This is a genomic window from Gordonia oleivorans, assembly GCF_040044975.1.
Taxonomy (GTDB): Bacteria; Actinomycetota; Actinomycetes; order Mycobacteriales; family Mycobacteriaceae; genus Gordonia; species Gordonia oleivorans.
Genome location: NZ_JBDZDI010000001.1, coordinates 1 through 115,343, shown reverse-complemented (window position 1 = coordinate 115,343; position 115,343 = coordinate 1). Strand labels below are relative to the sequence as shown.

The window sequence follows — 115,343 nt, the reverse complement described above, 5'->3', positions numbered from 1 at the left end:
GTCGGCATCGGCATCAACACCAACATGAGCGAGTCGGATCTTCCGGTCCCCACCGCCACCAGCCTGCAGGTGGCGACCGGCGCGCCGGTCGACGCCGCAGCCGTCGCCATCGAATACCTGCGTGCGCTCGCCGCGGTGGGATGGCCCGATGGCATCGACGACCTCGCGCGGCAGTACCGGCAGCGGTGCGACACGATCGGCCGGGCGGTGCGCCTGGAACTGCCCGATGGTGAGGTCACCGGCACCGCCCGAGACGTCGACCGGGAAGGCCGGATCGTGATCGAGGCGGCCGACGGGCGCACGGTCACCGCGGCCGCGGGGGACGTGGTGCATCTGCGCGCGCACTGACCCGACCCCGAGCGGCAGTGACCCGACCCCGGGCGAATGCGTTCAGCGTGCCGTGCTGCGGCTCTTGTGACCCATCGCCGGGATCAGGGACAGGACGGGCAGTCCGATCATCAGGTGCATGATCGCGGTACCGAGGCCGACGGAGAACTGTGCCGACAGCACCAGCGGGACCACGACCGCGGCGGCGATGAGCAGACCCACCACCCAGCGATAGAACTGGTCAGGTGATGGCGTGATGATCTGCAGGACATACCAGAGTGCACCGCCGGCCAGGGCCACCAGGAATCCGACGACCGCAAACCACAGCGGATCCTGGGCCACCGGGTTCCACACGCCGAACTGGCCGGCCGCGTTCACCCGGTCGACGATCGCCCGGATGATCCACGCGACCAGCCATGCGGCGAGTCCGGTCACCACGCCGGTCATCACCACACCACCGACGAACATGCCGGGCGAGATATCCGGGCCGACCTTCTTCCGTGGCCGCGCGGGAGCCGGTTGCTGGTATCCGCCCTGGTCGTAGCGGGTCTGGTCGTAAGGGGACGGCTCGCCGCCGGAGGTCGGGTGGTACGACGGATCCTGCTGACTGTAGGCGCGCGACTGGGGTGCGTACCCGGGCTCGTACTTCGCGGTGCGGGGATCGCGGGGATCGCGGTAGGTCATGAGTGCTCCTGCGCCGGTGGTCGCTGTGGTCTGCGTCATTCTACCGGCTGCGCCGGCGGGTCCCGGTGGGTCGACGGTCGCCGGGTGAGAGCGTCCGCGCCACGCCTATGCTTGCTGCCATGGCCTACCCGCGGGAAAACCTGGCCCCCGGTGAGCGGATCGTGCTGCATCGACATCCCCACTGGAAGTGCCTGCTGGGACCGTTTCTGCTGTTCATCCTCGCCACGGCCGTCGCCGGGGTGCTGGCCGGTCTCATCGAGGCGTCGTCATTGGCGTCCATCGGTGCGTTGATCGCCTACCTGGTGGTGGCGGTGCTGTGGGCGGCCGCGGCGATCTGGTTCTTCCTACGCCCGCTGATCTCCTGGAAGACCACGCATTTCGTGCTGACCGATCGTCGGGTGATCTTCCGCAACGGCGTCCTGACCCGCTCCGGCATCGACATCCCGATCCGACGGATCAACACCGTCGAGTTCCGTCACGGTCCGATCGACCGGATACTGCGCACCGGCACCCTCGTCATCGAATCGGCGTCGGACGATCCGCTGTCGTTCGACGACATCCCGCAGGTCGAGAAGGTGCACGCGCTGCTCTACCACGAGGTCCTCGACGTGGCCGATCACGCCGACGACGATTACGACGACGGAGGCGACATGGACGACGACGGAGGAGCCGACGGGGCGGATGTGCGCACTCGAGGGGGACGCCGATGACCGACGTACTGCTCGCCGAGGACGACACCGCGATCGCCGAACCGCTGGCCCGGGCGCTGGCGCGGGAGGGCTACGGATGTGAGGTCGTCGGCACCGGCACGGCGGCCCTGGAACGCGTCGACGAGGGATCGTTCGAGTTGCTGATCCTCGATCTCGGGCTGCCGGAGATGGACGGTCTGGAGGTGTGCCGTCAGGTTCGGGTGCGCCGACCGGAATTGGCGGTCCTGATGCTCACCGCCCGCACCGACGAGGTGGACTTCGTCGTCGGGCTCGACGCCGGCGCCGACGACTACGTCGGTAAACCCTTCCGGCTCGCCGAACTGCTCGCGCGTGTCCGGGCCCTGCTGCGTCGCCGTCAGACCACCGATGACGTCGTCCTCGAGGGTGGGGACCTGCGTCTGGATGCGCGTGCCCGCCGCGTGACGCTGGACGGCACCGACCTGATCCTGGCCAACCGTGAGTTCGACCTGTTGCGATTCTTGATGGAGCGGTCCGGGCAGGTCATCGGGCGTGACGAGATCCTCACCGAGGTGTGGGGTTCGGCGGATCTGCGGTCGTCGAAGACGCTCGACATGCACATCTCCTGGTTGCGCCGCAAGATCGGCGACGACCGCCGCGATCGCCCACGCCACATCGTCACCGTGCGCGGTGTCGGATTCCGGTTCGATCCGTAGCCGTCGTCGGGGTCTGACATGCGTCGCCGGATTCTCTACACCATGGTCGCCATGTTGCTGGCGGTCGGTGCCGCCCTGGGCATCCCGCTGTCGGTGATCGCGTGGTGGTGGGTTGCCGACAACGCCCATCAGACGCTGGACTCCCGGCTGAAATCCATCTCCGATCAGCTCATCCGCACCGACGACGGCCGGGACGCCACCCTCGATCCCCAGCTGCTCGATTCGCCGGCCCTGCGAGCACTGATCCCCGAGGGCGGGCACCTGAAGCTGACGTATGTGACCGCCGACGGTTCCACCGAGGACCGGACGGTCGGGGCGACCTTCGACGGTCCCGCGCTCTCGGACTCGATCGGGCTCGGCGACGCGGGATCCTTGCTGCTGGAGATCCCCGCCGACGACGTCCGCAAGGATCAGCTCGCGGCGGTGGGCATCGTCACCATCGTCGTTGCGTCGTCGCTGGCGGCCGGAACCCTGGTGGCCGCGGTGACCGCCGGGCGCATCGCCGACCCGGTGATCGATCTCGCGGACCGGGCCGCGGCGATGGCACGCGGCGACTTCCGGTCGGCATGGCCGACCTACGGGATCTCCGAACTCGACCGGGTGTCACGCGCCCTCGGCGATGCCAACGCCGAGATCGCGGTGCGACTCGAGCGTGAGGGGGAGATTGTCGGCGACGTCTCGCATCAGTTGCGCAGCCGGCTCACCGCGATCCAGCTCCGTCTCGACGAGCTGTCCCTGCACGACGATCCGGCGGTGGTCAGCGAGGCCGAGGCCGGTCTGGACCAGATCGAACGGCTCTCCGCCGAACTCGATGAGATGGTGGCCGCCTCCCGCGACGATCCCGGCGATCCGCAGGCGGTCGACGTGGGTGAACTGGTGACGACACTGGTCGGCGACTTCCGGGCGGCGTTCGGTGCGGCCGGACGTGAGATCCGGACGGACTTCGACGGGTCCGGTGCGGCACTGAGCGCCCGCCCCGGACGGTTGCGGGAGGCCATCAGTGTGCTCGTCGACAACGCACTCCAGCACGGTGGTGGCACCTGTGAGATCGCCGTCGACGACCTCGCCGGCGACATGATCCGCATCTCCGTCACCGATGAGGGTGCCGGCGTTCCCGACGATCTCTCACAGCTGATCTTCCGTCGGGGATTCTCCGGCGGTAGCGGCAACGGGGTCGGATTGTCACTGGCCCGCGCGCTGGTCGAGGCCGATGGTGGTCGGCTCGAATTGGCGCATCGTCGGCCGCCGGTGTTCCGCATCGTGGTGCCCGCGGCGTCGGGGTGGCACATCGGTGATCCGCGCGTGTCGGCCGATCCCGCATCGTCGGGGTCCGACGGCGCCGAACCGGCTCCCGCGCCCCGCTCACCGATCAGGCGTGACCGAGTTCCTCATCGTTGAGTTCGGCGAGGCTGGGGTGCAGATCGGTGGACCCGGCGTCGCCGCCGCGCAGATTCTCCTCCGGGAAGGCGAACTTGCGCAGTGCCCAGAACCGGAACGCCATCTGCAGCACGTTGCCGATGACGAAGCCGAGGATGAAGTCGACGACGGCCAATTCCAGCGACCCCAGGTTGGATCGCAGGTCGAAGACGTTGTTGGCCAGCCACAACGGTGCCGCCGCCAGGATCACGCCGACGCCGCTGATGATGAAGAACAACAGGGCCTCGTGCGAGCGTTCCCGCCCGCCGCGATTCTTGAAGGCCCATTCGCGGTTGAGGATGTAACTCAGGATGGTCGCCAGAGTTCCGGAGATGATACGGGCGACGACCGGTTTGGGACCGAGCACGGTGAACGTCAGCGTGTAGAAGATCGCGAGGTCGAACACGAACGTGGTGCCACCGACGAGTGCGAACTTGATGAGTTCGTGGTGCTGCATCACCATCCGGCGAACCGGTTCGGGTAGGCGGGCTACCACCTCGTCGATGAAAGGCACAAGACACGAGTGTAAGGCCCCCGTCGATGCCCGCCGCACCGCGGTCGGTCATGCGTCCGACATGCCCGTCATGCCACGATGGTTCGCGTGAGCTCTTCGAAGGACGACCCGACCCCACCGGCGCCGGGCGCCGACCGTGCCGGCCCGAATCCGTCGGGATCGAGCGTCGGGATGCCGACGGTCACCATGATCGGCGGAGGGCAGTTGGCCCGGATGACTCATCAGGCCGCGATCGCGCTCGGCCAGTGCCTGCGGGTTCTGGCCGGCAGCATCGCCGACCCGGCCGCCCAGGTGAGCGCGAATGTGGTGCTCGGTTCCCACGACGACCTCGGCGATCTGCGCCGCGCCGCCGCCGGGGCCGCGGCGGTGACCTTCGATCACGAAGGGGTTCCACTGCAGCATCTGCAGGCGCTCGAAGCCGATGGGATCGCGGTGTTGCCGCCGTCGAAGGCGTTGCGCTTCGCTCAGGACAAGCAGGCGATGCGGGTGCGGCTCTCGCAGCTTGGCCTGCCGGTTCCCGACTTCGCCGACCTGACCGGTGACCCCGACGCGGCACGCGCACTGCTGATCGATTTCGGGGAGCGGCACCGCTGGGCGGTCGTCCTCAAGGCGATCCGCGGCGGATACGACGGTCGTGGCGTGTGGATTCTCGACGACCGCGAGGAGGCGTTGGCGGTGTTCGACGAGCAGGTCGGCGCCGGAGCCGAGCTGATCGTCGAGCAGAAGGTGGCGATGCGCCGGGAATTGTCGGCGATGATCGCCCGATCGCCGTTCGGCCAGGGTGGTGCGTGGCCGGTGGTGGAGACCATTCAGCGCAGGGGCCAATGTGCGGTCGTGCTCGCGCCGGCGCCCGGCCTCGATCCCGACGTCGCCACGGCGGCCCAGCAGATGGCCCTTGGTCTGGCCGATGAGCTCGGCGTCGTCGGCGTGATGGCGATGGAACTGTTCGAGACCGTCGACGGCGGGCTGCTCGTCAACGAGTTGGCGATGCGCCCCCACAACAGCGGTCACTGGACCATGGACGGCGCGGTCACCTCGCAGTTCGAACAGCATCTGCGCGCGGTGCTCGACTATCCGCTGGGGGCGACGACACCACGGGCGCCGATCACCGTGATGGCCAACATCCTCGGCGCCGACGATGCACCGACCATGTCGATGGACGAGCGGCTGCACCACCTGATGGCGCGGATGCCAGACGCCAAGGTGCACTTGTACGGCAAGGGGGAGCGGCCCGACCGCAAGATCGGGCATGTCAATATCGTCGGGGTCGGCGACGAGGATCTCGCATCGGTGCGTGAGCGTGCCGAACGCGCCGCACAGTGGATGTCCACGGCGGTGTGGACCGACGGATGGGAAGGGCACTGATGACCGAGGTGAGCGACACCGACAACCGCGACCAGGCTCCGGCACGGGCGCGGGTCGGCCTGATCATGGGAAGCGATTCCGATTGGCCGACAATGCAACTCGCCGCCGAGGCGCTCGCCGAGTTCGACGTACCGTTTGAGGTCGGGGTGATCTCGGCGCACCGTACGCCCCAGCGCATGCTCGACTACGCGACCGGCGCCGCCGAGGCCGGGATCGAGGTCATCATCGCCGGTGCCGGTGGTGCCGCCCACCTGCCGGGCATGGTGGCGTCGGCGACACCACTGCCGGTGATCGGGGTGCCGGTGCCGTTGCGCACCCTCGACGGACTCGACTCGCTGCTGTCGATCGTGCAGATGCCCGCCGGGGTGCCGGTGGCGACGGTGTCGATCGGCGGCGCACGCAACGCCGGCCTGCTCGCGGTGCGGATCCTGGGCGCGGCGGATCCGGATCTGCGGGCCCGGATGGAGACCTTCCAGCGCAACCTCGAGCAGCTCGTGCTCGACAAGGACACCGCCCTGCGGCAGCAACTGCTCGGCGACTGACCGCCTGCGGAGTTTTCTCCCCGGCTACTGCGCGCCGGTGTCGGCGACGAGGGTGCCGTTCAGTACCCACTCGAAGCCGCGGGCGAACAGCCGGGCACCGCGCGCCACATCCGGCGAATCCGCCGGGATGATCCCGGGTCGGACGAGGCGAAAATGCTTGTCGCGCCGAATGATCGAACATCCCGGGGCGGCCAGGACGTTGCGCACCCAGTCGGTGTCGCGGCCGTAGGCGAGGACGATGGAGATCGTCTCGCCGTCGACCCACGCCAGCACCGGGGTCTCATACCGGCGTCCGGATCGGCGGCCGGTGTGGACGACGACCGCCCACGGGGCCAGGTGCGGCGCCCACCGGCGCTGAATCGGATTGGTGACGTGCTTGTTGATCGTGGCCACGATGGCGGGGACCTGCATGCCACCACTGTGCCGCATCGGGTGGCCGTGGGCGGCGTGACCGGGGATTCGGGGTGCTCGCCGAAGCGCGGCGTGGCCTGCGGACTGGGGCGAGACGCGAAGTCACCGTCCGTCGAGAACCACGGTGGCGTGTTCGGTGCGGATACGCGTGGACTGATCGTTGTCGGGGTGTGCCACCCACACCAGTCCGGCGCCGACCACCAGCGGCGCAAGGAAATTGGCGATGACGCCGTCGGCGGTGTGCCATTCGCGGGTGGACAACACCCGCGATCCGGCGGTGATCCCGGCCGCGCGGGCGGCCGCGGCCGCCGACGCGAGCACCGTCTCGGTGTCGCGGTCGTCGAGGGCGGGCCCCCGGTGGACGGGTCCTGCCATGTGATCGCCGTGGATGCGCACCCGGCTGCCGTAGTCGCCTACCCCGGGCGGCAGTCCGGGAATCGGCAGCGCGAACGGATCGAGTGGCGCGACGATCAGTTCGTCGGCGTCGGGATACCGGTCGATGCGGGCGCGATCGGTGAAGACCGCACGCGGGTCGTCGGCCGCGTCGTCGGACAGGTGCACATGCGCGCCTGCCCACCAGGCGCCGAGCAGGATGCCCGCGGTCTGCCAATGCTCGGGAAGGTCCACCACGATGTCATCCCCGGGGGCCACGCCGATCTCGTCGACGAGAAGGTTGGCGGTCTTGGCCGCCCAGTTTCCCAGTGTCGCCCAACTCAATTCGGTGCGTTCACCGGTGGCGTCATCGTAGAACGTCAACGCGGGACGGCTGTGATCGGCGATCGAGCCGAAAATCGCGGCGGTGATGGTGGTCGTGTCGGTCATCGGTGCACTCGGCTCAGTTCACACAGGTCGGGCCGTCGGTACCGGCGGTGATCGCCTTGTTGGTACCGGCTGCGTCGGCGGTGGGGGCGGTGGAGGCGGTGCCGACGTCGGACACCGAGCCCACGCCGCCGTAGGTGTTGGTGAGGTCGGCACGCAGTTCGTGGTCACCGAGCGAGGCGTCGACCTTCACCGGCAGTCCGCCGAGGTCCTTGGCGAGCAGCAGGGCGCCGGCGTCGTCGGCGGCCTTCGCATAGACCGCCGAATCGCGTTCGTCGGTGGGTGTGCTCGACACCTTTCCGGCCTGATAGCCCTTGCCGGTCAGGATGCCCGACACGTTGGCGCCGAGACCGTCGACGGTGCCGGCATTGTTCACATCGACGGTGTACTCGCCGCGGCCGGTGTTGCGTGACGGATCGAGCAGCGAGCTGGTGAACGTGCGCACCTTGGCCGGGTCGACGGTGACGACGCTCTGCTGTCCGTCGTCGCTCCAGCCGTGATCGTCGAGGACCGGGATCGTCGCGAACTTCACGCGACCGCCGGAGAGGTCCTTGAGCTGTTCGGCGAAGGTCAGCACATCCCAGTCGTCGTCGATGATCACCGATCGGGAGACCGCGTTCTGCAGTTCGGTGAGTTTGGTGGGGTCGGCGAGGGTGCCCGCGGACAGGATCTTCTGGGTCAGCGACGCCATGTAGGCCTGCTGCCGGGTGATGCGGTCGAGATCGCCACGCGGCAGATCGTGACGCTGACGCACGAAGCTCAGTGCCTGCGGCCCGTTGAGGGTCTGACGGCCGGCCCGGAACCGGGCACCGGAGAAGGGTTCGTTCACCGCGTCCTTGAGGCACACGTCGACGCCGCCGACGGCCTTGGTGAGCAGCACGAATCCGAGCAGTCCGACCTCGGCGTAGTGGTCGACCTGGACGCCGGTCAGGTTGGCGACGGTGTCGATGAGGGCCTTGCGTCCGGCCTGGGTGCCCTCCTTCTCCGCCTGCGCCTCGGGGGTACCGGCCTCGACCGCGCGGCGCCGGACACCCTCACGGGTGGTGCCGTAGGCGGCGTTGATCTTGCTCATCCCGATGCCGGGGACATCGACGTAGGAGTCGCGCGGAATCGAGATGGCGGTCGCCGACGAACCGTCGTTGGGCACCCGGATCAGCAGGATGGTGTCGGTGTTGGTGGCCACGTCGTCACCGGAGCGCAACCAGCGCAGTTCCTCGGCCGAGAGCGGATTGCCCTTCGCGTCGGTGCGGGAGTCGGTGCCCACCAGCAGGATGTCGGTGGCCCCGTCGTCGGGGCCACCGAGCTGCAGACCGCCGAGGCGGGTGATGTCGGAGTCCAGCGAGTTGATGCTGTTCCACGCGTACCCGGTGCACAGCAGGACCGTGACCGACAGCAGGGCGATCAGACCGCGGGCGGCCGCGCGGCCACCGCGGAAACCCGAGAGGCGAGCCCACCCGCGCGGCGGCGTGGGGGGCGGTCCGGCGGGGGAGTCGGTGTCGGGGTCGGCGGGCGGCGTCTCCGGGTCGATCAGAGCGGTCGCGGTGGTAGGTTCGTCGACGCCGGATTGCGCTTCGGAGTTCCTGTGCGGCTTGGCCTTTCGAGGTCGTACAGGCGCCTGATCGGCCCGGTTGGGGCGCGGGTGTGCCGGCTTCTTCCGTGGTCGGGTACCCGCGTCTCGGCCGCCCGGAAAGGCCTCGGTGGTGGCCGTCGGGTCGTCGCCGGCGGGCCGCGGCGGTCGTCGCTTGCGTGGGCGGGGCGACTCGGGGGTCGCCGCGCGGGTGTGGATCTCACCCGAGGTGCGCTGTCGGGGGCCGCGTTCGGTGTCGGTGGGGGCCGGTCGGCGCCGACGGCGGGCATCGGGTTCGCCGGGCCGTCGGTCGGGGCGGTCGCCGTCGGGCCTGCCCGCCGCCTCGGGCGGGCGGGGTCGTCGACGCCGCGCACCGTCGGTGCGGTCGGCGGGTTCGGCCCGGTGGGTCGGGTCGGGCCCTCCGGTCGCCTCCGGCGCGGGTCGGCGGGGTGACTCACCGGCGCGGCGTGGGCGGGCGGCCGTCGCGTCTGCCGAGGCCGTCCGCGAGCGTCGGGGACGGGCCGCGTCACCGCGTGGGGCGGCGTCGGGCCGTCGACGGACGTCGTCGGGGCGGGAGTCCACGTGTGGGCGGTCCTTTTCGTTCGCGGTGACCACAGTCGGCATCGGCTGAGACGCATGCGCACTGTCGTTACTCGAGTGTCTGACGGTTCTGGTGTGGTTTGCCTTCGCCGAGACTACTGAAGATGACCGCGAAGTCGACGGTGCAACGCCGACGCGTCGTGAGAGGTATGACCCCGGGCGAGGTGCGGACCCCAGCGGTGGCCGCCGGTGGCCGCTGCGGGCAGACTGTCCGCGTGCACGATGACGCCGCCGCGACACCAACGGGAACGATCTGGATCCTCGGGGCCGCCGGGCAACTCGGGACCGCGTTGCGCAGTCGTGCGCCCGACGGTGTCGAGATCCGCGCCCTGAGCTCGGCCGACATCGACCTGGCCGATGCGGACTCGGTGGCCTCGGCGCTCGCGACGCTGCGGGCCGGCGACGTCGTGCTGAACACGGCCGCCTACACCGCCGTCGATGCGGCCGAATCCGACGCCGACGCGGCGTGGGCGGTCAATGCGGTGGCACCCGGCCTGCTCGCGGACGCCACCGCAGCGGCGAACGCGTGGCTGATCCACGTGTCCACCGACTATGTGTTCGGCGACGCGGTGGCCGGCACCGCCGCACCCGGGGCCGTGCAGCGCCCGATGCGCACCACGCCCTACGAACCCGGCGACGACGCGGACTCGCTGCCACCGGCCACCGTCTACGGCGCGAGCAAACTCGCCGGTGAACGGGCCGCCCTGGCCGCCGACCCGACCGCGACGATCGTCCGCACCGCCTGGGTGTACACCGGGGGTCCCGACAGCCCCGATTTCGTCGGGACGATGCGCAGGCTCGAGCGGTCCCGCGACACGATCACCGTCGTCGACGACCAGACAGGGTCGCCCACCTATGCCGTCGACCTTGCCGACGGGCTGTGGGAACTCGTTGCCGGCGGTCGCCGGCCGCCGGTGGCCGGGAAGATCCTGCATGCCACCAACACCGGTGCGGCCACCTGGTACGACGTCGCGCGGGAGGTGTTCACCCTGGTGGGTGCCGACCCGGACCGGGTGCGGCCCTGCAGCACCGACGACTTCCCGCGCCCGGCGCCCCGGCCGGCGTATTCGGTGCTGTCCGCCCGGGCGTGGGAACGCGCGGGTCTGACACCGCTGCGCGAGTGGTCCGCGGCGGTGAGGGCCGCGGTGACCTCTACCACAGGTTCCGGGTAACCCGCGCAGCCGGTGTGACGTGCGGCGGCCGCCCGCTACGCTGACCCGGTGACGTCGAAGCTGGCCGTGGTGACCGTGACCTATTGGTCCGGTGATCACCTGCACGCCTTTCTCAAGAGCCTCACCCATGCGACGTCCACGCTGCCGCCGGTGATCATCGCCGACAACGGATCGGGCGACGGGGCACCCGAGGCCGCCGAACGCGAACACGCCAACGTCACCCTGATCCACACCGGCGGCAACATTGGCTACGGCGGGGCGATCAACCGGGCAGTGGCCGCGATCGACGACGACGTCGAGTTCATCGTCATCGCCAACCCCGACGTGGAATGGTCGCCGGGGGCGATCGACGAACTCGTCGCGGCGGCCGCGCGCTGGCCACGGGCGGGTTCGCTCGGGCCGCTGATCCGCGACCCGGATGGCTCGGTCTACCCGTCGGCCCGCCGCGTTCCCGACCTGGTGTCGGGCACCGGACACGCCCTGCTGGGCGGGATCTGGAAGTCCAATCCGTGGACCGCCGCCTACCGGGCCGATGACATCGAACCCGGCGAGCGTCCCGTCGGCTGGCTCTCCGGATCGTGTCTGTTGGTGCGGCGCAACGCTTTTGATGCGATCTCCGGATTCGATGAGCGCTACTTCATGTACATGGAGGACGTCGATCTCGGTGACCGGCTGGGCCGAGCCGGGTGGCTCAACGTCTACGTCCCCGGCGCCGAGGTCGTCCACGCCAAGGGGCACAGCGCCGACAAACGCCCCGAGACGATGCTGCCCGCGCACCATCGCAGTGCCTACCGTTTTCAGGCCGACCGCCACCCCGGCGTGTGGCGTGCGCCGCTCCGCTGGGGGCTGCGAGCGGGCCTGGCCGTCCGATCGGCGCTCGCCGTGCGGGCGGCACGCTCCGACTCCACCCGTGTTCCACCCCCTGCCGACCAACCCCCTGCGGAGAGGAAATCCCCATGACGTATTTCGCGGTCAACAACCCGACGCCGGTGCCGAATGCGGTACCCGATGTCGACATGTCCGACGTCCAGGCGGTCATCCTGGTGGGCGGCAAGGGCACCCGGCTGCGTCCGCTGACGCTCTCGGCACCCAAACCGATGCTGCCGGTGGCCGGTCTGCCGTTCCTGACGCACATGCTCTCCCGCATCCGGGCCGCCGGTATCCGCGACGTCATCCTGGGGACCTCGTTCAAGGCGGAGACCTTCTCCGAGTACTACGGGGACGGATCGAAACTGGACCTGCAGATCCGCTACGTCACCGAGGAGGAACCGCTCGGTACCGGTGGTGGTATCCGTAACGTCCTCGACGAGCTCACCGCGTCGACCATCGTGGTGTTCAACGGTGATGTCCTCGGCGGCACCGACATCCGCCACGTCGTGGCCACCCATCGTGAGGCGCAGGCCGACGTCACCCTGCATCTGGTGCGGGTCTCCGACCCCCGTGCCTTCGGCTCGGTCCCCACCGACGACACCGGGCGGGTCACGGCGTTCCTGGAGAAGACCCAGGACCCGCCGACCGACCAGATCAACGCCGGAACCTACGTGTTCAGCCGCTCGGTGATCGAGGAGATCCCGGCCGGCCGCGAGGTCTCGGTGGAACGCGAGGTGTTTCCGTCGCTGCTCGCCGAGGGCCGCCACATCCACGCCTACGTCGACAACAGCTACTGGCGCGACATGGGTACGCCGGAGGACTTCGTCCGCGGATCGGCCGACCTCGTCCGCGGCATCGCCCCGTCGCCGGCACTCGGCGATCGGCACGGCGAATCGCTGGTGCACGAGGGGGCCGGCATCGCCCCGGGAGCACTCCTGATCGGCGGGAGCGTAGTGGGCCGCGGGGCGGAGATCGGGCCGCGGGCACGTCTGGACGGCGCGGTGATCTTCGACGGCGCGGTCATCGAGGCCGGCGCGGTCGTCGAACGCAGCATCGTCGGGTTCGGCGCACGGATCGGTCCGCGGGCCCTGGTCCGGGACACGGTGATCGGTGACGGCGCCGACGTCGGCGCCCGCTGTGAACTGCTCCGCGGTGCGCGGGTCTGGCCCGGGGTGCAACTGCCCGACGGTGGGGTCCGTTTCTCGACCGACGTCTGAGCGGTCGATTTCCCGAGATCCCGATGTTCCGGGATCGGGCGTCGTCCTCAGCGGGCCTTGGCCGCGGCCAGCACGCCCGGACCGAGCGGGATCACCACCGGCAGGAGGCGGTCGTCGTCGGCGACCAGCAGAGCGGCCTCGCGGGCGGCGCTGGTCATCGGATCGGTTCGGGCCGGGTCGGCGACCGCCCCGCCGGCGGCGGCGTCGTGGATCACCAGGGCCCCGCCCGGGCGCAGCATCCTGATCGACTCGCCGACGAAACGTGGCAGGTCGAGGCGCGGTCCGTCGATGAAGACCAGGTCGTAGGAGTTGTCGGACAGGCGGGGCAACACCTCACGCGGTGTGCCGTTGATCAGTCGGGTACGTCCGGGCGCGATGTCGCCGCCGGCAAACGATGCGCGTGCCGCACGGTGATGTTCGAGTTCCGGATCGATGGTGGTGAGCACGCCGTCGGCGGCCATCCCGGCCAACAGCCACAGGCCGCTCACCCCGGTCCCGGTGCCGATCTCGGCGACCGCGCGGGCGTCGACGAGACGCGCCAGCATCGCCAGGAGCGCTCCGACCGCCGGACTGACCGGTTCGGTGCCGAGTTCGGCCGCACGAAGGCGGGCCGCGGCGAGGGCGTCGTCCTCGACGATGGCCGACTCGGCGTAGTCGATGAGTGCCATCCGCGGGTCGCTCGGCTGTGTACCGGTCATTCTCCCCAGGTTAGACACGCCCCGCCGGACCGGCGCCGGGGCACGCCCGAATGTGGGGGACTTGCGCCGAATGTGGGGGACTCGCGGGTGGGACCATCCGAAAGACCGTCCGCTCCGACTTCCTCAGTGAACACTCAGCCGCATCATACGACGACCACACTGCGGTAGGAGAGGGTGAGATCACCGCGCCGGACGCTGCGGGAATAAGGTGGGCGTCGCAACGGTTCGGGATGATGAATATCACCCACGAGTGCCACTGGTGTTGCGAGAAGGGGACCGGCCACACACGATGACCACATTCCAGGCGACCGACCATGAGGACTCCTCGGCCGCGGCCGGAGGATCGGATGCCGATGTGCCCGGTGGAACCGCGGGATTCGACGCCACCGGAAATGACATGTTCATGCCGTCCTGGGATGAACTGGTCCGCGAGCACGCCGATCGCGTGTACCGGCTGGCCTACCGGCTGTCGGGAAACCAGCACGACGCCGAGGACCTCACCCAGGAGACCTTCATCCGGGTGTTCCGCTCGTTGTCGAACTATCGACCCGGCACGTTCGAGGGCTGGTTGCACCGCATCACCACCAACCTGTTCCTGGACATGGTCCGGCGTCGCAGCAAGATCCGCATGGAAGCCCTGCCCGAGGAGTACGACCGGGTACCCGCCGACACGCCCGATCCGCAGCAGGTCTACGCCGATGCCTACCTCGACGCCGATCTGCAGGCGGCACTCGATTCGCTGAGCCCCGAGTTCCGGGCCGCGGTGGTGCTGTGTGACATCGAGGGACTGTCCTATGAGGAGATCGCCGCCACCCTGGGCGTCAAGCTGGGGACGGTGCGCAGTCGAATCCACCGCGGCAGACAGACGATTCGTGATCACCTCCTCGCCAACGGTCACGCCGACCGGCGGTCGGTCGCCGTCGGCAACCCGGCTCACTGACCCATGTCGGGATTGCCGGATCGGGAACCCCACGCTCTCCTGAATCGTTGGCGAATTCGGTAGGCTGGGTGACCGCCAGGCCCTTCGGGGGCGCGGCACCACGCAGACCTGAGAGCAACAGACCTGACGGGAAGGGGTGAAAGAGGGCGATGATGGACGGCCAGCGACGGCAACCCGGCCCGGGTGAACGGTCCGGCGGCGACGGATCCGGAACCGGACAGCCCGACCTTCCCGCGAATCTGCGTCGTCGGCGGTCCTGGGGGCCGTCCGCGTGGGCTCCGGCGGCGTCGTCGTTCGCTCCCGTGCGTCGTCCCGCCGCACCCCGAGAGCGCCGTTTCGCTCCCACCCAGCACCTCGCCCCCGAGGCCGTCGCGGCATTCGTCGACGGCGAGCTCGGGATGACCGCCCAGATGCGGGCGACCCACCATCTGGCCATGTGCCACGAATGCGTCGCCGCCGTCGACGCACAGGCCGCCGCCCGCACCCGGTTGCGGTCGTCGGGGACCATGGCGATCCCGTCGGGCCTGCTCGGGCAACTGAGCCAGATCCCGACCCGGGAGTTCGACATGAGCGCCGAGGGCGCCCCCGCACTCGACGAGCGCCGCCCCGGCCGGCCGGATGCGGCCCACAATCCCGGGGCGCACAATCCTGGGGCGCACAATCCCTCGACCGGCCACCGTGGCGGGCCGCCGATGTCACCGTCCGGCGAGGCGGTGTCGGTTCCCGCGCCGCCGATGACCCGTGGTCGAATCCAGCGTTGGCGGAGCCGCTGACACGTGGCCTCTGATCAACACGGTCCGGGTGAGGACACCCGGACGGGCGTCCCTGCCGGTGACCATTCCCCCGGTGACCGATCCGACCTCTCACCCGTCGCCGAGACACCGAATTCGGCAAGCGATCCCGGACGTCCGGCCGACTCTACGGCTGCGGGATCCGAGCGCTCTGTGGCAGCGACATCCGGGCCCAGTCCGTGGTCGGAGCCGAACTCCGCCGATGCGAGCGGGCCTCGCCCCGCCGCTGCGACGCAGCCGCCGCGACACGCCCCGGTATCACCGGCCACTGCCGCGATCTTCGGCCGCCCGAACGGCGTCGCGGGATCGTTCGCGGCCGGCCGGGACCGCGACCGGAAGCCACAGCCGCAGGTCGCCGCACCCGATCCGGTGCTGGCCGAGGCCTTCGGCCGACCGGACGGCAGCGCCGAGACGCTCCAACGTGACCCACTCGCCTCCTTCGGGGAGCCCGCCGAGCCGGAGTCGCCGCCGGACCCGTGGCGCAATCCCGACAGTCCCGTCGTCCTCGACGGACCCGCGGTCGCCGCCGCCACGTCGCCGACGCCGACCGTGGCCGGCCCCACACTGGGCCTCCGCGACGTGCTGTTCGGGCGCCGGGTGGCGTGGCATGCACTCGCCACCCTTGCGGTGATCGCCGTGCTCATCGGCGTCGTCGGTGGCCTGATGGGTCGCTTCACCGCCGAGGTCGCCGCACCGCTGAACAGCGACACCGTCGAATTGTCCACCGGCGACGACGGCGGCCAGGCCCCGCGGTCGGATGTCGCCGCGGTCGCGCAGTCGGTGGAGAAGTCGGTGGTCGCCATCGACGTGCGACTCAGCGACGGCTCGGCAACCGGCTCTGGATTCGTGATCGACCGGGAGGGCTACATCCTCACCAACAATCACGTGGTGTCACTGGCCGCATCGGATCGCAACGCGAAACTCGAGGTGGTGTTCTTCGACCGCAATCGGGTTCCCGCCCGCATCGCCGGCCGGGATCCCCGCACCGATCTCGCGGTCCTCAAGGTGGACAACGTCGCGAACCTGACCGTCGCGCAGCTCGGGAACTCCGACGACCTGCAGATCGGTGAGGGCGTCGTCGCCTTCGGGTCGCCGCTGGGACTGGACCGCACGGTCACCACCGGCATCGTGAGCGCATTGCACCGCGCGGTGCCCTTGCGTCCGGATGCCGAATCCGACACCGACGCGGTGATCGACGCCATCCAGACCGACGCCGCGATCAACCCGGGCAACTCGGGTGGCCCGCTGGTGAACATGCGCTCCCAGGTGGTCGGGATCAACACCGCGATCCGATCCGGCAGTGGCGGTTCGGTGGGACTCGGATTCGCGATCCCCATCGACGACGCCGTCCCGATCGCGCAGGCACTGATCCGCGACGGCAAGGTGAACCACCCGCAGATCGGGGTCAACGCGAGTTCGGTACGCAACGATCGCGTCCTGGGCGCGGAGGTCCGCAACGTCGTCGCCGGCGGCCCCGCCGACCGCGCCGGGGTCCGCGAGAACGACGTCATCGTGTCGTTCAACGGTCGGTCCATCGAGAGCGCCGATGAATTGACGGTCGCGGTGCGAACGGCGAAGATCGGTGAACCGGTGAAGTTCACCTACTGGCGGGACGGGCGCACGTTCGACGGCACCATCACGCCCGGCAGCGACTGACAGCTCGCGGGATCGGAGAAGCGTCATGTTCGACAGCGTGGGCTGGGGAGAGATCTTCATCCTCATCGCGGCTGCGCTGGTGATCCTCGGCCCCGAACGGCTGCCCGGCGCCATCAGCTGGACGATGCAGTCGGTCCGCAAGGCGCGCGACTACGCCACCGGCGCCACCGACAGCCTCAAGAACGAACTCGGCACCGACTTCGACGACCTGCGCAAGCCCCTCGCCGATCTGAACGAGCTGCGCGGGATGACACCCCGATCACTGGTCACCAAACACCTCTTGAACGGCGACGAGTCGGTGTTCTCCACATTCGACAGCGTCGGGTCGACCCTGCGTTCGGCGACCGAACCGCCCACCATCAAGCCGGTGTCCAAGGCGATGCCGGCGGGGCCGGAACCCGTCACGCCGACTGCGCCCTCATTGGACAAGGGCACCCCGGCATCGGATTCCGGTCATGCGACGGCGCGGGGCAATCGCAGCGTCACCGATTGGGACGCAACCTGATTCGTCGGCCGAGAGGACCTTCGGGCGAGGGCGATCAGGCGTGACGGGTGCTGTCGATCCCGAGACTCATCCCGGCCAGGCCCCGGCGACGGACCGCCAGTTTATCGGCGATGGCGCGCAGGGCCGAACCCGACGCCGACTCGGGAGCCGAGAGCACCACCGGGGCGCCGGTGTCGCCGCCTTCACGCAGGGCGGTCTCGAGCGGGATCTGTCCGAGTAGTTGCACTTCTGCGCCCACCATGCGGGTGAGCCGGTCGGCGACCGTTTGCCCGCCGCCGGAGCCGAAGGGCTCGATCCGGGTGCCGTCGGGCAACTCCATCCAGGACATGTTCTCGACGACGCCGAGGATCTTCTGGCGGGTCTGCAGTGCGATCGCACCGGCCCGTTCGGCGACCTCGGCGGCCGCCTGCTGCGGGGTGGTGACCACCAGGATCTCCGCGCCCGGGATGAGTTGCGCGATCGAGATCGCGACGTCGCCGGTACCCGGCGGCAGATCGAGCAGGAGCACGTCGAGGTCGCCCCAGTAGACGTCGGCGAGGAACTGCTGCAGCGCCCGGTGCAGCATCGGTCCACGCCAGGTGACCGGGGTGTTGTCGTTGGTGAACTGGCCGATCGAGATGAACTTCACGTCGTGGCTGATCGGCGGCATGATCATCTTCTCGACCTGGGTCGGTTTGGCGTCGCTGCCGAGCATCCGGGGCACCGAATGGCCGTAGATGTCCGCGTCGAGCACGCCGACCGACAATCCCCGCTCGGCGAGTGCACACGCCAGGTTCACCGTCACCGACGACTTACCCACCCCGCCCTTGCCGGAGGCGACCGCGTAGACCCGGGTCAGCGAGCCGGGCTGGGCGAACGGGATCACCGGTTCGGCGGAGTCGCCGCGGAGCTTCTTGCGGAGTTCGGACCGTTGTTCGTCGTCCATCACATCGAGATCGACGCGGACCGCGCCGACTCCCGGCACGTCGGCGACGGCGGTCTCGACGCGTCCGCTGATCTCGGTACGCATCGGGCAGCCGGAGGTGGTGAGGTACACCGTGATGTCGACGCTGGCATCGTCGTTGACCGTCACCGACTTGACCATGCCCAGGTCGGTGAGCGGTTTGCCGATCTCCGGATCGCGGACCTTCGACAGGGCCGCACGGATCGCGGATTCGGTGGGGGACACTCCAGTAGTCATCCCAGCCAGCTTAACCAGTGGTGGCGACGACGGGCCCGGAGCCCTGTGGTCACCGTGGGCGGAGCCCTGTGGTCACCGTGGGCGGAGCCCCTGTGTCACCGTGCCGGGGTGGTGCGCGGCGTCGGGGCCTGCGTGGTTCGCGGGGCGGGCTGTCCCGGGATGGTGATCCCGGGCGGCAGGCACAGCATGCCGAGGCACTGCTGGGTCGGCGTGGTGGTACTCGGTGCCGACGGGGACGACGGCCCGCTCGGTGATCCCGGTGACGGTCGTGACGCCGAACTCGAACTCGACGACGAGGACGAGGAGGCGGGCCGACGCATCTCGGGAATGGGGTTGGTCGGCATGACGCCGGTGGCGTATGCCGCAGCCCAGGCCAGGACGTTCTCGGCGTACTCGACCGAGTGGTTGTAGCGCATCACCGCGGCCACCTTGTGGCCGTCGGCCATGATGTCGGTGACGCCGGAGCACAGGTAACGGCCCGCGGAGTAGGTGGCGTCGAAGACGTTGTTCGGATCGGCCTTGCCGTCGCCGTTGGCGTCACTGCCCCAGGCGGCCCAGGTGCTCGGGATGAACTGCATGGGGCCCATCGCACGGTCATGGCTCGCGTCGCCGTCGACCCGGCCGCCGTCGGTGTCGCGGATGACCTGATTGCCGGCGAGCGAACCGTCGAGGACCGGTCCGGCGATCGGGTTGATCGTCGTGCCGTACTGGTCGACCGAACCGTTGCTCGCATGATTGGACTCGATGCGCCCGATGCCGGCGAGGAGGAACCACGGCAGTTTGCAGGCGCCGCTCTCGGATGCCACGCGGTTGGCGGCGAGTTTGTAGGCCTGCAGGACGACGCCGGGGATTCCGAGCGGACCGGACGGGAGGTCGGCGGCGATACGGAACTGCGGGGCCACCGACGGGGCGGCGGTCTGCGCGGCGGGGGGAGCGAAACCCAGCAGGGCCACCGGCTGACCCGCGGCCACCGCGGCGACCTCGACGGGCGCCTCGGGCGCGGCTGCCACCGGGATCGCACCGTCATGTGCGCTGGAGGTCGCGGCTCCGAGGATCATCGCACCGACCAGCGCGGCGCCGACGCCGACCGAGGCGGTGCGGCGGGTGACGACGGTACGGCCTCGCGGTCCTCGGCGTAGCCGTAGGGGCCGTGGTGCCATCATCGCCGTCCACCCCGGGAGGAAGTCGCAGCGTGGGTCGGCACACCCGGTGGCGTTGCCCGCTGCGGTTTCGGCGCAATCCCCGATCTCGTCGGCAGCCCTGTCACGTCGTTCACTCCGTTGTCACTTCACGCACTATCGCCCCCCGTGGAGCACCAACTCGCGCGGCGGCCGACCACCGATCGAGAATCGGTGACGAATCATCAACCCGCCCTGCACTGTGGTCCACCATACATTTGGGTCGGGTGTCCCAGTCGGCGAACCCCGGAATCGGGCCTCGAGACGAACATCGGCGACGGTCGATGCCGCGTTACCGCCGGTCGGTCACCGCTCAGCGCCGATGCTCGCGCGCGGGATTCGTCGGTTTCGTCGGTGTCCGCCGGCTCGGATGTGTTGCCGACCGGGCCTCGGTATCGGGATCGGTATGCCGACGCGGACCGTCGGCAGGCGTGTCGAGGTCGCGGGCGGCGAGCCGATCGACGAGGTCATCGAGCAGGTCGTCGAGCTCTTTGCGCAGGTAGTCACGGGTCACGGTGTCGCCGACGGCCAGCCGGACGGCGGCGAGCTCACGCGCGAGGAACTCGGTGTCGGCCTTGGTCTGTGCGGCCCGCGTGCGGTCCTCGTCGAGGGCGACCTTGTCGCGGTTCTCCTGGCGGTTCTGCGCGAGCAGGATCAGCGGCGCCGCGTAGGCGGCCTGGGTGGAGAACGCCAGATTCAGCAGGATGAACGGGTACGGATCCCATCGCAACGACACCGCGAACAGGTTGATGAGCACCCACACGATGACGATGACGGTCTGGATGGCCAGGTATCTGCCGGTGCCGAGGAAGCGTGCGATGCGTTCGCTGTAGACGCCGACGATGTCGGAATCGAGGTTGAAACGCGGTCGGCGATTCTCGCGGGGGGTGTCGAGGCGCCGTCCCCGCGGTTCACTCATGAGGACACCTCATCGCTGACGTCGTCGTCGGCCGGCTCGGTCTCACGCCAGTCGCGGGGCAGCAGTTCGTCGAGCAGGTCGTCGACGCTGACGGCACCGAGCAGGTGGCCCTGGTCGTCGACGACGGGCCCGCAGACCAGGTTGTAGGTCGCGAAGTAGCGGGTGACGGTCTCCAGGGAGTCCTCGGGTCGCAGGTGGGCCAGGTCGGTGTCGAGGATGCCGCCGACGATGTTGGCCGGCGGCTCCCGCAGCAGCGCCTGCACGTGCACACAGCCGAGATACTTGCCGGTGGGGGTGGAGGTGGGCGGGCGGACCACGAAGACGATGCTGGCCGCCGCCGGGTTGATGTCGGGGTCACGGACCCGGGCCAGGGCCTCGGCGACGGTCGTCGCCGCGGTCACGATGATCGGTTCGGAGGTCATCAGGCCGCCCGCGGTGTCCGGGGAGTGCGTCAGCAGGCGCCGGACCGGCTCGGATTCCTCCGGGTCCATCCGGGTCAGGAAGGCCTCCGCCTCCACGTCGGACATCTCGCCGAGCAGGTCGGCGGCGTCGTCGGGGTCCATCGCCTCGAGGACGTCGGCGGCTCGCTCGATCTCCAGGTGCGAGAGCAGATCGGTCTGGTCGTCGGGTGGGAGTTCCTGCAGCACATCGGCGAGGCGCTCGTCGTCGAGTGCGGTGGCGATCTCGTCACGCCGCTTCGCGGGCAGTTCGCGCAGGGCGTTGGCGACGTCGGCGGCGCGCATGCCCTCGAACTGCAGCAGCGCCTGCGCGACGCCCTGGCCGGGCAGGTCCAGGGTGCTCTGGGTCAGGCCCTGCACGCTCGACCACTCCACCACGTGGGTCTGCATGCGTCGCAGTCCGCGGCGACCGGCGCGGACGGCGACGCGGGAGACCACCCAGTCGCGGGTGCGGGTGCGTTCGATCCCGAGGTCGACGACGACGACCTCCTGACCACCGAGTTCGGGCAGGTCGGGATCGTCCACCCGCACGCGGGTGTCCAGGATCTGTCCGATGGCGAGTGCCTCGCCGGGCCGCAGGTGCAGGCGTCGCAGGCTCACCGTGCCGGTGTTGAGGGTCACCGCATCCGGTTCGATCGCGGTGACGCGCAGCATCGGGACGAAAATTCTTCGGCGGGTGGTCAATTCGACGGCCAGGCCCAGGGCGCGGGGCTGCTGGCCGGGTAACCGGACGGAGATGACGGCATCGCGCACACGCCCGATGGATTCACCGTCCGGACCCAGGACGGCCAATCCGACTAACCTGGCCACGAACACCTTGCTCACCGCCGACATGGGAGTAAGGGTAATTGCATCGCACCCCGCGGCGTGGCCACGCCACCAGTGGGTGCGACCACAGCGACCATGTCGGACGTGAACGCACCTGATGACCGAGGAGCCCGGAGATGACCAATCCCATGCAGCCGTCGCGCCAGACACCGGGACTGCCCACCCCGCCGAAGGGCTGGCCGATCGGCTCGTACTCCACCTACGCCGAGGCGCAACGGGCCGTGGACTATCTGTCCGACGAGCACTTCACCGTCGAGGACGTCACCATCGTCGGCGTCGACCTGATGCAGGTCGAGCGGGTGATCGGGCGGCTCACCTGGGGCAAGGTGATCGGCGGCGGCATCGTGTCGGGTGCCTGGCTGGGTCTGTTCTTCGGTCTGCTGGTGTCGCTGGTGGTCACCGGGAATCCGTTGGTGCCCATCCTTGTCGGCATCGTCGGCGGCATCATCTTCGGGCTGATCTCGGCGACCATTCCCTACGCCGCCACCCGCGGACAACGGGATTTCGCGTCGACCATGCAACTCGTCGCCGGCCGCTACGACGTGCTGTGTGATCCGAAGAGCGCGGAGAAGGCGCGCGACATGCTCGCCAAACTCAACCCCTGACGTTTCGGCTCTCTTTCGACGCCGGCTCTCGGTGGGCGGCGGCGCCGCGGGTGTGGGTGCATGCGACACGCCCGGGCGCACACACGTTCTCGGATCGCCGATGCACGTCGGCACATGCGGTGACACGGTCAGATCACGATTCTCGATGAACTGGGACGAGCGCACCCATTGTGTTGATCGTCACAGGCGTGGCGGGATAGCGTAGCGTCCAGATGACGGTGGTGCTCACCGTCGTGCCCACGACATCGAGGAGGCTGCGTGCGGCGAAGAATTGGCGGCGTGCGACGCGATTCCGCGGACGGTGAGCGTAACCGCAAGTCGTCCTTGGGGATCCGTGGAAAGGCGGTGATCGCGGGCGCCGCCCTCGCGACGGTGCTGCCGATCATGACCGCGTGCGGGTCCGGATACGAAGAGGGCGTGCTCAACCTGTATCCGCCTGCCGATGGTGCGGATTCGATCAAGATCCAGGCCGATCGGTGCTCGCAGGAGTCCGGCGGTCGGTACCGGATCGTCACGACGCCACTGCCCAAGGGCGCCGACGATCAGCGCCTGCAACTCGCGCGGCGTCTGGCGGGCAACGACCACACCCTCGACCTGATGGGCATGGACGTGGTGTGGACGGCCGAATTCGCCGATGCGGGTTGGCTGGTCCCGGTTCCGTCGGAGTACATCGGTGAGGTCACCGCGTCGACGCTCGGTGGTCCATTGGAGACCGCGCTGTGGCGCACGCCCGACGATGATCGCGAACAGCTGTACGCGGTCCCGATCTGGACCAACACCCAGCTGCTCTGGTACCGCAAGGACACGTTGCGGTCCCTGGGCCAGAACGCCCCCGCGACGACGTGGGAGGGCATGATCGCCGACGCCCAGAAGAGTCTCGCCGACGGCGGGCCCAGCCAGATCATGGTGCAGGGGCGTCAGTACGAGGGCCTGATGGTGTGGTTCAACTCCGTCCTGGCCAGCGCGGGCGGCTCGGTCGTCGATCCCGACGACCCGAACAAGGTCACCCTCAACGACTCCCCGGAACACCGCGCGGCAACCGTGCGGGCGTTGCGCATCATGAAGGCCGTCGCCACCGCACCCGGACACGATCCGTCACTGACCAACTCCGACGAGGCGGCCGCCCGACTGGGGATGGAGAGCGGTGATGCGATCTATGAGGTCAACTGGCCGTTCGTGTTCAGCGGCATCCGCGAGAACTCCGCGGCTGGCTCGGTGCCCTTCCTTCCGGACATGACACGCCACAACGACTTCCTGACCAACCTGGCCGACCCGCCGACCACCGAACAACTCCAGCAGTTGGTGCCGATCAACGACGAGATCCGGCAGAAGTTCGACTTCGCCGCGTATCCCGGTGCCGGAGAGGGCCTTCGGGCCCGCAGCACCCTCGGTGGTCTGAACATCGCGGTGGCCTCCACCTCGCAGCAGCGCGATCTGGCGTTCCAGGCGGCGATGTGCCTCACCAGCGAGCAGGCGCAGAAGTTCTACTCGATCAACGCCGGGACCCCGCCGGTCAACCGCGCGCTCTACGACGACGACGAATTCCGCAAGACCTACCCGATGGGTGATCTGATCAAGAAGCAGCTGGAGGCCGAGAACGCCGCGCTCCGGCCGAAGTCGCCCGATTACCAGGCGATCTCGACCCTGGTGCAGGCGAAACTGTCTCCGGTGGGGGCCTGGGACCCCGAGGTACTGGTCGATCAGCTCGCCGATGCGGTCACCAAGGCGATCAACGGGGAGGGGCTCATCCCATGACCACCGGCGACGACAACGATTCCGGACGCCGCGGGCGTCACGCCATGCCCGAGGATTCCGTGCCCGAGAACTCACCGACATCGGGTCCCGAACAACCCGGTCTGGACGTGACCGCGCCGCACTCCTTCGGCAAGGCCGTGCATTCGGAGGTGTGGAAGGCACCTGAGGGGCCTTCGGCAGCCACATCGGATGCGGGTTCCGGTGCGACACAATCCGGTCCGGCCGACCGGCCCGGGCGCTCGACGGCGGGCACGGGTGCGCTTCCGGCGGCGGCCGCCGCGACCGCGGTGGCGACGCGGCCCACCGGCCCGGCACGCGTGGCGGCTCCCGGCGGCAAGAAACTCAGTGAGGGCAAGAAAGCCGAACGGCGACTGGCGTTCTGGCTGGTGCTGCCGTCGATCATCATGATGGCGCTGGTGACCGGATACCCGATCATCTATGCGGTGTGGCTCTCGCTCAACAAGGCGAGTCTGTCGGCGCCGGGGGAGCGGGAGTTCGTCTGGTTCGGCAACTACGCCACGGTGCTCACCGACAGCTACTGGTGGACGGCCTTCGGGGTGACCCTGGGCATCACGGTGGTGTCGGTGATCATCGAGTTCGTCCTCGGTATGGCGATCGCCCTGGTGATGCACCGAACCCTGTTCGGACGCGGCACCATTCGCACGGTGGTCCTGATCCCGTACGGCATCGTGACCGTGGCCGCGGCGTTCTCCTGGTACTACGCGTGGACCCCGGGCACCGGCTATCTGGCGAACCTGCTGCCCGACGGCACGGCGCCGCTGACCGAGCAATGGCCGTCGCTGGCGATCATCGTTCTGGCCGAGGTGTGGAAGACCACCCCGTTCATGGCCCTGCTGTTGCTCGCCGGGCTGGCGTTGGTGCCCGACGATCTGCTCAAGGCCGCCCAGGTCGACGGTGCCGGGGCGTGGACTCGCCTGTGGCGCATCATCCTTCCGCTGATGAAGCCGGCGATCCTGGTGGCGTTGCTGTTCCGCACCCTGGACGCCTTCCGCATCTTCGACAACATCTACGTCCTCACCCGGGGATCGAACAGTACCTACTCGGTGTCGATGCTCGGTTACGACAACCTGTTCAAGGCGTTCAATCTGGGTGTCGGATCAGCCATCTCGATTCTCATCTTCATCTGCGTGGCGATCATCGCATTCATCTTCATCAAGGTATTCGGTGCCGCGGCACCGGGTTCCGATACCGAGGGGAGGTAGGTCGCATGAGTACCGGTGCGAAACCGAAGATCTGGTGGGCGATCGCCAACATCCTGGTGATCCTCTATGCGATCATCCCGTTGCTGTGGATCGTCAGCCTGTCGTTCAAACCGGCGTCGAGCGTCACCGACGGTAATTTCATCCCGCGCGAATTCACCTGGGACAACTACTCGTCGATCTTCTCGACGAGCGCATTCACCAGTGCGCTGATCAACTCGATCGGTATCGGGTTGATCACCACCGTGATCGCGGTCGTGCTCGGCACGATGGCCGCCTATGCGGTGGCGCGCCTGGACTTTCCGGGTAAGCGGCTGCTGATCGGTGCGGCGCTGTTGATCGCGATGTTCCCGCAGATCTCGCTGGTCACCCCGCTGTTCAACATCGAGCGCCGACTGGGGCTGTTCGACACCTGGCCCGGCCTGATCCTGCCGTACATCACGTTCGCGTTGCCGCTGGCGATCTACACCCTCTCGGCCTTCTTCCGGGAGATCCCGTGGGAGTTGGAGAAGGCCGCCAAGATGGACGGTGCCACCCCGTGGCAGGCCTTCCGCAAGGTGATCGCGCCGTTGGCCGCGCCCGGCGTCGTCACCGCGGCCATCCTGGTCTTCATCTTCGCCTGGAACGATCTGCTGCTGGCCCTGTCGCTGACCTCGACCGAGCGGGCCATCACCGCACCGGTGGCGATCGCGAACTTCACCGGCAGTTCGCAATTCGAGGAACCGACGGGTTCCATCGCGGCGGCCGCCGTCGTGATCACCATTCCGATCATCATCTTCGTGCTCTTCTTCCAACGTCGAATCGTGGCCGGGTTGACCTCCGGTGCCGTGAAGGGATAAGCCATGGCAGAAATCGTCCTGGACAACGTCACCAAGCAGTATCCCGATGGCTCCGTCGCGGTCCACTCGGTGAACATCGACATCGCCGACGGGGAGTTCATCATCCTGGTCGGACCGTCCGGCTGCGGAAAGTCGACGACGCTCAACATGATTGCCGGTCTGGAGGACATCACCGACGGCGAGTTGCGGATCGGCGGTGAACGCATGAACGAGCGGGCACCGAAGGATCGTGACATCGCGATGGTGTTCCAGAGTTACGCGCTCTATCCGCACATGTCGGTGCGCGAGAACATCGCGTTTCCGCTGACCCTGGCCAAGCTGCCCAAGGCGGAGGTTGCGGCGAAGGTCGACGAGGCCGCGAAGATCCTCGACCTCGGGCCGTACCTGGATCGCAAGCCGGCAAACCTGTCTGGTGGACAGCGGCAACGCGTGGCGATGGGCCGGGCGATCGTGCGCTCGCCCAAGGCATTCCTGATGGATGAGCCGCTGTCCAATCTCGACGCCAAGTTGCGCGTGCAGATGCGTGCGGAGATCTCGCGGCTGCAGCAGCGACTGGGCACCACCACCGTGTACGTGACCCACGATCAGACCGAGGCGATGACGCTCGGCGACCGCGTGGTGGTGATGCGTTCGGGTTATGTGCAGCAGATCGGTTCTCCGCAAGACCTGTACAACAATCCGGTCAACGTGTTCGTGGCGGGATTCATCGGGTCGCCGGCGATGAACTTCATTCCCGGTCGGCTGGGCAGCGACGGCATCTCGACCCCGTTGGGAACCATTGCGCTGCACGATCAGAGTGAGGTCACCGCGGCGGCGTCGCAGGCCAAGGGCAACGGGGATGTGCTCGTCGGGATCCGGCCCGAACACCTCGAGGACGCGCAGCTGTTGGATGCCGATACCCGTTCGCGTGGTGTGACCTTCACCGCCGACATCGATGTGCTCGAATCGATGGGCTCGGACAATTACGCGTACTTCTCCCTCGGTGGGAGCTCCGCGACCAACGACGCGCTCGAGGAGTTGTCGGCGGACTCGGGTGCGGTTCTCGGTGGGGGACAGTTGATTGCGCGGCTGTCGCCGGAGTCGCAGGTGCGACGCGGAACGAGCGCCGAACTGTACTTCGATCCGGCGCGGGTGTCGGTCTTCGACCAGCAGTCGGGTGCGAGCCTGCGGCACGTGACGAGCGCCGGTGACCGGGCCGGCGGAAGCGGTGGGGGGCTGCTCACCAAGCGCTGAGGCGCTCGCCCCGACACCGCTGCGACTCCATCGCCTCACCGTCTCCGTCGGTGCGGCTGGTCGCGGAGTTCGTCGATGATCTCGTCGTCCCAGATGTGCTTGCGTACCAGTCGATATCGTTCACACGCCAGCCACAGGTACAGTTCGGCGTCGCTGTCCAGGTCGGGTCGGACGTCGGCGCGACGGGCCATGCGCACGACCGGCAGGAACTCCTCGCCGAACCACCGACGGGCCACGTCAGGCCGGCTGATGAACTCGCCGATCTCCTGGCCGAGGCGAAATCCCCACGCCTCCACAGATTCTGCGAGTTCGGCGTAGTCGAAGGGGTCGGCGAGGCGGATGGCCTCGGCCTGCGCGCCGCTCAGTGGGACGCGGGCGAGGAAGAGTCGGCGATGATCCTTCAGGATGAGATCCGCGGGTACGTTGATGCCCTCGGGTGAGATCCGGGTGTGGATCTCGGTGACGTAGGCGTCGATCGTGTGCAGGTGCCGGGCGATGGCGATGGATACCCGATGGTGGCCGTCGATCACGAAATGCAGTGAACCGATCCGGTACAACCGCACCGGCGGCACCGATTCGCCGCGTCGCTGGGCCGCCGCCAGACGCTGCCAGCGTTCCCGGATCCGGGCCGAGGTGGGACGGAAGTACCGGTCGAAGTCCTTGGTGCGATCCACGCTGCCGACGATGGACGAGACCTCCACCACCTGCAGGCCCAGATATGTCTCGCCGGTGCGGCCGAGTGCGGCGACCACCTCGTCGAACGGCAGGATGGTGTTGACATCGGCCGGTTGGCGGGTGAACCACTGTGTGAGACGGGCGAGTTCGGCCGACCGCCGCATCCGTGCGAAGTCGTTCTCGGCATCGGCGTCGGGAAATCCGGTGTCACGCGCCATATCTCCTCCTCGCGATCGTGTGATCGCCGGTCGCCGGATCGAAATCGAACCGGCAGTATCCGACGACGTTCATCGAGATGGTGTCGGCGCCGATGACGAGGTCGCGGGGATGCGTGCCGTGCGGGTGAATGTGACCGTGCACCATCATCTTCGGGCGCAGGTGCTCGACCAGCGGGTGAAAGCACGCGAAGCCACGGTGGGCGCGGTCGTCGGCGTCACCGACACCTCGGGCCGGTGAATGGGTGAGCAGGATGTCGGGGCGGATGCGGGGCCGGCGGGCCCGCAACGACAGGCATCGCAGTCGCTGCTGCGTCTCGGTGTACTGGTTGGGTCCGCCGTTGTACCGCACGCTGCCGCCGAGGCCGCAGATCCGGACCCCGGCCACCGTCACCGTGCGTCCGTCGGCGTTGATGGCGCCCACCGGACCGGGATCGGCGCTGGGCAGGCCCGCGCGTGTCCATCCCGATCGGCCCCGGCGGTATCCACGCAGATCGCGGTCGTGGTTGCCGGGAACGTAGACGCAGGGCGCATCGCACAGGTCGGAGAGGAGCTCGAGGTAGTCGAACGGCAGGTCGCCGGCGCCGAGGATGAGGTCTGGGCGCACGTCGATGCCGACGCCGAAGGTCAGGGACTCCACGACCTCGTCGGCGACCGCCAGGATGCGTACCACGACCTCAGCGTAGTGTGCCGACGGCTCACATTGTGGCGGGCGAGCGCCCGGGGTCGTCAAGATCAATGGCGGCCTCCGCCCATGCCTCGCGCAGTGCATCGACGCCTTTGAGGCGCATCCAGGCCGCCTCGTTGGCGGTGATCGGGACGGCCCGGAGAAATCGCACCGGATCCATCGGGGCGGGAAGGGCAACCTCACCGAGTTCGGCATCGACGGCGGTGACCAGTGCGGTGAACGGGGCGCCGTCCCACAGTGGTTCACCCAGGTCGACCAAGGCGTCGGCGCCCAGGACGAGGCCTTCGACGGCGGGTGCTGCGGCGATCGTGGCCAACCGGCGATGCAGCCCGGGAAGTGGGCGCGAGGCATGCATGCGGACAACGATCTCCACGCGGGGGCCGCGAACCGGGTCCGGGTTGAGCTCATTCGGGTCGGCCATCGGGTGCCGCGCACAACCCACGGTCACGTATGCGGCGTCCTCTCCGACGACGAATCGTTCGATGTCGATGGGTTCGACGCCGAGGAAGGTCACCGACGCGCGTTGCGGCCGGGTGCCGAAGGCTGCCTGCAGATGCTTCTCGATCAGGTCGGTGACGGACTCGCTCACCCCGCCCACGGTAGTGCCGTGTGTGCCGGTGCCCGCGGTGCGGGTGTCAGATCCCCGGCAGGGTGTCATGTCACAACGGTGCGGCGATCACAACCAATGATGTCGCCGGAAGACGACCCACAGTCCGGTACAGGCGATGATCAGTCCGACCACCACGGTCATGAAGCCGGCGTGATCGGATAATCCGGGCATGTATTCGAAGTTCATGCCGTAGAGGCCCGCGACCATGGTCGGGACGGCGCCGATCGCGACCCAGGCCGAGATCTTGCGCATGTCGCCGTTCTGCTGGATGCTCACCTTCGTCGCGGCCGCGTCGAGCAGCGAGCTGAGCAGTTCGTCGTATTCGACGACCCGCTCGATGACGGTGGAGAGGTGATCGGCGACATCGCGCAGATGGCGACGAACCTCCTTGGGCACCAACGGATTACTGCCGGCGGTCAGTCGTGACATCGGCCCGGACAGCGGGGTGACCGCGCGGCGCAGTTCGAGGACCTCACGCTTGAGCAGGTACACGGTGTCGATGTTGAGCCAGTTCTTCTGCGCGCCGAAGACCACGCTTTCGATGGCGACGATGTCGACGTCCATCTTCTCGGTCACCGCGAGGTAACTGTCGATGACGAGGTCGCTGATCGCGTGCATCACCGCCGTCGGTCCGAGTTGCAGACGTTCGGGACGGTCCTCGAGGCGGCGTCGGAGGCCGGAGAGGTGGGTGTGATCGCCGTGGCGGACGGTGATGACGAAGTCGGGTCCGACGAACACCATGATCTCGCCGGTCTCGACGACCTCGCTGGCCTTCTCGATGGTCTCGTGCTCGACGTACTTCACGGTGCGCAGCACCAGGAACTGCATGTCGTCGTAGATCTCGAGTTTCGGTCGCTGATGGGCGTGCACCGCGTCCTCGACGACGAGTTCGTGCAGTCCGAACACGTCGGCGACGCCGGCCATCTGATCGTCGTCGGGTGCGTGCAGGCCGAGCCAGACGAATCCTTCGCCGGTGGTGCGGACCTGGGTGAAGGCCTCTTTGTACGTGATGTGTCCGGGTTGCCGGATTCCGTCGATGTAGACGGCACAGTCGACGACCGCGCGGGCGACGGGCACGGGAATCCGCGGGAGGGGACGGCGATCCCGGCGGCCCGGCACGATCCCGCGATTCCCGGGGCGCAAGTTGGGCATCGACGGCATTCCTGGGATGCTACGCCCCCGCAGGCGGTCGGCCCGGGTATCGGTCCGCGCTGACGCGGGCGGCGTCCCGGACCCCCGACGGGCATCGGCCGTAGGATCGGCGGATGTCCTTTGACGTGACGGTGTACACGACGACGCTGATCACGCTGTTGGTGATCATGGATCCGCCCGGCCAGATCCCGCTGTTCCTGTCGCTGGTGGGGCATCGCTCACCGGAGTATCGGCGCCGGGCGGCGTGGCAGGCCCCGCTGGTGAGTCTGTTGGTGATCAGTATCTTCGCGATCGGCGGCAAGGCGATCCTCACGTATCTGCACATCGGCATCCCGGCACTGCAGGGCGCCGGTGGTCTGCTGTTGCTGTTGGTGGCGCTGCAACTGCTGACCGGGCTGGGCAATGCGGGAACCCCGACCGCCTCCGACGACGTCAATGTCGCGTTGGTGCCGTTGGGGACCCCGCTGTTGGCCGGTCCCGGCGCCATCGCGGCGGTGATCGTCGGGGTGAGCGGGGTCTCCGGCGACGTCGGCGGTTACCTGGCGATCGCCGCGGCGATCGTCAGCGTCCACATCGTCGTCGCGATCGTGTTGCGCTACTCCACGGTGCTGATCCGGGTGCTCGGCGTCGGCGGTATCACCCTGCTCGCGAAGATCGCCGGCCTGCTGCTGGCGGCCATCGCGGTGCAGCTGATCGCCGATTCGATCGCCGGGTTCATCGCGGCCGGCGGCTGAGACGGTGGGTGGCCGCGGACGACGGTCGCCGAGCGCTACGGTGATCATCGTGCGATGTCGAGTGGTCCTTGCCGCGGTGGCCGCCGCGGTCGTCGGAATCGGGGTGCTGAGCGGATGCGGCGGCGAGTCCGATGCGCCGCGCGCGCTCGTCATGGGGTCGGCGGACACCCCGGAGATGACGGTGATGGCGCAGGTGTATGCGACGGTGCTGCGCGGTGCCGGCGCATCGGTGTCGTCGCACCTCGACACCGGAGACGACGCCGCCCTGATGGCGCAGATGCAGCAGGCCGACGTCGACCTGTTCCCGGCGTTCATCTCCGCGCTGCTCTCGCAGCTCGCGCCCGCACTGGAGTCGACCGCCCCCGCGCCCACGAGCGGCGCACCCGCCACCGACGACGGCGTCGACCCGCTGTATCGGGATCTGAGTCGTTCTCTGCCGCAAGGTGTTTCGGTCGGTGATGCAACTCCGGTGACCGCCACAGCGCAACTGTTCGTGGCCACCACCCTGGCGGCGGGAGCCGGCGTCGACGATCTGTCCCAGTGTGCGCGCCTGCCCGCGGACCTGCCCGTCGTCGTCACCGCCGAGCCCGACGCGGCCACCGTGGCGGCCTTCACCGACGCCGGCTGCCGGCTGGGCCCGGTCGAGGTGGTCGCCGACGCGACGGCGGCACTCGCCCGCGCCGGCACCGGCACGGCGGTCGCGTTGCTCACCCCGCTGCAGGTGGCCGGTGACACCGCCTCGGGACCCGCGGGCGATGTCACGGCGCTGGCGGCGACCGACAGCGCGCCGGGACCGCGCGCCGAGGTTCTGGTACCCGTCTACCGCACCGCCTCGCTGACCGAGGATCAGGTCAAGGCGGTCAACCGGGTGGCAGGCGAGATCACCACTGCCGATCTCGCGACGATGGCCGATGCGGTCCGGGGCGGCGCGTCACCGGCGGTCGTCGCCGGTGACTGGGTCAACGAACACGGGGTGTGACACCCGAGGGGCTGGACAGCCCGGGCGACACCGAACGATCAGCGCCGGACGGTCAGCGCCGAAAACCCGGCAGCCGAGCCAGGAACGTCGCCTCGCGCGGGCCGTCATCACACGGGCCTGCATTCCACGATGCCCGCTCGTCCATGGTGCGCAGGTCGACATAGCCCGGTAGGCGGCGAAGACGTGCGGCGAGGTTGTCGCGGAGGGTGACCTCGGCCGCCGCGCAGCCGTGACACCGGCCGGTGAGCGCGACGGTGACGACGCCCTGCGACACCCCGACCAGCTCGACGTGACCGCCGTGGGAGGCGGTGTAGATCCCGAACTCGCCGTCGAGGACCTCGCGGACGCCGGCCTCGAGTTCGCGGTCGGCGCCGCTGCGGACCAACGCCGCAGGGTCCGCGGCGTCGTCGGACCGGGAGGTGTGGTGCGCATCGTCGGCGCTCGGCCAGCCGCCCGGACGGGACAGCACCTCGAAGAGTGCCGCGCGGATGGCGGGGCCGGCCGACGCGACATCGGTTCGGGCACCCACCCGGGTCTCGATGCGGCCCGGCCGCACATGCACCGACCGCAGGACTCCACGCTCGAGGAGATCGTGGAGTTCGGCGGGCAGTTCGGCATCCTCGGGACGGTCGTCGACGCGGACCAGTCCCGGACCGACCCGCCAGCCGATCACATCGGGCGCGGCGGGATCGATCGGAGTGGGCAACAACATGATCGGCACGGCGACCTCACCCGCTGATCGCCGCGGCGATCTGATATCCGATGAAGCCGGTGACCCATGCGAGGGCGAACATGTACCCCCAGGCGATCAGCGGCCACCGCCACGAATTGGTCTCGCGGCGAATGGTTCCCACCGTCGACATGCATTGCAGCGCGTACACGTAGAACAGCAGTAGTGCCACCACCGTCGGCGCGCCGAACAATTTATCGCCCTGGTGCGGACCGCTGGTGTAGGTCATCTGGGACAGCGCCGCACTCGGGTCGTCGGGATCCTCGGCCGCGCCGATCTGTCCCAGCGTCGAGACCGCCACCTCACGGGCCGAGAACGATCCCAGGATGGCGATGTTGATGCGCCAGTCGAAACCGAGGGGAGCGAACACCGGCTCGACGAACTTGCCGACCGAGGCGGCGTAACTGTTCTCCATCACATACGAGCGGGATTCGGCATCACCGATGGCGTCGGCCTCGTCCGGCGTGGAGCCCTGCGCGATTGCGGTGGCCACCGCGTCGGTACGGATCTGCTCGGCCTCCTCGGTGTGCGCGGGCAGTGACAGCAGAACCCACAACACGATGGAGGTGGCGAGGATGATCTTGCCGACCTTCTGCAGGAACATCCGGGTGGAGTCCCACATCATCAGCAGCACCGATTTCACGGTCGGAACGCGGTAGGGCGGCATCTCCATGTAGAAGGGCATCAGGCCGCTGCGCAGCTTTCGGGTGCGCTTGAAGACCGCCGACGCCGCCATCGCGGACAGCGCGCCGAGCAGGTACAGGCCGAACATGACCAGACCCTGGGTGTGCACCGGACCGAACCGCGAATCCGACGGGATGAGCAATCCGGTGAGCAGCACGAAGACCGGCAGCCGGGCCGAGCAGGTCACCAGCGGCGCCGACATCGCGACGGCGATGCGGTCCTTGGACGACGGCAGGGTGCGCGTCGCCATGATGCCGGGGACGGCGCAGGCGAACGAGGAGAGCATCGCGACGAACGCTCGTCCCTCCAGGCCGGCGCGGCTCATCACCCGATCGGTGAGGAATGCCGCGCGCGACATGTACCCGATGTTCTCCATGATCGCGATCAGCAAGAACATCAGCACGATCTGCGGGACGAAGACCAGGACACCGCCGACACCGCCGATCAGTGCCGTCGAGAGGAAATCGGCGAGGATCGGTTGTGTCACATGGTCGGTGACCAACGTGCCCAGCCACCCGAAGAACGTCTCTATCCAGTCCTGGAACGGCGCCGCAACGGTGAACACGACCTGGAAGAACGCGAACATCACGGCCAAAAAGACCAGGGTGCCGAACACCGGATGCAGCAACACCCGGTCGATGCGGTTGGTGCTGCCGGGTTCCCGCGGGGGCCGATAATCGGCGAGGGTCAGGGCCGAATCGGTCCAGTCGGCCAGCAGCGGTCCCGCGTCGGTTGGCGGCGCAACCGCCGGGCGGCTCCACGAGTCCGGGTCACCGAGCATCTTCCGCACCGGCTCGAGGGTGGACTTCCTGGTGCCCACCACGGCGCGGACGGGAACCCCGAGGGCCTCGGACAGGCCGGCCGGGTCGACGTGTCCGCCGCGGCGCTCCATCTCGTCGGTCATGGTCAGGATGATCGCCACCGGGATGTCGAGGTTGAGTGCCTCGGCGACCAGCGTCAGCGACCGTTGCAGGACGGTGGAGTCGACGACGACCATGGCGGCGTCCGGTCGGCGGGCACCGTCGAGCTCGCCGGCGAAGAGATCGGTGACCACCTTCTCATCGGGTGAGATCGGATCGAGACTGTAGGCGCCCGGCAGGTCTTCCAGATTGATGGTCGTGGTCGTCTCGGCGGTCGTCGCGGCGCCGGGGCCGTCGGGGTGGATCTTGTTGGCGGGCAACGGAACCTTGAGCGATCCGACGGATCGGCTCACCGTCACGCCCGGATAGTTGGCGGTCTTGAGCCGCAGGCCGGTGAGGCCGTTGAAGACCGAGGTCTTGCCGGCGTTGGGGCTCCCGATGAGGGCGATGCTCTCCAGCGGCTTGCCGTCGGCATCGACGCCGCCCCCGCTGCGGCCCGTGCCCGGGTCATGGCAATCGCTCATCGGTCCGTCTCGCATTCGATGTAGTCGGCCTCACGAGCGCGCAGGCACATCTGGTAATCCATCACCCGGTACACGCACGGATCACCGAGCGGGGCGCGTCGGATCTTGGCGACGGTGGCACCGGGGACGAATCCGAGGCTGACCATCCGCTTGCGTACGGCGGGGGGACACGAGTCGCTGTAACCGGTCACCGTGGCGAAGTCGTGCAAGGACAACGACGTGAGTGCGATCCTCGGTCGGGCTGGCGTGGACATGAACTGCCTTCCTCTGCAACGGGGGGCGGCATGTAATTGGCCGGCATGCCACACCCATGACACCATGTTAGGTACGGCTGGCCTTGTCCGTGAGGGTCATTGGTCATGACTTCGGCATCGAAGAAGGGCCCTTCGCAACGCGAAGGGCCCTTTTCGCCGTACTCTCGTCCCGGAATCGTTACTTCGGCGCCGCCTTGGACAGTGCGGCGGCGGTCACCTTGGCGGTGATCCACTGATACTTCGACGCGACGATGCGAACCCAGATGTCGAGGAGTTTCGCGTCGGTGCCGACGAGGATGCGCGCCTTGTTCTTCTGCACGCCCTTGATGATGGTGTCGGCCGCGTCCTCCGAGGTGGTGCGGGCCAGGTATCGATCGAAGAAGGCGGCGTTGCTCTGCGCATCGTGGTTACCGGATGCGGTGGCGTTGCGCGCGATCGCCGTCTTGATGCCGCCGGGATGCACACACGACACCTTGACCGGGTGCTTGGCGACGATCATCTCCTGGTTCAGCGACTCGGTGAAGCCGCGTACGGCGAACTTGGCGGCGTTGTAGGCGGCCTGCCCGGGCTCGGAGAGAAGCCCGAACAACGACGAGGTGTTGACGATGTGGCCGTCGCCGGAGGCGATGATGTGCGGCAGGAATGCCTTGGTGCCGTTGACAACCCCCCAGAAGTCGACGTCGACGACGCGCTCGATGTCCTTGAACTCGGTGCGTTCGATCTCGCCGTGGTGGGCGATGCCGGCGTTGTTGAAGATGACGTTGACCGTGCCGTAGTGGGCCACCACGGTCTCGGCGTACTCGAGGACCGATTCGCGTTCGGCGACGTTGAGGATCTGGGTGTGCACCTGCGCCCCGGTCTCGCGGACGAGGCGTTCGGTTTCGGCGAGGCCGTCGGGGTTGAGGTCGGAGATGGCCAGCTTGGCGCCCATGCGGCCGAGTTTGACGGCGAGGTCGCGGCCCATGCCCGATCCGGCTCCGGTGATGACGACGACCTTGTCGTGGAAGTCCTTCATGGTGTCTGCTTTCTCCTGCTGTGGGGTCGGTGTGGACTGCGTGCGCGATATCAGGCGCCGGCGGTGACGGGCGTGGGGTCCACGGTGGTCGCCGCGTCGGCGGCGGTCCTGACGTCGTAGGCGACGACGTCGAATGTCCTTGTCTCCCGCCGGAAATCGAAGGTGAAGCCCGGCCACAGGGTGGTGATGTTGCCGTTGGCGTCCTTGTACCACGACGCGCAGCCGCCGTTGACCCAGACGCTGTTGCGCAGCTTGTGCTGGATGCCGGCGTTATAGCGACGCTGGGCGGCCTCGGTCACGTCGATCCGCACGGCGTCACGGCGCCGGGCGGTGGCGATGTAGTCGGCGAGGTAGTTGAGCTGCGATTCGATCATGTAGACCATCGAGGTGTGGCCGAGGCCGGTGGACGGCCCGATCATCAGCATCATGTTGGGGAACCCGTGGACGAAGGACCCCTTGTATCCCTGCATGCCGATCTCGTCCCACACCTGTGCCAGGCTGCGTCCGTCGGCGCCGATGATGCTGCCGAAGACGGGGGAGTCGGTGACGTGGAAGCCGGTGGCCACCACCAGGATGTCGATGTCACGGGTGGTGCCGTCGGCGGTCACCACACCGGTGGGGGTGATCCGCTCGATGGGATCGGTGACGAGGTCGACGTTGTCGCGGTCGAGTGCCGGGTACCAGGCGTTCGAGCGCAGGATGCGCTTGCAGCCGATCTGGAATTTCGGGGTGGCCTTGGCGCGGAGCTCCGGGTCGCGGATTCCGCGGAAGATGTTCGCGCGGGCCAGGATCTCCACCGGCTTGAGCGCGGCGGGGGAGTAGGTCATGCCGAAGGCGACGAACTCGTTGAAGGCGTAGATGCCGGCCCGGCTCGCGGTCTGGACCGCGGGCAGGTGCTTGAAGGCCCAGTGTTCGACCGGGGTGTAGGGCCGTTCGGTGCGCGGCACGATCCACGGCGCGGTGCGCTGGTAGACGTCGAGCCGGCCGGCCACCTTTGCCAGCTCCGGCACGATCTGGATGGCCGACGCGCCGGTGCCGATCACCGCGACCCGCTTGCCGGTGAAGTCGACGTCGGAATCCCAACGCGCCGAATGCATCACGGTGCCGGCGAAGGATTCGATGCCCTCGATGTCGGGAAGGTTCGGTTCACACAGGGGGCCGACCGCACCGATGAGGTGCCGGGCCTGGTAGGTGTTCTCGACTCCGTCGGTGGTGGTCGAGATCAGCCAGTGCGCGCTGTCCTCGTCCCACGCGGCCCGGGTGACCTCGGTGCCGAAGCGGGCCCGCTCCCGGACGCCGTGGTCATCGGCGACGGAGTTGATGTAGCGATGGATCTCGGGCTGATGCGAGTACGAGCGCGACCAGTCGGGGTTCGGCGCGAAGGAGTAGGAGTACAGGTTCGACGCGACGTCGCACGCGGCGCCCGGGTAGGTGTTGTCGCGCCAGGTGCCGCCGAAGTCGGCACCGCGATCGAGGATCACGTAATCGTCGACGCCCGCGCGGCTGAGGGTGATGGCGGCCCCGAGTCCGGAGAAGCCGGCTCCGACGATCGCGATCTCTACATCATGCGTTGTCATGGTGACCCACCATAGAGGCTTATTGAATACCCGTCAATAGTTATTGAACATGAGTCAGTAGGCTACGATGGCGGCCATGGCCTCGTCGAACCCCGTCCGATCCGGCACTGTCCGATCCGGTGCCCCGGCCGGGGCACGCCGCACCCGGATGAGCCCGCAGGAGCGCCGCGATCAGCTGATCTCCCTCGGCCTGCAGATGGTCTCCGAGCGCCCCCTCGAACAGGTGACGATCGACGCGATCGCCGGCGTGGCCGGGGTGTCGCGGGCACTGCTGTTCCACTACTTCGAATCCAAGCAGGACTTCCATGTGGCCATCGCACGGGCGCAATCGCAGGAGATGCTCGACTGCACCCGCCCCGACGAGTCGCTCGGCGATCCGCTGAGCGTGCTGGCCGGGTCGATGTCGGCGTTCGTCGAGTACGTGAGCACCAACCGCACCGCGTACATGGCCTTCATCCGCGGCTCGGCCAGCGCCGACCCGGCGATGCGGGAGGTGTTCGATCACACCCGATCGGCGATGGCCGACCGGGTGCTCGAGCACGCGCCGGCCCTCGGCGTGGCGCTCACCCCCCTCGTCGAGATGACGGTGCACGGCTGGATCGCGTTCGTCGAGCAGACCACGATCTCGTGGCTGACCGACCCGGTCATCGGCCGCGAGGAACTGCTCGCCGTGATCACCGCGTCACTGCCCGCGCTCGTGGCCGCCTCCGGCACCGTCGTCGATCTCCCCGGCTGACCCGCCCACGACGAGACCGGCCGCGACATCCCCAGGGGGACGTCGCGGCCGGAACCGTCAGATGCGGTGTTCGTGTCAGCCGAAGGCCTCGTCGAGGATCTCCTGCTGTTCCACGGCGTGGACCTTGCTCGATCCGGACGACGGCGCCGACATCGGGCGCCGCGACACCCGACGCAGCCCCTTCAGCAGGTCCGGGAGCAGTTCGGGCAGCCACAATCCGAGGAACGGCCACGGACCCTGGTTGGCGGGCTCCTCCTGGACCCAGAAGAACTCGTCGGCGTTCGGGTAACGCTCGAGGGTCTGCTGCAGGCGGCGATGCGGCACCGGGTACAGCTGTTCGATGCGCACCACGGCGATGTCCTCGCGGTTCTCCTTGTCGCGGCGGGCGGCCAGCTCGTAATAGAGCTTGCCGCTCACCAGCAGCACCCGCTTGACCTTGTTGCGTTCGGCATCGTCGGTTTTGAAGTGCGGATCGTCGATCACCGAACGGAACTTGTCCTCGGTGAAGTCCGACAGTGGCGACACCGCGGCCTTGTTGCGCAGCATCGACTTCGGGGTGAAGACGATCAGAGGGCGGCTGATGCCGTCGAGGACGTGGCGACGCAGCAGATGGAAGTAGCTGGCCGGCGTCGACGGCAGCGCCACCGTCATCGACCCCTCGGCGCACAGCTGCAGGAACCGCTCGATACGACCCGAGGTGTGGTCGGGACCCTGACCCTCATGGCCGTGGGGGAGCAGCAGGACCACGTCGGAACGCTGACCCCACTTCGCCTCGCCGGAGCTGATGAACTCGTCGATCACCGACTGCGCGCCGTTGACGAAGTCACCGAACTGCGCCTCCCACAGCACCAGCGCGTCGGGGTTGCCCACGGAGTAGCCGTATTCGAAGCCGACCACCGCGAACTCGCTCAGCGGTGAGTCGTACACCAGGAAGCGGCCCAGCGAATCGGCGTCACCGTCGATCGGCTGCAGGTGGTTGAGCGGGGTGTACTCCGAGCCGTTGTCCCGGTCGATGAGCACCGAATGCCGCTGGGTGAAGGTGCCGCGTCGGGAGTCCTGACCGGACAGGCGCACGGTACGTCCCTCGACCACCAGCGACCCGAAGGCCAGCAACTCGGCGAAGGCCCAGTCCACGCCACCCTCGGTGGACATCTCGTGACGGCGCTTGAGGACCGGCTTCACGCGCGGATGCGGGGTGAAACCCTCGGGGGTGTTGAAGAACGCGTTGCCGATGTCGGCGAGCACGTCCTTGTCGACCGCGGTCACCAGCTTCTGCGGCAGCGGCTGATCGGCCTCGACCGACTCGCTGGGCTCCGGGGTGAACTTCTCGAGTTCCTTGACCTCGTTGAAGACCCGTTCGAGCTGCCCCTGGTAGTCGCGCAGGGCGTCCTCGGCCTCCTTGGTGGAGATGTCACCGCGGCCGATGAGGGCTTCGGTGTAGGACTTGCGGACACCGCGCTTGGTGTCGATGACGTCGTACATCGCCGGCTGGGTCATCGACGGGTCGTCGCCCTCGTTGTGTCCGCGGCGGCGGAAGCAGACGAGGTCGATGACGACGTCCTTGCGGAAGGCCTCGCGGTAGTCGACGGCCAGCTTGGCCGCCCACACACATGCCTCCGGGTCGTCGCCGTTGACGTGGAAGATCGGCGCGCCGATCATCTTCGCGACGTCGGTGCAGTACTCGGTCGAGCGGGAATGCTCCGGTGCGGTGGTGAAGCCGACCTGGTTGTTGACCACGATGTGCACGGTGCCGCCGGTGCGGTAGCCGGGCAACATGGCCAGGTTCAGGGTCTCGGGCACCACGCCCTGCCCGGCGAAGGCGGCGTCGCCGTGCAGCATCAGCGGCAGGATGGAGAACTGCTGCTCCTCGTCGAGGAGGTCCTGCTTGGCGCGGACGAGACCTTCGAGGACGGGGTCGACGGCCTCGAGGTGGCTCGGGTTGGCGGTCAGCGAGACGTTGATCTCGTTGTCGCCGAACATCTGGTAGTACTTGCCCTCGGCGCCGAGGTGGTACTTCACGTCGCCGGAACCGTGTGCCTGCGACGGATTCAGGTTGCCCTCGAACTCGGTGAAGATCTTCGAGTACGGCTTGCCGACGATGTTGGCGAGCACGTTGAGGCGGCCGCGGTGCGGCATGCCGATGACGACCTCGCCGAGGCCGTGCTCGGCGCTCTGGTCGATGACGCCGTCCATCATCGGGATCACCGACTCGGCGCCCTCGAGCGAGAAGCGCTTCTGACCGACGTACTTGGTCTGCAGGAAGGTCTCGAAGGCCTCGGCGGCGTTGAGCTTGCTCAGGATGTACTTCTGCTCGGCGACCGGCGGCTTGACGTGCTTGATCTCGACACGTTCCTGCACCCATTTCTGCTGCTCGGGTTCGAGGATGTGGGTGTACTCCACGCCGACGTGACGGCAGTAGGCGTCACGCAGGATCGACAGCACATCGCGCAGCTTCATCTTGTCCTGGCCGTGGAAGCCGCCGACGTTGAAGCTGCGGTCGAGATCCCACAGGGTCAGCCCGTAGGTCAGGATGTCGAGGTCGGGATGGCTGGCGCGCGCATCGCTGTCCATCATCAGCGGATCGATGTCGGCCATCAGGTGACCGCGGTTGCGGTAGGCGGCGATCAGCTCGAGGACACGGGTGTTCTTGTCGACGAGCCCGGCGGGGATGTCGCGACGCCAGCGGACCGGCTCGTACGGAATGTGGAACGCGGTGAAGATCTCGTCGTAGAAGGCGTCGTCGAGCAGCAGCTCATGCACCTTGCGCAGGAAGTCGCCGGACTCGGCGCCCTGGATGATGCGGTGATCGTAGGTCGAGGTCAGCGTCATCAGCTTGCCGACGCCGAGCTCGGCGATCTGCTCGTCGCTGGCGCCCTGGAACTCGGCCGGGTATTCCATCGCGCCGGCACCGATGATGGCGCCCTGGCCCTTCATCAGGCGCGGCACCGAATGCACGGTACCGATGGTGCCCGGGTTGGTGAGCGACATGGTCACCCCGGCGAAGTCCTCGGCGCCGAGCTTGCCGTCGCGTGCACGTCGCACGATGTCCTGGTACGCGCCGTAGAACTCCGCGAAGCCCATCGTCTCGCACTTCTTGATGGCGGCGACGACGAGTGTGCGGTTGCCGTCCTTGCCGACGAGGTCGATCGCGAGCCCGAGGTTCGTGTGGGCGGGGGTGACGACGTTGGGCTTGCCGTCGACCTCGGCGAAGTGCCGGTTCATGTTCGGGAACGACTTGATCGCCTGGACGAGGGCGTAGCCGAGGATGTGGGTGAAGCTGATCTTGCCGCCGCGGGTCCGGGCGAGGTGATTGTTGACGACGATGCGGTTGTCGATCATCAGCTTCGCGGGGACGGCACGCACGCTGGTGGCCGTCGGGATCTGCAGCGATGCCGACATGTTCTTGGCGATGGCGGCGGCCGGACCGCGCAACACCTTGGTCTCGTCCTCGGATGTCGACGCGGCGGACGCCGGGGACTTGGCGGTCGACTTGTTCTGGGAACGCGCGGAGCCGTCGCGGCTGGCGACGCTGTGACCGGAGGCGGCCTTGGTCGCGGTGGACTCGCGAGCCGGGGTCTTGCGCGGCGGGGTGGCGCGCGGCGCGGGCCCCTGATCCAGGGTCACCGGTTGCTTCTTGGGGGTGCTGGCCGGGGTCGCGCTCACCGATGCGGTGGACGATGCGGCCGCGGTGGACGAGCTCGGTGCCGACGACGTGGTGGGCTTGCTCTGGGTCGCCGGGCGAGCGGCCGGTGCGCTCGAGCCCTTGGCCGCGGGTGCCGGCTCGCTGCCGTTTGTGCTGCTGCCGTTACCGGACGGTGTGTAGTTCTTGAGAAGGTCGTGCCAACTCGGATCCACCGAGTTCGGGTCCTTCTGGTACTGCTGGTACATTTCCTCGACCAGCCAGGTGTTCTGCCCGAAGTCGGATTCGGATATCGAACTGCTCACAGCGGATTCTCGCCTCAATTCCCTCTGGTGTCGGGTCGCCATCTCACCACGTGGGTCTCTCGTGAAGCCACGTCGCGAACCACCTGCAGATGGTACGCGCCCGCGCCGTCGAACGACGAAGGCAGCCCACTGTCCTCGCCGCCCGTCCGGCCCGGGTTTCGGGCTCCTCGACGATCGGTTCTCGCCGTCGGGCCGGGCGTGCCGCATCCCGAGCATCTCAGCGGGTGAGGTGACGGGCGGGCGGCATACCGTCCACGTCCGTACCGTCGACGTCGGGATCGACACCGGCATCCCAGAACGTGCGGTACCTCCGGCCCAACGCGAGGAGTTGCTCGTGTGTTCCCGCCTCGACGATGCGGCCGTCGTCGACCACCGCGATCCGGTCCGCGCGTGCTGCCGTCGCGAGTCGGTGGGCCACGATCACCGACGTGCGCCGGTGCGTGAGGGCATCGCCCGCGGCGAGCACCATCGCCTCGGTGGCCTGGTCGAGGGTTGCGGTCGCCTCGTCGAGCAGGAGCAGGTCGGGGGAGACGAGTTCGGCGCGTGCGAGGGCGATCAGCTGACGCTGGCCCGACGAGAGGCCCTGACCACGTTCGCCGATGGGGTGATGCATCCCGCCGGACAGCCCCGCGATCATCTCGGCGGCCCCGACGGCGCGCGCGGCGGCGGTGATGTCGGCGCGGTCGGCGTCGGGCCGGCCGTAGGCGATATTGTCCGCGACGGTGCCGGTGAACAGGTGGGGTTCCTGGGGGACGATCCCGATGTGGCTGCGGTAGCCGCGCACGGTGAAGTCCCGGATGTCGGTTCCGTCCATCCGTACCGCACCGGACGTCGGGTCGTAGAACCGGGCGAGGAGCTTGACGATGGTCGACTTACCGGCCCCGGTGCGACCCACCAGAGCCAGCGACGTCCCGGGTGCGATGTCCAGATCGATGTCGGTCAGTGCATCGGTGGATGCCTGTGCGTAGCGGAAGCCGACGGCGTCGAGGCGTGCGTCGCCGTCGAATCCGGCCGGTCCGGGATCGTGGGCGCCCGGGCGTTCGGCCACGGTCGTCGGTGTGCGCAGCAGGTCGGCGATACGCCGCAGGCCCACCGCGGCCTGCTGATAGCCGTCGAACACCTGCGACAGTTGCTGCACCGGACCGAACAGCAGCGAGAGATAGAGGATGAACGCGATCAGCGTGCCGGCCGACAGGGTGCCGCCGGAGATCTGGTGGGCTCCGACCGCGATCGCCGCGGCGGTGGCGAGGTCGCTGATCAGGGTGATGAACGGGAAGTACACCGAGATGGCGCGCTGTGAGGTCATCCGAGCCGAAAACCATTGCGCGGCAAGCCCGGCGAAGCGCCGGGCGGCGACGTCGGTGTTGCGGTAGGAGCGGGTGGTCTTGATGCCGGCGATGTTCTCCTGGAAGTCGGCGTTGACCGCGCTGACGAGTTCGCGTGAGCGGGTGTAGGCGCGGGCGGCGATCCGCCGGAAGATGATCGTCGCCACGATCAGGACCGGGATGGCGGGCAGGACCAGCGCGCCGAGCTGCAGATCGGTCAGCAGGAGCGCCGCGCTGACCCCGAGCAGGGTCAGGACCGCGACGATGGCGGTGGACAGGCCCGTCTGCAGGAAGGTCGAGAGGGCATCGACGTCGGTGGTCATCCGCGTCATGATGCGGCCGGACAGTTCGCGTTCGTAGTAGTCGAGCCCGAGGCGCTGCAGATGTGCGTAGCTGCGTACCCGCAGGCCCAAGAGCACCCGCTCACCCGCGCGGGTCGAATACAAGGTCATCGCGGCCGAGGCGACCCATCCCACTCCGACCGTGGCCACACCGATCCCGGTGGCGATGAACAGTGTCGGTTCATCGGTGCGGGTGGCGGCATCGATCACAGCGCGGGCCAGCGACGGGAAGATCAGCCCGGTGAGCGTGTCCACGGCGATCGCGGCGATCGCGATGGCCATCAGCCAGCGGACCGGCCTGACGATCTGCCACAGGGAGAACTGCCGATTCTCGGCGCGCGCCGCGGCGATGTCGACGTGCGGGTCCTCGTCGGCCGGTGGGAGCGCCGCGACGGCGTCGAGCAAGGCGGGTGTGGCCGGCATCGAGCCCAGTGCCCCGGCGATGCCGCCGCCGCGTCCGCCCCGGCCGCCGACGCCACCGGGCGGTCCGGCCGGCTCGGGCGTCGCGCGTCGGAGTCGTTCCTGTGCGGCGGGCGCGCCCGTGGGCCACAGTCGTGCGTCGAGGTCGTCGGTGGTTTCAGGCGTAGTGGGTTGGGGTGTAATGGGTTGTGGTGCAACGTTTTTCGGTGTCCCCGGAGCGGGGTGCGCGGGTGACACCACCGGCGACATCAACGCCCGGAACATCTCGCTGCGGGCGTCGAGTTCGGCCACGGTACCGACATCGACGATGCGTCCGCCGTCGAGCACGGCGACCCGATCGGCGAGCATCAGGGTCGAGCGTCGGTGCGCGAGGACCAGCATCGTCGGGCTCTGGGTGCGCAGCCGGTGCAGAATGCCCGCCTCGGTGGACGCGTCGACTGCGGATGTGGCGTCGTCGAGGACGAGGATGCGGGGACGTGCATACAGGGCGCGGGCCAGCGCCACGCGTTGACGTTGTCCGCCGGACAGCGTCAGTCCCCGCTCGCCGACGACGGTGTCGAAGCCGTCCGGGAGGGCCTCGATGAACTCGAGGGCGTCGGCGGACCGCGCGGCCTCGACGAGGCGAGGGGCGGGATGCTCACCCACCGGGCGGCGTTCGCCGAGGGTGATGTTGGTGGCGATGGTGTCGGAGTAGAGGAACGGTTCGTCGAAGACCACGGCCACCCCCGCATGCAGCGAATCACTCGACAGATCGCCGATCGGGGTGCGGACCTGCCCGCCGGGCCCCGACAGGGCATCGATCGTTCCGTGGTCGGGGCGCACGTGGCGGCTCGCCAGGTCGGCGAGGGTGGACTTGCCCGAGCCGGGTGGCCCGACGACGGCGACGCATTCGCCGGGGCCGATCCGCAGGTCGATGCCGTCGAGCACGTGCTCCCCGTCGTAGGAGAAATCGACTCCGCGCAGCTCCAGGCCCAGCGGGCCGTCGGGGAGTGTCTCGGTGTTGGCCTCGTCCGGGTCGGTGGGCGCGTCGATCACGTCGTAGACCCGCTCGACCGCGGCGCGGGCCAGTTGTCCGCTGACGACCAGGTTGGTCAGCAGGCGGGCCAGTGCGGTCATCGATGCGACGTAGGTGGCGAACGCGAGAAAGGTGCCCGGGGTGATGGTGTTGTCCAGCGTGAGGTAACCGCCGACGGCGATGACGGCGACCATGCCCAGCTGCGGGATGGCCGCCATCGTCGGGGCGAAGCGCGCGTTGATCTTTCCCGCCCGCAGCCGCTTGCCGTAGAGATCGCGGCCGAGATCGACGAGTTCGTCGACCGCCCGGGTCTCCTGGCCGAATCCCTTGACGACGCGGACGCCGGTGACGGTCTCCTCGACGTGCTGGGCGACATCGGCGGCGGCCTGCTGCGCCGACCAGGTCGCGGCGAAGAGCCGGCGTCGGGTGGTGACGACGACGATCGCGACGAGCGGGACGATGGCCAACGCGATCAGCGTGAGCAGTGGCGAGAGGTAGAACATGATGGCCAGCGCCAGGACCACCTGGACGGCGGCACCCACCGACAGCGGCACCATCGCCAGCAGGCCCTGCACGATCTGCAGATCCGAGATCGAGCGGGAGACCACCTGGCCGGTGCGGATGTGGGCCTGGGTGGCGCCGTCGAGGTGCAACAGGGTGTCCAGCAGGCGTAGTCGCAGGGTGTTCTGGACGGTGATCGAGAGTCGGCCGGCGGTCAGCCGTCGGCCCATCTGGCAGAGGTAGCGCACCACGGCCAGCGCCAGCAGCAATCCGACGATGAGCGGCACCGTCAGCGACTCCAGGCCACGCCCGGTTGCTGCGCCGGTCGCCAGATCCAGGGCCGCCTTGGACAGCAGCGGCACGACGAGATCGACGGCGACGGCGATGAAGGTCACCGACAACGTGATGGCCACGAGTCGACGGTGCGCGAGGCATTCCGCGGTCAGGCGACGCAGCCAGCCGGCGTCGGCGCGCGGCGATCCGGTGGCGGGTCCGGGATCGTGCGAGGGGGCGGTCTCGGTGGTGGTGCCGAGCGTCACTTCTCGCCGGCCGGGAGCCACGGGTTGATGATCACGGCACCGTCGACGGTGGTGGAGTCGATGGTCCAGTGCGCCGGCGGCGGACCGAACGCCTCGCGTGAACTCGCGATCACCCGCTTGCCGAGGGCACGGTTGCCCGCGCCGCCGATGACGGCGCCGATCCCGGCGGGCAGGATGCGACCGACGATGAGCGGTGCGCGTTTGAGTGCGTACTTCTTGGCCACCCGGTTGACCAGCGTCTTGTTGAGTTTGGCGAAGGCGCCGTTGGGTGCCGACGCGCGACCGAGGCGGCGCAGCGCGCCGCCCTGGGTGCCGACCACCCGGCCGAGCCGGGCGAGGCCTTCCTCGCCGAGGGCGACGGTGAGCACCAACGTCTTCCGGCGTTCGGTCTCGTGGATGCCGATCCCGTGGACCTCGGCGATCGCGAGCGCGAGCAGGGCCGAGGCCTCGAGGAACAACGCCGTCTCACCGGTCACCGCCCCGAGCGCTGTCACGGTGCCGACGCCGGGAATCGCGGCGGTGGCGCCGACCGCGCTGCCCGAGGAGGTCACGGCGTTGAGATAGCGCTTCTCCAGCCGCGTGATGATCTGCGCGGGGGAGTCATTCGGGTACTTCTCACGCAGCCCGAGGACATACTTCGCGACAGCGGGGGCCTGCAGTCGCTGTGCCTTGTCGATCAGGTTGCCGGTGACCTGGGCGGTACGTCCGGCCGCCGGTCCCGTGGGTGTCGGTGCGGCAGCCTCGGACCGCTTCTTGCCGATCATGCGACGGGCACCCCGTGCTCGGCGGGAACCACCTCGGCCCGGCGCGGTGGTGGTGGCGGGGTGCCGTCGCCGAACGGGCGTCCGCCGAGTTCCTCGCGGTGATGTGGGGTCAGCCAGTTACGCAGGTCGGGTCCCGCCGGCACGATGCCGGTCGGGTTGATGTCGCGGTGCACGAGGTAATAATGCTGCTTGATCTGGGTGAAGTCGGTGGTGTCACCGAATCCGGGGGTCTGGAACAGGTCCCGGGCGTAGGCCCACAGCACCGGCATCTCCGCGAGTTTGGTGCGGTTGCATTTGAAGTGGCCGTGATAGACCGCGTCGAAGCGGGCGAGGGTGGTGAACAGCCGCACGTCGGCCTCGGTGATGGTGTCCCCGACGAGATACCGCTGTCCCGACAGTCGTTCGGAGAGTTCGTCGAGTTTGGTGAACAGCCGGTCGTAGGCCTTGTCGTAGGAGTCCTGGCTGCCGGCGAAGCCGCAGCGGTAGACACCGTTGTTGACCTCGGTGTAGACGCCCTTGTTGACCGTGTCGATCTCGTCGCGCAGGTGCTCGGGATAGAGCTGCGGGGCGCCGTCACGATGGAAGTCGGTCCATTCCAGCTCGAAGTCGATGGTGATCTGCGGGAAGTCGTTGGTGACGACCTCGCCGGTCGGGATGTCGACGACCGCGGGGACGGTGATGCCCTTCGGGTAGCCGGGGAAACGCTTCTCGTAGGCGTCTTTCAGACGCGGGATGCCCAACACCGGGTCGAGGCCGCCGGGATCGAGGTCGAAAGTCCACGAGTCGGCGTCGTGGGTGGGCCCGCACAGGCCGAGTGAGATCGCGTCCTCGAGGCCGAGGAGCCGTCGCACGATCAGCGTGCGGTTGGCCCACGGGCAGGCGCGGGCGGCGACGAGACGGTAGCGCCCGGCTTCGACGGGGTAGCCGTCGCGTCCGTCGCGGGTGATGCGCGTCTCGATGTACTTGGTGTCGCGGACGAACTCCTGGCCGCCGGTGACGTATGTTCCCTGCTTGCCGCTTCCCGAGGTGGTGTCGGTGCTCATGGCACCACAGTAGTGAACCGTTCGGGGTCTTGGTTCTGATCACTCCGGAATGTATATTCCAACCGGAATATTTGGTTCGGGCGAAGGGTCGGGTCGTGTCGGGACGTCAGCAGGGCAGCACAACGCCACCGACGCTGTCGTCCATGGCGGTCCTTGTTCTCGGTCTCCTGGCCGAGAAGCCGATGCACCCGTACGAGATGGTGCAGACCACGATCTGCCGTCGCGAGGACCGGCTGGTGAAGTTCCGTCCCGGGACGCTCTATCACGCGGTCGACCGGTTGGCCGCGGACGAGTTGATCACGGTGCACGAGGTGCGACGGGAGGGCAACCGGCCGGAACGGACGGTCTATACGATCACCGATGCCGGACGGGCCGCACTCGAGGCCAACCTGGAGGAGATCCTGGGCCGCCATCCCGCCGAGTACCCCGAGCTCTACCTGGCGCTCGCCGAGGCCCACGGACTGCCGCGAAGGCGCGTCATCGACCTGTTGACCGCCCGGCTGGAGGCGATGCGCGCCGACCTCCTCGACATCACCACGGCAACCGATGAGGCCCATGCCAAGGGCACCCCCGAGATGTTCGTCCTGGACGCCGGTTGCCGCATCGCCACGATGCGAGCCCAGATCGATTGGCTCGCCGAGCTTCTCGACCGGCTGCGGGACGGCCGGATCGATTGGCTCGACGACCCCGGATTCACCTACCCGGCCGCGGCGCCGGGTGCGCCGTCCACCGCAGCGAAGTCCACCGCAGCGAAGTCCACCGCAGCGACGTCCACCACAGAGAAAGAGTCCACCCGATGAGTACACCCACGACCCCGACGGCGGTGACCACCCGACCGTGGCTCGCCTTGATGGCGTTGTGCGTCGGCTTCTTCATGATCCTCGTGGACATGACGATCGTCGCCGTCGCGCAACCGCAGATCCAGGTCGCCCTCGACACCGATGTCAATGGGATCGTCTGGGTCACCAGCGCGTACCTGCTCACCTATGCGGTGCCGTTGCTCGTCACCGGGCGTCTCGGCGACAAGTTCGGCCCCAAACTCGTCTATCAGGCGGGTCTGGTGGTCTTCACCATCGCGAGCGTCTGGTGTGGTTTCGCCGGTTCGATCGGTGAGCTGATCGCGGCGCGGGCCCTGCAGGGTATCGGCGCCGCGCTGATCACCCCGCAGACGATGGCCCTGATCACCCGGATCTTCCCGCCGGAGAAGCGCGGCGCGGCGATGGGCGTCTGGGGCACCGTCGCCGGTGTGGCCACCCTGGTCGGTCCGCTGCTCGGCGGCATCCTCACCGACAGCTTCGGCTGGGAGTGGATCTTCTTCGTCAATCTGCCGGTCGGTATCGCGGGCCTGATCCTCGCCGCCACCCTGGTCCCGTCAGTGGAGACCCACGATCACAGCTTCGACTGGATCGGCGTGGTGCTCTCCGGAGTCGGCTTGTCCGCCTTGGTCTTCGGTATCCAGGACGGCGAGAAGTACGAGTGGGCCGGCTGGATCTGGGCGTTGATCGTCGGCGGGCTGGTCATGCTCGCCCTCTTCATCTACTGGCAGTCGCGCATCAAGACCGAACCGCTGGTGCCGCTGTCGCTGTTCGCCGACCGCAACTTCTCGCTGTCCAACATCGGTATCGCCTCGATGGGTTTCGCGATCTCCGGGCTGATGATCCCGATGATGTTCTTCCTGCAGCTCGTCGGGGGGATGTCGCCGACCCGGGCGGCGGTGATGATGGTGCCGATGGCCGTGCTCACCGGAATCCTGGCGCCCATCGTCGGGCGGATCCTGGATCGGGTGCATCCCAGCGTCATCATCTCCTCGGCACTGTTGCTGCAGGCCATCGCCGTCGGTTGGGCGGGCATGATCGCCCGCCCGGCCACCCCGGTGTGGGAGTTGGTCATCCCGCTGGCGCTGATGGGTATCGCCTCCGCCGGAATCTGGGCGCCGCTGGCCGCCACCGCGACACGGAACCTGCCGTGGCAGCAGGCCGGGGCCGGTGCCGGGGTGTACAACACCACCCGGATGATCGGTTCGGTCATCGGATCGGCCGCCGTCGGCGCGATCATGCAGACCAGGCTGGCGGCGGAGTTGCCCGGCGTGGACACCAGCGAGCATTCCGACGCGGTCTCCCAGCTCCCGGCGATGATCCGTGAGCCGTTCGCCACCGCGATGGGCCAATCGCTCTACCTGCCCGCCGGTGTGTTGCTGATCGGCGTGATCGCGACCCTGTTCCTCAAGCGTCCCGGCCATCAGGCCGTCGGCGCGACGCAGCGCGCGGCCGTCGCCAAGGGCGAGGTGGAGAGCGCCGGCGCGGCCTGAATCCACAGGTGAACCGCGGGATCGGCGGGGCGCGGGCGGGTGGCGGTGACGCCACGCACCCGCGCCCTCCCCGTTTCTGTCGGTGGGCGATCGTACGGTGTTGGACATGCGAATCCTGCACACCTCCGACTGGCATCTCGGCCGTACCTTCCACGGCGTCGAGTTGCTCGCCGACCAGCGCCGCGCGCTGGCCGATCTCGCCGCCGTCGTGGCGGACGAGTCGGTGGACGTGGTGGTGGTCGCCGGTGACGTGTACGACCGGTCGGTGCCCTCGGCAGACGCGGTGGCCGTCTATGACGAAGGGCTGGGACTGATCTCGGCGGCCGGCGCGCAGATCGTGGTGACCTCGGGCAACCACGATTCGCCGACCCGTCTCGGCGCGGGGTCGTCGTTCGCCGCCGCCGGCGGATTGCACCTGCGGACCACGATCGCCGCGATCACCGAGCCGGTGATCATCGACGACGAGCACGGCCCGGTGGCCTTCTACGGCATCCCCTATCTCGAACCCGACACCTCGCGAGCCGAACTCGGTGTCGCCGACGCCCGCTCCCATCAGCAGGTACTCGACGCCGCGATGGGCCGTATCCGCGCCGACGTCGCCGATCGGGGTATGCGGTCGGTGGTCGCCGCACACGCCTTCGTCGTCGGCGGCGCCGCGACCGGGTCGGAACGGTCGATCAGCGTCGGCGGGGTGGAAACGGTTGCCGTGCAGACCTTCTCCGGGGCCGACTACGTTGCACTCGGACACCTGCACTCGCCGCAGACGCTGACGCCGGCGGTCCGCTACAGCGGTTCGCCGTTGGCGTACTCGTTCGGTGAGCGCACCCACCGCAAGGCGGTGTGGATCGTCGACCTCGACGCCGACGGACTCACCGAGGTGCGTGCCCACGAGCTCCCGATCGTCCGCGGATTGAGTTCGGTGCGTGGCACTCTCGACGACCTGCTGGCCGACGAGTCGTTGGCCGACGCGGAGGATCACTACGTGGAGGCCACCCTGACCGACGCCCTGCGCCCGGTCGACGCCATGCGCCGGCTGCGGGAGCGTTTCCCGTATGCGGTGCACGTGAGCTGGGACCGGCCACACAGTGGCGACGGTGTCGATTACCGGTCGCGGGTGCACGGACGCTCCGATGCCGACATCGTCACCTCCTTCGTCACCGACGTGCGGGATGCGCCGAGCGCGGGGGAACGCAGGATCATCGAGCGTGCGCTCAGAGTCGTTGTCGGCGAACCGGAATCGGAGATCACCGGCGACGGTGAGTGGGCATTGTTCGCGCTGCCCGAGGTGGCGGAGTCGGCATGAGAATTCATCATCTGCGGATGCGTGCCTTCGGTCCGTTCGCCGACGACACGGTCATCGACGTCGACGCCCTCGCGGCCGACGGACTGTTTCTGCTGCACGGCCAGACTGGCGCCGGGAAGTCCACCATTCTCGACGCGGTGGCCTTCGCGCTCTTCGGCCGGGTGCCCGGTGCCCGCAACGACGCCAAGCGGTTGCACTCCGATCACGCCGCGCCCGACGTGGTCCCGGAGGTGGAACTCGAGGCGACCATCGGTGGGCGGCGCCTGCGGATCATCCGCTCACCGGAGTTCCATCGGCCGAAGAAGACCGGCGAGGGCACCCGCAAGATCAACGCCCGGGCGTCGCTGGTCTGGGTGGACGGCTCCGGTCCCGCCTTGACCCGCATCCCCGACATCGGTGATGCGGTGATCGGGGTGCTGGGTATGAGCGCCGAGCAGTTCTTCCAGGTGGTGCTGCTGCCGCAGGGTGATTTCGCCCGGTTCCTGCGCGCCAACCCGGATGAACGGGAGTCGTTGCTGGAGCGCGTCTTCGACACGGCGCGCTTCGGTGACCTCGAGGAGTGGCTGCGTGAGCGGGCGCGGGAGAGCGAGGCCGATCTGGGCGAGCGCACCGCGGCGCTGGACCGGCTGGCCGGACAGATCGTCGCGGTCGGCGGCGGTGACGCGCCGGCCGAACCCGATGACGAGTGGGCGCAGGCATGCCGTGACGCTGCCGCGCAGGACGATTCGCGGTCCGCCGCGGTGCTGACCTCGGCGCAGGCGGCGGCCGATCAGGCGCGGGCGGCGTACGACGCCGGTGTCCGCGTCGCCGACCTGCGGCGCCGCGGGGGCGAGGCCCGGTCCCAACTCGGGCAACTGGTCCGGGGTGAGGCCGAATTCGCCGCTGCCACCACGGCATTGGCCGCCGCGCGCCGCGCCGCGCCGCTGGGTCCGATCGCCGATGATCTCGATCGTGCGATCACCATACGGCGCCAGGCCGATCGGGGAGTCGACCGCGCCGCCGGCCGCTTCGTCGAACTCGACGAGGCCGAAGCCTGGTGTGCCGGGCGTGAGGCGAACTCTATCGACCCCGACGCCCTCGAGCAGGCCATCGGCCGGTGGACCACCGAATCGGGACGCTGGCAACCGCTGGCGCGCCGAATCGACGAGCGGCCTGCCCTGATCGCCGACATCGACGCCGTGGACACGCGGATCACACAGTGCGGCAAGCGTATGGGGGAACTGTCGGAGCTGGTGGAGCGTGCCCCGGAGCGGCGTCGACTGGCCGCGGAGTCGCTGACCGCCGCCACCCAGATGCGGGTGCAGGTGCCCGGCCTGCGCACCGAGCACGAACGCCTGACGAAACTGGTTGTGGCGTGGGAGGAACGCGAGAAGCAGCGCGCGTCCGCCCGGGCGGCCGAGCGGAAACTCCTCGACGCGCGGGAGAAGCAGGTGAGCGCGGCCGAGCACCTCGTCGACCTGCGTCGGCGTCGTCTCGACGGGATGGCGGCCGAACTCGCCGCCCAACTCGTCGACGGTCAACCCTGCATGGTGTGTGGGTCCGCCGATCATCCCGAACCGACGGTGGCCACCGACGGCACGTCGGTCTCGGACGCCGATGAGGCGGACGCACGTGCCGCCGAACAGGATGCGGCCACGCATCGGGACGCCGCGCAGGCGCGTCATGCGGCGATCGCGCAACGTCTCGCCGTCCTCGACGACACCCTCGGTGAGATGTCCCGGGAGCAGATCGACGACGACCTCGCCCGCAGCGCCGCCGCACTCGCCGATGCCGATCGTGCCGTCGCACGCATTCCCGGGTTGGAGCAGGCCCTCGGCGCGATCGACGCCGAGACCGACGCGTGGCGGCGGGAACTGGGGGAGTGCGAGTCGATCCGTTCGGCCGACCGGCAGAAGGCGATGTCGCTGCGTGAGACCCTGACGGCGCTGGACGCCGAGATCCTTGAGGCCACGGGTGGGCGCGGTGGGATCACCGAACGATTGGCCGAACTGGGTGAGCTGATCCGCCGGGCCGCCTCGCTGCGCGATGCGCGACGCGCCGGCCTCGACGCCGCGGGCCGCCACGATGACATCGCCCAACGACTGGGGGAGCGCTGCGTCGCAGCGGGATTCGACGACGCCGCGGCCATGCGTGCCGCACTCGCGACCGACGATCAGATCACCGCGTGGGAGGCGCTGCTGACCCGTGCGGGCGCACTGCGGGCCGCCGCCGAGGCCACCCTCGCCGAACCCGATGTCGCCGCCGCGCTCACCGCCGATCCGGTCGACGTCGACGCCCTCACCGCGGATCTGCGGGTGGCGGAGGAGGTCCGGGTGGCCGCCGCGCGGGAGCATGCCGTCGCCGCCCGGCGCCACGCGGTTCTGAAAGAGTATGTGGCACAGTTCTGGTCGGCCGCCGATGGTCTCGCACCGTTGCGTGAACGCCACGAGGAGCTGCGCGGCCTGGCCGAACTCGTCGCCGGTCGCGGACAGAACTCGCGCCGGATGGCGTTGCGCTCGTATGTCCTGGCCGCGCGCCTCGAGGAGGTGCTGGTCGCGGCCTCGGCGCGGTTACGTCAGATGTCTTCGGGGCGTTACGAATTCGCCCACAGCGATGCCGCCGGTCCGCGCGGTCGCCGCGGCGGTCTCGGTATCGAGGTGCGCGACGAGTACACCGGCGCGGTCCGGGCGACGACGACGCTGTCCGGCGGTGAGACCTTCTTCGCCTCACTCGCACTCGCACTCGGCCTCGCCGACGTGGTCTCCGCCGAGGCCGGTGGCCGGGTACTGGACACCCTGTTCATCGACGAGGGATTCGGCACCCTCGACCCCGAGGCCCTCGATCTCGTCATGGGCGTGCTCGACGAGTTGCGTTCGGGCGGACGCGTCGTCGGGGTGGTGTCCCACGTCGAGGAACTGCGGGCCCGTATCCCGGCCCAGCTGCACGTGATCCGCGGGGAGAACGGGTCGCGTGTGCGCATGGAGGGTATGGCCGTGCCCGCGGTGGGCGGTTGACCGGCCGGTCGTCAGTCCGACGTCGTGGGGTGACCACCAACCGGTAGGCCGGCGAGCAGCCACTCCAGGAAGATCTCGTAAGACGGTGCCGGGGAGCCGAATTCGAGGTCGCGTTCCAGCGCACCGAGCCAGCCCACGATGCCGACGGCAAAGATGTAGGCGCTGTGCTGCGCCGACTCGGGGGCGGCGCCGGCCGCCCGGAACCCGGCGATGATGGCCTCCCTCAGGTCATTCATGACCTCGGGCCGATGGTCGTGGGGGCCCGCGGTGCGGGAGGCGAAACCGGGTACGGCCAGGAACTCGTCGTGCATTGCCACGGCGATACCGCGCAGCCACGGTTCCCACGTGTCGGCGGTGGGGGAGTCGGTGGGTAGGACCCGTTCGATCACGGTGCGGCTGATCAGCGCGATCAACTCGTCGGTTCCGCCGACCCACCGATAGAGCGCGGAGTGACTCACGCCCAGTGCCTGAGCCAGGGTTCGCAGCGACATGGTGCGGATGTCGTGGCGCATCGCCTCGGCCACGATCATCTCCTGGCTGAGCTGAGGCGGGCGTCCCCGGGTGCCCGAGCCGGCCGACGATGTGGTGCGAGGTGCGGTTCTCACTCACCCAGGCTAGGCCATGGTGCGTGATCCCCGGAGCGCTCGGAGCGGGCCGCGGCACCTCGGCCCGCATTTAGTGACCAGTGGTTACTAAATGTGTTAGCGTCACCTCATGCGCCCTGCCGCCTGCTCGCCCGCCGAGATGTCGCGCTACCGCCGCGGCTACTGGTCCGTCGCGTTCACCTTCTGTGTGGTGATCGCGTTCTCCACCGCGCCGAGTCCCCTCTATCGGACCTACGGCGAGCGCGACGGCCTCTCCCCGCTGGCGATCACCCTGATCTACGCGGTGTACGCGGCAGGGGTGATCACGGCCCTCTATCTGGTCGGTCACCTGTCGGATATGTTGGGGCGCAGGTGGTTTCTGCTCTCATCGGTCCTCCTGGCGATGCTCGGCTGCGTGGTGTTCATGGTGTTTCCGCAGGCTCCGGGCCTCTACTGCGCACGAGTGCTCAGCGGACTGGCGGTGGGGTTGACCGCTGCGGCCGGAACGGCCTACATCACCGAATTGCATGCCGCACATCGCCCCGCGCATCTCCGGCACCGCGCTCAACTCCTGGCCGCCACCGCGAACGTCATCGGACTCGGCGCCGGTGCGTTCGTCGCCGCGGTGATCGCGACGGTGATGACGTCACCGCTCGTGGCGCCCTACGCGGTGTTCCTCGTGCTGTTGTCCGCGGCGGCACTGCTGATCGCGGTGGCGCCGGAAACCACTCGGCGCAGCCCGTTCCGGCTCCGGGACTACCGGCTGCGCATGCTCGCGGCTCCGCGCCGGGGTCGCCGGCGCTTCGTCGGTGCACTGGTGGGGGTCGTCCTGGCCTTCAGTTCGCTGGGGATGTTCGTCGGACTGTCCGGCACCGTCCTGTCGCAGACCCTGCATCGCCCGTCGCCCCTGCTCGCCGGATTCGCGCTGCTGGTGGTCTTCGGAAGCGGCGCGATCACGATGATCGCCACCACCACGTGGTCCACCCGGCAAACGACCTTCACCGGTGCGGCTCTGGTCCCTGCCGGGCTGATCATCGTGCTCGTCGACGTACTGGCGCCGCAAGCCGGACCGGTGGTGTTCTTCGTCGGGGCAGCGGTGGTCGGCGCCGGTGGGTGCCTGCTGTTTCGTGCGTCGTTCTCGGCGGTGTTGTCGGTGGCCGAGCCGGATCGGTTGGGCGAGACCCTGGCAGTCTTCTACCTGACCGGCTATGCGGGACTGTCGGTTCCGGTCATCGGACTCGGACTTGCGCTGCAGCACTTCACCATTGTGGACACGCTCCTGGTGTTCAGTGTCGCGATCATCGTCGGTCTGGTCGCCACCGCCGGCGTGATCGCCAGCCCCCTTGTCGAAAGGACGGCAGATGCCGTATAGCAAAAGTTCTGTCGTGCAGCTGGTTACAGGTCGCGGGATGCTCCGATGGCGTGCCGCGATCGTCGTCGCGGTGCTTGCTGCGCTGATCGGGGCCTGCGCCGCGCCGTCGCAATCGGCGGATCCGAGTGAGGGACGTCCACGCGTGGTGAGCTCCGCATACGGACCGGTCACGATCACCGGGTCGGTTCATCGCGTGGTCGCACTGTCGGCCGACTGGCTCGGCACCATGCTCGCCGTCGGTGCCCCTGTGGTGGGCTACCGGACCGACGGACCCGCGTCGTCGATGCCCGCGGCCCCGTGGCTGCAGAACACGTTGCCGGACTCGGCGGTCCGGCTCACCGGTGAACTGGACACCGCCCGGATAGCCGCACTGCGACCCGATCTCATCGTCGCCCCGACCTGGTTGGTGACCCGTGCGATCGGTGACCGCCTCGCCGAACTGGCCCCCACCGTGGTCGGAGACGATTCGGGTGTCGGCACCCGATCGGGTTCGTGGGAACGGGATCTCGCCACCGCCGGTACGGCGCTCGGGCGCGACGTCGGTCCACTGCGTGATTCGCTCGACAACCAGATCCGTGCCACGGCAGCCGCGCACCCGGACGCGGCGGGCAAGACATTCGCCATCGGTGTGGCGGGCGGCGGAGGCCAACTCGCCGTGACCAGCAGTCCGGATGCCTCGACGGCCAAATTCCTTGGGGCACTGGGACTTCATCTCGTCGAGATACCCGGTGCCACCGGCCTGCGGACGATACTCTCGGCCGAGAATGCCCGAATCCTCGACTCCGCCTACCTGCTGATCATGGGGTCGACGACCGCGACGTCGGCAACGGTGCGCACCTTCACCGCCGGTCGCCCGCCGACATCACCCACCCTCGAAGCGGATCTCCCGCTGCTCAATGCCTTCAACATTCCGGACGCGTCGTCGATCCCGGTTCTCCTGCACCACCTCGACGACGTGCTGCCGGCCTGAACGCCGTCGATGCCGCCCCACGCCGCCGATGACGGTCCGGTGCGCAACCACACCACACCGACGCGGACGACACGACGACCAGCCGGATTGGGTTCACGGTTGCGCATGGGTTACTCTGATCACCGCCCGATGAGCCCCCGTAGCTCAGGGGATAGAGCGTCTGCCTCCGGAGCAGAAGGCCGTAGGTTCGAATCCTACCGGGGGCACCACTCTTGACCAGGGATTTTGGATTCTGGCAGTCCGGAAAACCTCAGAGAATGAGAATCTGCGCAAGATCTGCACACAAGGATCGAATGCCGGGGCTGGCCCAGAGTGATCCGGTCATGACCTTTGCCGGAACCTTGCCGGCATCTTTCAGCGAATCATCCCGACTGTGGGCATTACGAGACAGCTTGAACGTGGCGTCTGTGTGGCCCAACCACGCCGCAATGACGACGGCTGGCACTCCGCCGTAGGTGCAGAGCCGCCCCGGCGCTGTGGCGGGCATCGTGGGGCGTGATATGGCACACTCCGGCGCGGTCGCACAGCTTCGTCCACTCACGGGCGCAAGGTCGAATCCGCCGTCGTGGGTGGCGCCAATCGTTTCAAGGTTGGTGCGCGAGTAGCCGTTGGAGCGGGCGCCGAAGACGTCGATGTAGTCGCGTGACTCGCTTCGTGAGAAGAGTGCTGCGACTTTGTTTCCCACTGAGTTGTCGCGGCTCAGGACTGGTCCGACGTCGAGAATTGTGGGAGGTTCTGATCTCCAGTCGTGGCACATCTCGACTTTGATTTCCTGCTGTCCGTCCGAGACGTGGAACCGTGCGAATGTTCCCGAGTGTCCAGCGAGGTGAGTTGTGAAACCCTCTGCCTCCCAAGCGGTGACAGCTTCCGCCATCGCTTTCTCAAACTTTGCCGGATCGTCCTGGTCGGTGAACAGATCCACATCGTCGGACGGTCGGTCGATGATGCCGTACGCGGCGACCGCATACCCACCAGCCAACGCAAATCCTCTAGCGTCCGAGCACGGCCGGCGCCGACCTTGTCACGCGCTTCTGAAACTCGTCCAACCCACTGCCCCCTTGCGTGTGTGTTACTGGTGGGCGGCCAGCTCCGGGAACCGATCCTCCCACTGCTGCACAATCCCGGCGGGGAGGTTCAGCGACAGCCACAGCCGCGTGAGTAGTGGCCCGTTGAGATACTCGACAAGTTCCTGCGCAGTCGAGGCCTCGCGCAGAACCTGCGAATACAGGCGGACCGCGTCTTGGGGATCGTCGATGTCGTACTCACGTGCAGGTCCCCAGTCGACGGCCACCGGTAGCCGTACCGATCCCGAGGTCGGTCCGCGTAGCTCGTCGAGACTCTCAGCCACTGGATGCGGACGCCGCACCACGGCGTCACGCACCGGCGGTGGTTGCTTCACCGGCCGGGCTGCCGCCACTGCACCGATCGCGGCGCGCAACAACTGCAGAGCAGGCCGGGCCTGGATGCCTGGAGGGCTCGTGTCGAGGACGTCGACTGCCGCTACCGGGGCTGCGACCTTGTGTCGACTCAGTGGTGAGCGGGGTACGAGGTCAAGGTCGCTCACCACGCGGATCGTGACGGCGGCCTGGCCGGCAGCATGCGAGTCGGACGCCTCGTCGAGGAGATGGTAGTCACGGCGGAGGTCGTCGACATCAGGTCCCTGCGCGTACACCTGCAGGTCTGCGACAGTATCGTCGGCCAGCGCGTGATGCCCGCCGATGATCACACGGTCATCGGCGCCGAGCGCCACGACGTCGGCGTCCGCAGCAGAGTAGCGCTGCGGTGTAGACCTGGTCCGCATCCACGGCACGAGGATCGTCTCGGGTGCAGCAGACTCCGCCAGTTGGCGGACCCGGGAGCGCACTCGGGAGGGCACCGCAACACGGGGAACTCTGGTATCCCCGGCGAGATGCCCGAGAATCGCCCAGTCCGAGAGTTCGGAGAGCGGACGCCCGGCAGGGCTACGGCGAAAACGGCCGAGATCGTCGGTGGACACTGCCCAACGCCCCAGAACCCGCTGCGCTGGGAGTTGACCAGCGGCGATGAGCGCGCGGACCCGCCGCTCACTAAGCCCTGTTTGACGCGCCACGTCGGCAACACTCGCCAGCTCGACGACATCCATGGGTTTCAATCCTACCGGAGACGGAATAATTATGTCACCCGGTGTTGACATCCTTGCCGGCCTCCGGCCGGTGTTGACTTATGGCCTGGCCTTGCGTTTATGGGCCGGCCTTGTGATCGCCTCGGCGGCTCCCGCCGCGACTACACCAACCGCAACGACTCGTCGCGACGCAACACGAAGAAGTACGGCTTCGGCGAGCCCTTGAGATCCATCGCGCCGATCACCGCGTCGTCGGAGATCCGGCGGAAGACGTCGTTGATGGGCAACTGGTCGTACTGCATCGTCGCGGTGTCCACGCCGCGATACCGCGTGGTGCGCAGTCGTGCTCGCGACTTCCCGGTCTGCCACAGTCGCCGGGTCGCCGCGATCGGCGTGACGAACGAGGCCTCCTTCACCGCCGGTGCCACCCGGGCGAGATCGGTGCCGCCGAACGCCAGGATCGGGTTCATCGCCCACAATGCGGAGCCGTCACGGGTGGGGAAGAGCAGGGGGTGCACCGTCTCGGCGTCGATGAACTGCTTACCCCACCAGCCGCTGGCGGCGAGCAGGCCGTCCATCGGGTGATCGGTGGGCAGTTCGGCGCCATGCCAGGTGCCGATCATCGTGTCGGTCTCGACGGGTTCGGCGGCGTCGAAGATCGCCAATGCATCGTCGGTGGTGGTCGGAACGGAGGGGAGGACGTCGCTGGCGTGCATGTGCGCAACCTTACGCCGCGGTGAGACGAATTCTGCAGAACGTTCCACACCCGCCCGGTTCGCGGATTAACATCGCGGCGGGTGATGTCGACGGTTGGGGTGGCCGATGAGCACACGTGTTGCGGCCCCGCGCTCACGAACGACGCGGACTCGGGTACGTGTACTGATCTGCTGCCTGGCAACACTGTTCGTGGCGTGCGCGGTGGGCACCCCGGCGTGGGCCGCGTCGCCGGCGCCGCGGGTCACCGGTCCGCTCACCGGCGGAGTCCACGACCGGCCCTGGGGCGCAGCGGCTTTCAACCCTGAGGACTTCGGCTACACCGAGCAGGAGTATCTCGTCTCCGGGACGGCCCACGCCTACGGCACCGCACGCCCGGACGTGCCGTATGTCACCCGCATGGTGGTGTATCGGCCTGCGGACCCGGAACGCTTCAGCGGCAACGTGACCGTCGAATGGACCAATGTCACCGCCCAGGTGGACCACGCCTTCGAGTTCTTGTGGCTCAACCGGCAGACCTTCGCCAACGGCGACGCATATGTGGTCGTCAGTGCCCAGCAGGCCGGGGCGTGCGGCATCCTGCTGAACGGGCAACCGATGATCGACGTCGGCGGCATCTCGGTGCCACCGTGCACGCCGGTGTCCCTGAAGGCCTGGGACCCGATTCGCTATGGCGCACTGTGGGTTCCCGACGACGCCTACGCCTTCGACGTGTTCAGTCAGGTCGGGTCCACACTGCGTAACACCACCGGGGTCGCGCCGCTGGGTGGGCTCGTACCCCGGACCCTCATCGCCATCGGGCTCTCGCAATCGGCGATCGCGCTCGACAACTACATCCGCACGGGCGCCGACGACGCCGCACGGGTGTACGACGGCATCATCATCGACGGCGATGGACAGATGACGCTTCCATCGCGGTATCGGGTACCGACGATGCACATCTGGAGCGAGGAATCCGGTCAGATGGGCGTGCCCACCGCGGCACCCAACCATCGCATCTGGTCGGTGGCCGGTGCCGCGCACGTCGACTGGTACGGCGTGCGTCAGTCGGCCGAACTCCTCCTGCACAACATCGCGGCGCTGCCGCCGATGACGGCGGCGAATTACCGGGAATCGATCGCGGCGTCGTCGGTCTACGGCCAGCAGGGCCCCAACCTGTCGGTGCCCTGTCTGGGCAGCTCCCAGTTCCAGCGTCGCTACGCGGTGAACGCGGCCGTGGCGGCGATGCAGCGCTGGGTGCGCACCGGTGAGCCGGCGCCGGTCGCGCCGCCGTTCGTCTACAACGGGATCAAACGCGCCGTCGACGCCCTGCCGGTCGAACTATCGTTGCCGCTGCTCGCCGGCGGCGGGCTGGACCTGGTCAAGCTCGGCGGGCTGCCGTGGGGCCTGCAGCGCGACGCCGTCGGAAATGCGCTCGGTGGGATCCGATTGCCGCAGATGGCGGTCCCGGTGGCCCGGTACGACGGCGCCATCTGCGGTCTGTTCGGCGTGACCATCCCGTTCGCACCCGAGGATCTCGCGCAGCGCTACCCGACACATCGGGTCTACGTCGATGCGATGCTGGCGGCGACCCGGGAATCGGTTCGCGAGCGGTTCATGACCCGCGCCGACGGGATCGAACAGATGCAGATGGCGTGTTCCTCGGCGATCCCCGACTGGGGCGTCACCCCGCCCGCCGCGCAGCCGGCGGTGTGCCGCAACCTCGACTCCGCCGTGTGACGCGCACATCACTCCGGTGACCTGAGATCGCGCCCTCCGTCATCGGCACCGACCGCCGGCCGGGGCGAAGCCGTCCCCGATGCCGCGCGGAATGGGGCGGCCAATAGGATGGTGACCTGTGACTCCCGCCGATCTTGCTGCGTTGCTCAGCTCTGTCACCCGCGCCGTCGTGGCCGACCACGGTCTCGACGCATCCGTCGTGCCCGACGCAGTCGTGGTGGAGCGACCACGCCATGCCGATCACGGTGACTACTCGACCAACGTCGCACTTCGGCTCGGCAAGAAGCTCGGCGTCGCCCCGCGGGAGCTCGCCGGTTGGCTGGCCGACGCCTTCGGCGCCACCGACGGCATCGACAAGGCCGAGGTCGCGGGCCCCGGCTTCGTCAACATCTGGCTGGGTGCGGCCGCGCAGAACACCGTCGTGGCCGCCGTGCTCGAGCAGGCCGGCGGCTACGGCCGGGGCGAGGAGATCGCCGACAAGGTGATCAACCTGGAGTTCGTCTCCGCCAACCCGACCGGGCCCATCCATCTCGGCGGTACGCGCTGGGCTGCCGTCGGTGACGCGCTCGGGCGGGTGCTGGCCGCACGCGGCGCCCAGGTCACCCGCGAGTACTACTTCAACGACCACGGCGCGCAGATCGACCGTTTCGCGCGGTCGCTGGAGGCCGCGGCGCTCGGCGAACCGACCCCGGAGGACGGCTACGCCGGCGAGTACATCGTCGACATCGCCCGGCAGGTCGTCGCCAAGGTGCCCGGCGTGCTCGAGCAGCCGGCCGACGAGCGGGTCGAGACCTTCCGCGCCGAGGGCGTGGCGCTGATGTTCGACCACATCAAGACCAGCCTGCACGACTTCGGTACCGACTTCGACGTGTTCACCCACGAGAACAAGATGTTCGAGACGGGCCTCGTCGACGAATGCATCGCCGAACTCAAGGCCAACGGCAACCTGTACGAGGCCGACGGTGCGTGGTGGCTGCACACCGAAAAGTACGGCGACGACAAGGACCGCGTCGTCATCAAGAGCGACGGCGAGGCCGCCTACATCGCCGGCGACATCGCCTACTACCGCGACAAGCGCAACCGCGGCTTCAACCTGTGCATCTACATGCTCGGCGCCGACCACCACGGCTACATCAAGCGGCTCAAGGCCGCCGCGGCATCGCTCGGCGACGACCCGGACACCGTCGAGGTCCTCATCGGGCAGATGGTCAACCTCGTCCGCGACGGCAAGCCGGTCCGGATGAGCAAGCGCGCCGGCACCGTGATCACCCTCGACGACCTCGTCGACGCCGTCGGCGTGGACGCCGCGCGCTACGCGCTGATCCGCTCGTCGATCGACGTCAACATCGACATCGACCTCGATCTGCTGGCCAAACAGTCCAACGACAACCCGGTGTACTACGTGCAGTATGCCCACGCGCGGCTCTCCGCACTCTCGCGCAACGCCGCGGAACTGGGACTGGCCCCCGACCTCGATCACCTCGATCTGCTCGACACCGCGGAGGAGGGGGATCTGATCCGGACGCTCGGCGACTTCGACGAGGTCGTGGCCACCGCCGCGACGCTGCGGGAACCGCACCGCATCTGCCGCTACCTCGAGGCGCTGGCCGGTACCTATCACCGCTTCTACGCGCACTGCCGGGTGTTGCCCCAAGGTGACGAGGAGGCCGGTGACATCCACCGCGCCCGGCTGGCGCTGTGTGCGGCGAGCCGACAGGTCCTCGCCAACGGGCTCGAGCTCGTCGGCGTCAACGCACCGGAGCGCATGTGAACGCCCATCCCGCCGGCCCCCGGCACGCCGAACTGCTCGCTGCGCCGCATCTGGCGCAGAAACCCAATGATCCGGCCGCGCTCGCCGAGATCCCCGCACAGGTGTGGCCGCGCAACGCCGCTCGCGTCGAGACCGGGGAACTGGCCATCGCCGGTGTCGGGGTCACCGAACTCGCCGAGACCTTCGGCACCCCGCTGTTCGTCATCGACGAGTCCGACTTCCGGTCCCGCTGCGCCGACATGATCGACGCCTTCGGTCCCTACGGCCGGGTGCATTACGCGTCAAAGGCGTTCCTGTGCACCGAGATCGCGCGGTGGGTCGATCAGCAGGGACTGTCCATCGACGTGTGCTCCGGCGGCGAGCTGGCCATCGCGCTGCGCGCGGGATTCCCGGCCGAACGAATCGCCTTCCACGGCAACAACAAGAGCTCGGCCGAACTCGCGGACGCCCTCGAGGCCGGTGTCGGACACATCGTCGTCGACTCGATGACCGAGATCGAACGACTCGACGCGCTCGCCGGTGAGCGCGGACTCGTCGCCGACGTGCTGATCCGCGTCACCGTCGGCGTCGAGGCCCACACCCACGAATTCATCGCGACCGCGCACGAGGACCAGAAGTTCGGTTTCGCCCTGGCCGGGGGAGTGGCGATGGACGCGGTGCGTCGCGTGTTCGCCACCGACAACCTGCGTCTGGTGGGACTGCACAGCCACATCGGTTCGCAGATCTTCGACATGGACGGCTTCGAGCTCGCCGCACACCGGGTGCTCGGCCTGCTCCACGACGTGGTCGCCGAATTCGGTGTCGAGAAGACCTCGCAGATGTCCATCGTGGATCTCGGTGGGGGACTGGGTATTTCCTACATCCCCGAGGACCGTCCATTGCCCGTCAACGCGGTGGCGGAGACGCTGGCCGAGATCGTCAGGCGCGAGTCGGCCGCCGTCGGGCTGCCGATGCCGACCATCGCCGTCGAACCGGGCCGCGCCATCGCCGGCCCCGGCACCATCACGCTGTACGAGGTCGGCACCATCAAGGACGTCGAACTCGGTGGTGGCGCCATCCGTCGCTACGTGTCGGTGGACGGCGGCATGAGCGACAACATCCGCACCGTGCTGTATCAGGCCGAATACGACGTGCGCCTGGTGTCGCGGGTCTCCGACGCTCCCGCGGTGGTGAGTCGCGTCGTCGGAAAGCACTGTGAGAGCGGCGATATCGTGATCAAGGACTGTTGGCTGCCGGAGGATCTGGCGCCCGGTGACCTCATCGCCGTCGCCGCCACCGGCGCGTACTGCTACTCGATGTCCTCGCGCTACAACATGGTGACCCGCCCGCCCGTGGTCGGCGTTGCCGGAGGACAGGCGCGGGTGATCCTGCGACGTGAGACCATTGACGATTTTCTGAGGTTGGAGGTGACCTAGGTGAGTGCGAATTCAGGCAACCCTGCCGTGACCGACCACACCGGGGGTGACGATTCTGCCGGCGACCGCAGCATCGGAGTTGCGGTCCTCGGCATGGGCAATGTGGGTACGGAGGTCGTGCGGATTCTCGACGAGAGTGCCGCCGACCTGCGTGCTCGCGTGGGCGCGCGACTGGAACTGCGTGGGGTCGCGGTCCGCGACCTGACCAAGTCGCGCAAGATCGATCAGTCACTGCTGACCGACGACCCGGACTCCTTGGTCACCCGCGACGATGTCGACGTCGTCGTGGAACTGATGGGTGGGATCGACCCGGCGCGCGGCGTGATCCGCCGGGCACTGGAGAGCGGCAAGTCGGTGGTGACCGCCAACAAGGCACTGCTGGCCGAGTACACCGGTGAATTGGCCGAGGCCGCAGCCAAAGCCAAGGTCGACCTGTACTTCGAGGCCGCGGTGGCCGGTGCGATCCCGGTGATCCGGCCGCTGACCCAGTCATTGGCCGGCGATTCCGTCGATCGTGTCGCCGGAATCGTCAACGGCACCACCAACTTCATCCTGTCGGCGATGGCCGAGACCGGTGCCGATTACGCCGAAACCCTCGCCGAGGCGGGGCGATTGGGCTACGCCGAAGCCGATCCGACCGCCGACGTCGAAGGGTACGACGCCGCCGCCAAGGCGGCGATCCTGGCCTCCATCGCCTTCCACACCCGTGTCACGGCCGCCGACGTGTACCGCGAAGGCATCACCGCGGTCACCCCCGCCGATCTGGTTGCCGCACGCAAATTCGACTGCACCATCAAACTGCTGTCGATCTGCGAGCGCTTGCGCGATGCCGATGGGACACAACGGGTTTCGGCGCGGGTGTACCCGGCACTGATTCCGCTGTCGCATCCGCTGGCCAGTGTCAACGGCGCCTTCAACGCCGTCGTGGTCGAGGCCGAGAACGCGGGCCGGTTGATGTTCTACGGGCAGGGCGCCGGCGGTTCCCCGACCGCCTCGGCCGTCCTCGGTGACCTGGTGATGGCGGCGCGCAACAAGGTGCACGGTGGGCGCGGTCCGCTGGAATCGACCTACGCGTCGTTGCCGATCGCCACCATCGACGAGGTGCCCACGCGGTACTACGTCTCCATGAAGGTCGCCGACCGGCCCGGCGTGCTCGCGCAGATCGCCGGGGAGTTCTCCAAGCGGTCGGTGAGTTTGGCCGCCGTGCGTCAGGAAGGCGCGGGTGAGGATGCCCGGCTGATCGTGGTGACCCACCGCGCCCCGGACCGCGCACAGTCGGAATGTGTTGCGGCAGTGGAAGACATGGATGAAGTGATCAAGGTGTCGAGCGTTCTCCGATTGGAAGGTACCGATGACTGACGCCCCCTCAACCCGACCCGCGCCGGTGCATGCGGGCTGGCCCGGACTCATCGAGGCCTATCGTTCGCGGCTCCCCGTGGCCGACGACTGGAAGGTGGTGACCCTGCTCGAAGGTGCCACCCCGCTGATCACCGCGCCGCATCTGTCCGCACTGACCGGCTGCGAGGTGTACCTGAAGGTCGAGGGCCTCAACCCGACCGGCTCGTTCAAGGACCGTGGCATGACGATGGCCGTGTCCAACGCGGTCAACAACGGCAAGACCGCGGTGCTGTGCGCATCGACGGGCAACACCTCCGCCTCGGCGGCCGCCTACGCCACCCGCGCCGGGATCACCTGCGCGGTGCTGATCCCCGAGGGCAAGATCGCAATGGGCAAGCTCGCCCAGGCGGTCATGCACGGCGCCAAGATCATTCAGGTCCAGGGCAACTTCGACGACTGTCTGGAACTGGCGCGTAAGGCGACCGCGGAGTTCCCCGAGATCGAACTGGTCAACTCGGTGAACCCGGCCCGCATCGAGGGGCAGAAGACCGCGGCGTTCGAGATCGTCGACGTCCTCGGCCGGGCACCCGATGTCCACGCACTGCCGGTCGGCAACGCCGGCAACATCACCGCCTATTGGAAGGGCTACTCGGAGTACTTCGCCGACGGCATCTCCACCTCGCGGCCCCGGATGCTCGGCGTCCAGGCCGCGGGCGCGGCTCCGTTGGTCAACGGTGCGCCGGTGGCCGACCCGGAGACCATCGCCACGGCGATCCGGATCGGCAATCCGGCCAGCTGGCATCAGGCGGTTGCGGCCAAGGAGGAATCCGGCGGACAGTTCCGTGCGGCGACCGACGAGAAATTGCTCGAGGCATACCGTTTGGTCGCCGGACGCGAAGGCGTCTTCGTCGAGCCGGCATCGGCCGCCAGTGTCGCCGGACTGCTCGCTGCCCACGCCGACGGCTGGATCACCTCCGGGGAGACCGTGGTGTGCACGGTGACCGGTAACGGTCTCAAGGATCCGGACACCGCGTTGTCGGGGATGCCGGAGGTCGAGGCGATCGAGGTCGACCCGGTGGCGGTGGCTCATGCACTCGGCGTGGCCTGAGGCCTCGGCGGCACCGCGAATGGTCACTCCGGATACGGTCTATCGGCAACTGCCCGAAGGCATTTCGACACGGGTACGAGTTCCTGCATCAAGTGCGAATCTCGGTCCCGGGTTCGACTGCCTCGGCATCGCACTCGGTCTGCACGACGAGGTGACGGTCGAGACCACGTCGTCGGGTCTGACCGTCGAGGTGACCGGGGAGGGCTCCGCGGAGGTGCCCCTGGACGCGAATCATCTGGTCGTCCGTGCCATTCTCGGCGGGCTGGCGCATGCCGGGTTCTCCGCTGCCGGACTGCATGTCCGCTGCGTCAACGTGATTCCGCACTCCCGGGGACTCGGTTCCTCGGCGTCGGCCGCGGTATCCGGTCTCGCGGCCGCATCGGGACTGCTCGCGGCGTCGGGTGTGGCCGACGCGTTGAGCGCCGACGAGTTGGTGCAGCTGTCGAGCGAGTTCGAGGGGCATCCGGACAACGCCGCGGCCAGCGTTCTGGGCTCGGCCGTGGTCACCTGGACCGAGGCGGCCGATGGCACTGCCCGTTACCAGGCGCGTCGGATGCGGGTGCATCCCGATATCGGTGCCACCGTGTTCGTCCCGTCGACGGAGTCGTCGACCGCGTTCGCGCGTGGGCTGCTGCCCGACGCCGTACCCCGCGTCGACGCCGTGCACAACCTCAGCCGTGCCGCGCTGGCCGTCGTCGCACTGACCAGCGACCCGAGCTGCCTGCTCGCGGCGACCGATGACCGGCTGCATCAGCCGTACCGGGCCGAGGCGATGGGGCCCACGGCCGACCTCGTGACCGGTCTGCGGGCACGTGGACACGCGGCCACCGTCTCCGGAGCGGGCCCGAGCGTCCTGGTCCTCGGAACCGGGCCGCTGCCGGCCGATGTCCGAGAACTCGGTGAGGAATTGGGATTCGTCCCGCGCGTCGTCGAGATCGCGGGCGGAGTCGAGATAGGCTGACGATCGTGGCCTCGGGTGCCGCGAAGCATCGCATCAAGCCAACCGGCGAGTTCATATGGAGTTCTGGGATGGGGAACACAATCGCGTGCGGGCATGTTGCTCGATGTGGAACAACGCGTTATCATATGGTCGTCTAGCCGCGACGGCTCGTTCAGCCATGTTTTCGGGGTCATTTCGATTCGCTGGTTCGATATGAGATGTCGAACCGGTCGCCCGGTCTCCGTCGGATCACCGGTTCACCGATAACACCCCACGAAAGCATCGCGCCGTACTCACGCCGACACTGTGGCGTTCCGCCACCCGGACGGAACCGTTCGGATGACGGAACCGTTTGAGTGACACAGCGTTCGTGTGACACAGCGCAGGAGTGACGCTCGCAGCACGACCACAATCTTTGACTCGCCCACCGAGGGCGAGAATGCCTGGCAGACCTCGGCATATCCGGGGATCACAGGTGAATTACAGCCCCGAGCAGCAATGATCTGCCGGGGTACGAAAGGACATCCGTGACCGATACGGACCTGATCACCGCACCTGCTCCCGCTGATTCCGATGCGGGGGAGGCGGGGAGTTCTGCACCGAAGACCCGAGCCCGAGCTGCGCGCACCGGACTGTCGGGCATGGTTCTCAGCGAATTGCGCGCACTCGCGGGCGAACTGGGCATCAAGGGAACGTCCGGCATGCGTAAGGGCGACCTGATCGCCGCGATCAAGGAACGGCAGGCCGGCGGATCGCCGAAGTCGGCCGACACCAAGGCGTCGGCTCCCGAGCAGATGGCCATCACCACCGAGTCGGCACCGGCGACGGCCGGCAGCCGCGGTCGTGGGCGCACCAAGACCGCCGACGCGGATGCCGCGTCGGAAGCGCCCGCCGCACAGGCAGCCGCAGAATCGGCGACCAAGGCGGAATCGGCGACCAAGACGGAATCGGCGACCAAGACGGAATCCGATTCCCGGCGTGGCGACTCGGAACCCGCCGAGAGCGACCGCCGCGACGCCGACTCGTCAGACGAGGCGTCGCAGGGCGGCAACCAGCGCAACCGGAACCGCAACCGCAACGGCGCCGCTCGCGAGTCCAACCAGAACCGCGACAACCAGGGCGGTAACCGGGACACCCAGGGCGGTAACAACCAGAACCGCGATGGTGGCAACCAGGGCGGCGCCAGCAACCAGGGCGGCGCCAATGGCCAGAACCGCGACAACAACCGTGACAACAACCGCGATGACGACGAGCAGGGTGGACGACGCCGAGGGCGCCGTTTCCGCGAGCGTCGTCGTGGACGTGACCGCGCCGAGGGTGGCAACAACAACGAGCCACAGGTCTCCGACGACGACGTCTTGCAGCCCGTCGCCGGCATCCTCGATGTCCTCGACAACTATGCGTTCGTGCGGACGTCGGGTTACCTCGCCGGGTCGAATGACGTCTATGTCTCGATGAATCTGGTGCGTAAGAACGGGTTGCGACGCGGCGACGCGATCACCGGCGCGGTCAAGGTGCCGCGCGAGGGTGAGCAGCCCAATCAGCGTCAGAAGTTCAATCCGCTGGTCCGCCTGGACACCGTCAACGGTGGCGAGGTGGAGTTGGCGAAGAAGCGCCCGGAGTTCGGCAAGCTGACCCCGCTCTACCCGAATCAGCGACTGCGACTGGAGACTTCGCAGGAACGGCTCGACACCCGCGTGATCGATCTGATCATGCCGATCGGCAAGGGGCAGCGAGCACTGATCGTGTCGCCGCCGAAGGCCGGCAAGACGACGATCCTGCAGGACATCGCCAACGCGATCACCACCAACAACCCCGAATGCCATCTGATGGTCGTGCTCGTCGACGAGCGCCCGGAAGAGGTCACCGACATGCAACGGTCGGTGAAGGGTGAGGTCATCGCGTCGACGTTCGACCGTCCGCCGTCAGACCACACGTCCGTCGCCGAGCTGGCCATCGAACGTGCCAAGCGACTCGTCGAGGCAGGCAAGGACGTCGTCGTCCTCCTGGACTCCATCACCCGACTGGGCCGCGCATACAACAACGCGTCGCCGGCCTCCGGTCGTATCCTCTCCGGTGGTGTCGACTCGACCGCACTGTATCCGCCGAAGCGTTTCCTGGGTGCCGCCCGCAACATCGAGAACGGCGGATCGCTGACGATCATCGCCTCGGCACTCGTCGAGACCGGATCGACCGGTGACACGGTGATCTTCGAGGAGTTCAAGGGCACCGGTAACGCGGAGCTCAAGCTCGATCGCAAGATCGCCGATCGGCGCGTGTTCCCGGCGGTGGACGTCAACCAGTCCAGTACCCGCAAGGATGAGCTGCTGATGTCGCCCGAGGAATTCTCGGTCGTGCACAAGCTGCGTCGTGTCCTCAGTGGACTCGATTCGCAGCAGGCGATCGATCTGCTGATCAGTCAGCTCAAGAAGACCAAGACGAACATCGAATTCCTGATGCAGGTGCAATCCAATGCGCCCGGCGCGATGAAGGACGACTGAGCGACCAGTCGATCGATGCCGATCTGATCACGGCCCCATCACCGTTCGCGGTGGTGGGGCCGTTGTCGTGTTCTGGTCACAAGGTCGAGAGAACCTGTGCGAGCAGGATTTTGACGACCATTGCCGCCGGATACACCAGGGCGTAGCCGAGAGCGATCCGCGGGTCGTCGCCGCCGCGGGCGTTCGCGAACGCCAGGTGTGCGGGATTGGTCTGGGTGCCCGCCAGGACACCGGCGAGGCGGATCCGACCGACCCCGAGGATGAAGCGACATGCCGCGTACATGCCGACGGCCATCACCGCCGACGTGATCGCGCCGGTGACCAGGATGTCGACGATGGCACCGCTGGTGAACGCATCGAGGATGAGTGATCCGGCGCGCGTCCCGGCGTAGGCGAGAAACAGCAGGAGACCGACCTCGGTGATCACCTGCGCGGAGGTGATCGGCATCGTGGTGACGAAGGGCCCGATCCGGCCGATTCGGCCCAGGATCAATCCGACGATGAGGGACCCGGCCGCAGCCCCGAGGGACAAGGTGCCCAGTCCGGGGATCGGTATCGGGATCAGTCCGACGGCCAGACCGAGTGCGATTCCGAAACCCATTGCGGCGGCGTTGAGTTCGGTGAGACCACGGGAGGAGTCGCCGAGCATCCGGGCGATCTTCGCCATGTTCTCCGGTGGCGCCACCACCCGGACCCGGTCGCCGAGTTGCACCGTGGTGGCGGGGGTGGCCACCATGTCGGTATCGCCTCGGCGAAGGCGCGTGATGGAACCGTCGAAGGAATCGAGGTCCAGTTCTCGAACCTTGCGGCCGGCCAACTCGGGTGAGGAAATCGTGATCCGCCGAAAATCGAGCTTGGAGCGGTCGGCGGTCAGATCGTGAATCGATCGGTGGCCGATCTCGTCGATCAGTGCGTCGACCTCCGCGCGTGGACCGATCACGGTGATGAGGTCACCACGGTGCAGGACCTGATCGTCGGTGATCGGAACGGGCGGCTCGTCGGGGTCGTGCGCCAGACGGGAGAACGTCAGTCGATTCCCATGGCGCTCGCGCAGTTCCGTGACCGTCACATCGTCGCTCTCGAGTCGCACGGTGATGTCGACGACCTCGGGCGGGGTGTCCGGATCGGGGTTTCCGTAGCGGAAGGCGATGGCAACCATCACCAGCATCAGGATCACGCCGAGAATGTAGGACGTGGCGTAGCCGATGGTCGCCTCCGCCGAACCGCCCGCCGCGGCCAGGGCGGGGGTGTTGGTGAGCGCGCCGGCAAAGGTACCGGCGATGGAGGCAGTCGACATATGGAAAGCCGACCCGACCAGATCGACGGTGACGGCGGCAGCGGCGATCACCACGGTGACCGTGACGACCAGTTTCCAGGCCGTGCGCAGGGATGCGAAGAAGTTCGGGCCGGCCATCAATCCGGTGGTGAACGCGAACAGGATCAACCCGAGGTTGCCGATGATCTCCGGGATCGTGATGTCGACATCCATCGACTTGGCGAATGCGGTGAGCGCGATCGCCGAGAACAGCACCGCGGCCGGGCCCAGACCGATACCGCGGATAGTGATCCGGCCGATCGCCACCCCGAGACCGATCACGATCATGAGATAGAGCAGGGGTTGGTCGGCCAGCAGGTCCAGCACCGCGGTCATCGCCGCCTCCCATCGATACGCGATCGTCTCTGCGTCCATTCCTACAGTCAGGTCACCGCACGGGCCGTCGATCAGGAAAAGTATCGCCGCATTGCGTGGGACTCGCCGGATAAGGCGGCAACCGCGGGACGAAGCACCCGGGTATGTGACGGTGGCCATGGACGACCCGGCCGTAGGGCCCGACCCTTCCATTGGTCGAGCACGCCTCACTCGCTGGTGATTCCTCGTCTCGCTGGTAGAGCACCTTCATCCCGCTGTTGCGCCCCCATTCGCGGGCCGAGCACCTTCATCCCATGGTCGAGCACCATCGTCGGGCTGTTGCGCATCGCATTCGCCGGTCGAGCACTCTCGTCCCGCTGTTGCGCATCGCATTCGCCGGTCGAGCACTCTCGTCCCGCTGTTGCGCATCGCATTCGCCGGCCGCGCACCCCATTCGCCGGCCGCGCACCCCATTCGCCGGTCGAGCACCCCTATTCCGCCGGTCGAGCCGGTCCGGAGCGCTAGCGGAGGACCGTGTCGAGACCCGGTGACACAAGGCTGGAAATAGCCAGCACCCCAACCATATTCACGCATCCACACCCTGTGGATAGAAAACACTTGCGATTGTTGTAGAGGGTGGCTATAATAGAACACGTAGCCACAACGGCCTTCTCGGGGGAGGTGACATCAGCATGACAGACACCACCGACACTCCCATGTCACGACCACTGCAGCTGATGCACCAGATCAACGCGATGCTCGACGAGCTGGCCAAGACTCCGATGACCGCCTGCTCCGACCTCGAGGTCATCGAAGCGGCGAAACTGTCCGAACAGATCGCCATGCGCACCCACTTCCAAGGCGACCGCGCGATCCTGGAAATCTCGGATCGCAGTGTGCACCGCAAGGTCGGCAAAGTCAGCCTGTCGAACTTTCTGAACTACGATCTGCGGATCGCGCAACCCACCATGCGCATCGCGCACATGAAGGCCACCGCCCGGTTCCACGGGCTGACCGGGCAACCCGAGGAACCGAAGTTCCCGACCTTGTCGGCCGCGTATGAGCAGGGTTTGATCGGTCACACCCATCTGTCGGCGGCGTTGGAAGCGTTGGACAACATCCCGAACGCTGTCGCGCATGACAAGAAGGCCGCCGCCGAAGCCACCTTGGGTGAGAAGGCCACCGAGCATATTCCGGCCGACATCACCAAGATGGGTGCCCGGATTCTGGCGCACCTCGACCCGGACGGGCAGTTGGTGGAGGAGAAGGAACGCCAACAGCGTCGTAACCTGTGGATCAACCAGTCCCGTGTCGATGGGATGGCGAAACTCAACGGGCACCTTCCCCCGATCACCCGTGCCCTGTGGGACTCCATGTTGGATGCGTGGGCGAAACCCGGGATGAATAACTTGTCGGATGCGGAATCGCCGACCGGTGCGATCGGGGATGCCGACCCCGACATCCTCGCCGCTGCAGTCAAGCGTGACGACCGTTCCCAAGCGCAACGCAATCATGATGCCATGCACGTGTTGTTGGTGTCGGCGATGAAAGAAGGGGTCCTCGGCAAAACGCATCGTGGTCTGCCGGTCGCGTTGATCATCAAAACCTTCCTGCAGGATCTGTTGGCCGGCGCCGGGTATGCCACCACCGCCTCAGGCTCCACCATTCCCATCCCGGACTTGCTGAGTGCGTTGGGGGACATCGAGGATCCCAACGATGTGCAGCAGTTCCTGGCGGTGTTCTCCGACGCCATCGACCTCCCGTTGTATCTGGGGCGGGCCCGCCGGTTGGCGTCGACCGAGCAGCGGATCGCGTCGTTCTCCCGCACCGGTGGTGAGGTGTGTTCGTTCCCCGGTTGCGGGCAACCCGCCTCGCATTCGGAGATGCATCACGCCAAAGAGGACTGGGCTGATGGCGGGAAAACCGACATCACCGATTTGGCGCCGGCGTGTGGGCCGCACAACCGGATGGTCGGCCCGAACCCGGGGCAGTACACCACCGGCATCTACGAAGATGGCCCGCTCGCCGGACGCTGCTGGTGGCAGCTCAACGCCGCACCCGGGATGCCCGACAACCCGAAGATCGTCAACGATCATCCCGACATCACCGCCCTGTACGAGCAGAAACTCGACCAGATCCGGGATCAGATCCACAGCGACCACACCACCAGCGAAGACACCGGCATCGGTAGTGGTTCCGGCGCAACCGAAGCCGCAGACTCCGACGTGGTTGACGCCGACATCGTCGATGTCGAAACTGCTGACATCGAAGCCGACGCCGCTGACGCTGACGCAGGTGAAGCCGAAGCCCCGGCAACCTTCGAGGCCGAAATCCCGTCCGACCGTGGTGTTCCGAGTGACCATCTCGCTCCGACCGCCGACACCTCGACCATCGGCGACAGCATCGACAGCGAAGACATCGTCGACCACGGCGACGACCACGAGTGCGGCGTCGCTGACCAGCCCGAACCAATTGTCGACGAATACGATTCAGGCGCAGCCCATTCCGGTCCTGACGAACCCCGGCCGCCCGACCAGCCCGACGGGCCCGACGCCATAGCCGGCGAGCATCCTGACAAACCTGGTGTCACCGGCACCGGGGACATCGACCTGGTCATCTTCGACGGAGATGGTGTTCCGATCACCGACGATCCCGACGACCACGACACCACTGCCGGGCTCGATCGTGCCTCACGCACCCGAATCCGTGTCCGCGACACGACCGCCGAGGATCAGGCTCGCGAACGTCGCATCCGTAGTGGCGGATTCCGTATCAGCCGCGTCAAAATCGAACGTGAGCTCGAGGAACTGGCCGCCATCGGCATGAACCGACGCAACAGCCGAATCGAACGAGTCCTGGCAGCCAGACTCCACCACCGGCTCGACACCTCCTGAGTAGGCCGCCTGCCGGTACTGGCCGGGCCGCACTGCCGCAGAATTGTTGTGGCCGTGGGGAGTTCCAGCCTTACCATGCGAGGCCTCGACCTCGACAAGCTCGGCCCGGCGGACACGACCTGCGTTTCGACGGAGCTCAACGCGACGGCTGGCGCTCCGGTCGGCTCGACCACCGGAATGGGCCGGCTCGACCACCGGGACGGGACCTCGACCTCGACAAGCTCGGCCCGGCGGACAAGCTCGGCCCGGCGGACAAGCTCGGCCCGGCGGACACGGTCCTCCGTTTCGACGGAGCTCAACGCGGCGGCCAACGCTCTGGACCGGCTCGACCGGCAAGATGACAACGTGACACGTCGGAAGCTTTGCGGCGCTACTTCCCGATCCCAGAGGTGCGGTTCAGGATACGAGGTCGTTGAGCAGGTGATCCCACGCCTCAAATGCCGGGGCCGGGACGGGTCCGGTCTGGGTGAGGATCATGCTGCACCCACCGTGCCGGTCGTACAGTTCGATGGATCCGGTTCGTCCCCAGACGCCCTCGGACCAGGTGATCCAGCATTCGGTGACGAGCCCGAAATTGATCATCGCGCGACAGGAACCGGAAGCGATGACCATCTGACCCCGGTGCTCGCGGGCACCGTCGAGCTGGTCATGGCGCATCTGCAGACATCCCGGTGCTGCGGTGACCATCGTCATCTGCATACCGAGCAGCGCGGCGTGTTCCAGTGCTCCGATCACCCGGCGGTCCTCGACGCGGGTGACGCCGGCGTCAGCGAGCCCGGGCAATTCGGTACGCCGACGTAGCCCGCCGTCGGCCAGAATGGAGTCGAACTGGACGATCTGGTCCGCGTTGGCCGATGCGGGCTCGGGGATCGCCCATGCTTCGTCGAAGGAATCCGGGCCGCCCGCGGCGTGGGTGACCGCCGGATCGGCGCCGGTCAATGCGATCGCCTCGAAGGCGAGCCGGTCGCTGCGCTCGGTCAGATACGTTGCGTGAGAAGTGTTCCCGTTGGCATCGAACAGACGCAGTGTCGGCGGGATGTTGGCGGCGGGCTCGGACACCAGCGCCGATCCGAGGCGCACCGGGTTGAGGCGCAACGTGATCCGCGACGAGTCGCACTTGATCGGTCCGCCCGGTAGGACTGGCGGGACGTGTACTCCGACGTCGTTCATCACCACCGGCCCGGCCACCGTCACCCCGACCACCTGATCGAGGTGGGGCAGCTGCGAGGTGACCACATGCGGTTCGGCATTCAGCAGTGTTCCGCCGAAACCCGGAGTTGCCAAGAGGGTTTCGAGGTCGCTGGTCACCGACTGCCCGGGCGTACACCGGCAGTGCGGGTCACGCCCGCAGGGACGGGGGAGCGCGTCACCGGCTTGGCGGGCGACGCGGCGGGGCACGCCGGCGTTGTTCACATCGTCGGGGTTGGCGGGCATCGTTGCCCTTCCTTTCCTAGTAGACGTCGCGCAGGTAGCGCTTGTCCTTCTTCAGCTGATTGAGGTAGTCGGCGGCACCATTCTCATCGACCCCGCCGTGCTCGGCGATGATCTCGATCAGCGCGGTTTCGACGTCGCGTGCCATCCGGGTGGCGTCACCGCAGATGTAGAGGTGCGCGCCGGAATCGAGCCACGCGAACAGCTCGGCGCCGTTCTCGCGCATGCGGTCCTGCACATACACCTTGTGATCCTGATCGCGCGAGAATGCGAGGTCGACGCGCTCGAGGACACCGTCGGTGACGAACTGTTCGATCTCATCGGCGTAGATGTAGTCATCCGCACGGTGCTGATTGCCGAAGAACAGCCAGTTCGCGCCGCTCGCGCCGCGGTTCTGACGCTCATGCAGGAACGCCCGGAACGGGGCGATTCCGGTGCCCGGCCCGACCATGATGACCCGCACGTCGTCCGCGGGCAGCCGGAATGACTTGTTGGGCGTGATGAACACATCGATCTCGTCGCCCTCGGTTCGGCGATCGGCGAGGTAGGTCGAGCAGACACCGCCACGCATGCGTTCTCCGGAGCGGTAGCGCACCGTGGCCATCGTGATGTGCACGGTGCCGCTGTGAGCTCGCGGACTCGACGAGATCGAGTACACGCGGTGCTGCAGGGGCCGGAGTTCGGCGAGAAGTTCCTCGGCGGTGATCGTCAGGGTGGGATCGACATCGAGCAGATCGAGAACGTCCTTGCCCCACAACCAGGCGTCGAGGGCTTCCTTGTCGCCGGTGGAGGCGAGATGGGTCAGCTCCGCGTCCTGGCTTCGCGATGCGATGTAGTCGACGAGGTACTTCGACGGTGTGGAGATCTCGACGTGCCGCGTCAGCGTCTCACGCAGGGTCCGACTCGACTTGCGGTCGGTGATGACCTCCTCGCCCGTCGCGCCCAGGCGTTCGATCACCTTCTCCACGAGTTCCGGATCGTTGGTGGGCGCGATACTGATGCCGTCACCCGGTTCGTAGTCGATTCCGCTGTCGCCCAACGAGATCACCAGATGGCGTACCTCCTTGTCCGAACCCGGGCCGGACAGGAGTGTATTGGCGATGATCGTGGCGGGGTACGGATTCTTCCGGCCCCACGCGGGCGCTGCCGGTGCCGCGGCACCCGGTGACCCCGCCGACGCGACCGGAGCGACCGGAGCGCCGGATACGGCAGCGCCGGCCTCCTGCGCATCGACCTCGGCCATGGCGGCGACGGCCCGCGTGATCCATTCGGCCGCGCGCTCCTCGTAGTCGACGTCGCAGTCGGCGCGATCGACGACCCGGGTGGCGCCGAGTTCGGCGAGCCGCGTGTCGATGTTCTTGCCCGCCTGGCAGAACCCGTCGTAGATCGAATCACCCAGTGCCAGAACGCCGAAGAACAAACCGTCGAGGCGCGGTGCGTCGGGTGCGGCCAACCCCTGCCAGAAGATCTCGGCATTGTCGGGCATCTCGCCCTCACCGTAGGTGGAGGTGATCACCAGTAGTCGGCGCACCGCGGTCAGATCGCTGATCTCCAACTCGTCGAGGCCGCACAGTTGCGGCACGAACCCCTGACCCTGCGCCTGCTGCTGTAGTTGCTCGGCAAGGTACTCCGCGGTACCGGTCTGGGTCCCGTACACGATCTGCACGCCGATTCCGGTGGTCGCCCCCGCCGCGGGGTCGGCTCCGGGCAGTGCGGTCCCGGCAGCCGTCGACGACATCCCGATCCTGGTGTTCAGGCCGGCGAGAAAGCCTGCGAGCCAGACCTTCTGGTCACCGGTGAAGGGAACGTCGGTGGGAATGTAGGGCAATTGCATGTGAGGAGACCTTCGGTTGGGTGGCAGCGGCGGCGGTGGCGATGGCCTCGGCGACATCGGGGATCGCACGCGCGGCGAACAGTTCGTCGAAGCTCGGCAACCGGGAGGCGCGAGGACCGTCGCCGGTCGTCGCGTCGCGGAGGGCCTCGAGGTTGCGTCGGTCCTGGTACAGGATCCAGCCGTAGGTGGCCGGTGCATCCATCGACGCGACGTTGCGTCGTGCCAAGGCCTGCTTGTAATCGTCGACCCGCTTGGCGGAGATGAGTGCGGCGAGCTGCTCGGACCCGTAGTCGGAGAGGATGTCTCGCGAGTAGCGACCGACCCTGGTGAGCAGGTCGTAGTCCTCGGTGAGGATCAGATTGCGCGCCGAGCGGGCCACCATCTCCTCCGACGACGCCGACTGTGTCGCAGACCTTCCCTTACGCAGCTTCGCGGTGGCGACCTCACGGGCGAGTTCGAAGACGGTGAAGGCGCCGAGCAGCCGGTACATGTCGGCGGTGTCGGTCTGGCCGTATTCGGGAACGGCACCGCCGACGATCGGGCTACCGGAGCGCAGATCGAGCTTCAGTCTCCGCACCTGATCGGCGGCCATCGCGCCGGCGAGCTCGTCGAGGAGGGCGCGCGGGCCCATCGTCGCCACGAGGGTGTCGGCATCCTGATGGGCGACCAGGGCCCGGGGAAGTGCGTAGGAGACGTAGTGGCGTTCGGTCTCCCAGTTCTCCAGCAGTCGGGTCGCCAGGGCCGAACCCGTTGCCTCGGCATGCATCTGGAGCATGGTGAAGGCGGCGTGGTGGTGCATCGGGGCCAGCGGATCGTCGACACCGGTGATCGCGCCGACGATGACGGAGTCGGCGCTGATGCGTTCGGCGAGTTCGCATGCGGGGTCGTACTGGTAGAGGAACCCGCCGCTCATGCCGTTGCCGAGGCCGTTGCCGTAACCGCCGAGATTGAAAACGGCCCCGCCGGTCATGTATTCGCAACCGAATTCGCCGAGACCTTCGACGACGGCGGTCGCGCCGGAGTTGCGCACGGCGAACCGGTCTCCCGCCTCGCCTTCGACGAACAGCCGGCCACCGGTCGCGCCGAAGAGGGCGAAGTTGCCGATCAGGACGTTCCCGCCGACGGCCGGTGACCCGCCGCCGGGGGAGTGCACGACGACGGTTCCACCGCACATCGATTTTCCGACACCGTCGTTGGCGGTGCCGGTGTGCTCCAGGCGCATGCCGTCGTTGCAGAACGCGGCGTAGGACAACCCGGCCGAGCCGGTGGTGGGCACGACGACGGTGTCCTCGTCGAGGAATCGGCGGCCACGATCGTCGACGAGTACCGATGCGATATCGGTGACGTCGGTGATCTCGTGGTTGAGTCGGCGTTCGATGTCGACGGCCAATTGTGCTCCGACACTCCGGTTGCGGTTGTCCAACCGCACCGAGGTGGTGGTGACCGAGGCGCGCGCGTCGTCGATGAGGGCCGCCCACACCTGTGCGCCCAGGGCGTCGTCGACGGCGTAGTCACGTTCGAGGTAGACCGGGTGGGCGACCTCCGGCGCCTCGATGTGGGCCAGCAGCGCCTCGGTGCGCATGTCACCGACGAGCGCGGGATGGTCGATGAGCGCCAGCAGGTCGGTGCGTCCGCGGGCGGCCCGGACGCTCGGCAGGCCGAGGTCGGCGGGGATCTCGCGGACCTCGTGTGCCACGTTGAGCAGGTACTGTGCCATCGCGCGCGGATCGCCGTCGAAGACCTCGGGATTGGTGGTCAGACCGGCCGGGCACTTGATGTTGCAGTTCTTGGCCATCACACAGCCGATCATCATCAGTGCGGCCGTGCCGAATTCGAAGCTGTCGGCACCCAGCAATGCCGAGGTGACGACGTCGCGTCCGGTCTGATGGGCACCGGAGGCACGCAGCACGACCTTCTGACGCAGGCCGTGCGCACTGAGTGCCTGATGCACCTCTGCGAGGCCGATCTCGGCCACCCGGCCCGCGTAGCGAAGGCTGGCCACCGACGCGGCGCCGGTGCCGCCGGTGTTGCCGGCCACGTTGATGACGTCGGCGCCGGCCTTGGCGACGCCGACGGCGATGGTGCCGATGCCCTCGGAGCTCACCAGTTTGACGATGACCCGCACGCGCGCTGCCTTGCAGTCGTGGATGAGTTGGGCGAGGTCCTCGATCGAGTAGGTGTCGTGATGCGGTGGCGGACTGACGAGTTCGACGCCGGGGGTGCCGCCGCGCGCCGCGGCGATCTCGACGGTCACCTTCGGTGCCGGAAGCTGGCCTCCTTCACCGGGTTTGGCACCCTGACCGATCTTGATCTCGAGTTCCTGCAGCATCGGGTCGGCCAGGTATCCCGCCCAGATGCCGAATCGGCCGGAGGCGAACTGTTTGATGCGGGAGGCGCGCAGCGTCCCGTAGCGGGACATGTGTTCGCCGCCCTCGCCGCTGTTGGACAATCCGCCGGCCATGTTGGTGCCGTGGGCGACCGCCTCATGAGCGGGCGCGACGAGGGCGCCGTGACTCATCGCGCCGGAGGCGAAGGTGGCGGTGATCTCGTGGGCCGGCTGGACGTCGGTCAGGGCGATCGGCTCCGAATGCGGTGTCAGGCCCAGGATGTCGCGCAACGCCGACGGTCGACGTGAACGTGTGGTGGCGAGTTCGGCACTGAACGAGCGGTAGGCGTCGGTGATGGTGAACTCGTCGATCTCGGCCGGGGTCAACGCGGCGTAACTGCTGTCGTCGTACACGTGGGAATCCAGGCCGAAGGCGTCGGCGAGGGTCGACAGTGTCAGCAGACGCAGCGAGTCCGCGATGCCCTCCCGTTCGGCTGCGGCCGACGCACCTCGGCCCGAGGCGAAGTGGATCTTCTCGGCGGTCAGTTCGCCGTAACCCCGGACGGCCGCGGTGCCGAAGGAGTGCCCGCCGCCGTCGGCGCGTTCCTTGAACAGGCCGAGCAGTGGGAGGTCGGTGTCGGCGGCCGGAACCGGATCGGTCATCGCGGCGCGATGGGCCGCACCGATCACCTCGACGATCGGTGTCAGACCGACCCCGCCGACCGGTGCCCGCAGGTTGGGGAACCACCGATGCAGGTCCGGGTCTGCGGTGTCGAGGAAGGCCGGTTCGAAGAACTCGCCGCCGATGTAACTCTCCACGGTGCACAGGCCGACCCGGCCCATGGTCTTCATCAACGATTTCTCGGCGGCCTTGCGCCACTTAGCGAATGCGGCTTGATCGCCGCCGGCGCGGCGGTCGACGGTGTGCGGATGTACCGCGGCCGCCCCGAATCCGAGGACCGCGGCGAGGTGGTGAGAGGACTCGATCTGGCCGCTGTCGGCGATCACCGAGACGCGCAGCCGCATGCCGGCGTCGATGAGTCGCTGATTGATGGCCGACACCACGAAGATCATCGGCAGCGCGGACTTGTCGGCGGCGATGTCGCGGTCGGACAGGACGGCGATTCCGCCATGGCGGGAGGCGAACTCGACGATCTGCTCCCCGAGGTGATCGACGGCCGCGACGAGCGCCGCACGATCGGCGGTCGGCTCCCCGGCGGGCCGGTAGGTGGCGTCGAAGACCTGTACCGGGCAATGATGCTGTCGCAGAATCAGTGTCAGCTCATCGTCGGTGAGTACCGGTGTGCGCAGGATGATCTGCCGGCCGGCGGTGTCGTCGGGGTCGGCGTTGATCGCCGGTCGCGCACCGAGGGCGACGCGCAGCGTCATGCCGTCGGCCTCGCGGATGCTGTCCAGGGGTGGATTGGTCACCTGGGCGAATCGCTGCGAAAAGAACCGGGACACATTGGGTTCGATGTTGGTCAGCGGGTTGATCGCGTTGCCGAATCCCATGGCGGATACGCGTTCGGCGCCGTCGGCGAGCATGGGATCGGTGAAGTAGCGGAAGCTCTCCTGATCCAGGTAGTAGGCGCGGTAGCGCTGATGATCGGTCACCGATTCCGAGGACGGAAGGGCGGCCGAGGCGTCTGCCGCGTCGTCGTCTTCGGCCTCGATGGCCCCCAGGTCGATCTTCGCCGCACGCAGAAGTGCTGGATAATCCCGTGCAGCAGCGAGCTTTTCGTAGGCGTCGGTGGTGGTGTAGACGCGATGCTCGCGGTGGTCGTAGTAGATCATCCCGCCGGCCGACACGCGACCGCGGGAGATCACCGTGTCGGGATCGAAATCGACCTGGCCGGCCTCGGAGAAGGCGCACAGATACGTGGCGGTCTCGACGGTGCGTAGCGGGCGTAGTCCCAGGCGGTCGAGGCGGGCGCCGATGACGGTCCCGTCGCCGAAGACGACGGCGGCGGGGCCGTCGTTCTTCTCCTCGTAGAGCGAGAAGTACTCGAACATCGCGCGGACGCGGTCGGACAGCGTCGGATCGTTCTCCCATGCCGGCGGCATCATCGAGACGACCGCGGTCACCAGGTCGATCTGGTCGGTGATCACCCGTGCGGCCACCGTCTGGTCGAGACGGCTGGAGTCGGACTGGCCGGGTGGACGCACGATGGTGCGGCGTGCCGCGGCGGCCGCGGTCACCTGTGCGATGCGGTTCTTCTTGTCGGTGTTGAGTTCACCGTTGTGCGCGAGGAACCGGAACGGCTGGGCCATCGTCGGGTGCGGGTCGGTGTTCGTGGAGAAGCGGGTGTGGAAGAACAGGGTGTGCACCCGGTGGTCCTCGTCGCCGAGGTCGACGAAGTAGTCGATGACCTCCGGGGATGACAGCCGGCCCTTGAGGACCTGGGTGCGTGCCGACAGTGACAGCGGATACAGGCCTTCGAGGGCGGGGGAGGTGAAGCCGATCGCCTCGATGTGCAGGAGTGCCTGTTGGACGAGCCGGTCCAGTTCGGCCGGTTCGGGGCACGGATCGGGCGCGGCGAACACCCATTGGCGGATCGGCAGCTGGAATCCGATGGCGGCCTCACGCAGCACCGAGTTGTCGACGGGGACGTCGCGCACGGTGAGGACGGTGAATCCGCGGTCGGCCATGGTGCGTTCGATCAGCCGGGCCGCCTTGGCGGCGGCCTCGCCCTCGGGCAGGAAGAAGTTGCCCACGCAGAACTGGCCGAGGCGCAGCGTCGGACGGCCGGTGACCTTGCGGAAGAACCGTTGGGACAGGTCGATGGAGACGCCACCGCCGTCGCCGACGCCGAGCGCCGACATCCCGCCGCGGTGCGGTACCGAGCACAGGGCGTCGCGGGCCTTCTCGATGACGCTGTGCTTCTGGACGCCGTCCTTGCGGGTGATGAAGCCCACCCCGCAGCTGCTCTTCTCGTCGCTGGGGTCCCACAGCATCTGCTGCGGACCGTGCCGATCGGCCTGCATTCGTCCCCTCTCATGCCCGGTCCGCGTCGGGACCAGTGGTGCCCGGTGCTCACGCGAACCGGTGGTCGGCGATGTCCGCTGCGACGATGAAGCGAACATCAGGGGAACTATAACTTAGCCAAGGCTTACCAATATAAGTGTGTCCTAAAATGCCTGGTGGTGGGATGGAATGAATGGCGCGCCGGACCTGTTGAGGGCAGTGACGATCAGTACCGATCGCCGACGTCGGGTTCGGTGAGGGCTGCGATATCGCTGGGACGCAGACCGGCGGTTTCGCCGATTTCTTACCGACCGGAGGGCGTGGCATACTGGTCGGTCGAGTCCGGTACCGGTTCACACCGCCGACACGCGGCGGTGACCCGGCGACCATCAGAAAGGGACACCAACATGAAGCAGGGAATCCATCCCGATTACCACGCGACCACCGTCGTGTGCGGCTGCGGCAACACCTTCGATACCCGCAGCACCGCTGCCAACGGTCGCATCAACGTCGAAGTCTGCTCGCAGTGCCACCCGTTCTACACGGGCAAGCAGAAGATCCTCGACACCGGCGGCCGCGTCGCCAAGTTCGAGGCTCGCTACGGCAAGCGCAAGAAGGCCGACGCCGAAAAGTAGACCTCATGACGACGCCCGCCCGGTCCGCACAGGACTGGCCGGGCGTCGTTTGTTTTCGGTGTACCAAGGCGACCAACTGCCCAGGCGAGGCGCCGCCAGTTGCACGTAATACGACTTGCCGCCGAAGGCGGCTCGAACCCAACCAGCACCGTGTTCACGCCGCGCCGCGATGCAGGAGGAAGAACGAGGAGCGCAGCGACGAAGTGATGACGACGAAGAGTGGTGCTTTGGGCGTGAACACAAGCGCTGCCGGAGGCGGCGCAAAAAACACCGCCATTGACGATGTGCTCGCCGAGCATGCGGGGCTCGAGTTGCAGTTGGCGGATCCGTCGTTGCATGACGATCCGGCGACTGCTCGGCGGGTGGGTAAGCGGTTCGCGGAGTTGGCGCCGGTGATGGCGACACATGCGAAGTTGGTGGCGGCTCGTGATGATCTGGCTGCGGCGCGTGAGTTGGCGGCCGATGACGCGACCTTCGCCGAGGAGGTTCCGGCGCTGGAAGAGCTTGTTGCGCAGCTTGATTCGACGTTGACCGATCTGCTGGCGCCGCGTGACCCGCATGACGCCGATGATGTGGTGTTGGAGGTCAAGTCGGGTGCCGGTGGTGAGGAGTCGGCGCTGTTCGCCGCCGACCTGGTCCGGATGTATCTCAAATATTGTGAGCGGCATGGGTGGAAGGCGCAGGTCCTCGGTGTCACCGAGTCCGATCTGGGCGGCTACAAGGAGGCCACCGTGTCCATCAAGTCGCGTGAGGCCACGCGCGATGGGGTGTGGTCGCGGCTGAAGTTCGAGGGCGGCGTGCATCGGGTGCAGCGCGTTCCGGTCACCGAATCGCAGGGCCGCATCCATACCTCGGCCGCGGGTGTGTTGATCTATCCCGAGCCCGACGAGGTGGAGCAGGTGCACATCGACGAGACGGATCTGCGGATCGACGTGTACCGGAGCTCGGGCAAGGGCGGTCAGGGCGTGAACACCACCGATTCGGCGGTGCGCATCACGCATCTGCCCACCGGGATCGTGGTGACGTGTCAGAACGAGCGTTCGCAGTTGCAGAACAAGGCGCGGGCCATGCAGGTGCTTGCGGCTCGGTTGCAGTCCGCGGCCGAGGAGGAGGCCGAGGCCGCGGCGGCGGAGGGGCGGGCCGCGCAGATCCGGACGGTGGATCGTTCGGAACGGATTCGGACGTACAACTTTCCGGAGAATCGGATCACCGATCACCGCATCGGGTACAAGGCGAACAATCTGGACGCCGTGCTCTCCGGTGATATGGATGCGCTGCTGGATGCCTTGGTGGCCGCCGATCGGCAGGCGCGGCTCGAGGCACAGTGACCGGCGTGGGCGCGGACCGTTCGGTGCGCGCCGTGTTGTCGGCGGCGACGGCGACCTTGGCGGCGGCCGGTGTGGATTCGCCCCGTCCGGATGCCGAATGGTTGCTGGCACATGTACTGCGGACCGATCGGGGCAGGTTACTGATCGCCGATGATCTCGATGACGATGCGGCGCAGCGGTTTCGGGATCTGATCGACCGGCGCGCGATGCGGGTGCCGTTGCAGTATCTGACCGGGTCGGCGTCGTTCGGTCCGCTCGATCTCGCCGTCGGACCCGGCGTGTTCATCCCGCGTCCGGAGACCGAGTTGTTGTTCGAGTGGGCGGTGGGTGTGGTCGATGATGTCCGGGCCCCGCTGACCGTCGTCGACCTGTGCAGTGGCAGTGGTGCGTTGGCGATCGCGGCCGCGTCGGCGTTCCCGGCGGCCCGGGTGCACGCCGTCGAACTGTCGCCGGATGCGGCGGACTGGTTGCGTCGCAATGTCTCTGACGCCGACCCTCAGGTGTCGCGACGGATTCGGGTGCATGTGGGCGATGCCACCGACCCGGATGCGGTGTGTGCCGCCGTGGGTGGGCCGGTGGATCTGATCGTGAGCAATCCGCCGTATGTTCCGGTGGATGCCGATGTGCCCGCCGAGGTGCGGGCCGATCCGGCGATGGCGGTGTTCGGCGGCGCCGACGGGTTGTCGGTGATCCGGCCGATGGTCGAGGTCATCGCGCGCGTGCTGCGTCCCGGTGGGCGGGTGGGTGTGGAGCACGACGACTCTCATGCCGCCGGTGTTGTCGGGGCGTTTGCCGCCGCGGGGGTCTTCGACGAGATCACCTCGCATGCCGATCTGGCCGGCCGGCCGCGCTTTGTGACCGCACGGCGCGTCGAGGGATTGCCGGCGTCGGATTGATCGTGGCCGCTCGCCGGATGCCGGTGGTGAGCGTGTAAGGATGAACCGGTGAGTTCTGTATTCGACTGCACCGATCCCGATCAGCGCGCCACCGGCATCCGCGCCGCGGTCGGTGCCGCGAAGTCCGGCCGTCTGATCGTCATGCCGACCGATACCTTGTACGGAATCGGTTGTGACGCATTTGATTCCGAAGCCGTTGCGGCGTTGCTGGCGGCCAAGGGGCGCGGGCGTGACATGCCGGTGCCGGTGCTCGTCGGTTCGTGGCACACCGTCGACGGTCTGGTCCTGGGTGTCAGTGCCCAGACCCGTGCGCTGGTGGAGGCGTTCTGGCCGGGCGGGTTGTCGCTGGTGGTCGAGCAGGCGCCGTCGCTCGCGTGGGATCTCGGTGACACCGACGGCACGGTGATGTTGCGTATGCCGCTGCATCCGATCGCGATCGAGATCCTGCGTGAGGTGGGGCCGATGGCGGTGTCGAGTGCGAATTCCTCCGGTCACCCGCCGGCGACGACGGCCGACGATGCGCGAGCGCAACTCGGCGATTCGGTGTCGGTGTACCTCGACGGTGGGCCGGCGCCCAAGGCGCAGGCGTCGACCATCGTGGACCTGACCGGGCGGGCGCCGCGGATTCTGCGGGAGGGTGCGGTGGCCACGGCCGATGTCGCCGAGGTTCTCGACGTCGATCCCGCGTCCCTGGTGCAGCGATGAGTTCGTCGGCGATCGACGCCGAACTCGGTGATCTGGTCGGACGGGAGTCGCGGCGCCGGGCGCAGACGTTGCAACTGGTGGCGGGGGAGACGATCGCCAGTCCGGCGGTCCGGGAGATCATGGCGTCGTCGTTGGGTGACACCTATGCGGAGGGCTATCCGGGAGCGCGGTATCACGGCGGGTGTTCGGTGGTCGACGAGATCGAGGAGCTCGCGATCGCCCGCGCGAGGGACCTGTTCGGCGCCGACTATGTGAACGTCCAGCCGCTGTCGGGGACCACCGCCGCGTCGGCGGTGTATGCGGCCTTCGCGCAGCCGGGTGATCCGGTGCTCGCGTTGCGTCTCGATCATGGCGGCCACCAGACCCACGGCTCGCGGGCCAACTTCTCCGGCCGCTGGTTCACTCCGATTCAGTACTCGGTGTCGGTGACCGACGAACTCGTCGATTACGACCAGATCCGTGAGCTCGCACTCCTGCACCGCCCCCGGTTGTTGATCGTAGGGTCGCCCGCGTACTCGCGGTTGTTCGACTTCGAGATCCTGCGCACGATCGCCGACGAGGCCGAGTGCATTCTCTGGGTGGATGCCGCGCATCTCGCGGGTCTGGTGGCCGGCGGTGCGGCACCGAGCCCGGTGCCCTACGCCGACGTCGTCACGCTGGTGACGCACAAGGTGCTGCGCGGGCCGCGGGGTGGTGTCATCCTCGGGACGGCCGAGCACGGCGCTGCGCTGGGCAAGGCGGTGTTCCCGTTCACCCAGGGTGCGCCGTCGGTGCACTCGATCGCGGCGAAGGCGGCGACTTTCGCGGAGGCGGCGACGCCGGAGTTCGCCGACCATGTGAGCGCGGTCGTCGCCAATGCGCGTGCGTTGGCGCGGGGTCTGACCGCGCGGGGGTTGCGGATCGTCAGCGGCGGCACGGACACCCATCTGGCGGTGGTCGATGTGTCGTCGCTCGGATTGTCCGGGATCGAGGCGCAGCGACTGTTGCAGGGGGCCGGCATCGTCGTCGACAAGACGGTGTTGCCGTTCGATCAGCGTCCGGTCGCCGAGGGGTCCGCGGTGCGCATCGGTACCCCGATCGCGACGCTCGCCGGGGCCGACGCCGACATGATGGACACGGTCGCCGACTGGTGTGTGCGCGCCCTGTCCGATCCCGGTGAACACGCCCGGATCCGCGCCGACGTCGCCGCGATGCTCGGCGGGTAGCCTGATCGGGTGCCAGATCCCCTCTCCGCGTCGAGCGTGCTGCGATGAGCGTGGACGGTACCGGTGTGACCACTGCGGCGTCGTGGGTTCTGGCGGCGCCTGGTGTCGGCGGCGGCGCGGGTGTGCCGTTCCGCGAGTTGCTGCTGGTCGGGCTGTCGGCCGCCGCGATCACCTACCTCATCACCTCTGCGGTGCGGGTGGTCGCGATCCGGGCCGGTGCGGTGGCGGTCCCGCGGGCCCGCGACGTTCACGTGATCCCGACGCCACGGCTGGGTGGACTGGGGATGTTCGCCGGGATCGTGGCGGCGGTGGCGCTCGCGGCGAACCTGCCCGCCCTCAACCGTGGATTCGCCTACACCAATGACATCGGTGCGGTGATCGCGGCGGGCGCGGTGATCGTCATCGTCGGTGCGATCGACGACCGGTGGGGCCTCGATGCGCTCACCAAATTCGTCGGCCAGCTGACCGCCGCGGGCGTCATGGTGGTGATGGGGGTGAGCTGGATTCAGATCCCGGTTCCGTTCGGGGGTATCGGGACCGTCGTCCTCGATCCGTTCCAGTCCGGTCTGCTGACCGTCGCCATCACCGTCACCACCATCAACGCGGTCAACTTCATCGACGGCCTCGACGGTCTGGCCGCCGGTCTGGGGCTGATCGCGGCGTCGGCGATCTGCCTGTTCTCGCTGGGACTGTTGGCCGATCGCGGGGGAGACGTCAGTTATTACCCGCCGGCGCTGATCTCGGTGGCCCTGGCCGGGGCGTGTCTCGGATTTCTCCCGCACAATTTCTCGCCCGCCCGGATCTTCATGGGCGATTCGGGTGCGATGCTCATCGGTCTGATGCTCGCGGCGGCGGCCACCAGCGCATCCGGTCGTATCGCGGTGTATGCCTACGGCCCGGCCGACGTGGTGACCCTGCTGTTGCCGCTGATCCTGGTGGCCGCGATCATCTTCGTCCCGCTGTTGGACATGCTGATGGCGATCGTGCGTCGTACCCGGGCCGGCGTGGGTTTCTACACCCCGGACAAGATGCATCTGCATCATCGTCTGCTCGAACTCGGACATTCGCAGCGCCGCGTGGCGGTGATCATCTATCTCTGGGTCGGTGTGCTGGCCTTCTCAGCGGCCGCGAGCACGGTCTTCCCGATGTCGGTGGTGGCGCCGGTGTTCGCCGGCGGCCTGGTGGTCGCGATGCTGGCCACGATGGCCCCGCGCTTGTCCCGGCGCTTCGCCGAGCTCCGCACCGCGCATCACGGGCCGGTGGCCGGGCCGCGCCGCACCGACTGACCCGCACCCGCCGAATGGCCAGGTAGGCGGTGACGTAGGGGCCAGGTAAGCCAATGGTAAAGACCGTGTACTATGGCCGGTAGTAGGCACGGGTGCAGCGCGCCCGGATATCGGACAACCGTCCTCCCCGACGGCCCGACCGCCACACAACCAGACCCACCCACCCCCTGGTGGTGCAGGCCACGCGGCTTGATAGGGTCACTGCAAACGCGGAGCGTACGCTCGGCAGCTTTCGGCTGCAGAGAGGCACGCTCGATGCTGTATGCCCCCGCTCGCACCGTCGAGTAGGGGTACGAGGAGAGGTGAGGAGAGGCAATGACGACGTCTGCCCCTGATTCGGCTCCCGTGTATTACCCGCCGGCCCCGACGAGTCTCGTGCGACCGGGAATCATCTCGGGGGCACTCACCCTGATCGTTGCCGGGGTCTCCATCTACATGGGTCACCCGCTGTTCGCGGTGTTCTTTGCCGTCGGCGTCCTCGCCGTACTCGTCAACGCGAAAATGGTCACCCTTGCCGTCTCGCGAGTCGCCGCGGAAGCAGACCCGCGTAAAAAACTGTTGGCCGTGAATTCCGCGATGCGTCTCGGTGTGATCACCGTCCTCGCACTCGCGGCGGCCATCCTGGTCCGGCCCGAAGGGCTGGGCGTGATGTTCGGACTCGCGCTGGGCCAGGTCGTCCTGGTTCTCAGCACCGTGATTCCGGTGATGAAAGGACTTCGTAAGCAGCTATGACCGCTCCGTCTGACACGCTGTACCTGGCTGAGGCCAAGATCGAGGTCGGCCACCATCAAGAGGTCGAGTGGCTGGGACTGACCTGGAACCTCGACACGATCATCGCGGCAGCGATTGCCGGGGTCATCGTCATCGCGATGGCCTTTTTCGTCAAGGCCAAGATGACCTCGAAGCGGCCGAACACCGTGCAGCTGTACTTCGAGGTCATCACCGTGCAGATGCGGAATCAGATCGAGAGCGCGATCGGCATGAAGATCGCCGGTTTCGTTCTGCCGCTGGCCGTCACACTGTTCACCTACATCCTGATCGTCAACTGGTTCTCGGTGTTGCCGGTGCAGTACGGCACCGACGACGGTTCGACCCACGAACTCATCAAGCCCGCCTCGGGCGATGCCAACTTCACCTACGCGCTGGCCATCTTCGTCTTCTGCTGGTACCACGCGGCCGGTATGAAGCGTCGCGGTCCGTTGCGCCACCTCGGCAAGCTCGTCAAGGGCCACGCTGCCGGACTCGCACCGATCAACATCATCGAAGAGATCGCCAAGCCGCTGTCGCTGTCTCTCCGACTTTTCGGCAACCTGTTCGCCGGCGGTGTCATGGTTGCCCTGATTGCGCTGTTCCCGGCCTACATCATGTGGTTCCCGAACGCGATCTGGAAGTCGTTCGACATGTTCATCGGCTTGATCCAGGCCTTCATCTTCGCCCTGCTGACCATCCTGTACTTCAGCCAGGCGATGGAGGATGACCACCACTAGTACGACCCGGTCGGTGCCGACCCGGCACCGCCCACCCGAACCATCTCTTCCCACAAACGAAGGTCGGCCCCGCCGACCGGACCCACAGACCTGGCAACCAAGAGTGCCAGTTCCACCCGAAAGGAAAGATCTCAATGGATCCGAATCTGGTTAGCATGGGCGCATTGATCGGCGGCGGCCTCATCATGGGCGGCGGCGCGATCGGTGCCGGTATCGGTGACGGTATCGCCGGTTCCCAGCTCATCGCCGGCATCGCCCGGCAGCCGGAGGCCCAGGGCCGTCTGTTCACCCCGTTCTTCATCACCGTCGGTCTGGTCGAAGCCGCGTACTTCATCAACCTCGCGTTCATGGCCCTGTTCGTGTTCGCCAACCCGGCTCAGGTGTACGGCGGCTGACGTCCGCTCGCCCGTCCACCGCAGTAGTTCGTTAGTCCGATAGGGGACACCCATCATGATGAGTCTCGCCGCAGAAGAAGAAGCCGGGACGTCCAACTTCCTCATCCCGAACGGCACATTGATCGCGTGCCTGCTGATCTTCGTCGTCGTGCTGATCGTCATCCGCACCTTCGTCGTACCGCCGATCCTCAAGGTGCTCGACGAGCGCGATGCCCGTGTGGCCAAGACGGTCGAAGACAACAAAGCCGCAGCGGCGAGCTACGCGGACGCCGACCGTGAGTACGCGGCTCGTCTGAAGGATGCTCGTGGCGACGCCACGGGTATCCGGGACGAGGCGCGGGCCAAGGGCAACGAGCACGTGGCGGCGGCCAAGAGCAAGGCCACCGAGGAGGCCGATGCCGCCCTGGCCAAGATCTCGGCAGATCTGAAGGTGGAGGCGGACAAGGCGGTCACCACCGCCAAGCAGGACGTGAGTCGGCTGTCGGCGACGCTGGCCGGCCGCGTCCTGGGAACCGATGTCGCCCCGGCCGATGCAGGGGCCAAGCAGACAGAGACGGTGAACTAGCGTGGATATCTTCATCGGACAGCTCGTCGGCTTTCTGGTCATCGTCGGCATCTTCGTCAAGTGGGTGCTGCCCCCGCTGAAGAAGGCGGTGCTCTCCCAGAAGGACGCGATCAGCCAGCAGCTCGTCGACAGTGACGAGGCCAAGGCGCGTGCCGAGGATGCCCGGGTCGCACATGACCGGGCCATCGAGAGGGCGGACGCCGAGGCCAAGGAATTGCACGCCGGAGCCCTGCAGGACGCGGAGTCCATCGAGTCCGACCTCAAGGCCTACGCCGATTCCGAGGTCCGGCGGATCTCCGAGCACGGCACGAACCAGGCCGAGCTGGCCCGGACCAGCCTGGTCCGTCAGCTGCGGTCCGAACTGGGCCTCAGTGCGGTCGACGGGGCGGGTGACATCGTCCGCAAGCATCTGGCCACCGCGGACAACCAGACCGCCACCATCGACCGGGTGATCGACGAACTCGAGCAGATGGCGAGCAAGGATTCGACCTCGGCGGTGCCGCCGAGTTCGGAGTTGATCGGCCTGCATTCGCTGCATGCCACCAGCCGCGACGCCGCTCGCACCATCGCCCACGAATTCGACTCGGCCGCAGCCGATCTCGACTCGGCGGCGTTGACGTCGGCGTCGGAGGACCTGTACCAGGTCATCAGCTTCCTGCTCAAGAACCCGGTGCTGCGCAAGAAGCTCACCGAGGACGAGGAGAACCCCGAGGGCAAGAAGCAGTTGGTGCATACCCTGCTGGACGGCAAGGTCGCGCCGATTGTGGTCGACACCGTGGCCACCGCTGCCGCACAGCGCTGGTCACAGAGCGTGGATCTCCTCACCGCGCTGCGTCGTCAGAACGCACTCATCGTGCTGACCTCGGCGGAGCGCGAGGGCACGATCGAGCAGACCGAGGACGAACTGTTCCGCATCGGCCGACTGCTCGACGCCAACCCGGAACTCGCCTCGCTGCTCGCCGATTTCCAGCGTCCGGTGCCCGGCCGGGTGGAGCTGTTGCGCTCGCTCGTCGGTGGACAGGTCAACGAGCACACGTGGTACCTGCTGTCGCACGCCATCGCCCTGCTGCACGGTCAGCCGGCCGAGAACGCGGTCGCGCACCTGGCCGAACTGGCTGCGGCGCGACGCGGTGAAACCGTGGCGCATGTGATCTCGGCGGTCGAGCTCACCGACGCACAGAACGATCGGTTGGCCTCGGTGCTGGGGTCGATCTACCACCGCACGATCTCGGTGCAGACCGAGGTCGACGAATCGATCATCGGCGGCCTGCGTGTGGGCGTCGGCGACGAAGTGATCGAGGCCGACATCGCCACCCGGTTGGCGAAGGCGGCCGAGACCCTGCCGCGCTGATCCGCTGCGCAGCCGACAACTCCATCACCCACCACCGAAGAATCACTTGCCCGGACTGAGTAAGAAAGACGAGAACCCATGGCCGAGTTGACGATCTCAGCAGACGAGATCAAGGGAGCGATCGAGCAGTATGTCTCGTCGTTCGACGCCGAAGCCTCGCGTGACGAGGTCGGCATCATCACCGATACCGCGGACGGCATCGCCCACGTCAGTGGCCTGCCCAGCGCGATGGCCAACGAGCTGCTGCAGTTCCCCGGCGGCGTGCTCGGTGTGGCACTGAACCTCGACGAGGACGAGATCGGCGCGGTCATCCTCGGTGACTACGAGAGCCTGGAAGAGGGCCAGCAGGTCAGCCGTACCGGCGAGGTCCTCTCGGTTCCCGTCGGTGACAAGTTCCTCGGTCGCGTCGTCGACCCGCTCGGCGCCCCGATCGACGGCCTCGGCGATATCGAGGCCGAGGACCAGCGCGTGCTGGAACTGCAGGCAGCCACCGTGCTCGAGCGTCAGCCGGTCGAGGAATCCCTCGCCACCGGCATCAAGGCCATCGACGCCATGACCGCCATCGGCCGTGGTCAGCGTCAGCTGGTCATCGGCGACCGCAAGACCGGCAAGACCGCGGTGTGTGTCGACGCCATCCTGAACCAGAAGGCCAACTGGGAATCCGGCGACGAGAACAAGCAGGTCCGTTGCATCTACGTCGCGATCGGCCAGAAGGGTTCGACCATCGCGGGCGTCAAGACCGCTCTGGAAGAGGCCGGTGCGATGGAGTACACCACCATCGTCGCCGCTCCCGCGTCCGACTCGGCCGGCTTCAAGTGGCTGGCACCGTACACCGGATCGGCCATCGGTCAGCACTGGATGTACGAGGGCAAGCACGTCCTGATCGTGTTCGACGACCTGACCAAGCAGGCCGAGGCCTACCGCGCCATCTCGCTGCTGCTGCGTCGCCCGCCGGGCCGCGAGGCCTACCCCGGCGACGTCTTCTACTTGCACTCGCGTCTGCTGGAGCGTTGTGCGAAGCTCTCCGACGCGATGGGCGGCGGCTCGATGACCGGTCTGCCGATCATCGAGACCAAGGCCAACGACGTTTCCGCGTTCATCCCGACCAACGTCATCTCGATCACCGACGGGCAGGTCTTCCTCGAGTCCGACCTGTTCAACAAGGGTGTGCGTCCCGCCATCAACGTCGGTACCTCGGTGTCGCGCGTCGGTGGTGCCGCACAGACCAAGGGCCTGAAGAAGGTGTCCGGTTCGCTGCGTCTGGAACTCGCACAGTTCCGTGAGCTCGAGGCGTTCTCCGCCTTCGCCTCCGACCTCGACGACGCATCGAAGGCGCAGCTCGAGCGCGGTGCCCGCTGGGTCGAGATGCTCAAGCAGGACCAGTACAGCCCCTACTCGGTCGAGGACGAGATCGTCTCGATCTACCTCTGCGGTGAGGGCCACTACGACTCGGTTCCGGTCGACGACATCCGCAACTTCGAGACCCAGCTGCTCAGCCACCTGCACCACAACGCGACCGGGGTCTACGACTCCATCGCCGGTGGCAAGGTGCTGTCCGACGACGAGGCCGAGGCGCTGGTCGCCGAGACCAACAAGTTCAAGAACAGCTACCTCACCCACGACGGCAAGCGTGTCGTGAACGAGGCCGAGGCGGCCGCGATGGATTCCGAGGACGTCGAACAAGAAGCGATCAAGATCCGCAAGTGATCTTTTTCAGCAGACGAGTGACGTCAATCGACGTGTCAAGGAAGGGGTGAGATCTCGTGGCCAGCATTCGTGAGCTGCGTTCACGCATCCGGTCGGTTCAGTCGACCAAGAAGATCACCAAGGCGCAGGAACTGATCGCCACCTCCCGCATCACCAAGGCACAGGCCCGGGTTGCGGCTGCCAAGCCGTACGCCTCGGAGATGACCAAGGTGCTCTCCGAGCTGGCGAGCAGCGCGGGATCGCTGGATCATCCGTTGCTGCAGGAGCGGGAGAATCCGAAGCGTGCCGGCGTCCTGGTGATCACCAGTGACCGTGGTATGTGCGGTGGGTACAACGCCAACGTTCTGCGGGCCACCCGTGAACTCCTCGCGCTGCTGCGCGAAGAGGGCAAGGAGCCCGTGCTGTTCATCATGGGACAGAAGGGCGTCGGCTTCTTCACCTTCCGTGGTGCGGAGTACTCGGATGCCTGGACCGGTTTCTCGCAGGCGCCGGAGTACTCCGACGCGGCGCAGCCCAGCAAGTTCCTGGTCGATCTCTTCCTCGCCGGTTCCGGGGTGGAGGTCGAGCGCCCGGACGGCACCGGCTCGGTCGAGGGCGTTGACGAACTGCACTTGGTGTACACCCGGTTCGTGTCGATGCTGACCCAGGCCCCCGAGGTCCGTCGGATGGCCCCGCTGGTGGTCACCGAGGACGAGGTCGACGCGAGCGACGCGGAGGCCGGAAGCGTCACCTCCGAGTCGCGGAACTACACGTTCGAGCCGAGTGCCGAAGGCCTCCTCGAGACGCTGTTACCGCGCTATATCGCCACCCGTGTGTATGCGGCGCTGCTGGATTCCTCGGCGTCGGAGTCGGCTGCTCGGCGTACCGCAATGAAGGCGGCCACCGACAACGCCGAGGAGCTGTCGAAGAACCTCTCCCGTGAGGCCAATCAGCTCCGCCAGGCCCAGATCACCCAGGAGATCAGCGAGATCGTCGGCGGCTCCAGCGCCCTCGCGACCTAGACCGTCGGCCTCGCCCCTTCGCGAAACTTTCGATCCAAAGAGGAAGTGACCCACTCATCATGACCGCAGTAGCAGAAACCCCGACCTCGGGGAAGTCGGGGTCCGCCGACGGGCGGATCGTCCGCATCATCGGCCCCGTGGTCGACGTCGAGTTCCCGCGGGGCTCGATCCCAGACCTGTTCAACGCCCTCCACGCGGACGTGACCCTGGAGGCGGTGGCCAAGACCCTCACCCTCGAGGTCGCCCAGCACCTCGGTGACAATCTGGTCCGCACCATCTCCATGCAGCCCACCGACGGCCTCGTCCGCGGCGCGACCGTCAGCGACACCGGATACCCGATCCGCGTGCCCGTCGGCGACGTCGTCAAGGGCCACGTGTTCAACGCGCTCGGCGACTGCCTCGACAGCCCGGGCCTGGGCCGCGACGGCGAGCAGTGGGGCATCCACCGCAAGCCCCCGGCCTTCGACGAACTCGAGGGAAAGACCGAGATCCTCGAGACCGGCATCAAGGTCATCGACCTGCTGACCCCGTATGTCAAGGGCGGCAAGATCGGCCTGTTCGGTGGTGCCGGTGTCGGCAAGACCGTTCTGATCCAGGAGATGATCACCCGTATCGCCCGCGAGTTCTCGGGCACCTCGGTGTTCGCCGGCGTCGGTGAGCGTACCCGCGAGGGCACCGACCTCCACCTCGAGATGGAGGAGATGGGCGTTCTCCAGGACACCGCCCTGGTGTTCGGTCAGATGGACGAGCCGCCGGGCACCCGTATGCGCGTGGCGCTGTCGGCGCTGACGATGGCGGAGTACTTCCGCGACGTCAAGCACCAGGACGTGCTGCTGTTCATCGACAACATCTTCCGGTTCACTCAGGCCGGTTCGGAGGTCTCCACCCTGCTCGGCCGCATGCCGTCCGCGGTGGGTTACCAGCCGACGCTGGCCGACGAGATGGGCGAGCTGCAGGAGCGCATCACCTCCACCAAGGGGCGTTCGATCACGTCGCTGCAGGCCATCTACGTGCCCGCCGACGACTACACCGACCCGGCGCCGGCCACCACCTTCGCCCACCTCGATGCCACCACCGAGCTCTCGCGTCCGATCTCGCAGCTGGGTATCTACCCGGCCGTGGACCCGCTGACCTCGACCTCGCGCATCCTGGAGGCCTCGATCGTCGGTGACGAGCACTTCCGCGTCGCCAACGAGGTCAAGCGCATCCTGCAGAAGTACAAGGAACTGCAGGACATCATCGCCATTCTCGGTATGGACGAACTGTCCGAAGAGGACAAAGTGACGGTGCAGCGTGCCCGTCGTATCCAGAAGTTCCTCGGACAGAACTTCCTCGTCGCCGAGAAGTTCACCGGTCAGAAGGGCTCGGTCGTGCCGCTCGCCGACACCGTCGAGGCGTTCGACCGCGTGTGCAAGGGCGAGTTCGATCACCTGCCCGAGCAGGCCTTCAACAGCTGCGGTGGACTCGACGACGTGGAGGCCGCCGCGGCCAAGATCGCCGGAAAGTAGCGGATCGACATGGCTGACAAGTCCTTCCACGTCGAGGTGGTCTCCGCCGACGCAGAGCTCTACTCCGGTGAGGCGACCTTTGTGATCGCACAGACCACCGTGGGTGAACTCGGTGTGCTGGCGAACCACGAACCGCTGCTCGGCGAGTTGGTGCCCGGCGGGTTCGTGGTGATCGTCGAGGAGAGCGGTGACCGCAAGGCCGCGGCGATCGAGGGTGGCTTCCTCTCGGTCACCGGTGAGTCGGTGACGATCCTCGCCGAGTCCGCCGCATGGGCCGACGACGTCGATGTCGCCGCCGAAAAGGCGGCCCTCGAAGCCGCTGAGCCCGGCAGCGCGGAGTACAACCACGCGCACGCCCGCCTCACCGCGGCCGAGCATCTGGTCAAGTAGCCACGCGACCGACATTCCGTCAGTGCTCACACGACCGGCCACCCCGACGAGGGTGGCCGGTCGTGTGTTCGGGCCAGATGGCATGCTGGGGGTGCGTCCCGGGCGATCACAGCCACGTCCCAGCCTTACGAGATCGCCGCTGACGGGGCCGGACCGAGGAGGTGCGCCCGGGTGACGGAACTGGTCGTCGTGGTGATCCTGAGCATTGCGCTGCTCAGTGCCCTCGCCCTGTGCGGGTTGCTGGCCTATCGCGTGGGTCAGTTGCGCCGCGGGGGTACCCCGGTGCTGCTGCGTGAACTGCCCGCCGCGGTCGACGAGGGGTGGCGGCACGGCACCGTCCACTACAGCGACGAGGCGTTGCGGTATTTCCGTCTGTCATCGCTACGGCCCGGTCCGTCGCGGACGCTGCCGCGTCGCTCCATCGAGATCGCCGGCCGGCGGCGCGCGGTGGGTACCGAGCAGGACATTCTCGCCGACATGATCATCCTCCGCGTCCACCAGGCGGTCGGCGCCGGCGACGGCCGCGACTACGAGATCGCCTTGGACGCCGGCGGGGTCACCGCCTTCCAGTCGTGGCTGGAGTCACGACGTCCCTCACGCGCACAGCGCCGCAGCGCCTGAGCGCATCCTCGGCCGAGGAGCTCGAGTCTCAGGAGCTCGTGGGCCGGGACCGCTGCCCGCCGGGCACCCACTTCACGTCGCCGTCGCCATGCGGTGGTCGGTTGGCCACGCGCGACAGGATGAACAACAGATCCGAGAGCCGGTTGAGGTATTTCGCCGGCAACACCGACGTCGCGTCCGGGTCGGCCGCCACCGCGGACCACGCGGAACGTTCGGCCCGCCGGGTGACCGTCCGGGCCTGATGCAGCAGCGCCGACAGCGGTGTGCCGCCGGGTAGGATGAACGAATCCAGCGACGGCAGATCCTCCCCGAAGGCGTCGCACCAGTGCTCCAGCGCGTCGATGTAGTCCTGCTCGATACGCAGCGGCGGATACTTCGGATCGTCGACGACGGGCGTGGACAGGTCCGCCCCGGCGTCGAACAGATCGTTCTGGACGGTCCGTAGCACCTCGGCGATCTCCTCGGGTACCGCACCGCCCACGGCGAGGGCGACCCCGATCGCCGCGTTCGCCTCGTCGCAATCGGCGTAGGCGATCACCCGTGGATCGGTCTTGGACACCCGGGAGAAGTCGCTGAGCCCGGTGGTCCCGTCGTCGCCGGTACGGGTGTAGATGCGGGTGAGGTGCACGGCCATACGTCAAAATCTAGCGCTCCGCGGGATCGCACCGTGCGACCGATAAGCTGTCTGTCGTGAGTGATCGCTTTCTGGTGACCGGGGGAGCCCGGCTGAGTGGCGAGGTCTCGGTCGGTGGAGCGAAGAACAGTGTGCTCAAACTGATGGCGGCCGCGTTGCTCGCCGAGGGCACCACCACCCTGACCAATTCGCCCGAGATCGCCGACGTCCCGCTGATGGCGGATGTGCTGCGTGGCCTCGGGGCGAGTGTCTCGATCGACGGTGACACCGTGATCATCGATGCACCGGCCGAACCGAAGTACCACGCCGATTTCGACGCGGTGAAGCAGTTCCGTGCATCGGTGTGCGTGTTGGGGCCGCTGATGGCGAGGTGCCGCCGCGCCGTCGTCGCGCTGCCCGGCGGAGACGCCATCGGGTCCCGCCCCCTCGACATGCATCAGGCCGGTCTGCGCGCGCTCGGGGCGCACAGTTCCATCGAACACGGCTGCGTGGTCGCCGAGGCCGACGCACTCATCGGGGCGCCGGTCGCGCTGGAGTTCCCCTCGGTGGGCGCCACCGAGAACATCCTGATGGCCGCGGTCCTGGCCGACGGACAGACCACCATCGACAACGCCGCACGCGAGCCGGAGATCGTCGACCTGTGTGTGATGCTGCAGCAGATGGGTGCGCGGATCGAGGGCGCGGGTACCTCCACCCTCACCGTGACCGGCGTCGAGCGACTGCACCCGGCCACCCATCGGGTCATCGGTGACCGGATCGTCGGCGCCACCTGGGGGATCGCGGCCGCCATGACACGGGGAGACGTCACGGTACGGGGCGTCGCGCCGGCGCACCTGCAACTGGTCCTCAACAAGCTCGTCGACACCGGGGCCCGGGTCGACACGATGGTCGACGGCTTCCGCGTCCGTCACGACGGCCGGCCCGCGGCGGTGAACGTGTCCACCTTGCCGTTCCCCGGATTCCCCACCGATCTGCAGCCGATGGCGATCGGTCTGGCGGCCATCGCCGACGGGATGTCGGTGATCACCGAGAACGTGTTCGAGGCCCGCTTCCGCTTCGTCGAGGAGATGGTGCGTCTGGGAGCCGACGCCCGCACCGACGGCCATCACGCCGTCATCCGGGGTATCGAGCGGCTCTCCAGCGCACCCGTGTGGTGCTCCGACATCCGGGCGGGCGCGGGCCTGGTGCTGGCCGGTCTGGTCGCCGACGGGGTGACCGAGGTCCACGACATCGAGCACATCGACCGCGGATACCCGCAGTTCGAGGAGAACCTCACCCGGCTGGGCGGGATCATCGAGCGGGTACGGGGCTGAACCGTGGACGGTGGCGACATGGACGGTGGCACACACACTCATCCGCATCCGGCCGATGAGGGAGATACGGCACATCACGCGCCCGGGGGGCAGCAAGGGCACGGGGCCGGTGACGTCGACATCGCGGCCTGGACCTCCCGCTTCGACCTGCTCTCCGATCCGCACCGGCTGGAGATCCTGCTGGTGCTGCACCGCAAGCCCGGGATCTTCGTCGGCGACATCGCGACGGAGGTGGGCCGCACCGAAACCGCGGTGTCGCAAGCACTTCGGGTGTTACGTCATCAAGGGTGGGTGACCTCCACCCGGGTGGGCCGCTCGGTGAGCTACCGACTCGAGGACGAGACGGTCCATCGGCTTCTGCATTGGATCGGTGCGCGGCATCTCGATTCGTGACGGGTCGTCGAGGGTGGGGCTCGGTGATGTGGGCAGGGTCACTCCTGACCGTTCGGATAGTCTGTGCACCTCGTTATCTGAATAAGTAGACAGATGTCGGGGCGGGTCTTAACGTTCCTCCTATCGCGCGCCGGTATGCCGGTGCACGCTCAGCGATACGAAAGGGACACCGCTCAATGTCCACCACCCCGTCCACGATGAACCTCGCCATGCATATGAGCGACGGCATCATCAACGCGCAGACCTCGATCCTGTTCGGCGCCATCGCCATTGCCGGCCTCGGCTTCTGCGCCTGGCGTGCCCGCACCGATCTCGACGAGAAGACCGTGCCGATGGCCGGTCTGGTCGCCGCCTTCATCTTCGCGGTCCAGATGATCAACTTCCCGATCCTGCCGGGGGTGAGTGGGCACCTCCTCGGTGGTGCGCTGGCCGCCATCCTGGTCGGGCCGTACACCGGGGCCCTGTGTATCGCCATCGTGCTGGTGGTCCAATGCCTGCTCTTCGCCGACGGCGGGGTCACCGCGCTCGGCGCCAACATCACCAACATGGCACTGATCTCCACCTTCGCCGGATACGGCGTGGCGGTGATCCTGTACCGGGTCATCGCGGCGAGGTCACGCTCCATCGGCGGCCTCGGGATCGTGGCCTTCGTGTCCGCACTGTGTGGAACCGTGTGCGCGGCAACCGGATTCGTCGTCGAGTATGCGATCGGTGGAGCCGCGTCGACATCCTTGGGCACGGTGGCGGTCTACATGTGGGGCACGCACGTGCTCATCGGGATCGGGGAGGGTCTGATCACCGCCGCCACCGTCATGGCGGTCGCCCGGGCGCGCCCGGACCTGGTCTACCTGCTACGCCGCAACCCGGCACCCGCACAAGCGATCGGAGTCCCGGCATGAGCACCACATCGTCGACCGAGCGCACCCACGCCCCACGGGTGCGGCGCCGCACGTTCCTCATCGCCTTCGGGGTGGTGGCGCTGATCATCGCCGGCATCGTGTCCTATGTGGCCAGCTCCTCACCCGACGGACTCGACTCGGCCACCCAGCAGGGATGCCAGACCGTCGAGGTCAACGGCTCCGAGGAGCTCACCGGGACCTGCATCGCCCAGCATGCGACCGACCACGCCATGGCGTCGTCGCCGCTGGCCGACTACTCGTTCCGCGGAATCGAATACACCAACGGCATCGCCGGCGTGATCGGGGTGCTGGTCACGCTCGCCATCGCGGGCGGCCTGTTCTGGCTGATCGCGCGCCGCCGCAGCGGTGATGCGGCCACCACCACGTCCGGGGACTGAGCACCATGGGTGCCGGTCATGCCCATCCGCTCTACCGCGCCGGTGACTCGTGCGTGCACCGCGCACCCGCCGAGGTGAAGATCGTCTGCCTGGTGATCTTCGTCTTCGCGGTCGTGGCCACACCCCGCGAGATGTTCTGGCCCTACCTGGGTTTCGCGCTCATCCTGGGTGCCGTCTGGGCGCTCGCGCGGATACCACCGCTGTGGATTCTGCCGCGCATGCTGATCGAGGCGCCGTTCGTGATCCTGGCGGTGTTGCTGCCGTTCTCCGCCGGGCCCGACCGGGTGGAGTTCCTCGGGATGTCGCTGTCGGTGACGGGGCTGTACGCGGGCTGGGGCATCCTCATCAAGGGCACGCTCGGAGTGGCGGCGTCGCTGACCTTCGCCGCGACGACCGAGGCCCGTGCACTCCCCGTCGCACTGACCCGGCTGGGTGTCCCGGCGACCATCACGCCGATCTTCGTGATGATGCTGCGCTACGTCGACCTGCTCTCGGCGGAGATCAGGCGGATGCAGATCGCCCGCTCCGCGCGCGGCGATTCACCCCGGCTGATCCATCAGGCGGGGGCGATCGCCAAGGGGGTGGGCGCGCTGTTCCTGCGGTCCTACGAACGCGGTGAGCGGGTGCATCTGGCGATGATGTCGCGCGGATTCACCGGTACGATCCCGGAGATGCCCGGCGTGGCGACCGCACCACGCGCGACACCCGCCCAGTGGGCGGCGATCGTCACACCGGCGATCGCGGCCGTCGCGGTCGCCGTCACCGCCTGGGGGATGAGATGAGACGTCAACTACCACAGCATGTCAGCCCGCCGGACTCCTCGGTACCGGGGGCGCCGGCCGTCGAGGTCCGGGGTCTGTCCTTCGCCTACCCGGACGGTCACGTCGCGATCGACGGCATCGACCTCGTGGTGGCCGAAGGCGAACGCGTCGCGCTGCTCGGCCCCAACGGCGCCGGCAAGACCACCCTGATGCTGCAACTCAACGGGGTGCTGCTGCCCACCGCCGGGGAGGTGGCCATCCACGGCATCCCGGTGGCGAAGAACTCGCTGCGCGAGGTGCGCCGGCGCGTCGGACTGGTGTTCCAGGACCCCGACGATCAGCTGTTCATGCCGACCCTGGTCGAGGACGTCGCGTTCGGCCCGGCCAACTTCGGGGTGACCGGCGATGAGCTGAAACGGCGCGTCGACGAGGCGCTGGCCGCGGTGTCGATGACCGAACACGCCGGGCGCAGTCCACATCACCTCTCCGGTGGCCAGCGGCGACGCGGTGCGCTCGCCAGCGTCTTGTCCTGTCGCCCAGACGTTCTCGTCCTCGACGAACCGTCGGCGAATCTGGATCCGGTGGCGCGCCGGGACCTCGCCGACACCTTGCTGCGCCTGCGGACGACGATGCTCGTGGTCACCCACGATCTGCTGTATGCGGCTCAGCTGTGCGATCGTGCGGTGGTCATCGACGCCGGTCGCGTGGTCGCCGACGGCCCGGTCGACGACATCCTCGCCGACGAGGCGTTGCTCGCCGCGCACCGGCTCGAGTTGCCGTGGGGATTCGACATCGACGCCGTCCGGCGGGCACGTGGCGGCGGCGTCCGGAGTTCGTCGGCCGCCTCGCCCTGTCCGAACGGATAGTCGGCCACCTGGCCGTCGGGTGACCCCGACCTGACCAAGGTGGGTTCCGATGATTCTCCAGGGACGGTTTGTGCCGCAACACCTTCCACCCCTTCCTGTGACGCGCGTAACGTCGCCGTTGCTCACAGTCGGCGTCACGCGGTGTGCGCCGACGACGAAGGAGGTCAGGTCACATGCAGGTAGATGAGCTACTCAAGCCGTTTCCCATCAAGGAGTTCCACCCGTTCCCCCGTGCCATGATGGGCCCGGGCGCACACGAGATGATCGGTCCCGAGGCCCTCAAACTCGGATTCAAGAAGACCCTCATCATGACCACCGGTCTGCGCGGCAGCGACACCGTGCACAAGATCGTCGAGTCGTGCAAGTACCACGGCCTCGAGGTCGTGCTCTACGACAAGGTCGAGTCCAATCCCAAGGACTACAACGTCATGGACGCGGTGTCGTTGTACAACTCGGAGAAGTGCGACTCGTTCATCTCGATCGGTGGCGGCTCGGCACATGACGCCTGCAAGGGCGCGCGCATCTCGGTCGCCCACGACGGCCGCAGCGTCAACGAGTTCGAGGGCTTCAACAAGAGCGAAAACCCCAAGAACCCACCGCATATCGCCGTGTCGACCACGGCCGGTACCGGCTCGGAGACCTCCTGGGCCTACGTCATCACCGACACCACCACCGACCCCGACAAGCCGCACAAGTACGTCGCCTTCGACGACGCCGCGGTGACGACGCTGGCCATCGACGACCCGGTGCTGTACTACGACTGCCCGGTCGCCTACACCGCGCAGTGCGGATTCGACGTCCTGGCGCACGCGTCGGAGCCCTACGTCTCGCGGCTGAACTTCCCGCCGTCGATGGGTAACGCCCTCTACGCGGTGAAGATGACCGCGGAGAACCTGCGTGAGGCCACCTGGAACGGTGTCGACCTCAAGGGTCGCGAAGGCATGATGTACGCGCAATACATTGCGGCACAGGCCTTCAACTCGGGTGGACTGGGAATCATCCATTCCATCAGCCACGCGGTGTCGGCGTTCTTCGACACCCACCACGGCCTGAACAACGCGATCGCACTGCCGCGTGTGTGGGCGTTCAACATGCCGGTCATGTACGAGCGCTACGCCGACATGGCGCAGGCCATGGGCGTCGACACCCACGGGATGACCAAGGTCCAGGCCGCCGATGCGGCCCTCGAAGCCGCCATCCGGCTGCTGCGTGACGTGGGCATCGTCGAGCGCTTCGCCGACGTCAAGAAGGACTCGTACCCCAAGAACCGCCTCGGCGAGGGGCCGACGAAGTTCTACGAGAACCGCAAGGAGATCACCACCGACGCGGCCACCATCGACGCGCTGACCAACCACGTCCTCGGCGACGCGTGCACCCCGGGTAACCCCAAGGAGTGCACCTTCGAGACCGTGCGTCCGGTCGTCGAGCACTGCGTGAACGGAAGCCTGGACGAGCTGCTCCCGTAGCAGCCGGTCCACCCCGACCGGGGTGTGGGGAACCGCATGCCCCCGAAGTCCGCGGTTCCCCACATCCCACTCACTCCGGTGGTCACCTCGAGCGTTCGGCGTGGTGACCTCCGGAGTGAACAAGCCCACCGGCCCCGGTCCACGCATTGCCGCCCCGCGTCGCCGCCCCCACGCCCTCGTCGAGGCGCGTACACCTTCTCAGGAGAGCTTCGTATGTCCACCTCCTTCGTCACCACCGACGACCCGACAGGCTCCGCGGCCGGAGCGCAATCATCGTCGGCGTCAACCGAATCCGGCGACAGCGCCGCGACGGAGAACTCCGCGGTGACCTTCCGCGACGTCGACGACGTGACCCGGCGGTTCGCCGACGCAGGATACCTCGCCGATCAGCGACTGGCGACGACGGTGTTCCTGCAGAACCGACTCGGCAAGCCGGTGCTGCTGGAAGGCCCTGCGGGCGTGGGCAAGACACAGCTCGCCAAGACCCTCGCGGAGGTGACCGGCCGAGATCTGTTGCGGCTGCAGTGCTATGAGGGGCAGGACGAGACCACCGCCCTCTACGAATGGGACTACGGCAAGCAACTCCTCTACACGCAGGTGCTCAAGGAGAAGATCTCCCAGGTCGTCGCCGACGCCGACACCCTCTCGGAGGCCGTCGACCGCATCGGTGCCGAGGAGAGTGTGTTCTTCTCCGAACGATTCCTGGCCCCGCGTCCACTGCTCGAGGCGGTGCGCAGCGAACGTCCGGTCGTGTTGCTGATCGACGAGGTCGACCGCGCCGACGAGGCACTCGAGGCGGTGTTGCTGGAATTGCTCGCCGAGTATCAGGTATCGGTCCCCGAGATCGGAACCTTCGTCGCCACCCATCAGCCGATGATCGTGTTGACCTCCAACAACACCCGCGACCTGTCTGCCGCGCTGAAGCGCCGCTGCCTGCACCTGTCGCTCGACTATCCGGATGCCGCACGGGAATTGGAGATCATCAAGTCCAAGAACACCGGGCTGGCCGACACCCTGGCCGCCAAACTGGTGGAGATCGTCCGCGGGCTGCGTGATCTGGATCTGCGCAAGGCGCCCAGCATCTCCGAGGCCATCGACTGGGCGCGCACCCTCGCCGTGCTCGGCGCGGACGAACTGTCCGCCGACATCCTCGGTCAAACCGCGAATGTGGTGGTCAAGTACGACCGCGATCTCACCCGTGCCCTCGATGCTCTGCCGCGGCTGGTCGATCCGAACGCCGAGGTGCCCGATCATCTGCATTCGCATGATCACGGCCATGGGCATTCACATGGACACGGCCATTCCCACGGGCATGACCATGACCACGATCACGATCATGACGATCACAGCGGACCGGCGCGTCGCGCGGAGAAGGACAAGCCCGGCCGGCACGCGGATGAGTACTACGGATCGCCGGGCGCGAAGAGCGATGCCGGCACCCGGTCCGTCAGCGCCACCCAGGGCAGTCGCTCCTTCACCCGTCCGCCGTCCGGCGGCAGTGGCCGCAAGCGTCCGTTCTAGGAGCCGGGGATGGAAGGAGCGGTCCACCGGTTCGTCCGGTTGTTGCGCCTGCACGGTGTGCGGATCGGCGTGTCGGAGGCCATGGATGCCATGTCCGCCGTCGGCACCGCCGAGATCCTCGCCGACCGTGAACTGATGCGGTCGGCGATGGAGGCGTGCCTGATCAAGGACCGCCGCGACGAGCAGACATTCCACGAGGTGTTCGACAGGTTCTTCTCGCTGAGGCCGGTGCTGGACACCGGTGACGGACACGGTCATTCACACACCCACGACGATCTGTCCGACACCGGCGAGCTGGCCGATTACACCCTGTCCGACGAGGTGAGCAACACCCCGCAGCAGGGGCACAGTCACGGCCCGCCGTCCGACATCCGGGAGTATTTCGATCCCGAGGATCTCGCCGAGCAGTACAACCTGCATCAGGAGGCCAACAAACTCGACATGGCCTCGCTGACCGACGAGATCGTGCTGTCGGCGGACTCGGTACCCAATTCCGAGCAGGCCGCGCGGGTGCAGTTGACGGTGTCGCGGTTGCACAATCCCGGCAGGCCGGGGGAGTTGGTCACCGACAACGCAACGCGGCTGGACGCGGAGTTGTCGGTGGCGCAGGAGATGGCGTTGCTGGACTGGCTCGACGACGCCGACGGATTGGCGGGACCACAGCCCGATCGCGAGGAGATCGCACGTCTGCGCAGTGCGCTGGCCGGGCTGCTCGACGGTCTGCCCGAGAAGCTGCGCGATCACCTCGAACAGTTGATGGCCACCGATCACGAGATCGAGGAACGCGAGATCAAGGCGTCGGTGCGCGAGGCCATTCACGAACACGAACGGGCCAGTCTCGAGGAATCCATCCGGCGGCTGATCCGCAGTCTGCACGGCGCGCCACGGGCACGTCGCAAGCTCGCCGCCCGCGGCACGGTCGACGCCGCACGCACGATGCGGGCCAACCTCCGCTACGACGGTGTCCCGTTCCGGCCGATCACGGTGGCCAAGGTGGAGGATCGTCCGTCACTGCTCATCCTCGCCGACGTCTCGTTGTCGGTGCGCAGCGCGGCGCGGTTCACACTGCAGTTGGTGCATGGTCTGCAGAGCATGGTCGCCCATGTGCGCTCGTTCGCGTTCGTCTCCGACCTCGTCGAGATCACCGATCTGTTCGCCGAGCATCCGCCGGAGGAGGCGCTGTCGTTGGTGGTCTCGGGTCTGCCGGCCGGCGGGGTGCTCGACACCGACGCCGACTCCGACTACGGCACCGCCCTGCAGACCTTCCTCGACGACTTCGGTGGTGCGATCACGCGACGGACGACGGTGATCGTGCTCGGCGACGGTCGCAACAACGGCCGCGAACCCAATCTCGAGGCGTTCGAGGAGATCACCCGCCGGGCTCGGGAAACCATCTGGATCACCCCCGAACCCAAGTACTCCTGGGGGCTGGGAGCCTGTGACCTCCCCGGGTACGCGACCTTCTGCGATCGGGTCCACGTCGTCCACGATCTGGCGGCGCTCGAGCAGGTCTCCGTGGACGCATATGCGACGTGAGTGTCGGTGGCGCCACGTAGGATTTTCGTCATCTGTCCCCGCGTGACGAGGTGGTGATCGCGAGAATGCGCGCCGACACTGGTGAGCGCCGTGCCGTCACCTCCCGACCGACGATGCCGGTGGCCAAGTTCCACACCCCCGAGATCATCATCGGGCCGGGATCGCTCGATGAGATCCCTACGGCGGCAGCGGGTCTGGGAATGCGCCGATTGATGATCGTCTCCGACCGGAACCTGGTCGCCACCCCCTGGTATCCGCGGCTGGCGCAGCGGCTGCGGGCGGCGGACCTGCGGGTCAGCTCGTTCACCGACGTGTCGGCCAATCCGCGGGCGCCGGAGATCTCGCTCGGATTCGAGCACTACGAGCAGACCCGCTCCGAAGGGATCATCGCGTTGGGCGGGGGATCGGTCATCGACGCGGCGAAGGGCATCGCGATCCTGGCGGCCAACGGCGGCCACATCCTGTCCTACGAGGGCATCGACCGGGCGCGTTTTCCGCTGCCGCCGCTTGTCGCGGCGCCCACCACCGCGGGCAGTGGGTCGGACGTGTCGCAGTTCTGCATCATCAACGACGTCGAACGCATGACCAAGGTGACGATCATCGGCCGGGCGCTGGTTCCGGACGTCTCGGTGATCGACCCGAATCCGTTGGCGACCCTGCCTCCGGAGGTGGCCGGCCAGTCGGGGATGGACGCGATCACCCACTGCATCGAGGCCTATGCGTCCATCGCGCACACCCGTCTCACCGACCGGTCCGCGCGCAGTGCGATCGCGACGGCCTGGCGGTCCATCGAGCGGTTCGTCGACGATCCGGGCGATCCGGACGCGGGCCTGGAGATGGCCTATGCGGCGTTGGAGGCCGGAATGGCGTTCACCAACGCGATTCTCGGCGCCACCCATGCGATGAGCCATCCCGTCGGCGGGTTGGTCGATGCGCCGCACGGCGCGATCAACGCGGTGTTGTTACCCCACGTCATCCGGTTCAACGCCGAGGCCGACCCGACCCCGTTCGTCGAACTCGCCGAGACCGTCGGCGTCGGGGTGTCGTCGTCACCGGCGGTCACGGCGGAGCGATTCGCCGATGCGGTGGCCGCCCTGTCCGCACGGGTCGGCATGCCGGCGCGGCTGTCGGAGTTCGGGGTGCGTGCCGAGGACATCGGCGCGCTGACCCGCAACGCTCTCGCCGACGCCTGCATGAAGACCAACCCGCGCCGGCCCAGCGCCGCCGACGTGGCACGCATCTACTCCGAGGCATTGTGAGCGGGCAACCATGAGCGAGACACCATGAGCGCGCTTCCCGATGCCGATGGCTCCGCCCGGTCCGGTGCGCGCAACCCCGAGGGGCGTGGCGGCACCCGGGACATCGCAGGCGGTCCGGCCGTGGAGATCGACTCGCTGATCGGCCTGCATTCGGTCAAGGGTTCGCACTATGCGCAGTATCGCGGCGTCGAGGAACGCCTCGGCCGGGTGGTCGGTGCGCTCGACCGCATCTCCCGGGCGCTCGTGCAGACGGGCGAGGGACCGGAGAATCTGGTGCTGTCGGTCGTTCGCGCCGTCGCCGAGCACCTCGAGGCCGACTGGGTCGTCTTCGCGCTCTGCGACGGGGAACTCGACCGGACCGGTCCCCGGCATCTGATGATGTCGGCCGACGGCACCATCTACGCCTTCGAGGGCGTGCAGATGGCACGCACACCGAGCCACCTGCCAGACGAGGTCCTCAACCGGCTCAACGACATCCTGCGCAACCAGCTCGGCGAGCTCGTCCGCCCGATCGTCGACGACCACCACCTGCATCTGCCCGTCCATCTCGACGGTCGCGTGGTCGGCGGACTGTCGGCGTGGACACCGCCGAGCCACGTCGTCGACTCCGCCGACCTGGTGGTGATGCGGATCCTGGCCCGCCAGGCCGTCGTCGCGTTGCTCAACGCCGCACTGCTGCAGGAGAGTCGCCACCAGCTCGCGCGTGCGGAGGACGCCTACGCCAAGGCCCGTGAGCAGGCCACCGACCTCGCGGTGCAGAACGTCGAATTGCAACGCACCCAACGTGAGTTGTCGGCGGTGATGCGTCAGCGGCTCGTCACCGAGGAACGTGAGCGGATCGCGCGGGAGCTCCACGACTCGGTGACGCAATCGGTGTTGTCGGCGGGCGTGCAGATCGAGGTGTGCCGGATGGACTCCGACCCGGAGACCTCCGCGCGTCTGGAGATGGCGGGGACCCTCACCCGAAACGCGGTGGAACAACTACGGTCGGTGATCTATGCACTCAATCAGTCACCGTCGGTGGACGGACTGAGTCTGGGCGAGGTGCTCGACGAACTGTGCTCCATGCACATGCCCGCCGACCTCGAGACCGATGTCCGGGTGGTCGGCAAACCGCGGGATCTTCCCGATGATCTGCAGCACGCCATTCTGCGGATCGCCGGCGAGGCGTTGTTCAACACGGCGGTGCACGCCGAGGCGACCGCCGCCCGGGTGGTCCTCAGCTACGGCGAGCGCGAGGTGGGTCTCACAGTGGACGACGACGGCAACGGCGATCCCGGGCACATGCGACGGGTGTTGCGTGCTGCCATGCTCGGTGATCTCGCCGGCCGCCATCGCGGGCTGGCGAACATGTCGACGCGCGCCCACGATCTCGGCGGTGAGCTGAGGATTCGGCGCTCGCGCCTGGGTGGGGTGCGGATCGCGGTGGAGATACCCGACGGGGATACCGGACAGCGGGGGGACGGACAGCGGGATAAGGGACAGCGGGGTAAGGCACGAGTCGAGGCCGCCACGCGGTCCGCCGGAGACGCGCCCAGGGTGGCACAGGAGGTCAGTCGATGAACAACCCGGAGATCGCGACGAAGCCGGTCCGCACGATGCTGGTCGACGACCACGCGCTGCTGCGTGCCGGGATCCGATCCCTGCTCGAACGAGAGCAGTCGATTTCGGTTGTGGGCGAGGCGGATTCCTTTGATCAGGCATTGGCGGAGGTGGCGCGGTCGACCCCCGACGTGGTGGTGGTCGACCTCAAGCTCACCGCCGGCACCGAATACGAGGGGTTGCGGCTGATCACCGAGATCGCCGCCCGACATCCCGAGGTCGCGTCGCTGGTGCTCACGACATTCCTCGACGACGACCTGGTGGTCCGCGCGGTCAAGGCCGGGGCACGCGGCTACGTCGTCAAGGACGTCGACACCACCGAGTTGGTGCGGGCGATTCAGGCGGTGTCGGGGGGTGGTAGCGCATTCGATCCCCGCAGCGCGGCCATCGTCCTGCGGACGGTGTCCGGGGACGGTGGGAGTTCGGAGACCCTCACCGAACGTGAACGCGAGGTCCTGCGCCTTCTCGCCGACGGGATGAGCAACAAGCGGATCGGTCAGACGCTGTTCATCTCCGAATCCACGGTGAAGTTCCACATCCGCAACATCATCCGCAAGCTCGGGGTGACCAAACGGACCGACGCGGTGTACATCGCCAGCAAGCGCGGGCTGATCTGAGCGGTTCCCGTATCCGACGCCCCTCGCCGCCCGCGGGGCGAACCTGCCGCGAGCGCGAGTCGGCTAGCGGGGATGCGGTGTGAGCACCAGCCATCCGCCGTGGTCGTCGAAGATCTCGGCCCCGGCGTGGTCGGCCGCGTCGGCCCAGGACCGCAGGTTGTCCTGCGACAGGGTGCTCAGATGTCCGAAGTGCTCGCTCGGGTGCTCCTCATAGGGAATCGCGATCACCACGCGACGCCGTGCGACGCGCAACGCTTCGCCGATCGCGGCGTGGACGTCCTCATCGTCGAGGTGCTCGAGCAGGTGGATGAGCGTGACCGTGTCGACCGAGCCGTCGGCGAGGTCGAGGCGGGTGGCGTCGCCGACCGCCGCGTCGACGGGGGTGCGCCGTCGGCGCCCGGCCGCGGTGAGCAGGGCGATCGCGCCGGCGGAGATGTCGCGAGCCGACACCGTCAGACCGTCGTCGGCGCACTGCAGTGCCAGAAACCCGAAGCACGAACCCACTTCCAGAACGCTGGAACCGCTGATCAGCGAACGTGCGCGGCGATGGACGGGTGCGAATGCGGCGGTGCCGTCGCCGAGTGCGCGCAACGAGTTGTCGTAGAACGCGGCCCACGCCTGCGCCGGGTCTTCTGAGCTGGTCTGGATGAGCCCGGTCGCGGACTCCTCGAACTCCCATTGCCCGTGGATTGCGCCGGCATCGACGAGGGCGACCAACGCGGAGACCATGGCGTCGTCGGAGATGTCGGCCGTGGTGAAGGTGTGGACGAGCTCGAGGGACTCGCCACCGACGACGTCGTGGTCGCGCCAACTGACGCGGCCCACCGCCTCCATGCCATCCGGCAGCGTGGCCGCGTGGCGCACCGAGATCCGTCGATCGGTCGGGAGGCCGGCGCTGATGGTCGGGGCGATCATGTCATACACGCTATGACCTGCGACTTCGTCGGGGAACTGTCCGGTTGGACGGGCCTGCTGACCCAACGGACAGGACCTCCGACGGTCCGGCGTGGCCCAGATCACGCATCGCGACATCGACGGTTTCGCCGGATCCGGCGGTGCCGTCGATGAGCGACGATGCCTGTGAGCTGGGCAAACGGGTCATCGCGGCGGCCGCGACCAGGCGATTTGATTCCCGATGCTCCGGTGCGTAACTTATTCGAAGTCAGCGCGCCGCGGCACCGCCCCGGAGGGCCCGAGAGGGATTCCCCAGGGGAGAGGAAACCGGGCCTGCGCAGACCGCCCCCGAGAAATCGATGCGGCACAGTCGTGTGCCGCGACGATCAACGGGAATGCCGGACCTTCCGATCGGATCACAACCCAAGGGTTGTGAACGGGAAGTAGGCCTGGTACTCTGGAAGAGTTGCTCCGGAAGGGGTTAACATTCTGGAAACAGAACAAGCTCATCGGAGTTCGCCCTGTGTGGGTGGTGTTGGTGGGTGTGTGTTCTTTGAGAACTCGATAGTGTGTTGGTGGATTGTTTGATGCCATTTTTTTGAATGGTATGAAACGAATCTTATTTGTGATGCTGCCCCGCGTGTTGTGGGGTGGTGTTTGTGAGTTTGTTTTTTGCCAGTTTTTTTGGATTGTTTTTTGGTCAGGTTCTTTTTGTCTCTCTGGCTGAGATTGTGTTGAAACTTTGGTTTCAGTGTTTTTTCATGGAGAGTTTGATCCTGGCTCAGGACGAACGCTGGCGGCGTGCTTAACACATGCAAGTCGAACGGAAAGGCCCCTTCGGGGGTACTCGAGTGGCGAACGGGTGAGT

Annotated in this window: 95 protein-coding genes, 1 tRNA gene, 1 rRNA gene and 1 pseudogene (1 of these 98 running past the window's edge); 65 read left to right on the top strand and 33 right to left on the bottom strand. The window is 67.7% G+C overall.

Annotated elements, in window-relative coordinates:
- Positions 1-348: the 3' end of a biotin--[acetyl-CoA-carboxylase] ligase gene (locus ABLE92_RS00490; RefSeq protein WP_348802536.1), read on the top strand. The gene continues 504 nt to the left of window position 1, outside the view; only the last 348 of its 852 coding nucleotides appear in the window; the start codon falls outside the window, past its left edge; it ends in the stop codon at positions 346-348.
- Positions 349-390: 42 nt separating this feature from the next.
- Here ABLE92_RS00490 and ABLE92_RS00485 read toward each other — a convergent pair whose 3' ends face one another.
- Positions 391-1,011, bottom strand: coding sequence for a DUF6069 family protein (locus tag ABLE92_RS00485; RefSeq protein WP_348803184.1), 621 nt, complete (start codon positions 1,009-1,011; stop codon positions 391-393).
- A 119-nt stretch (positions 1,012-1,130) separates the two neighbouring features.
- Here ABLE92_RS00485 and ABLE92_RS00480 point away from each other — a divergent pair, with 119 nt between their 5' ends.
- Genes ABLE92_RS00480 through ABLE92_RS00470 form a run of 3 tightly spaced genes read left to right on the top strand, consistent with a single transcriptional unit; the run spans position 1,131 to position 3,793 of the window.
- Positions 1,131-1,721 (top strand): PH domain-containing protein, encoded by a 591-nt coding sequence (locus ABLE92_RS00480; protein WP_348802535.1) that lies wholly within the window; start codon positions 1,131-1,133, stop codon positions 1,719-1,721.
- Complete coding sequence (locus ABLE92_RS00475; protein WP_348802534.1) at positions 1,718-2,395, top strand: response regulator transcription factor; 678 nt, start codon at positions 1,718-1,720, stop codon at positions 2,393-2,395. Before ABLE92_RS00480 ends, ABLE92_RS00475 begins: the two co-directional genes overlap by 4 nt.
- Positions 2,396-2,413: 18 nt before the next feature.
- Positions 2,414-3,793: a HAMP domain-containing sensor histidine kinase gene (locus ABLE92_RS00470; RefSeq protein ID WP_348802533.1), complete on the top strand. Its 1,380-nt coding sequence runs from the start codon at positions 2,414-2,416 to the stop codon at positions 3,791-3,793.
- Here the strand turns inward: ABLE92_RS00470 and ABLE92_RS00465 are convergent.
- Entirely contained in the window at positions 3,765-4,325 is a 561-nt protein-coding gene (locus tag ABLE92_RS00465) for a GtrA family protein (RefSeq protein WP_348802532.1), read from the bottom strand. The genes ABLE92_RS00470 and ABLE92_RS00465 overlap by 29 nt on opposite strands.
- A 78-nt stretch (positions 4,326-4,403) precedes the next feature.
- Between ABLE92_RS00465 and ABLE92_RS00460 the strand changes: the two genes are divergently transcribed.
- Together ABLE92_RS00460 and purE are read left to right on the top strand one after the other, a co-directional pair.
- Complete coding sequence (locus tag ABLE92_RS00460) at positions 4,404-5,690, top strand: 5-(carboxyamino)imidazole ribonucleotide synthase (protein ID WP_425476162.1); 1,287 nt, start codon at positions 4,404-4,406, stop codon at positions 5,688-5,690.
- Positions 5,690-6,232, top strand: a complete 543-nt coding sequence (purE, locus tag ABLE92_RS00455; RefSeq protein ID WP_348802530.1) for a 5-(carboxyamino)imidazole ribonucleotide mutase — start codon at positions 5,690-5,692, stop codon at positions 6,230-6,232. The genes ABLE92_RS00460 and purE overlap by 1 nt, the downstream gene beginning before the upstream one ends.
- Before the next feature lie 24 nt (positions 6,233-6,256).
- Here the strand turns inward: purE and ABLE92_RS00450 are convergent, their stop codons facing one another.
- From ABLE92_RS00450 to ABLE92_RS00440, 3 genes are all read right to left on the bottom strand, one after another.
- Positions 6,257-6,643 carry a nitroreductase family deazaflavin-dependent oxidoreductase gene (locus tag ABLE92_RS00450; protein ID WP_348802529.1) on the bottom strand — a complete coding sequence of 129 codons (387 nt, stop codon included), beginning with the start codon at positions 6,641-6,643 and terminating at the stop codon, positions 6,257-6,259.
- Positions 6,644-6,745: 102 nt separating this feature from the next.
- Positions 6,746-7,465 (bottom strand): TIGR03089 family protein, encoded by a 720-nt coding sequence (locus ABLE92_RS00445; RefSeq protein WP_348802528.1) that lies wholly within the window; start codon positions 7,463-7,465, stop codon positions 6,746-6,748.
- 13 nt (positions 7,466-7,478) lie between these two features.
- Positions 7,479-9,653 carry an LCP family protein gene (locus tag ABLE92_RS00440; RefSeq protein WP_496560747.1) on the bottom strand — a complete coding sequence of 725 codons (2,175 nt, stop codon included), beginning with the start codon at positions 9,651-9,653 and terminating at the stop codon, positions 7,479-7,481.
- Between the two features lie 80 nt (positions 9,654-9,733).
- Here ABLE92_RS00440 and rfbD point away from each other — a divergent pair, with 80 nt between their 5' ends.
- Genes rfbD through manB form a run of 3 tightly spaced genes read left to right on the top strand, consistent with a single transcriptional unit; the run spans position 9,734 to position 12,888 of the window.
- Positions 9,734-10,801: a dTDP-4-dehydrorhamnose reductase gene (rfbD, locus tag ABLE92_RS00435; RefSeq protein WP_348802526.1), complete on the top strand. Its 1,068-nt coding sequence runs from the start codon at positions 9,734-9,736 to the stop codon at positions 10,799-10,801.
- 48 nt (positions 10,802-10,849) lie between these two features.
- A complete protein-coding gene (locus tag ABLE92_RS00430; protein ID WP_348802525.1) occupies positions 10,850-11,761 on the top strand; it encodes a glycosyltransferase family 2 protein in 912 nt (303 codons plus the stop codon).
- 56 nt (positions 11,762-11,817) lie between these two features.
- Positions 11,818-12,888, top strand: a complete 1,071-nt coding sequence (gene manB / locus ABLE92_RS00425; protein WP_348803182.1) for a mannose-1-phosphate guanylyltransferase — start codon at positions 11,818-11,820, stop codon at positions 12,886-12,888.
- 47 nt (positions 12,889-12,935) lie between these two features.
- Here manB and ABLE92_RS00420 read toward each other — a convergent pair whose 3' ends face one another.
- Entirely contained in the window at positions 12,936-13,586 is a 651-nt protein-coding gene (locus ABLE92_RS00420) for an O-methyltransferase (protein ID WP_348802524.1), read from the bottom strand.
- A 289-nt stretch (positions 13,587-13,875) separates the two neighbouring features.
- Between ABLE92_RS00420 and sigE the strand changes: the two genes are divergently transcribed.
- The 4 genes from sigE to tatB all read left to right on the top strand — a co-directional run bounded on the left by sigE (position 13,876) and on the right by tatB (position 17,478).
- Positions 13,876-14,526, top strand: coding sequence for an RNA polymerase sigma factor SigE (gene sigE / locus ABLE92_RS00415; protein ID WP_348802523.1), 651 nt, complete (start codon positions 13,876-13,878; stop codon positions 14,524-14,526).
- A 149-nt stretch (positions 14,527-14,675) separates the two neighbouring features.
- Entirely contained in the window at positions 14,676-15,299 is a 624-nt protein-coding gene (locus ABLE92_RS00410) for a zf-HC2 domain-containing protein (protein ID WP_348802522.1), read from the top strand.
- A gap of 171 nt (positions 15,300-15,470) precedes the next feature.
- On the top strand, positions 15,471-16,973 hold the full coding sequence (locus ABLE92_RS00405) for a S1C family serine protease (RefSeq protein ID WP_348802521.1): 1,503 nt from the start codon (positions 15,471-15,473) through the stop codon (positions 16,971-16,973).
- A 25-nt stretch (positions 16,974-16,998) separates the two neighbouring features.
- Positions 16,999-17,478 carry a Sec-independent protein translocase protein TatB gene (tatB, locus tag ABLE92_RS00400; RefSeq protein WP_348802519.1) on the top strand — a complete coding sequence of 160 codons (480 nt, stop codon included), beginning with the start codon at positions 16,999-17,001 and terminating at the stop codon, positions 17,476-17,478.
- A gap of 34 nt (positions 17,479-17,512) precedes the next feature.
- Here tatB and ABLE92_RS00395 read toward each other — a convergent pair whose 3' ends face one another.
- The 4 genes from ABLE92_RS00395 to ABLE92_RS00380 all read right to left on the bottom strand — a co-directional run bounded on the left by ABLE92_RS00395 (position 17,513) and on the right by ABLE92_RS00380 (position 22,047).
- Positions 17,513-18,658 (bottom strand): Mrp/NBP35 family ATP-binding protein, encoded by a 1,146-nt coding sequence (locus ABLE92_RS00395; RefSeq protein ID WP_348802518.1) that lies wholly within the window; start codon positions 18,656-18,658, stop codon positions 17,513-17,515.
- 95 nt (positions 18,659-18,753) lie between these two features.
- Positions 18,754-19,818: a lytic transglycosylase domain-containing protein gene (locus ABLE92_RS00390; protein WP_348803181.1), complete on the bottom strand. Its 1,065-nt coding sequence runs from the start codon at positions 19,816-19,818 to the stop codon at positions 18,754-18,756.
- Between the two features lie 331 nt (positions 19,819-20,149).
- A complete protein-coding gene (locus tag ABLE92_RS00385; protein ID WP_348802517.1) occupies positions 20,150-20,755 on the bottom strand; it encodes a DUF1003 domain-containing protein in 606 nt (201 codons plus the stop codon).
- On the bottom strand, positions 20,752-22,047 hold the full coding sequence (locus ABLE92_RS00380) for a magnesium transporter MgtE N-terminal domain-containing protein (RefSeq protein ID WP_348802516.1): 1,296 nt from the start codon (positions 22,045-22,047) through the stop codon (positions 20,752-20,754). The genes ABLE92_RS00385 and ABLE92_RS00380 overlap by 4 nt, the downstream gene beginning before the upstream one ends.
- 110 nt (positions 22,048-22,157) lie before the next feature.
- Between ABLE92_RS00380 and ABLE92_RS00375 the strand changes: the two genes are divergently transcribed.
- The 5 genes from ABLE92_RS00375 (at position 22,158) to ABLE92_RS00355 (ending at position 27,693) form a co-directional block, all read left to right on the top strand.
- Complete coding sequence (locus ABLE92_RS00375; RefSeq protein WP_348802515.1) at positions 22,158-22,646, top strand: YflT domain-containing protein; 489 nt, start codon at positions 22,158-22,160, stop codon at positions 22,644-22,646.
- 384 nt (positions 22,647-23,030) lie between these two features.
- Positions 23,031-24,401, top strand: coding sequence for an extracellular solute-binding protein (locus ABLE92_RS00370; protein WP_348803180.1), 1,371 nt, complete (start codon positions 23,031-23,033; stop codon positions 24,399-24,401).
- Entirely contained in the window at positions 24,398-25,624 is a 1,227-nt protein-coding gene (locus tag ABLE92_RS00365; RefSeq protein ID WP_348802514.1) for a carbohydrate ABC transporter permease, read from the top strand. The genes ABLE92_RS00370 and ABLE92_RS00365 overlap by 4 nt, the downstream gene beginning before the upstream one ends.
- Before the next feature lie 5 nt (positions 25,625-25,629).
- On the top strand, positions 25,630-26,460 hold the full coding sequence (locus tag ABLE92_RS00360) for a carbohydrate ABC transporter permease (protein ID WP_348802513.1): 831 nt from the start codon (positions 25,630-25,632) through the stop codon (positions 26,458-26,460).
- A gap of 3 nt (positions 26,461-26,463) precedes the next feature.
- Positions 26,464-27,693 (top strand): ABC transporter ATP-binding protein, encoded by a 1,230-nt coding sequence (locus ABLE92_RS00355; RefSeq protein WP_348802512.1) that lies wholly within the window; start codon positions 26,464-26,466, stop codon positions 27,691-27,693.
- Between the two features lie 35 nt (positions 27,694-27,728).
- On the opposite strand, the gene ABLE92_RS00350 is transcribed toward ABLE92_RS00355, so the two are convergent.
- The 4 genes from ABLE92_RS00350 to ABLE92_RS00335 all read right to left on the bottom strand — a co-directional run bounded on the left by ABLE92_RS00350 (position 27,729) and on the right by ABLE92_RS00335 (position 31,033).
- The gene (locus ABLE92_RS00350; RefSeq protein ID WP_348802510.1) at positions 27,729-28,586 is read right to left on the bottom strand and encodes a chromosome partitioning protein ParB; all 858 of its coding nucleotides are present in this window, start codon (positions 28,584-28,586) and stop codon (positions 27,729-27,731) included.
- Positions 28,576-29,256 (bottom strand): metallophosphoesterase family protein, encoded by a 681-nt coding sequence (locus ABLE92_RS00345; protein WP_348802509.1) that lies wholly within the window; start codon positions 29,254-29,256, stop codon positions 28,576-28,578. The genes ABLE92_RS00350 and ABLE92_RS00345 overlap by 11 nt, the downstream gene beginning before the upstream one ends.
- Positions 29,257-29,281: 25 nt before the next feature.
- Positions 29,282-29,860 carry a suppressor of fused domain protein gene (locus ABLE92_RS00340; RefSeq protein ID WP_348802508.1) on the bottom strand — a complete coding sequence of 193 codons (579 nt, stop codon included), beginning with the start codon at positions 29,858-29,860 and terminating at the stop codon, positions 29,282-29,284.
- An 87-nt stretch (positions 29,861-29,947) separates the two neighbouring features.
- A complete protein-coding gene (locus tag ABLE92_RS00335; RefSeq protein ID WP_496560746.1) occupies positions 29,948-31,033 on the bottom strand; it encodes a magnesium and cobalt transport protein CorA in 1,086 nt (361 codons plus the stop codon).
- A 113-nt stretch (positions 31,034-31,146) separates the two neighbouring features.
- Here ABLE92_RS00335 and ABLE92_RS00330 point away from each other — a divergent pair, with 113 nt between their 5' ends.
- Both ABLE92_RS00330 and ABLE92_RS00325 read left to right on the top strand, forming a co-directional pair.
- Complete coding sequence (locus ABLE92_RS00330; RefSeq protein WP_348802505.1) at positions 31,147-31,767, top strand: MarC family protein; 621 nt, start codon at positions 31,147-31,149, stop codon at positions 31,765-31,767.
- Positions 31,768-31,816: 49 nt separating this feature from the next.
- Positions 31,817-32,746, top strand: a complete 930-nt coding sequence (locus tag ABLE92_RS00325) for a glycine betaine ABC transporter substrate-binding protein (RefSeq protein WP_348802504.1) — start codon at positions 31,817-31,819, stop codon at positions 32,744-32,746.
- 52 nt (positions 32,747-32,798) lie between these two features.
- On the opposite strand, the gene ABLE92_RS00320 is transcribed toward ABLE92_RS00325, so the two are convergent.
- The 5 genes from ABLE92_RS00320 to ABLE92_RS00300 form a co-directional block, all read right to left on the bottom strand.
- Complete coding sequence (locus ABLE92_RS00320) at positions 32,799-33,458, bottom strand: NifU family protein (protein WP_348802503.1); 660 nt, start codon at positions 33,456-33,458, stop codon at positions 32,799-32,801.
- 16 nt (positions 33,459-33,474) lie between these two features.
- Positions 33,475-35,544, bottom strand: coding sequence for a ferrous iron transporter B (gene feoB / locus ABLE92_RS00315; protein ID WP_348802502.1), 2,070 nt, complete (start codon positions 35,542-35,544; stop codon positions 33,475-33,477).
- Positions 35,541-35,798: a FeoA family protein gene (locus ABLE92_RS00310; protein ID WP_348802501.1), complete on the bottom strand. Its 258-nt coding sequence runs from the start codon at positions 35,796-35,798 to the stop codon at positions 35,541-35,543. The genes feoB and ABLE92_RS00310 overlap by 4 nt, the downstream gene beginning before the upstream one ends.
- 178 nt (positions 35,799-35,976) lie before the next feature.
- Positions 35,977-36,813: an SDR family NAD(P)-dependent oxidoreductase gene (locus ABLE92_RS00305; protein ID WP_348802500.1), complete on the bottom strand. Its 837-nt coding sequence runs from the start codon at positions 36,811-36,813 to the stop codon at positions 35,977-35,979.
- Positions 36,814-36,863: 50 nt separating this feature from the next.
- On the bottom strand, positions 36,864-38,390 hold the full coding sequence (locus tag ABLE92_RS00300; protein ID WP_348802499.1) for a flavin-containing monooxygenase: 1,527 nt from the start codon (positions 38,388-38,390) through the stop codon (positions 36,864-36,866).
- A gap of 148 nt (positions 38,391-38,538) precedes the next feature.
- On the opposite strand from ABLE92_RS00300, the gene ABLE92_RS00295 reads away from it, so the two are divergent.
- The gene (locus ABLE92_RS00295; RefSeq protein ID WP_348803179.1) at positions 38,539-39,126 is read left to right on the top strand and encodes a TetR/AcrR family transcriptional regulator; all 588 of its coding nucleotides are present in this window, start codon (positions 38,539-38,541) and stop codon (positions 39,124-39,126) included.
- Between the two features lie 75 nt (positions 39,127-39,201).
- Here the strand turns inward: ABLE92_RS00295 and ABLE92_RS00290 are convergent, their stop codons facing one another.
- From ABLE92_RS00290 to ABLE92_RS00275, 4 genes are all read right to left on the bottom strand, one after another.
- Positions 39,202-43,071: a multifunctional oxoglutarate decarboxylase/oxoglutarate dehydrogenase thiamine pyrophosphate-binding subunit/dihydrolipoyllysine-residue succinyltransferase subunit gene (locus tag ABLE92_RS00290; protein WP_348802497.1), complete on the bottom strand. Its 3,870-nt coding sequence runs from the start codon at positions 43,069-43,071 to the stop codon at positions 39,202-39,204.
- A 217-nt stretch (positions 43,072-43,288) separates the two neighbouring features.
- Entirely contained in the window at positions 43,289-47,212 is a 3,924-nt protein-coding gene (locus ABLE92_RS00285) for an ABC transporter ATP-binding protein (RefSeq protein WP_496560758.1), read from the bottom strand.
- On the bottom strand, positions 47,209-47,976 hold the full coding sequence (locus ABLE92_RS00280; protein ID WP_348802496.1) for a hypothetical protein: 768 nt from the start codon (positions 47,974-47,976) through the stop codon (positions 47,209-47,211). The genes ABLE92_RS00285 and ABLE92_RS00280 overlap by 4 nt, the downstream gene beginning before the upstream one ends.
- Positions 47,973-49,019 (bottom strand): glutathione S-transferase family protein, encoded by a 1,047-nt coding sequence (locus ABLE92_RS00275; RefSeq protein ID WP_348802495.1) that lies wholly within the window; start codon positions 49,017-49,019, stop codon positions 47,973-47,975. The genes ABLE92_RS00280 and ABLE92_RS00275 overlap by 4 nt, the downstream gene beginning before the upstream one ends.
- Before the next feature lie 143 nt (positions 49,020-49,162).
- On the opposite strand from ABLE92_RS00275, the gene ABLE92_RS00270 reads away from it, so the two are divergent.
- The 4 genes from ABLE92_RS00270 to ABLE92_RS00255 all read left to right on the top strand — a co-directional run bounded on the left by ABLE92_RS00270 (position 49,163) and on the right by ABLE92_RS00255 (position 55,623).
- The gene (locus ABLE92_RS00270) at positions 49,163-49,819 is read left to right on the top strand and encodes a PadR family transcriptional regulator (RefSeq protein WP_348802494.1); all 657 of its coding nucleotides are present in this window, start codon (positions 49,163-49,165) and stop codon (positions 49,817-49,819) included.
- Entirely contained in the window at positions 49,816-51,327 is a 1,512-nt protein-coding gene (locus ABLE92_RS00265; protein WP_348802493.1) for an MFS transporter, read from the top strand. Before ABLE92_RS00270 ends, ABLE92_RS00265 begins: the two co-directional genes overlap by 4 nt.
- A 106-nt stretch (positions 51,328-51,433) precedes the next feature.
- Positions 51,434-52,630, top strand: a complete 1,197-nt coding sequence (locus ABLE92_RS00260; protein ID WP_348802492.1) for an exonuclease SbcCD subunit D — start codon at positions 51,434-51,436, stop codon at positions 52,628-52,630.
- The gene (locus ABLE92_RS00255; protein ID WP_348802490.1) at positions 52,627-55,623 is read left to right on the top strand and encodes an AAA family ATPase; all 2,997 of its coding nucleotides are present in this window, start codon (positions 52,627-52,629) and stop codon (positions 55,621-55,623) included. The genes ABLE92_RS00260 and ABLE92_RS00255 overlap by 4 nt, the downstream gene beginning before the upstream one ends.
- Before the next feature lie 11 nt (positions 55,624-55,634).
- Here ABLE92_RS00255 and ABLE92_RS00250 read toward each other — a convergent pair whose 3' ends face one another.
- Positions 55,635-56,228 carry a TetR/AcrR family transcriptional regulator gene (locus ABLE92_RS00250; RefSeq protein ID WP_348802489.1) on the bottom strand — a complete coding sequence of 198 codons (594 nt, stop codon included), beginning with the start codon at positions 56,226-56,228 and terminating at the stop codon, positions 55,635-55,637.
- Between the two features lie 109 nt (positions 56,229-56,337).
- Here ABLE92_RS00250 and ABLE92_RS00245 point away from each other — a divergent pair, with 109 nt between their 5' ends.
- The 3 genes from ABLE92_RS00245 (at position 56,338) to ABLE92_RS00235 (ending at position 58,758) form a co-directional block, all read left to right on the top strand.
- Positions 56,338-57,579 carry an MFS transporter gene (locus ABLE92_RS00245; RefSeq protein WP_348802487.1) on the top strand — a complete coding sequence of 414 codons (1,242 nt, stop codon included), beginning with the start codon at positions 56,338-56,340 and terminating at the stop codon, positions 57,577-57,579.
- Between the two features lie 37 nt (positions 57,580-57,616).
- Positions 57,617-58,549 carry an ABC transporter substrate-binding protein gene (locus tag ABLE92_RS00240; RefSeq protein WP_348802485.1) on the top strand — a complete coding sequence of 311 codons (933 nt, stop codon included), beginning with the start codon at positions 57,617-57,619 and terminating at the stop codon, positions 58,547-58,549.
- A gap of 133 nt (positions 58,550-58,682) precedes the next feature.
- Positions 58,683-58,758 (top strand) — tRNA-Arg (locus tag ABLE92_RS00235).
- A 41-nt stretch (positions 58,759-58,799) separates the two neighbouring features.
- Here the strand turns inward: ABLE92_RS00235 and ABLE92_RS00230 are convergent.
- The 3 genes and pseudogenes from ABLE92_RS00230 to ABLE92_RS00220 form a co-directional block, all read right to left on the bottom strand.
- Positions 58,800-59,531, bottom strand: a pseudogene (locus ABLE92_RS00230) (nucleotidyl transferase AbiEii/AbiGii toxin family protein); the annotation flags it as partial.
- A gap of 87 nt (positions 59,532-59,618) precedes the next feature.
- Positions 59,619-60,671, bottom strand: coding sequence for a helix-turn-helix domain-containing protein (locus tag ABLE92_RS00225; protein ID WP_348802483.1), 1,053 nt, complete (start codon positions 60,669-60,671; stop codon positions 59,619-59,621).
- Positions 60,672-60,811: 140 nt separating this feature from the next.
- Complete coding sequence (locus ABLE92_RS00220; RefSeq protein WP_348802482.1) at positions 60,812-61,366, bottom strand: DUF4334 domain-containing protein; 555 nt, start codon at positions 61,364-61,366, stop codon at positions 60,812-60,814.
- Between the two features lie 106 nt (positions 61,367-61,472).
- Between ABLE92_RS00220 and ABLE92_RS00215 the strand changes: the two genes are divergently transcribed.
- The 7 genes from ABLE92_RS00215 (at position 61,473) to rho (ending at position 72,156) form a co-directional block, all read left to right on the top strand.
- The gene (locus ABLE92_RS00215; protein WP_348802480.1) at positions 61,473-63,083 is read left to right on the top strand and encodes an alpha/beta hydrolase domain-containing protein; all 1,611 of its coding nucleotides are present in this window, start codon (positions 61,473-61,475) and stop codon (positions 63,081-63,083) included.
- A gap of 118 nt (positions 63,084-63,201) precedes the next feature.
- Positions 63,202-64,854: an arginine--tRNA ligase gene (argS, locus tag ABLE92_RS00210; RefSeq protein WP_348802479.1), complete on the top strand. Its 1,653-nt coding sequence runs from the start codon at positions 63,202-63,204 to the stop codon at positions 64,852-64,854.
- Positions 64,851-66,269 carry a diaminopimelate decarboxylase gene (gene lysA / locus ABLE92_RS00205; protein ID WP_348802477.1) on the top strand — a complete coding sequence of 473 codons (1,419 nt, stop codon included), beginning with the start codon at positions 64,851-64,853 and terminating at the stop codon, positions 66,267-66,269. The genes argS and lysA overlap by 4 nt, the downstream gene beginning before the upstream one ends.
- A gap of 27 nt (positions 66,270-66,296) precedes the next feature.
- A complete protein-coding gene (locus ABLE92_RS00200) occupies positions 66,297-67,628 on the top strand; it encodes a homoserine dehydrogenase (protein ID WP_348803177.1) in 1,332 nt (443 codons plus the stop codon).
- Positions 67,621-68,715 carry a threonine synthase gene (thrC, locus tag ABLE92_RS00195; RefSeq protein WP_348802476.1) on the top strand — a complete coding sequence of 365 codons (1,095 nt, stop codon included), beginning with the start codon at positions 67,621-67,623 and terminating at the stop codon, positions 68,713-68,715. Before ABLE92_RS00200 ends, thrC begins: the two co-directional genes overlap by 8 nt.
- A 19-nt stretch (positions 68,716-68,734) precedes the next feature.
- The gene (gene thrB / locus ABLE92_RS00190; RefSeq protein WP_348802474.1) at positions 68,735-69,676 is read left to right on the top strand and encodes a homoserine kinase; all 942 of its coding nucleotides are present in this window, start codon (positions 68,735-68,737) and stop codon (positions 69,674-69,676) included.
- Positions 69,677-70,182: 506 nt separating this feature from the next.
- Positions 70,183-72,156 carry a transcription termination factor Rho gene (rho, locus tag ABLE92_RS00185; protein ID WP_348802473.1) on the top strand — a complete coding sequence of 658 codons (1,974 nt, stop codon included), beginning with the start codon at positions 70,183-70,185 and terminating at the stop codon, positions 72,154-72,156.
- 76 nt (positions 72,157-72,232) lie between these two features.
- Here the strand turns inward: rho and ABLE92_RS00180 are convergent, their stop codons facing one another.
- Positions 72,233-73,846, bottom strand: coding sequence for an aspartate:alanine exchanger family transporter (locus tag ABLE92_RS00180; protein WP_348802472.1), 1,614 nt, complete (start codon positions 73,844-73,846; stop codon positions 72,233-72,235).
- Between the two features lie 632 nt (positions 73,847-74,478).
- Between ABLE92_RS00180 and ABLE92_RS00175 the strand changes: the two genes are divergently transcribed.
- Positions 74,479-76,680, top strand: a complete 2,202-nt coding sequence (locus ABLE92_RS00175; protein ID WP_348802471.1) for an HNH endonuclease signature motif containing protein — start codon at positions 74,479-74,481, stop codon at positions 76,678-76,680.
- Positions 76,681-77,076: 396 nt separating this feature from the next.
- Here ABLE92_RS00175 and ABLE92_RS00170 read toward each other — a convergent pair whose 3' ends face one another.
- From ABLE92_RS00170 to ABLE92_RS00160, 3 genes are read right to left on the bottom strand one after another with little or no spacing between them, the layout of a single operon-like run.
- Positions 77,077-78,114 (bottom strand): ChuX/HutX family heme-like substrate-binding protein, encoded by a 1,038-nt coding sequence (locus ABLE92_RS00170; protein WP_348802469.1) that lies wholly within the window; start codon positions 78,112-78,114, stop codon positions 77,077-77,079.
- Between the two features lie 16 nt (positions 78,115-78,130).
- Complete coding sequence (locus ABLE92_RS00165; RefSeq protein WP_348802468.1) at positions 78,131-79,945, bottom strand: sulfite reductase subunit alpha; 1,815 nt, start codon at positions 79,943-79,945, stop codon at positions 78,131-78,133.
- Positions 79,902-85,256 (bottom strand): glutamate synthase-related protein, encoded by a 5,355-nt coding sequence (locus ABLE92_RS00160; protein WP_348803176.1) that lies wholly within the window; start codon positions 85,254-85,256, stop codon positions 79,902-79,904. The genes ABLE92_RS00165 and ABLE92_RS00160 overlap by 44 nt, the downstream gene beginning before the upstream one ends.
- A gap of 387 nt (positions 85,257-85,643) precedes the next feature.
- Between ABLE92_RS00160 and rpmE the strand changes: the two genes are divergently transcribed.
- From rpmE to ABLE92_RS00080, 16 genes are all read left to right on the top strand, one after another.
- Positions 85,644-85,871 carry a 50S ribosomal protein L31 gene (rpmE, locus tag ABLE92_RS00155; protein WP_348802467.1) on the top strand — a complete coding sequence of 76 codons (228 nt, stop codon included), beginning with the start codon at positions 85,644-85,646 and terminating at the stop codon, positions 85,869-85,871.
- Between the two features lie 206 nt (positions 85,872-86,077).
- Entirely contained in the window at positions 86,078-87,199 is a 1,122-nt protein-coding gene (prfA, locus tag ABLE92_RS00150; protein ID WP_425476278.1) for a peptide chain release factor 1, read from the top strand.
- Positions 87,196-88,095, top strand: coding sequence for a peptide chain release factor N(5)-glutamine methyltransferase (gene prmC / locus ABLE92_RS00145; protein WP_425476279.1), 900 nt, complete (start codon positions 87,196-87,198; stop codon positions 88,093-88,095). The genes prfA and prmC overlap by 4 nt, the downstream gene beginning before the upstream one ends.
- 48 nt (positions 88,096-88,143) lie before the next feature.
- The gene (locus tag ABLE92_RS00140; RefSeq protein WP_348802462.1) at positions 88,144-88,800 is read left to right on the top strand and encodes an L-threonylcarbamoyladenylate synthase; all 657 of its coding nucleotides are present in this window, start codon (positions 88,144-88,146) and stop codon (positions 88,798-88,800) included.
- A complete protein-coding gene (gene glyA / locus ABLE92_RS00135) occupies positions 88,797-90,005 on the top strand; it encodes a serine hydroxymethyltransferase (RefSeq protein WP_348802460.1) in 1,209 nt (402 codons plus the stop codon). The genes ABLE92_RS00140 and glyA overlap by 4 nt, the downstream gene beginning before the upstream one ends.
- 44 nt (positions 90,006-90,049) lie before the next feature.
- On the top strand, positions 90,050-91,291 hold the full coding sequence (locus ABLE92_RS00130; protein ID WP_348802459.1) for an MraY family glycosyltransferase: 1,242 nt from the start codon (positions 90,050-90,052) through the stop codon (positions 91,289-91,291).
- 315 nt (positions 91,292-91,606) lie between these two features.
- Complete coding sequence (locus ABLE92_RS00125; protein ID WP_348802458.1) at positions 91,607-92,023, top strand: hypothetical protein; 417 nt, start codon at positions 91,607-91,609, stop codon at positions 92,021-92,023.
- Entirely contained in the window at positions 92,020-92,778 is a 759-nt protein-coding gene (gene atpB / locus ABLE92_RS00120) for a F0F1 ATP synthase subunit A (protein WP_348802457.1), read from the top strand. The genes ABLE92_RS00125 and atpB overlap by 4 nt, the downstream gene beginning before the upstream one ends.
- Positions 92,779-92,912: 134 nt before the next feature.
- Positions 92,913-93,173, top strand: a complete 261-nt coding sequence (locus ABLE92_RS00115) for a F0F1 ATP synthase subunit C (RefSeq protein ID WP_348802456.1) — start codon at positions 92,913-92,915, stop codon at positions 93,171-93,173.
- 55 nt (positions 93,174-93,228) lie between these two features.
- Entirely contained in the window at positions 93,229-93,738 is a 510-nt protein-coding gene (locus ABLE92_RS00110; protein WP_449744556.1) for a F0F1 ATP synthase subunit B, read from the top strand.
- 1 nt (position 93,739) lies between these two features.
- Positions 93,740-95,089 carry a F0F1 ATP synthase subunit B/delta gene (locus ABLE92_RS00105; protein ID WP_348802454.1) on the top strand — a complete coding sequence of 450 codons (1,350 nt, stop codon included), beginning with the start codon at positions 93,740-93,742 and terminating at the stop codon, positions 95,087-95,089.
- Positions 95,090-95,167: 78 nt separating this feature from the next.
- Entirely contained in the window at positions 95,168-96,796 is a 1,629-nt protein-coding gene (atpA, locus tag ABLE92_RS00100) for a F0F1 ATP synthase subunit alpha (protein WP_348802453.1), read from the top strand.
- A 56-nt stretch (positions 96,797-96,852) separates the two neighbouring features.
- Entirely contained in the window at positions 96,853-97,797 is a 945-nt protein-coding gene (locus ABLE92_RS00095) for a F0F1 ATP synthase subunit gamma (RefSeq protein WP_348802452.1), read from the top strand.
- Between the two features lie 59 nt (positions 97,798-97,856).
- Positions 97,857-99,305: a F0F1 ATP synthase subunit beta gene (gene atpD, locus ABLE92_RS00090; protein ID WP_348802451.1), complete on the top strand. Its 1,449-nt coding sequence runs from the start codon at positions 97,857-97,859 to the stop codon at positions 99,303-99,305.
- 9 nt (positions 99,306-99,314) lie between these two features.
- Positions 99,315-99,695 carry a F0F1 ATP synthase subunit epsilon gene (locus ABLE92_RS00085; RefSeq protein ID WP_348802449.1) on the top strand — a complete coding sequence of 127 codons (381 nt, stop codon included), beginning with the start codon at positions 99,315-99,317 and terminating at the stop codon, positions 99,693-99,695.
- 171 nt (positions 99,696-99,866) lie between these two features.
- Positions 99,867-100,316, top strand: a complete 450-nt coding sequence (locus tag ABLE92_RS00080) for a DUF2550 domain-containing protein (RefSeq protein ID WP_348802448.1) — start codon at positions 99,867-99,869, stop codon at positions 100,314-100,316.
- A 28-nt stretch (positions 100,317-100,344) separates the two neighbouring features.
- Here the strand turns inward: ABLE92_RS00080 and ABLE92_RS00075 are convergent, their stop codons facing one another.
- Positions 100,345-100,950, bottom strand: coding sequence for a cob(I)yrinic acid a,c-diamide adenosyltransferase (locus ABLE92_RS00075; RefSeq protein ID WP_348802447.1), 606 nt, complete (start codon positions 100,948-100,950; stop codon positions 100,345-100,347).
- 56 nt (positions 100,951-101,006) lie between these two features.
- On the opposite strand from ABLE92_RS00075, the gene murA reads away from it, so the two are divergent.
- From murA to ABLE92_RS00015, 12 genes are all read left to right on the top strand, one after another.
- Positions 101,007-102,263, top strand: a complete 1,257-nt coding sequence (gene murA / locus ABLE92_RS00070; protein WP_348802446.1) for a UDP-N-acetylglucosamine 1-carboxyvinyltransferase — start codon at positions 101,007-101,009, stop codon at positions 102,261-102,263.
- 18 nt (positions 102,264-102,281) lie between these two features.
- On the top strand, positions 102,282-102,656 hold the full coding sequence (locus tag ABLE92_RS00065; RefSeq protein WP_348802445.1) for an ArsR/SmtB family transcription factor: 375 nt from the start codon (positions 102,282-102,284) through the stop codon (positions 102,654-102,656).
- A gap of 176 nt (positions 102,657-102,832) precedes the next feature.
- On the top strand, positions 102,833-103,555 hold the full coding sequence (locus ABLE92_RS00060; protein ID WP_348802444.1) for an energy-coupling factor ABC transporter permease: 723 nt from the start codon (positions 102,833-102,835) through the stop codon (positions 103,553-103,555).
- The gene (locus ABLE92_RS00055; protein ID WP_348802442.1) at positions 103,552-103,953 is read left to right on the top strand and encodes a PDGLE domain-containing protein; all 402 of its coding nucleotides are present in this window, start codon (positions 103,552-103,554) and stop codon (positions 103,951-103,953) included. Before ABLE92_RS00060 ends, ABLE92_RS00055 begins: the two co-directional genes overlap by 4 nt.
- 5 nt (positions 103,954-103,958) lie before the next feature.
- A complete protein-coding gene (gene cbiQ, locus ABLE92_RS00050) occupies positions 103,959-104,735 on the top strand; it encodes a cobalt ECF transporter T component CbiQ (protein ID WP_348802441.1) in 777 nt (258 codons plus the stop codon).
- Positions 104,732-105,580 (top strand): energy-coupling factor ABC transporter ATP-binding protein, encoded by an 849-nt coding sequence (locus ABLE92_RS00045; protein WP_348802440.1) that lies wholly within the window; start codon positions 104,732-104,734, stop codon positions 105,578-105,580. The genes cbiQ and ABLE92_RS00045 overlap by 4 nt, the downstream gene beginning before the upstream one ends.
- 173 nt (positions 105,581-105,753) lie before the next feature.
- Positions 105,754-107,046 carry an NDMA-dependent methanol dehydrogenase gene (gene mdo / locus ABLE92_RS00040; RefSeq protein ID WP_348802439.1) on the top strand — a complete coding sequence of 431 codons (1,293 nt, stop codon included), beginning with the start codon at positions 105,754-105,756 and terminating at the stop codon, positions 107,044-107,046.
- Positions 107,047-107,259: 213 nt separating this feature from the next.
- Positions 107,260-108,567, top strand: coding sequence for an AAA family ATPase (locus ABLE92_RS00035; RefSeq protein WP_348802438.1), 1,308 nt, complete (start codon positions 107,260-107,262; stop codon positions 108,565-108,567).
- 9 nt (positions 108,568-108,576) lie between these two features.
- Positions 108,577-110,103, top strand: coding sequence for a VWA domain-containing protein (locus tag ABLE92_RS00030; protein WP_348802437.1), 1,527 nt, complete (start codon positions 108,577-108,579; stop codon positions 110,101-110,103).
- A 65-nt stretch (positions 110,104-110,168) separates the two neighbouring features.
- Entirely contained in the window at positions 110,169-111,362 is a 1,194-nt protein-coding gene (locus tag ABLE92_RS00025; RefSeq protein ID WP_348802436.1) for an iron-containing alcohol dehydrogenase, read from the top strand.
- Positions 111,363-111,386: 24 nt separating this feature from the next.
- Positions 111,387-112,925, top strand: a complete 1,539-nt coding sequence (locus ABLE92_RS00020; protein WP_348802435.1) for a MadS family sensor histidine kinase — start codon at positions 111,387-111,389, stop codon at positions 112,923-112,925.
- A complete protein-coding gene (locus ABLE92_RS00015; RefSeq protein WP_348802434.1) occupies positions 112,922-113,581 on the top strand; it encodes a MadR family response regulator transcription factor in 660 nt (219 codons plus the stop codon). The genes ABLE92_RS00020 and ABLE92_RS00015 overlap by 4 nt, the downstream gene beginning before the upstream one ends.
- A 63-nt stretch (positions 113,582-113,644) precedes the next feature.
- On the opposite strand, the gene mftM is transcribed toward ABLE92_RS00015, so the two are convergent.
- Positions 113,645-114,496 (bottom strand): mycofactocin oligosaccharide methyltransferase MftM, encoded by an 852-nt coding sequence (gene mftM / locus ABLE92_RS00010; RefSeq protein WP_348802433.1) that lies wholly within the window; start codon positions 114,494-114,496, stop codon positions 113,645-113,647.
- A 737-nt stretch (positions 114,497-115,233) separates the two neighbouring features.
- Between mftM and ABLE92_RS00005 the strand changes: the two genes are divergently transcribed.
- Positions 115,234-115,343 (top strand): 16S ribosomal RNA (locus ABLE92_RS00005); the annotation flags it as partial.

What these genes read in the sequence shown, in the direction of transcription:
- ABLE92_RS00485 (WP_348803184.1), bottom strand. Translation starts at nt 1,011, where the DNA reads ATGACCTACCGCGATCCCCGCGATCCCCGCACCGCGAAGTACGAGCCC.
- ABLE92_RS00480 (WP_348802535.1), top strand. Translation starts at nt 1,131, where the DNA reads ATGGCCTACCCGCGGGAAAACCTGGCCCCCGGTGAGCGGATCGTGCTG.
- ABLE92_RS00475 (WP_348802534.1), top strand. Translation starts at nt 1,718, where the DNA reads ATGACCGACGTACTGCTCGCCGAGGACGACACCGCGATCGCCGAACCG.
- ABLE92_RS00470 (WP_348802533.1), top strand. Translation starts at nt 2,414, where the DNA reads ATGCGTCGCCGGATTCTCTACACCATGGTCGCCATGTTGCTGGCGGTC.
- ABLE92_RS00460 (WP_425476162.1), top strand. Translation starts at nt 4,404, where the DNA reads ATGGTTCGCGTGAGCTCTTCGAAGGACGACCCGACCCCACCGGCGCCG.
- purE (WP_348802530.1), top strand. Translation starts at nt 5,690, where the DNA reads ATGACCGAGGTGAGCGACACCGACAACCGCGACCAGGCTCCGGCACGG.
- ABLE92_RS00450 (WP_348802529.1), bottom strand. Translation starts at nt 6,643, where the DNA reads ATGCAGGTCCCCGCCATCGTGGCCACGATCAACAAGCACGTCACCAAT.
- ABLE92_RS00445 (WP_348802528.1), bottom strand. Translation starts at nt 7,465, where the DNA reads ATGACCGACACGACCACCATCACCGCCGCGATTTTCGGCTCGATCGCC.
- ABLE92_RS00440 (WP_496560747.1), bottom strand. Translation starts at nt 9,653, where the DNA reads ATGCCGACTGTGGTCACCGCGAACGAAAAGGACCGCCCACACGTGGAC.
- rfbD (WP_348802526.1), top strand. Translation starts at nt 9,734, where the DNA reads ATGACCGCGAAGTCGACGGTGCAACGCCGACGCGTCGTGAGAGGTATG.
- manB (WP_348803182.1), top strand. Translation starts at nt 11,818, where the DNA reads ATGTCCGACGTCCAGGCGGTCATCCTGGTGGGCGGCAAGGGCACCCGG.
- ABLE92_RS00420 (WP_348802524.1), bottom strand. Translation starts at nt 13,586, where the DNA reads ATGACCGGTACACAGCCGAGCGACCCGCGGATGGCACTCATCGACTAC.
- sigE (WP_348802523.1), top strand. Translation starts at nt 13,876, where the DNA reads ATGACCACATTCCAGGCGACCGACCATGAGGACTCCTCGGCCGCGGCC.
- ABLE92_RS00410 (WP_348802522.1), top strand. Translation starts at nt 14,676, where the DNA reads ATGATGGACGGCCAGCGACGGCAACCCGGCCCGGGTGAACGGTCCGGC.
- tatB (WP_348802519.1), top strand. Translation starts at nt 16,999, where the DNA reads ATGTTCGACAGCGTGGGCTGGGGAGAGATCTTCATCCTCATCGCGGCT.
- ABLE92_RS00395 (WP_348802518.1), bottom strand. Translation starts at nt 18,658, where the DNA reads ATGACTACTGGAGTGTCCCCCACCGAATCCGCGATCCGTGCGGCCCTG.
- ABLE92_RS00390 (WP_348803181.1), bottom strand. Translation starts at nt 19,818, where the DNA reads ATGGCACCACGGCCCCTACGGCTACGCCGAGGACCGCGAGGCCGTACC.
- ABLE92_RS00385 (WP_348802517.1), bottom strand. Translation starts at nt 20,755, where the DNA reads ATGAGTGAACCGCGGGGACGGCGCCTCGACACCCCCCGCGAGAATCGC.
- ABLE92_RS00380 (WP_348802516.1), bottom strand. Translation starts at nt 22,047, where the DNA reads ATGTCGGCGGTGAGCAAGGTGTTCGTGGCCAGGTTAGTCGGATTGGCC.
- ABLE92_RS00375 (WP_348802515.1), top strand. Translation starts at nt 22,158, where the DNA reads ATGACCAATCCCATGCAGCCGTCGCGCCAGACACCGGGACTGCCCACC.
- ABLE92_RS00370 (WP_348803180.1), top strand. Translation starts at nt 23,031, where the DNA reads ATGACCGCGTGCGGGTCCGGATACGAAGAGGGCGTGCTCAACCTGTAT.
- ABLE92_RS00365 (WP_348802514.1), top strand. Translation starts at nt 24,398, where the DNA reads ATGACCACCGGCGACGACAACGATTCCGGACGCCGCGGGCGTCACGCC.
- ABLE92_RS00360 (WP_348802513.1), top strand. Translation starts at nt 25,630, where the DNA reads ATGAGTACCGGTGCGAAACCGAAGATCTGGTGGGCGATCGCCAACATC.
- ABLE92_RS00355 (WP_348802512.1), top strand. Translation starts at nt 26,464, where the DNA reads ATGGCAGAAATCGTCCTGGACAACGTCACCAAGCAGTATCCCGATGGC.
- ABLE92_RS00350 (WP_348802510.1), bottom strand. Translation starts at nt 28,586, where the DNA reads ATGGCGCGTGACACCGGATTTCCCGACGCCGATGCCGAGAACGACTTC.
- ABLE92_RS00335 (WP_496560746.1), bottom strand. Translation starts at nt 31,033, where the DNA reads ATGCCCAACTTGCGCCCCGGGAATCGCGGGATCGTGCCGGGCCGCCGG.
- ABLE92_RS00330 (WP_348802505.1), top strand. Translation starts at nt 31,147, where the DNA reads ATGTCCTTTGACGTGACGGTGTACACGACGACGCTGATCACGCTGTTG.
- ABLE92_RS00320 (WP_348802503.1), bottom strand. Translation starts at nt 33,458, where the DNA reads ATGTTGTTGCCCACTCCGATCGATCCCGCCGCGCCCGATGTGATCGGC.
- feoB (WP_348802502.1), bottom strand. Translation starts at nt 35,544, where the DNA reads ATGAGCGATTGCCATGACCCGGGCACGGGCCGCAGCGGGGGCGGCGTC.
- ABLE92_RS00310 (WP_348802501.1), bottom strand. Translation starts at nt 35,798, where the DNA reads ATGTCCACGCCAGCCCGACCGAGGATCGCACTCACGTCGTTGTCCTTG.
- ABLE92_RS00305 (WP_348802500.1), bottom strand. Translation starts at nt 36,813, where the DNA reads ATGAAGGACTTCCACGACAAGGTCGTCGTCATCACCGGAGCCGGATCG.
- ABLE92_RS00300 (WP_348802499.1), bottom strand. Translation starts at nt 38,390, where the DNA reads ATGACAACGCATGATGTAGAGATCGCGATCGTCGGAGCCGGCTTCTCC.
- ABLE92_RS00295 (WP_348803179.1), top strand. Translation starts at nt 38,539, where the DNA reads ATGAGCCCGCAGGAGCGCCGCGATCAGCTGATCTCCCTCGGCCTGCAG.
- ABLE92_RS00280 (WP_348802496.1), bottom strand. Translation starts at nt 47,976, where the DNA reads ATGATCGGCAAGAAGCGGTCCGAGGCTGCCGCACCGACACCCACGGGA.
- ABLE92_RS00275 (WP_348802495.1), bottom strand. Translation starts at nt 49,019, where the DNA reads ATGAGCACCGACACCACCTCGGGAAGCGGCAAGCAGGGAACATACGTC.
- ABLE92_RS00270 (WP_348802494.1), top strand. Translation starts at nt 49,163, where the DNA reads ATGGCGGTCCTTGTTCTCGGTCTCCTGGCCGAGAAGCCGATGCACCCG.
- ABLE92_RS00265 (WP_348802493.1), top strand. Translation starts at nt 49,816, where the DNA reads ATGAGTACACCCACGACCCCGACGGCGGTGACCACCCGACCGTGGCTC.
- ABLE92_RS00260 (WP_348802492.1), top strand. Translation starts at nt 51,434, where the DNA reads ATGCGAATCCTGCACACCTCCGACTGGCATCTCGGCCGTACCTTCCAC.
- ABLE92_RS00255 (WP_348802490.1), top strand. Translation starts at nt 52,627, where the DNA reads ATGAGAATTCATCATCTGCGGATGCGTGCCTTCGGTCCGTTCGCCGAC.
- ABLE92_RS00245 (WP_348802487.1), top strand. Translation starts at nt 56,338, where the DNA reads ATGCGCCCTGCCGCCTGCTCGCCCGCCGAGATGTCGCGCTACCGCCGC.
- ABLE92_RS00240 (WP_348802485.1), top strand. Translation starts at nt 57,617, where the DNA reads ATGCTCCGATGGCGTGCCGCGATCGTCGTCGCGGTGCTTGCTGCGCTG.
- ABLE92_RS00225 (WP_348802483.1), bottom strand. Translation starts at nt 60,671, where the DNA reads ATGGATGTCGTCGAGCTGGCGAGTGTTGCCGACGTGGCGCGTCAAACA.
- ABLE92_RS00220 (WP_348802482.1), bottom strand. Translation starts at nt 61,366, where the DNA reads ATGCACGCCAGCGACGTCCTCCCCTCCGTTCCGACCACCACCGACGAT.
- ABLE92_RS00215 (WP_348802480.1), top strand. Translation starts at nt 61,473, where the DNA reads ATGAGCACACGTGTTGCGGCCCCGCGCTCACGAACGACGCGGACTCGG.
- thrC (WP_348802476.1), top strand. Translation starts at nt 67,621, where the DNA reads ATGACTGACGCCCCCTCAACCCGACCCGCGCCGGTGCATGCGGGCTGG.
- thrB (WP_348802474.1), top strand. Translation starts at nt 68,735, where the DNA reads ATGGTCACTCCGGATACGGTCTATCGGCAACTGCCCGAAGGCATTTCG.
- ABLE92_RS00180 (WP_348802472.1), bottom strand. Translation starts at nt 73,846, where the DNA reads ATGGACGCAGAGACGATCGCGTATCGATGGGAGGCGGCGATGACCGCG.
- ABLE92_RS00175 (WP_348802471.1), top strand. Translation starts at nt 74,479, where the DNA reads ATGACAGACACCACCGACACTCCCATGTCACGACCACTGCAGCTGATG.
- ABLE92_RS00170 (WP_348802469.1), bottom strand. Translation starts at nt 78,114, where the DNA reads ATGCCCGCCAACCCCGACGATGTGAACAACGCCGGCGTGCCCCGCCGC.
- ABLE92_RS00165 (WP_348802468.1), bottom strand. Translation starts at nt 79,945, where the DNA reads ATGCAATTGCCCTACATTCCCACCGACGTTCCCTTCACCGGTGACCAG.
- ABLE92_RS00160 (WP_348803176.1), bottom strand. Translation starts at nt 85,256, where the DNA reads ATGCAGGCCGATCGGCACGGTCCGCAGCAGATGCTGTGGGACCCCAGC.
- rpmE (WP_348802467.1), top strand. Translation starts at nt 85,644, where the DNA reads ATGAAGCAGGGAATCCATCCCGATTACCACGCGACCACCGTCGTGTGC.
- prfA (WP_425476278.1), top strand. Translation starts at nt 86,078, where the DNA reads ATGACGACGAAGAGTGGTGCTTTGGGCGTGAACACAAGCGCTGCCGGA.
- glyA (WP_348802460.1), top strand. Translation starts at nt 88,797, where the DNA reads ATGAGTTCGTCGGCGATCGACGCCGAACTCGGTGATCTGGTCGGACGG.
- ABLE92_RS00130 (WP_348802459.1), top strand. Translation starts at nt 90,050, where the DNA reads ATGAGCGTGGACGGTACCGGTGTGACCACTGCGGCGTCGTGGGTTCTG.
- ABLE92_RS00125 (WP_348802458.1), top strand. Translation starts at nt 91,607, where the DNA reads ATGACGACGTCTGCCCCTGATTCGGCTCCCGTGTATTACCCGCCGGCC.
- atpB (WP_348802457.1), top strand. Translation starts at nt 92,020, where the DNA reads ATGACCGCTCCGTCTGACACGCTGTACCTGGCTGAGGCCAAGATCGAG.
- ABLE92_RS00115 (WP_348802456.1), top strand. Translation starts at nt 92,913, where the DNA reads ATGGATCCGAATCTGGTTAGCATGGGCGCATTGATCGGCGGCGGCCTC.
- ABLE92_RS00110 (WP_449744556.1), top strand. Translation starts at nt 93,229, where the DNA reads ATGATGAGTCTCGCCGCAGAAGAAGAAGCCGGGACGTCCAACTTCCTC.
- atpA (WP_348802453.1), top strand. Translation starts at nt 95,168, where the DNA reads ATGGCCGAGTTGACGATCTCAGCAGACGAGATCAAGGGAGCGATCGAG.
- atpD (WP_348802451.1), top strand. Translation starts at nt 97,857, where the DNA reads ATGACCGCAGTAGCAGAAACCCCGACCTCGGGGAAGTCGGGGTCCGCC.
- ABLE92_RS00085 (WP_348802449.1), top strand. Translation starts at nt 99,315, where the DNA reads ATGGCTGACAAGTCCTTCCACGTCGAGGTGGTCTCCGCCGACGCAGAG.
- ABLE92_RS00075 (WP_348802447.1), bottom strand. Translation starts at nt 100,950, where the DNA reads ATGGCCGTGCACCTCACCCGCATCTACACCCGTACCGGCGACGACGGG.
- ABLE92_RS00065 (WP_348802445.1), top strand. Translation starts at nt 102,282, where the DNA reads ATGGACGGTGGCACACACACTCATCCGCATCCGGCCGATGAGGGAGAT.
- ABLE92_RS00060 (WP_348802444.1), top strand. Translation starts at nt 102,833, where the DNA reads ATGTCCACCACCCCGTCCACGATGAACCTCGCCATGCATATGAGCGAC.
- ABLE92_RS00055 (WP_348802442.1), top strand. Translation starts at nt 103,552, where the DNA reads ATGAGCACCACATCGTCGACCGAGCGCACCCACGCCCCACGGGTGCGG.
- cbiQ (WP_348802441.1), top strand. Translation starts at nt 103,959, where the DNA reads ATGGGTGCCGGTCATGCCCATCCGCTCTACCGCGCCGGTGACTCGTGC.
- ABLE92_RS00045 (WP_348802440.1), top strand. Translation starts at nt 104,732, where the DNA reads ATGAGACGTCAACTACCACAGCATGTCAGCCCGCCGGACTCCTCGGTA.
- mdo (WP_348802439.1), top strand. Translation starts at nt 105,754, where the DNA reads ATGCAGGTAGATGAGCTACTCAAGCCGTTTCCCATCAAGGAGTTCCAC.
- ABLE92_RS00035 (WP_348802438.1), top strand. Translation starts at nt 107,260, where the DNA reads ATGTCCACCTCCTTCGTCACCACCGACGACCCGACAGGCTCCGCGGCC.
- ABLE92_RS00030 (WP_348802437.1), top strand. Translation starts at nt 108,577, where the DNA reads ATGGAAGGAGCGGTCCACCGGTTCGTCCGGTTGTTGCGCCTGCACGGT.
- ABLE92_RS00025 (WP_348802436.1), top strand. Translation starts at nt 110,169, where the DNA reads ATGCGCGCCGACACTGGTGAGCGCCGTGCCGTCACCTCCCGACCGACG.
- ABLE92_RS00020 (WP_348802435.1), top strand. Translation starts at nt 111,387, where the DNA reads ATGAGCGCGCTTCCCGATGCCGATGGCTCCGCCCGGTCCGGTGCGCGC.
- ABLE92_RS00015 (WP_348802434.1), top strand. Translation starts at nt 112,922, where the DNA reads ATGAACAACCCGGAGATCGCGACGAAGCCGGTCCGCACGATGCTGGTC.
- mftM (WP_348802433.1), bottom strand. Translation starts at nt 114,496, where the DNA reads ATGATCGCCCCGACCATCAGCGCCGGCCTCCCGACCGATCGACGGATC.